General features: G+C 64.2%; 91 protein-coding genes and 3 tRNA genes (2 of these 94 cut by a window edge). 34 read left to right on the forward strand and 60 right to left on the reverse strand.

The genetic code is table 11. The features are described from left to right. From narH to BKX93_RS03585, 10 genes are all read right to left on the reverse strand, one after another. Positions 1-287, reverse strand: the 5' end (the start) of a protein-coding gene (gene narH / locus BKX93_RS03540) for a nitrate reductase subunit beta (protein WP_070978751.1). 1,264 nt of this gene lie to the left of the window's left edge; only the first 287 of its 1,551 coding nucleotides appear in the window; the start codon lies at positions 285-287; the stop codon falls past the left edge of the window. Then, positions 284-3,982, reverse strand: coding sequence for a nitrate reductase subunit alpha (locus BKX93_RS03545; RefSeq protein ID WP_070978753.1), 3,699 nt, complete (start codon positions 3,980-3,982; stop codon positions 284-286). The genes narH and BKX93_RS03545 overlap by 4 nt, the downstream gene beginning before the upstream one ends. Positions 3,983-4,254: 272 nt before the next feature. Next, a complete protein-coding gene (locus BKX93_RS03550) occupies positions 4,255-5,634 on the reverse strand; it encodes a NarK family nitrate/nitrite MFS transporter (RefSeq protein WP_070978754.1) in 1,380 nt (459 codons plus the stop codon). Between the two features lie 20 nt (positions 5,635-5,654). Further along, entirely contained in the window at positions 5,655-6,932 is a 1,278-nt protein-coding gene (locus BKX93_RS03555) for an MFS transporter (RefSeq protein WP_046156891.1), read from the reverse strand. Between the two features lie 147 nt (positions 6,933-7,079). Next, the gene (locus BKX93_RS03560) at positions 7,080-7,673 is read right to left on the reverse strand and encodes a PqiC family protein (protein ID WP_052729243.1); all 594 of its coding nucleotides are present in this window, start codon (positions 7,671-7,673) and stop codon (positions 7,080-7,082) included. After that, positions 7,670-9,292 carry a PqiB family protein gene (locus BKX93_RS03565; protein WP_244887230.1) on the reverse strand — a complete coding sequence of 541 codons (1,623 nt, stop codon included), beginning with the start codon at positions 9,290-9,292 and terminating at the stop codon, positions 7,670-7,672. The genes BKX93_RS03560 and BKX93_RS03565 overlap by 4 nt, the downstream gene beginning before the upstream one ends. Next, entirely contained in the window at positions 9,279-9,914 is a 636-nt protein-coding gene (locus BKX93_RS03570; RefSeq protein WP_031296362.1) for a paraquat-inducible protein A, read from the reverse strand. The genes BKX93_RS03565 and BKX93_RS03570 overlap by 14 nt, the downstream gene beginning before the upstream one ends. Then, positions 9,896-10,528 carry a paraquat-inducible protein A gene (locus tag BKX93_RS03575; RefSeq protein ID WP_046156890.1) on the reverse strand — a complete coding sequence of 211 codons (633 nt, stop codon included), beginning with the start codon at positions 10,526-10,528 and terminating at the stop codon, positions 9,896-9,898. Before BKX93_RS03575 ends, BKX93_RS03570 begins: the two co-directional genes overlap by 19 nt. After that, positions 10,516-10,806: a helix-hairpin-helix domain-containing protein gene (locus BKX93_RS03580; RefSeq protein WP_070978758.1), complete on the reverse strand. Its 291-nt coding sequence runs from the start codon at positions 10,804-10,806 to the stop codon at positions 10,516-10,518. Before BKX93_RS03580 ends, BKX93_RS03575 begins: the two co-directional genes overlap by 13 nt. Before the next feature lie 86 nt (positions 10,807-10,892). Next, on the reverse strand, positions 10,893-11,657 hold the full coding sequence (locus BKX93_RS03585; RefSeq protein ID WP_222103284.1) for a sulfite exporter TauE/SafE family protein: 765 nt from the start codon (positions 11,655-11,657) through the stop codon (positions 10,893-10,895). 88 nt (positions 11,658-11,745) lie between these two features. Here BKX93_RS03585 and BKX93_RS03590 point away from each other — a divergent pair, with 88 nt between their 5' ends. Then, positions 11,746-12,669 (forward strand): LysR family transcriptional regulator, encoded by a 924-nt coding sequence (locus tag BKX93_RS03590; RefSeq protein ID WP_046156888.1) that lies wholly within the window; start codon positions 11,746-11,748, stop codon positions 12,667-12,669. Positions 12,670-12,718: 49 nt separating this feature from the next. On the opposite strand, the gene BKX93_RS03595 is transcribed toward BKX93_RS03590, so the two are convergent. From BKX93_RS03595 to tig, 8 genes are all read right to left on the reverse strand, one after another. After that, positions 12,719-14,557 carry a SurA N-terminal domain-containing protein gene (locus BKX93_RS03595; protein ID WP_046156887.1) on the reverse strand — a complete coding sequence of 613 codons (1,839 nt, stop codon included), beginning with the start codon at positions 14,555-14,557 and terminating at the stop codon, positions 12,719-12,721. A 70-nt stretch (positions 14,558-14,627) separates the two neighbouring features. Beyond that, positions 14,628-14,704, reverse strand: a tRNA-Asp gene (locus tag BKX93_RS03600). A gap of 7 nt (positions 14,705-14,711) precedes the next feature. Next, a tRNA-Val gene (locus BKX93_RS03605) sits at positions 14,712-14,787 on the reverse strand. Between the two features lie 48 nt (positions 14,788-14,835). After that, complete coding sequence (locus BKX93_RS03610; RefSeq protein ID WP_011136101.1) at positions 14,836-15,105, reverse strand: HU family DNA-binding protein; 270 nt, start codon at positions 15,103-15,105, stop codon at positions 14,836-14,838. Between the two features lie 173 nt (positions 15,106-15,278). Beyond that, positions 15,279-17,693 (reverse strand): endopeptidase La, encoded by a 2,415-nt coding sequence (lon, locus tag BKX93_RS03615; RefSeq protein WP_046156886.1) that lies wholly within the window; start codon positions 17,691-17,693, stop codon positions 15,279-15,281. 143 nt (positions 17,694-17,836) lie between these two features. Then, complete coding sequence (gene clpX, locus BKX93_RS03620; RefSeq protein ID WP_070978759.1) at positions 17,837-19,117, reverse strand: ATP-dependent Clp protease ATP-binding subunit ClpX; 1,281 nt, start codon at positions 19,115-19,117, stop codon at positions 17,837-17,839. A 16-nt stretch (positions 19,118-19,133) separates the two neighbouring features. Then, the gene (gene clpP / locus BKX93_RS03625) at positions 19,134-19,766 is read right to left on the reverse strand and encodes an ATP-dependent Clp endopeptidase proteolytic subunit ClpP (RefSeq protein WP_046167877.1); all 633 of its coding nucleotides are present in this window, start codon (positions 19,764-19,766) and stop codon (positions 19,134-19,136) included. A 21-nt stretch (positions 19,767-19,787) separates the two neighbouring features. Further along, entirely contained in the window at positions 19,788-21,095 is a 1,308-nt protein-coding gene (tig, locus tag BKX93_RS03630) for a trigger factor (RefSeq protein ID WP_046156883.1), read from the reverse strand. A 415-nt stretch (positions 21,096-21,510) separates the two neighbouring features. Here tig and BKX93_RS03635 point away from each other — a divergent pair, with 415 nt between their 5' ends. The 3 genes from BKX93_RS03635 (at position 21,511) to pbpC (ending at position 29,950) form a co-directional block, all read left to right on the forward strand. Continuing rightward, positions 21,511-27,192, forward strand: a complete 5,682-nt coding sequence (locus BKX93_RS03635) for an alpha-2-macroglobulin family protein (RefSeq protein ID WP_145929249.1) — start codon at positions 21,511-21,513, stop codon at positions 27,190-27,192. A gap of 87 nt (positions 27,193-27,279) precedes the next feature. Beyond that, positions 27,280-27,726: an HIT family protein gene (locus BKX93_RS03640; protein ID WP_070981686.1), complete on the forward strand. Its 447-nt coding sequence runs from the start codon at positions 27,280-27,282 to the stop codon at positions 27,724-27,726. 73 nt (positions 27,727-27,799) lie between these two features. Then, complete coding sequence (gene pbpC / locus BKX93_RS03645; protein WP_244887232.1) at positions 27,800-29,950, forward strand: penicillin-binding protein 1C; 2,151 nt, start codon at positions 27,800-27,802, stop codon at positions 29,948-29,950. Between the two features lie 18 nt (positions 29,951-29,968). On the opposite strand, the gene BKX93_RS03650 is transcribed toward pbpC, so the two are convergent. The 3 genes from BKX93_RS03650 to BKX93_RS03660 form a co-directional block, all read right to left on the reverse strand. Next, positions 29,969-30,697 carry a hypothetical protein gene (locus BKX93_RS03650; protein WP_070978764.1) on the reverse strand — a complete coding sequence of 243 codons (729 nt, stop codon included), beginning with the start codon at positions 30,695-30,697 and terminating at the stop codon, positions 29,969-29,971. A gap of 2 nt (positions 30,698-30,699) precedes the next feature. After that, entirely contained in the window at positions 30,700-31,251 is a 552-nt protein-coding gene (locus BKX93_RS03655; protein WP_046156878.1) for a neutral zinc metallopeptidase, read from the reverse strand. A gap of 252 nt (positions 31,252-31,503) precedes the next feature. Further along, entirely contained in the window at positions 31,504-32,226 is a 723-nt protein-coding gene (locus BKX93_RS03660; protein ID WP_046156877.1) for an SDR family oxidoreductase, read from the reverse strand. Positions 32,227-32,338: 112 nt separating this feature from the next. On the opposite strand from BKX93_RS03660, the gene BKX93_RS03665 reads away from it, so the two are divergent. Then, positions 32,339-33,187, forward strand: coding sequence for a LysR family transcriptional regulator (locus tag BKX93_RS03665; RefSeq protein WP_046156876.1), 849 nt, complete (start codon positions 32,339-32,341; stop codon positions 33,185-33,187). Here the strand turns inward: BKX93_RS03665 and BKX93_RS03670 are convergent. Together BKX93_RS03670 and BKX93_RS03675 are read right to left on the reverse strand one after the other, a co-directional pair. After that, the gene (locus tag BKX93_RS03670; protein ID WP_021477649.1) at positions 33,157-33,792 is read right to left on the reverse strand and encodes a LysE/ArgO family amino acid transporter; all 636 of its coding nucleotides are present in this window, start codon (positions 33,790-33,792) and stop codon (positions 33,157-33,159) included. The genes BKX93_RS03665 and BKX93_RS03670 overlap by 31 nt on opposite strands. Positions 33,793-33,857: 65 nt before the next feature. Further along, on the reverse strand, positions 33,858-36,209 hold the full coding sequence (locus tag BKX93_RS03675) for an EAL domain-containing protein (protein WP_046156875.1): 2,352 nt from the start codon (positions 36,207-36,209) through the stop codon (positions 33,858-33,860). 239 nt (positions 36,210-36,448) lie between these two features. Between BKX93_RS03675 and BKX93_RS03680 the strand changes: the two genes are divergently transcribed. The 3 genes from BKX93_RS03680 (at position 36,449) to BKX93_RS03690 (ending at position 39,309) form a co-directional block, all read left to right on the forward strand. Beyond that, entirely contained in the window at positions 36,449-37,387 is a 939-nt protein-coding gene (locus tag BKX93_RS03680) for an ArgP/LysG family DNA-binding transcriptional regulator (protein ID WP_046156874.1), read from the forward strand. 81 nt (positions 37,388-37,468) lie between these two features. Next, positions 37,469-37,909 carry a cytidine deaminase gene (locus tag BKX93_RS03685; protein WP_046156873.1) on the forward strand — a complete coding sequence of 147 codons (441 nt, stop codon included), beginning with the start codon at positions 37,469-37,471 and terminating at the stop codon, positions 37,907-37,909. 161 nt (positions 37,910-38,070) lie between these two features. Continuing rightward, positions 38,071-39,309: a M23 family metallopeptidase gene (locus BKX93_RS03690; RefSeq protein WP_070978766.1), complete on the forward strand. Its 1,239-nt coding sequence runs from the start codon at positions 38,071-38,073 to the stop codon at positions 39,307-39,309. A 4-nt stretch (positions 39,310-39,313) separates the two neighbouring features. Here the strand turns inward: BKX93_RS03690 and BKX93_RS03695 are convergent, their stop codons facing one another. Further along, a complete protein-coding gene (locus tag BKX93_RS03695; protein ID WP_070978767.1) occupies positions 39,314-40,720 on the reverse strand; it encodes a purine-cytosine permease family protein in 1,407 nt (468 codons plus the stop codon). Positions 40,721-40,966: 246 nt separating this feature from the next. On the opposite strand from BKX93_RS03695, the gene BKX93_RS03700 reads away from it, so the two are divergent. Further along, positions 40,967-43,825, forward strand: a complete 2,859-nt coding sequence (locus BKX93_RS03700; RefSeq protein WP_070978769.1) for a GGDEF domain-containing protein — start codon at positions 40,967-40,969, stop codon at positions 43,823-43,825. A gap of 156 nt (positions 43,826-43,981) precedes the next feature. Here the strand turns inward: BKX93_RS03700 and BKX93_RS03705 are convergent, their stop codons facing one another. Together BKX93_RS03705 and BKX93_RS03710 are read right to left on the reverse strand one after the other, a co-directional pair. Beyond that, positions 43,982-44,413: a cupin domain-containing protein gene (locus BKX93_RS03705; RefSeq protein ID WP_070978770.1), complete on the reverse strand. Its 432-nt coding sequence runs from the start codon at positions 44,411-44,413 to the stop codon at positions 43,982-43,984. Positions 44,414-44,641: 228 nt separating this feature from the next. Further along, positions 44,642-45,331 (reverse strand): Bax inhibitor-1/YccA family protein, encoded by a 690-nt coding sequence (locus BKX93_RS03710; RefSeq protein ID WP_021476584.1) that lies wholly within the window; start codon positions 45,329-45,331, stop codon positions 44,642-44,644. A 182-nt stretch (positions 45,332-45,513) separates the two neighbouring features. Here BKX93_RS03710 and BKX93_RS03715 point away from each other — a divergent pair. Further along, positions 45,514-45,598, forward strand: a tRNA-Leu gene (locus BKX93_RS03715). Positions 45,599-45,810: 212 nt separating this feature from the next. On the opposite strand, the gene BKX93_RS03720 is transcribed toward BKX93_RS03715, so the two are convergent. The 4 genes from BKX93_RS03720 to BKX93_RS25035 form a co-directional block, all read right to left on the reverse strand. Beyond that, positions 45,811-50,091: a PAS domain-containing hybrid sensor histidine kinase/response regulator gene (locus tag BKX93_RS03720; protein ID WP_070978771.1), complete on the reverse strand. Its 4,281-nt coding sequence runs from the start codon at positions 50,089-50,091 to the stop codon at positions 45,811-45,813. 32 nt (positions 50,092-50,123) lie between these two features. Continuing rightward, entirely contained in the window at positions 50,124-51,821 is a 1,698-nt protein-coding gene (locus tag BKX93_RS03725; RefSeq protein WP_046167885.1) for a fused response regulator/phosphatase, read from the reverse strand. A 7-nt stretch (positions 51,822-51,828) separates the two neighbouring features. Further along, entirely contained in the window at positions 51,829-52,137 is a 309-nt protein-coding gene (locus tag BKX93_RS03730) for an STAS domain-containing protein (RefSeq protein WP_046167894.1), read from the reverse strand. A 114-nt stretch (positions 52,138-52,251) separates the two neighbouring features. Then, entirely contained in the window at positions 52,252-53,418 is a 1,167-nt protein-coding gene (locus BKX93_RS25035) for a methyl-accepting chemotaxis protein (RefSeq protein WP_052729306.1), read from the reverse strand. Between the two features lie 27 nt (positions 53,419-53,445). Between BKX93_RS25035 and BKX93_RS24475 the strand changes: the two genes are divergently transcribed. The 5 genes from BKX93_RS24475 (at position 53,446) to BKX93_RS03755 (ending at position 57,705) form a co-directional block, all read left to right on the forward strand. Next, positions 53,446-53,631: a hypothetical protein gene (locus BKX93_RS24475; protein WP_144410256.1), complete on the forward strand. Its 186-nt coding sequence runs from the start codon at positions 53,446-53,448 to the stop codon at positions 53,629-53,631. Positions 53,632-53,714: 83 nt separating this feature from the next. Then, positions 53,715-55,061, forward strand: coding sequence for a D-serine ammonia-lyase (gene dsdA / locus BKX93_RS03740; protein WP_070978775.1), 1,347 nt, complete (start codon positions 53,715-53,717; stop codon positions 55,059-55,061). Positions 55,062-55,067: 6 nt separating this feature from the next. Further along, positions 55,068-55,985 (forward strand): DNA-binding transcriptional regulator DsdC, encoded by a 918-nt coding sequence (gene dsdC / locus BKX93_RS03745; RefSeq protein WP_070978777.1) that lies wholly within the window; start codon positions 55,068-55,070, stop codon positions 55,983-55,985. A gap of 173 nt (positions 55,986-56,158) precedes the next feature. Further along, positions 56,159-57,226, forward strand: coding sequence for an extracellular catalytic domain type 2 short-chain-length polyhydroxyalkanoate depolymerase (locus BKX93_RS03750; protein WP_046157655.1), 1,068 nt, complete (start codon positions 56,159-56,161; stop codon positions 57,224-57,226). 20 nt (positions 57,227-57,246) lie between these two features. Then, a complete protein-coding gene (locus tag BKX93_RS03755; protein ID WP_052717552.1) occupies positions 57,247-57,705 on the forward strand; it encodes a hypothetical protein in 459 nt (152 codons plus the stop codon). A 16-nt stretch (positions 57,706-57,721) separates the two neighbouring features. On the opposite strand, the gene BKX93_RS03760 is transcribed toward BKX93_RS03755, so the two are convergent. Next, a complete protein-coding gene (locus BKX93_RS03760; RefSeq protein ID WP_235429304.1) occupies positions 57,722-58,354 on the reverse strand; it encodes a 4'-phosphopantetheinyl transferase family protein in 633 nt (210 codons plus the stop codon). Between the two features lie 239 nt (positions 58,355-58,593). Then, positions 58,594-58,725, reverse strand: a complete 132-nt coding sequence (locus BKX93_RS25875) for a hypothetical protein (protein WP_260800007.1) — start codon at positions 58,723-58,725, stop codon at positions 58,594-58,596. Between BKX93_RS25875 and BKX93_RS03765 the strand changes: the two genes are divergently transcribed. Beyond that, positions 58,724-59,584 (forward strand): hypothetical protein, encoded by an 861-nt coding sequence (locus BKX93_RS03765; protein WP_070978779.1) that lies wholly within the window; start codon positions 58,724-58,726, stop codon positions 59,582-59,584. The genes BKX93_RS25875 and BKX93_RS03765 overlap by 2 nt on opposite strands. Before the next feature lie 46 nt (positions 59,585-59,630). Here BKX93_RS03765 and BKX93_RS03770 read toward each other — a convergent pair whose 3' ends face one another. The 8 genes from BKX93_RS03770 to BKX93_RS24480 form a co-directional block, all read right to left on the reverse strand. After that, on the reverse strand, positions 59,631-59,975 hold the full coding sequence (locus BKX93_RS03770; protein WP_021476415.1) for a tRNA-binding protein: 345 nt from the start codon (positions 59,973-59,975) through the stop codon (positions 59,631-59,633). 76 nt (positions 59,976-60,051) lie between these two features. Continuing rightward, positions 60,052-60,762 carry a helix-turn-helix transcriptional regulator gene (locus BKX93_RS03775; protein WP_070978780.1) on the reverse strand — a complete coding sequence of 237 codons (711 nt, stop codon included), beginning with the start codon at positions 60,760-60,762 and terminating at the stop codon, positions 60,052-60,054. Positions 60,763-60,880: 118 nt separating this feature from the next. Then, positions 60,881-61,270: a GFA family protein gene (locus tag BKX93_RS03780; protein WP_046157691.1), complete on the reverse strand. Its 390-nt coding sequence runs from the start codon at positions 61,268-61,270 to the stop codon at positions 60,881-60,883. A gap of 59 nt (positions 61,271-61,329) precedes the next feature. Beyond that, positions 61,330-62,742, reverse strand: a complete 1,413-nt coding sequence (locus BKX93_RS03785; RefSeq protein ID WP_070978782.1) for a cytochrome P450 — start codon at positions 62,740-62,742, stop codon at positions 61,330-61,332. A gap of 205 nt (positions 62,743-62,947) precedes the next feature. Next, a complete protein-coding gene (locus BKX93_RS03790) occupies positions 62,948-63,751 on the reverse strand; it encodes a hypothetical protein (RefSeq protein WP_144408837.1) in 804 nt (267 codons plus the stop codon). Between the two features lie 31 nt (positions 63,752-63,782). Continuing rightward, complete coding sequence (locus tag BKX93_RS03795; RefSeq protein ID WP_051238419.1) at positions 63,783-64,520, reverse strand: Phenylacetic acid catabolic protein; 738 nt, start codon at positions 64,518-64,520, stop codon at positions 63,783-63,785. A gap of 162 nt (positions 64,521-64,682) precedes the next feature. Then, the gene (locus BKX93_RS03800) at positions 64,683-65,099 is read right to left on the reverse strand and encodes a PaaI family thioesterase (RefSeq protein WP_021476421.1); all 417 of its coding nucleotides are present in this window, start codon (positions 65,097-65,099) and stop codon (positions 64,683-64,685) included. Then, a complete protein-coding gene (locus BKX93_RS24480; protein WP_145929251.1) occupies positions 65,065-65,340 on the reverse strand; it encodes a hypothetical protein in 276 nt (91 codons plus the stop codon). The genes BKX93_RS03800 and BKX93_RS24480 overlap by 35 nt, the downstream gene beginning before the upstream one ends. 463 nt (positions 65,341-65,803) lie before the next feature. Here BKX93_RS24480 and BKX93_RS03805 point away from each other — a divergent pair, with 463 nt between their 5' ends. From BKX93_RS03805 to BKX93_RS03840, 8 genes are all read left to right on the forward strand, one after another. Beyond that, complete coding sequence (locus tag BKX93_RS03805; RefSeq protein WP_070978783.1) at positions 65,804-67,582, forward strand: methyl-accepting chemotaxis protein; 1,779 nt, start codon at positions 65,804-65,806, stop codon at positions 67,580-67,582. A gap of 97 nt (positions 67,583-67,679) precedes the next feature. Continuing rightward, entirely contained in the window at positions 67,680-68,816 is a 1,137-nt protein-coding gene (locus BKX93_RS03810) for an NHL repeat-containing protein (RefSeq protein ID WP_070978785.1), read from the forward strand. A gap of 410 nt (positions 68,817-69,226) precedes the next feature. Beyond that, positions 69,227-69,406, forward strand: coding sequence for a hypothetical protein (locus BKX93_RS03815; RefSeq protein WP_046157663.1), 180 nt, complete (start codon positions 69,227-69,229; stop codon positions 69,404-69,406). 496 nt (positions 69,407-69,902) lie between these two features. Continuing rightward, positions 69,903-71,495 carry an FAD-binding oxidoreductase gene (locus BKX93_RS03820; RefSeq protein ID WP_070978787.1) on the forward strand — a complete coding sequence of 531 codons (1,593 nt, stop codon included), beginning with the start codon at positions 69,903-69,905 and terminating at the stop codon, positions 71,493-71,495. Between the two features lie 549 nt (positions 71,496-72,044). After that, positions 72,045-73,256: an 8-amino-7-oxononanoate synthase family protein gene (locus tag BKX93_RS03825; protein WP_070978789.1), complete on the forward strand. Its 1,212-nt coding sequence runs from the start codon at positions 72,045-72,047 to the stop codon at positions 73,254-73,256. Further along, the gene (locus BKX93_RS03830; protein ID WP_070978791.1) at positions 73,249-74,454 is read left to right on the forward strand and encodes an MFS transporter; all 1,206 of its coding nucleotides are present in this window, start codon (positions 73,249-73,251) and stop codon (positions 74,452-74,454) included. The genes BKX93_RS03825 and BKX93_RS03830 overlap by 8 nt, the downstream gene beginning before the upstream one ends. Positions 74,455-74,469: 15 nt before the next feature. After that, entirely contained in the window at positions 74,470-76,074 is a 1,605-nt protein-coding gene (locus BKX93_RS03835; protein ID WP_046166565.1) for a carboxyl transferase domain-containing protein, read from the forward strand. Positions 76,075-76,077: 3 nt separating this feature from the next. Further along, complete coding sequence (locus tag BKX93_RS03840) at positions 76,078-78,042, forward strand: acetyl/propionyl/methylcrotonyl-CoA carboxylase subunit alpha (RefSeq protein ID WP_070978792.1); 1,965 nt, start codon at positions 76,078-76,080, stop codon at positions 78,040-78,042. Positions 78,043-78,563: 521 nt separating this feature from the next. Here the strand turns inward: BKX93_RS03840 and BKX93_RS03845 are convergent. Continuing rightward, positions 78,564-79,643 (reverse strand): calcium:cation antiporter, encoded by a 1,080-nt coding sequence (locus tag BKX93_RS03845; protein WP_222103285.1) that lies wholly within the window; start codon positions 79,641-79,643, stop codon positions 78,564-78,566. Between the two features lie 366 nt (positions 79,644-80,009). Further along, positions 80,010-80,984 carry an alpha/beta fold hydrolase gene (locus BKX93_RS03850; protein WP_083340667.1) on the reverse strand — a complete coding sequence of 325 codons (975 nt, stop codon included), beginning with the start codon at positions 80,982-80,984 and terminating at the stop codon, positions 80,010-80,012. Between the two features lie 192 nt (positions 80,985-81,176). On the opposite strand from BKX93_RS03850, the gene BKX93_RS03855 reads away from it, so the two are divergent. From BKX93_RS03855 to BKX93_RS24490, 3 genes are all read left to right on the forward strand, one after another. After that, positions 81,177-81,599: an Rrf2 family transcriptional regulator gene (locus BKX93_RS03855; protein WP_070978796.1), complete on the forward strand. Its 423-nt coding sequence runs from the start codon at positions 81,177-81,179 to the stop codon at positions 81,597-81,599. 157 nt (positions 81,600-81,756) lie between these two features. Next, complete coding sequence (locus BKX93_RS03860; RefSeq protein WP_070978798.1) at positions 81,757-82,599, forward strand: PhzF family phenazine biosynthesis protein; 843 nt, start codon at positions 81,757-81,759, stop codon at positions 82,597-82,599. 250 nt (positions 82,600-82,849) lie between these two features. Further along, positions 82,850-83,989: a hypothetical protein gene (locus BKX93_RS24490; protein ID WP_145929253.1), complete on the forward strand. Its 1,140-nt coding sequence runs from the start codon at positions 82,850-82,852 to the stop codon at positions 83,987-83,989. A 38-nt stretch (positions 83,990-84,027) separates the two neighbouring features. Here the strand turns inward: BKX93_RS24490 and BKX93_RS03865 are convergent, their stop codons facing one another. From BKX93_RS03865 to BKX93_RS03875, 5 genes are all read right to left on the reverse strand, one after another. Then, complete coding sequence (locus BKX93_RS03865) at positions 84,028-84,702, reverse strand: BRO-N domain-containing protein (protein WP_186009484.1); 675 nt, start codon at positions 84,700-84,702, stop codon at positions 84,028-84,030. A 647-nt stretch (positions 84,703-85,349) separates the two neighbouring features. Continuing rightward, positions 85,350-86,087 (reverse strand): type II toxin-antitoxin system death-on-curing family toxin, encoded by a 738-nt coding sequence (locus BKX93_RS23550; protein WP_083340430.1) that lies wholly within the window; start codon positions 86,085-86,087, stop codon positions 85,350-85,352. A gap of 67 nt (positions 86,088-86,154) precedes the next feature. Next, positions 86,155-86,367, reverse strand: a complete 213-nt coding sequence (locus tag BKX93_RS03870; RefSeq protein WP_070978801.1) for a hypothetical protein — start codon at positions 86,365-86,367, stop codon at positions 86,155-86,157. Between the two features lie 209 nt (positions 86,368-86,576). After that, entirely contained in the window at positions 86,577-87,698 is a 1,122-nt protein-coding gene (locus BKX93_RS24495) for a transferrin-binding protein-like solute binding protein (RefSeq protein WP_145929254.1), read from the reverse strand. 76 nt (positions 87,699-87,774) lie between these two features. After that, a complete protein-coding gene (locus BKX93_RS03875; protein ID WP_070978803.1) occupies positions 87,775-90,594 on the reverse strand; it encodes a valine--tRNA ligase in 2,820 nt (939 codons plus the stop codon). 205 nt (positions 90,595-90,799) lie between these two features. Here BKX93_RS03875 and BKX93_RS03880 point away from each other — a divergent pair, with 205 nt between their 5' ends. From BKX93_RS03880 to bcsG, 5 genes are all read left to right on the forward strand, one after another. Beyond that, complete coding sequence (locus tag BKX93_RS03880) at positions 90,800-92,716, forward strand: amidohydrolase (RefSeq protein WP_070978804.1); 1,917 nt, start codon at positions 90,800-90,802, stop codon at positions 92,714-92,716. Between the two features lie 124 nt (positions 92,717-92,840). Beyond that, positions 92,841-93,899 (forward strand): type 1 periplasmic-binding domain-containing protein, encoded by a 1,059-nt coding sequence (locus tag BKX93_RS03885; protein ID WP_070978806.1) that lies wholly within the window; start codon positions 92,841-92,843, stop codon positions 93,897-93,899. Between the two features lie 98 nt (positions 93,900-93,997). Continuing rightward, positions 93,998-95,611 (forward strand): cellulose biosynthesis protein BcsE, encoded by a 1,614-nt coding sequence (gene bcsE / locus BKX93_RS03890; protein WP_186009485.1) that lies wholly within the window; start codon positions 93,998-94,000, stop codon positions 95,609-95,611. A gap of 10 nt (positions 95,612-95,621) precedes the next feature. After that, the gene (locus BKX93_RS03895; protein WP_046166571.1) at positions 95,622-95,837 is read left to right on the forward strand and encodes a hypothetical protein; all 216 of its coding nucleotides are present in this window, start codon (positions 95,622-95,624) and stop codon (positions 95,835-95,837) included. Positions 95,838-95,843: 6 nt separating this feature from the next. Next, positions 95,844-97,457, forward strand: a complete 1,614-nt coding sequence (gene bcsG / locus BKX93_RS03900) for a cellulose biosynthesis protein BcsG (protein ID WP_070978809.1) — start codon at positions 95,844-95,846, stop codon at positions 97,455-97,457. 21 nt (positions 97,458-97,478) lie between these two features. Here bcsG and BKX93_RS03905 read toward each other — a convergent pair whose 3' ends face one another. The 10 genes from BKX93_RS03905 to BKX93_RS03950 form a co-directional block, all read right to left on the reverse strand. After that, a complete protein-coding gene (locus BKX93_RS03905) occupies positions 97,479-98,282 on the reverse strand; it encodes a hypothetical protein (protein ID WP_052717318.1) in 804 nt (267 codons plus the stop codon). A gap of 23 nt (positions 98,283-98,305) precedes the next feature. Continuing rightward, the gene (locus BKX93_RS03910) at positions 98,306-98,707 is read right to left on the reverse strand and encodes a CesT family type III secretion system chaperone (RefSeq protein WP_046166573.1); all 402 of its coding nucleotides are present in this window, start codon (positions 98,705-98,707) and stop codon (positions 98,306-98,308) included. A gap of 136 nt (positions 98,708-98,843) precedes the next feature. Beyond that, entirely contained in the window at positions 98,844-99,236 is a 393-nt protein-coding gene (locus BKX93_RS03915; RefSeq protein ID WP_070978811.1) for a tetratricopeptide repeat protein, read from the reverse strand. 10 nt (positions 99,237-99,246) lie between these two features. Further along, positions 99,247-103,080, reverse strand: a complete 3,834-nt coding sequence (locus BKX93_RS03920; RefSeq protein WP_070978812.1) for a cellulose synthase subunit BcsC-related outer membrane protein — start codon at positions 103,078-103,080, stop codon at positions 99,247-99,249. Next, positions 103,065-104,192 carry a cellulose synthase complex periplasmic endoglucanase BcsZ gene (gene bcsZ, locus BKX93_RS03925; RefSeq protein ID WP_145929255.1) on the reverse strand — a complete coding sequence of 376 codons (1,128 nt, stop codon included), beginning with the start codon at positions 104,190-104,192 and terminating at the stop codon, positions 103,065-103,067. Before bcsZ ends, BKX93_RS03920 begins: the two co-directional genes overlap by 16 nt. A 1-nt stretch (position 104,193) precedes the next feature. Next, positions 104,194-106,449 carry a cellulose biosynthesis cyclic di-GMP-binding regulatory protein BcsB gene (gene bcsB / locus BKX93_RS03930; RefSeq protein WP_186009486.1) on the reverse strand — a complete coding sequence of 752 codons (2,256 nt, stop codon included), beginning with the start codon at positions 106,447-106,449 and terminating at the stop codon, positions 104,194-104,196. A 2-nt stretch (positions 106,450-106,451) separates the two neighbouring features. Then, complete coding sequence (gene bcsA, locus BKX93_RS03935; RefSeq protein ID WP_145929256.1) at positions 106,452-109,043, reverse strand: UDP-forming cellulose synthase catalytic subunit; 2,592 nt, start codon at positions 109,041-109,043, stop codon at positions 106,452-106,454. Further along, positions 109,040-109,795 (reverse strand): cellulose biosynthesis protein BcsQ, encoded by a 756-nt coding sequence (gene bcsQ, locus BKX93_RS03940; RefSeq protein WP_070978816.1) that lies wholly within the window; start codon positions 109,793-109,795, stop codon positions 109,040-109,042. Before bcsQ ends, bcsA begins: the two co-directional genes overlap by 4 nt. A gap of 372 nt (positions 109,796-110,167) precedes the next feature. After that, positions 110,168-110,500 carry an SMR family transporter gene (locus tag BKX93_RS03945; RefSeq protein WP_021474862.1) on the reverse strand — a complete coding sequence of 111 codons (333 nt, stop codon included), beginning with the start codon at positions 110,498-110,500 and terminating at the stop codon, positions 110,168-110,170. Positions 110,501-110,503: 3 nt separating this feature from the next. Further along, a complete protein-coding gene (locus tag BKX93_RS03950) occupies positions 110,504-110,953 on the reverse strand; it encodes a multidrug/biocide efflux PACE transporter (protein ID WP_046157682.1) in 450 nt (149 codons plus the stop codon). Positions 110,954-111,042: 89 nt separating this feature from the next. Here BKX93_RS03950 and BKX93_RS03955 point away from each other — a divergent pair, with 89 nt between their 5' ends. Continuing rightward, positions 111,043-111,924: a LysR family transcriptional regulator gene (locus BKX93_RS03955; protein WP_046157683.1), complete on the forward strand. Its 882-nt coding sequence runs from the start codon at positions 111,043-111,045 to the stop codon at positions 111,922-111,924. Between the two features lie 4 nt (positions 111,925-111,928). On the opposite strand, the gene BKX93_RS03960 is transcribed toward BKX93_RS03955, so the two are convergent. Further along, positions 111,929-112,213, reverse strand: coding sequence for a hypothetical protein (locus tag BKX93_RS03960; RefSeq protein ID WP_145929257.1), 285 nt, complete (start codon positions 112,211-112,213; stop codon positions 111,929-111,931). 206 nt (positions 112,214-112,419) lie between these two features. On the opposite strand from BKX93_RS03960, the gene BKX93_RS03965 reads away from it, so the two are divergent. Then, positions 112,420-112,794: a hypothetical protein gene (locus BKX93_RS03965; protein ID WP_046157685.1), complete on the forward strand. Its 375-nt coding sequence runs from the start codon at positions 112,420-112,422 to the stop codon at positions 112,792-112,794. A 52-nt stretch (positions 112,795-112,846) separates the two neighbouring features. On the opposite strand, the gene BKX93_RS03970 is transcribed toward BKX93_RS03965, so the two are convergent. Then, on the reverse strand, positions 112,847-114,550 hold the full coding sequence (locus tag BKX93_RS03970) for an ABC transporter ATP-binding protein (protein ID WP_070978820.1): 1,704 nt from the start codon (positions 114,548-114,550) through the stop codon (positions 112,847-112,849). A gap of 10 nt (positions 114,551-114,560) precedes the next feature. Continuing rightward, positions 114,561-115,343 carry the 3' portion of an ABC transporter permease gene (locus tag BKX93_RS03975; RefSeq protein ID WP_046159047.1) on the reverse strand. It continues 270 nt past the right edge of the window, so 783 of the gene's 1,053 nt are visible here — the last part of the coding sequence; its start codon lies off the right edge, out of view; the stop codon is at positions 114,561-114,563.

The following is a 115,343-nucleotide window of genomic DNA, read 5'->3' on the forward strand; positions in this document are numbered from 1 at the left end:
GCCGGCAGATTGGGGTTGGCGAAAATATTGGCCAGAATCCTCAGCTTGCCGCCCTGGCGCGGTTCCAGCTTGCCGTCGCTGCGCCGCTTCCAGCCGCCCTGCCACTTGTCCTGGTTTTCCCAGTCCTTGGGGTAGCCGATGCCGGGCTTGGTTTCCACATTGTTGAACCAGGCGTACTCGATGCCGTCGCGGCTGGTCCACACGTTCTTGCAGGTGACCGAACAAGTATGGCAACCGATGCACTTGTCCAGATTCAGCACCATGCCGATTTGCGCGCGTATCTTCATTGCTTCTCTCCCGCCGGAACGTCCATCCAGTCGACTTTGTCCATCTTGCGCACCACCACGAACTCGTCGCGGTTGGCGCCCACCGTGCCGTAGTAATTGAAGCCCCAGGACAGCTGGGCGTAGCCGCCTATCATGTGGGTGGGCTTGGTCACGGTCCGGGTCACCGAGTTGTGGATGCCGCCGCGCTTGCCGGATACTTCGGCGCCCGGCACATTCACGATCTTCTCCTGGGCGTGGTACATCATCGTCATGCCTTCCGGCACCCGCTGCGACACCACCGCGCGGGCGGTCAGCGTACCGTTGACGTTGAACACCTCGATCCAGTCGTTGTCGGCGATGCCGGCCTTGGCGGCGTCGATCTCGGACAGCCAGACGTGGGGCCCGCCGCGGCTGAGCGTCAGCATGCGCAGATTGTCGGAATAAGTGCTGTGTATGCCCCATTTCTGGTGCGGGGTGATGAAGTTCAGCACTAGCTCATGATTGCCGTTGCCATGCTTGCCCAGCACCGCCTGCGTGGTCTTCAAATCGACCGCCGGCTTATACACACACAATCCCTCGCCGAAGGCCCGCATCCACTGGTGGTCCTGGTAAAACTGCTGGCGGCCAGTCAGCGTGCGCCACGGAATCAGCTCGTGGACATTGGTGTAACCCGCGTTGTAGCTGACTTCCTCGCTTTCCAGGCCGGACCAGGTCGGCGAGGAAATGATCTTGCGCGGCTGCGCCTGCACGTCGCGGAAACGGATGGTGTCATGCTCTCGCGGGCGGGCAAGGTGTGTATGGTCGCGGCCGGTGATCTTGGACAGCGCGTCCCAGGCTTTCACCGCCACATGGCCGTTGGTCTCCGGCGCCAGCGTCAGAATCATCTCCGCCGCGTCGATGGCGGTCTCCAGGCGGGGCTGGCCCTTGCCGGCGCCCGATTGCGCCACCTGGTTCAGGCCGCGCAGGATGTCCACCTCGTGCGCCGTCTTCCAGCCTATGCCCTTGCCGCCGTTGCCTGCCTTCTCAAGCAAAGGGCCGATGGTGGTGAACTTGTCATAGATCGCGCCGTAGTCGCGCTCCACCACCGTCATCGCCGGCATGGTCTTGCCCGGCGCCGGCTCGCACTCGCCTTTCTTCCAGTCCTTGGGGTCGAAAGGCTGGCCCAATTCCTGCGGGCTGTCGTGCATCAGCGGCGTCAGCACCAGGTCCTTCTGCGTGCCCAGATAATCCTTGCCGATCTCGGACAGGCTCTTGGCGAAGCCCTTGTAGATTTCCCAATCGCTCCTGGCCTGCCACAAGGGCTGCACGGCCTCGGACAGCGGGTGGATGAAGGGGTGCATGTCGGAGGTGTTGAGGTCGTCCTTCTCGTACCAGGTGGCGGTGGGCAGCACGATGTCGCCGTACAGGCAGGTGGTGGACATGCGGAAGTCCAGCACCACCATCAGGTCCAGCTTGCCCTCGGCGGCCGGACGCACGGTGATTTCGCTCGGCTTGATGCATTCGTCTTCCGAGCCCAGCACCGCGTTTTGGGTGCCCAGCAGGTATTTGAGGAAGTACTCGTGGCCCTTGCCGGAGCTGCCCAGAATGTTGGAGCGCCACACGAACATGTTGCGCGGGAAATTCTGCGGGTTGTCCGGATCGTTGCAGGCCATGTCCAGCCGGCCCGATTTCAAACCATCCACGGTATAGGCGACCGGGTCCAGCCCCGCCTCGGCGGCGGCGCGGGTAATGTCCAGCGGGTTGGCGGACAGCTGCGGCGCGGACGGCAGCCAGCCCATCCGTTCGGCCTTGGCGTTGTAATCGATCAGCGCCATGTCGGCCATCTTGCCGTCGGCGGTCGGACACAGGATCTCGCCCACGCCCAGTTTTTCATGCCGCCACTGGCTGGTATGGGCGTAGAAGAAGCTGGTGCCGTTCATCTGCCGCGCCGGGCGGTTCCAGTCGCCGGCGAAGGCCAGCGGCGCCCAGCCGGTTTGCGGCCGCAGCTTTTCCTGGCCGACGTAGTGGCACCAGCCGCCGCCGGACTGGCCGATGCAACCACACAGCATCAGCATATTGATGATGCCGCGGTAGGTCATGTCCATGTGGTACCAGTGGTTCAGCGCCGCGCCGACGATGACCATGGACTTGCCCTGGGTCTGGTCGGCGTTCTTCGCGAACTCGCGCGCCACCTGGATCACCAGCTCCGGCTTCACGCCGGTGTGCTTCTGCTGCCAGGCCGGCGTGTACGGCGCGTCGTCCATGTAGTCGATGGCGACGTTGCCACCGCCCAGGCCGCGGTCCAGGCCGTAGTTGGCGGCCATCAGGTCGAACACCGTGGCCACCAGCGCCTCGCCGCCGTCGGCCAGCTTGACGCGCTTGGCCGGCACATTGCGGGTCAGCAATTCATCGTGCTCGGAGCCGAAATACGGGAAGCCGACGCCGACCACCTCGTCGCGATGCTCGATCAGCGACAAGCGCCCCGACACCTCGCGCGCGCCCTCGGCCTTCTGCTCCAGATTCCACTTGCCGGTTTTGCCCTCGGCCTGGCCCCAGCGGAAGCCGATCGATCCATTGGGCGCGACGATGTCGCCGCTGGCCTCGTCGATCAGCAGGGGTTTCCAGTCCGGGTTGTTGTCTTCGCCCAATTGGCCGTCAAGATGCGAGGCGCGCAGGAAGTAGTCCGGCAGCCAGCGCTCGCCGTCGCGCTTGAGCGTCACCAGCATCGGCATGTCGGTGTAGCGGCGGATGTAGTCAGTGAAGTAGGCGGACGGCTGGTCGAGATGGAATTCCTTGAAGATCACGTGCCCCATCGCCATCGCCAGCGCGGCGTCGGTGCCCTGCTTGGGCGCCAGCCAGATGTCGCCGAACTTGGCCATTTCGCCGAAGTCGGACGACACCGCCACCGTCTTGGTGCCCTTGTAGCGCACCTCGGTGTAAAAGTGGGCGTCCGGGGTGCGGGTCATCGGCACGTTGGAACCCCACACCATCAGGTAAGTGGAGTTGTACCAGTCGGCGGACTCGGCCACGTCGGTCTGCTCGCCCCAGGTCTGCGGGCTGGCCGGCGGCAGGTCGCAATACCAGTCGTAGAACGACAGCGGCACGCCACCGATCAGACTGAGGTAGCGGCTGCCGGCGGCGTAGGACACCATGGACATCGCCGGGATCGGCGAAAAGCCGACCACGCGGTCCGGACCGAATTTCTTGATGGTGAAGGCGTTAGCGGCGGCGACGATCTCGTTGGCCTCGTCCCAGCTGGCGCGGACGAAACCGCCCTGGCCGCGCGCGGACTTGTATTGCTTGGCGAGCGCAGGCGTCTGGCTGATCTTTTCCCAGGCCTCGACCGGACTCAGGCTCTTGCGCGCGTCGCGCCACATCCGGGCCAGTTCGCCGCGCAGCATCGGATATTTGACGCGCTGGGCGGAATACACGTACCAACTGTAAGACGCGCCGCGCGGACAGCCGCGCGGTTCGTGGTTGGGCAGATCGGGGCGGGTGCGCGGATAGTCGGTCTGCTGGGTTTCCCAGGTGATCAGGCCGCTCTTCACATACACCTTCCAGCTGCAGGAGCCGGTGCAATTGACGCCGTGGGTGGAGCGAACGATCTTGTCGTGCTGCCAGCGCTGGCGGTATGCGTCTTCCCAGCCGCGGTCTTCATTCACCACCGCGCCGTGGCCGTCGGAGAAGGTGCTTTTCACCTTGCCGAGGAAATTCAGTCTGTCGAGAAAATGGCTCATCTTGCCTCCATGCGCGCCGGGGAACCCTGCTCTGCGTCGTCGCCGCCCGGCTGCCGGTACTGGTTGCGATGGTTCTTAGCCTACCTTTCGCCTGCAAGCCGCCCAATCGGCCAGTAGGGGTGAATGGCCCCGGCAGAGGAAGGGGGCCGGCTAAGCCTTAAGGAGTAGTCTGGGGTAGAACGAAAGCCGGACGTGAAAAAGGCGCCCGCAGGCGCCCTTTCGATACCATCCAAGCCATAGGCTGCAATGCCCGGCCAATAAGCGCTGCCCGCTCAGCAGCGCACCTCCGCCTTCTTGCGGGCGTAGTACCAGCCGTTGATCGCCAGGCAGCTCAGGTAGAAGGCGATGAACACGTACAGCGCCGCCTCCACGCCGCCGGTCATCGCGATAGAGGTGCCGTAGCTCTTGGGAATGAAGAAGCCGCCGTAGGCGCCGATGGCGCTGGTGAAGCCCAGCACCGCCGCCGCTTCGCGGGTGGCGTCTTGCGTCGCCTGCTTCTGCGCCGCCTCGCCTGGGCCGGCCATGCGCTGATGCAGGGTCAGGAAGATGGCCGGCACCTGCATGAAGGTGGAGCCGTTGCCGATTCCCGTCAGCGCGAACAGGCACAGGAACATCGCGAAGAAGCCGGTGAAACTGCCGCCCTGGCCGCCGTGCGGCAGGAAGAAGATCACGCCCACCACGCCCAATACCATCAACGAAAACGCAGCCTGCGTCACCTTGGCGCCGCCTATCTTGTCCGCCAGCCAGCCGCCCAGCGGGCGGGTCAGCGCGCCGACCAGGGGGCCGAGGAAGGCGTAACGGGTGGGGTCGATTTCGGGAAACTGGCCTTTCACCAGCAACGGAAAGCCGGCGGAGAAGCCGATGAAGGAGCCGAAGGTGCCCACGTACAGCCAGCACATCAGCCAGTTATGCTTGCGGGTGAAGATCACCGCCTGCTCGGAGAACGAAGACTTGGCCGAGGCCAGGTCGTTCATGCCGAACCAGGCCGCCAGCGCCGACACGGCGATGAACGGCACCCAGACGAAGCCGGCGTTCTGCAGCCACATCTGCTTGGACAGCGCGCCCTTCGCCCAATGCTGCGGATCGCCGCCCAGCTGGCCGAACAGGCCCATGGTGATGACGATGGGCACCACGAACTGCACGATGGACACGCCCAGATTGCCCAGGCCGGCGTTCAGGCCCAGAGCGGTGCCCTTCTCCGCCTTGGGGAAGAAGAAGCTGATATTGGCCATGCTGGAGCTGAAGTTGCCGCCGCCGAAGCCGCACAACAGCGCCAGCGTCACCATGGTGACATAGCTGGTGCTGGGGTCCTGCACCGCGAAACCGATGCCCACCGCGGGAATCAGCAAGCTGGCGGTGGAAATCGCCGTCCACTTGCGGCCGCCGAACACCGGCACCATGAAGGAGTAAAAGATGCGCAGCGTGGCGCCGGACAAGGCCGGCAGCGCCGCCAGCCAGAACAGCTGGTTCTGGCTGTAGCCGAAGCCGATATTCGGCATGTTCAGCACCGCCACGCTCCATACCTGCCAGATCGCGAAAGCCAGCGTCAGCGCCGGAATCGAGATCCACAGGTTGCGCCGCGCCACCGCGCGGCCTTTCTGCTGCCAGAACAAGGTCGATTCCGGCTCCCAGTGTTTGATCAGATAAGTCATGAATGTCTCCCGCGCCGCGTTCAGCCGCGCTCGCTCGTCAAGGGAATGGGATGGACCGGCGCGGCCGCGCGCGCCTTGGCCTTAGCCGCCGATTTGAAGGAAAAATGCATCCACACCAGGCTGACGCACACCGTGCCGTACAGCAGCATGAAGGCGCTGGAACGGACGCCGGTCAGATCCAGCAGCACGCCGAACAGGATGGGCAGCAGGAAGCCGCCCAGGCCGCCGGACAGGCCCACCACGCCGGACACCGCGCCGATGGAGTCAGGGAACTCGTCGGCGATGAACTTGAACACCGATGCCTTGCCGATGGCCATCGCCACCCCCACCAGGAACAGCAGGCCGGTGAACAGGTAGACGTTGAGGCCGATGTGCAGGCTCATCGGCCCGTTCACCGTGGCGACGCGCATCTCGGTCTGCGGATAGGACAACAGGAAGAAGGCAACCCAGCACACCCACATCACCGCCCAGGTGACCACGTGGGGGCCGAAACGGTCGGACAGATAACCGCCCGCCGCGCGCAACACGCCTCCCGGCAGGGAGAAGCAGGCCGCCAACAGCGCCGCGTGCTTCAGGTCCAGCCCGTATTCGCCGACGTAGTACTTGGTCATCCACAGCGCCAGCGCCACGTAGCCGCCGAACACCACCGAGTAGTACTGGCAATAGCGCAGCACCGCCGGGTGCTTCATCAGCGCCAGTTGCTGGCGCAGCGTGATGGTGGACGGCGCCTTGTGCGCCGGATCGCTGAATGAGAACAGCCAGAACAGGATGGCGGCGGCCAGCATGATCAGCGCGTACGCGGTGGGCACGCTCTGCCAGCCCCAGGCGACGATCAGCGCCGGCGCCACCAGTTTGGTCAAGGCCGAACCGGCGTTGCCAGCGCCGAAGATGCCCATGGCCAGGCCCTGCTGCTCCTTGCGGAACCAGCGCGCCACGTAGGGCGTGCCGACCGAGAACGAGCCCCCGGCCAGGCCGACGAACAGGCCGGCCAGCAGGAACTGCCAGTAGGCGCTGGCGAATTGCATCAGGTAGATGGGGATCACGCAGCTGAGCATCAGCGCGAACAATACCGGGCGGCCGCCGTAGCGGTCGGTCCAGATGCCCAGCGGCACGCGGATCAGCGAGCCGGTCAGCACCGGCGTCGCCGCCAGGATGCCGAATTCGGTTTCATTGAGGCCCAGCTGCTGCTTGATCGGGATGCCCAGCACCGCGAACATCATCCAGACCATGAAACAGAGGGTGAAGGCCAGCGTGCTGCTGGCCAGCACGCTGTAGCGTTTGAATGTCGGGGAAGTCATGGCGCCATACCCATGGAGTGGTCATGGTTGCCACGATAAGCGACGGCGGCGCGCGCCGGTATTCGTCGGTCGCAGGATTATCAGCCTGCCAACGGACGAGGCGGATTAACCCTTACGGCCGGGGCCGGCTACTCCCAATGGGGGAGATCAGCCCGCGCGCCACCATTCCGGATGCTGGACCAGCGGCGCGGCGATGTCTGCGGCCAGGCCATCCAGCAAGGTCTGCAAGCCGGCCAACAGCGCGCCCGGCTCGCTAGACGCCACCGCCTGGCTGCGGCTGAAGCCGCCGCGGGCCAGTATCTTGCCGTCGGCCGCGCTCTGCAGCTGCCACGCCGCCTCCAGCGCCGCGCCCTGGCCCGGCTTCAGGCTGAGGCCGCGCACGTCGACGGCGATGCGCAGATCGCCGCCGTCCATGCCCGGCTGTGGGTAGGCGTAGACGCTGGCCACGCCGCTGGCGCGCGCCACGCCCTGGCTGAGCCGTTGCGCCAGCAGCCGGTCCAGCGGCGCGCTCCAGCGTTCGAACTCCTGCAGCTTCAGCTCGCCGCCGCCCATGTCCATCACCAGCTGGGGGCGATCCAGCGCCGCCGGCAGGCTCACCGGCCCCAGCAGCACCCGCTTGCCGAATTGCGCCTTCGCCTGCGGCGCGGCCGGCGCGTCAAGCCCGTAAAAGCGCGACTGCGGCGACGCGCAGCCCGCCAGCGCCGCGATCATGGCCGCGGCGAACATCGTTTTCATCATCATGGCTGCGCCTCCTTGCCGCGCACCAGCGCCTCGGGATGGCGGTCCAGATAATCGGCCAGCGCGCGGAAGCTGCGCGCGGTCTCCTTCACTTCCTGCGCGGCGGAGCGCATGTCCTGTTGCAGCGGCGAATCGGCGCGCATGGTCTGGCGGGTGGCCTCCAGCGTCTGCTGCAACTGCTCCAGCGTCTTGCTCGCTTGCGGCACCGTCTGGTTATTCAGGCCGTCGCTGAGCCGCTTTACGCTGTCCAGCGTCTGGTGCAGCGATTTCAGCGAGGCGTCGGCCTCCTTGCCTATGCTGTCGAACGGCACCGCGTCCAGTTTCTTGACGATGCGCTGCAACACCCGCTGCAGCTCTTCCAGGTCGCCCGGAATGGTCGGCAGCTCGGGCACCCCGCCCTTCACCACCAGCCGGGCCGGCGGCGCGTCGCGGAAGAAGTCCAGCGCCACGTACAGCTGGCCGGTGATCAGGTTGCCGGAGCGCAGTTGGGCGCGCATGCCGTTGGCCACCAACGCCTGCGGCGACAGCTTGCCGGTGATGCGGCCGCCGCGCGACAGGCTGTCCAGCCGGCTGGGATAGGTGCGGATGTCCACCGTCATGTCGAAGTCCTTGCGGTCCTGCACGTACTGCACGCCTATCGCCGTCACTTCGCCTATCGTGATGCCGCGGAAGTCCACCGGCGCGCCGACGCTCAGCCCGCGCAGAGACTGGCGGAACCGCAGGCGGAACGGCTGCATCTCGCGGTCCGGATTCTGCAGCGCCCTGTCGCGGGTATCGTGCAGGATGAAATTGCGGTCCGACAGCGGAATGCCGGCATTGTCGGCCAGCGGCGTCTCGAAGGCGATGCCGCCCAGCGCGATCGCCGCCAGCGACTGGGTGCTGACGTTGAGGCCATTGGCGCTCAGCGACACGTCGACGCCGCTGGCGTGCCAGAAGCGGCTGTTGGCGGACACGAAATGGTCGTAAGGCGCGTTGATGAAGACGGCCACCTTGACGTAGCCGCCCTTGGGGTCCAGCTCGTAGCCGACTACTTGTCCCACCGGCACCCGGCGGAAATACACCGGCGAGCCAGTGTTCAGCGACCCCAGATTGTCCGCGCGCAGCGTGAAGGTCTGGCCCGGCAGGTCGGCGTTGATGATGGGGGGCGTCTCCAGGCCGACGAAATCGGCCTTCCGCGCCTCGCTCTTGCCGATGTCCATGCCGATGTAGGAGCCGGACAGCACCGTGCCCAGGCCGGACACGCCGCCGCCGGACACCCGCGGCCGCACCACCCAGAAACGGCTGTCCTCCGCCAGGTAATCGGCGGCCTCCTTGCGAAGCTGCGCGGTGGCGACGATGGCCTGCCGGTTGGGGCTGAGTTGGACTGAGGTCACCTCGCCGATCTCCACGTCCTTGTACTTGATCCGGGTCTTGCCGGCTTCTATCCCCTCCGCGTTCTGGAAGGAGATGGTGATGGTGGGGCCGCGCGACAACGCCGCGTGCACCGCCAGCCAGCCGCCTATCAAGGCCGCCACGACCGGAATCAGCCAGACCAGCGACGGCGCCCAGCGGCCGCGGCGAACCGGCACCGCCTGCGGCAGATCCGGCTCTGGAGGGTTTTGCGGATTTTCACTGCTCATCATGTTCCTCTACGGGGTCCCAGATCATCCTGGGATCGAAACTCATCGCGGCCAGCATGGTCAGCACCACCACCGCGCCGAAAGCGATCGCGCCTGGCCCGGCCTTGATGCTGGCCAAGGACTGCCATTGCACCAGCGCCACCATCAGCGCCACCACGAAAATGTCCAGCATCGACCACGGGCCGATCACTTCTATCATCCGGTACAGCCGCGTGCGCTGGCGCGGCGCCCAGCTCCAGCGCCACTGCACGCTGCATAACAGCAGCAGCAAGGCCAGTATTTTCAGCATCGGCACCAGCACGCTGGCGGTGAACACCACCAGCGCCAGCGGCCAGGAATCGTTGTTCCACAGATAGACCACGCCGCTCATGATGGTGTCGCGCTGCACGCCGGTCAGCGCCGTGGTTTCCATGATGGGCAGCAGATTGGCCGGCAGATAGCTGATCATCGCCGCCAGCAGCAAGGCCCAGCAGCGCTGCAGCGCCGCCGGCCGCCGCAGATGCAGCGGAGCCGCGCAGCGCGGACAGGCGACGGCCTCGGACGTCGAGATCCTTACCAGCAGCCCGCAGCCGTGGCACAGGCACAGATTGCGCGACGCCGCGCTGCTCAATGGATAATGCGGCATGAGCGATAGCGCTCCCACAGTTCATGCGGCCGGAAACGGCTGGCGCTGGCCGCCATCAGCACGATCAAGCCGAAAAACGCCCACAAGCCTATGCCCGGCTGCACGCTGGCCAGATGCACCAGCTTCACCAGCGAAACCAGCACGCCCAGCAAAAACACCTCCACCATGCACCAGGGCCGCGCGAGGCCGCGCAGCCGCATCATCGCCGGGAAACCCGGCAGCGCGCGGCCGAACAGCAGCGGCAGCTGCAGGTAGAGCATGCTGGCCAATTCCAGCGCCGGCATCACGATGCCGGTGAACAGCACCAGCAGCGCCACCTCCGGCATGCCCTGCCCATGCAGCGCCAGCGCGGTCTGCCACAGCGTGGCGGCATTGCGGTTGCCGGCGATCTCCAGCACCAGCACCGGGTAGATGTTTGAGATCGCGAACATCACCGCGCCGGCCGCCAGCAGCGCCACGCCGACCTCCGGGCCGCTATCCGAGCATTCGTACAGCTGGGCGCCGCAGCGCGGGCAGCAAACGCGCACGCGGCCGGTTTGCGCGCCGGGCAGGCGCAGCAGCAGATCACAATCGTGGCAGGCCGTCAGCCGCCCCTCCCTGCTCACACCGTCCATTTGCGCTTGCGCTCCGCGGTGAAGCTTGGCCAAGCGCGCGCCTCCCCGGTGTCCATGTAGTGGCAGACCGACATCAGCACGTCGAGCACGCAGGGATCGTGGCGCGCTCCGGTGGCGTCGCACAGCTGCAGATAAAGCTGGTGGGGATCGCGGTCCCGCAAGTCGGCCGGATGGCTCAGACCCAGCCGCCGCAGATCGGCGGCTGCGCGCGGGCCGACATTGGGCAGTTGCAGCAGATCGGTGGCGGCGTCCGGCAGCGGACAGCGGGATGGGTGCATGGAAAACGGCCGTGGCGTAGTCATTCAGACTACATGATAAAGGAGCGGCCGCCTCAGTTCAAAGCGGCCGCTCCCGGGCAAAACGCTCAACCGTGGAAAATGTCCCAGGCCAGCTTGCAGATCAGCACGCTGGTCAAGCCGAGGAACAGCACCCGCACGAAGCCGGCGCCCTTCTTCATCGCCAGCCGGGTGCCGACCATCGCGCCGGCCATATTGGCGGCCGCCATCGGCAGCGCGAGCTGATACAGCACGTGGCCGGCGCCGACGAAGAAGATCAACGCCGCGACATTGGTGGCCAGGTTCACCACCTTGGCCGCCGCCGACGCGTGCAGAAAATCGAAAGCGAAGAAGCGGATGAACAGGAACATCAGGAAGCTGCCGGTGCCAGGGCCGAACAGACCGTCGTAGAAACCGATGGCGCCGCCTATGGCCATGCCTACCGCCATTTCCCGGCGGCCGATGGCCACCGGCTTGTGCAACTTGCCGAAGTCCTTCTTCCACAACGTATACACCGCCATCACCAGCAGCAGCGCCAGCACCAGCGGCCGGATCACACCCTTGGGAATCTGCGACACGACAGCCGCGCCGGCGAACGAAAACACGAAGGCGGTGGCGGCGGCCGGCAGCACCAGCCGCCACGGCAGCCGCACCCGGCTCAGATAGGAACGCGCCGCCGACAGCGTGCCTACCGCCGCCGACAGTTTATTGGTGCCGAAGATGGTGGCCGGCACCGCATTGGGCAGCGCGCTGAACAGGCCGGGGATCTGGATCAGGCCGCCGCCGCCGACGGCCGCGTCCACCAAGCCCGCGCAAAAGGCGATCAGGCACAAAAAGCTCAAGCTCAACAACATTGTCATCCTCCTCGACGCAAATTGTACGTGCTGGCCCGAAACAATGCTTGCAATGTAATATTGCGAAAAACGCAACATTGGAGCCGCAATGAAGCCGCTATGGGGAATCCGCATATTCTGCGCGGTGGTGGAGCAGAAAAGCTTCGTCTCCGCCGCCCGCCAGCTGGGCACCTCGCCCAGCAGCGCCACCCGCGCGCTGCAGGCGCTGGAAGAGGAGCTGGGGGCGATGCTGCTGGCCCGCTCCAGCAAACAGGTGGAGCTGACCATGGCCGGCGAAGCCTACTACCCCGCCGCCCGCCAGATGCTGGACCTGCAGCAGCAGGCCGAGGAAGAGCTGAGCCAGCAGGCCGGCGCGCCGCGCGGCCTGCTGCGCTTCTCCGCGCCGGAAACGCTGGGGCGCGAGCTGCTGCCCGCCGTGCTGGCCAGCCTGGCCGATGCCCACGCCGGCCTGCGCTTCGAAGTGCTGTACAGCGATTCGATACTGGAGCCGATACGGGACAAGCTGGACTTCTCGATACGCGGCGCCTTCCCCGCCTCCAGCGAGCTGATCGGCCATCCCTTGTGGCACTACCGCCGCCACCTGTACGCCAGCCCGGATTATGTCGCCCGCCACGGCGCGCCGGACCATCCCGCCGAGTTGCCCCAGCACCGGGTGGTGATCCATAGCGCGCCGCGGGTGCTGAAAGCCTGGAATTTCGTATCAAGGGATGAAACCGTCAGCCTCAACCTGAATGCCTGGCATCGCAGCAACTCCGGCAACGGCGTGCTGGACGCCGTCCGCGCCGGCATGGGCATCGCCCGGCTGGGAGACTGGCTGGCGGAGCCGCTGGCCGCGCGCGGCGAGCTGGTGCGGCTGTGCCCGGATTTTCGCATCGTTTCCAGCCACGGCGACGATCCGCAGATGCATGCGGTGTTCGCCAGCCGCGGCATGCCGCGCAAAGCCCGGCTGCTGCTGGACGCGCTGCGTCAGGAAGCCCGGGCGCGCGGCTTCGACCTCCATCCGCCGCGCTGAAAGCAAAAAGCCCCGCATTAGCGGGGCTTGGCGTCCGAAGCGTGCCGGATCAGTTGTTGTCGGTCAGCGACTGCTTGCCGGCGGTGACCGGATACTTCTCGCGCAGAGCTTTCAGGTAACTGGCCAACTGGCTGTTGGCGCTCAGCTCGCCCAATACATTGCCCAACTGCGCGCGGTCGGCGTCGGTGACGGCCGGAGCCGGAACCACCTTGTTGACGCGGTAGATCACGTACTCGCCGGTGTCGTGGCGCACGCCCGCGAAACCAGGCAGCTTGCTGCCGGCCACGGCGAACACCGCGCGGACATCAGCGGCCGGCATGCCGGCGGCGGCGCGGCGGGATACTGTGGCCGACTGGCCCCACTTCTGCGCATCCACGCCCTTGCCGGCCTTCAGCTCGGCCAGCAGAGCCTGGCCCTTCTTGTCGGCCAGCTTGGCGCCTTCCCGCTCCACCAACTCCTTGCGGATCGCGTCGCTGACGTCGGCCAGCGGCTGCTGGCGCTCCGGCTGATGCTCGGCGATGCGGGCGACCACCAGGCGGTTGCCGCCGATATCCACCACTTCGCTGTTGTGCTTTTTCTTCAGCACATCGTCGCTGAACACGGCGGACAGCAGCTTGGCGTTGCCCAGCAGCTCGTCCTGAGACGGCTGGTTACGCTGCATCCAGTCGGAGTGCTTGACCTCCAGCTTCAGCGCGTCGACGACGCCCTTCAGCGAGTCGGCCTGCTGATAGGCGACTTCGTTCAGCTTGTCGGCTTGTTCGCGGAACAGCGCGGCGGATTTCTGCTTCTGCAGCTTGTCGACGATCGCGCCCTTGACGTCTTCCAGGCTCTGCGACTTGACCGCGTCCAGGCGGATGATGTGGAAACCGTACTCGGTTTCCACCAGGTCGCTGATCTGGCCCGGCTTCAGCTTGAACACCGCGTCGTCGAACGGCTTGACCATCATGCCGTGGCCGAAAAAGCCCAGGTCGCCGCCCTTCTCCGCGGAGCCAGGATCCTGCGACTTGGCCTTGGCCAGCTCGGCGAACTTGGCCGGATTGGCGCGCACATCCTTCAGGATGGCCTCAGCCTCGGCCTTGACCTTGGCCTTCTGCTCCGGCTTGGCGTCCTTGGCCACCGTCAGCAGGATATGGGAGGCGCGGCGCTGTTCGCCGGCCAGGTCGGCCTTGTGCTGGTCGTAGTACTTCTGCACGTCGGCGTCGCTGACCTTGATGCCCTGAGCCAATGCATCCTGGGACAGCACCACATAATCCAGCTTCACCTGCTCCGGCAGCTTGAAGCGCTTGGCGTTGGCGTCGTAGTAGGCTTTGAGCGCCGCGGCGTCGGTCTTCACCTCGGAGCCGAAATCGGACGGCTTCAACACCAACTGCTGCAGTTCGCGGCCTTCGCCCAGCAGCCCCGCCACGCGGCCCACCACCGTGTTGGACACGAACTGGGTGCCGGCCACGCTGTTCAGCTGGCTTTGCAGCAGGATATCGCGGCTGATGTCGGCCTCGAAGGCTTCCGGATTCGGATAGCGGCTCTTCAGGAATTCGCTGTAGCGCTGGGAGCTGAACTGGCCGTTTTCCTGAAAGGCGGGAATGGAAGCGATCACCTTGCGCAGCTGTTCCGGGCTGACGGCGACGCCGTGGTCGCGGGCCTCGGCCAGCAGCAACTCCTGGCGGATCAGGTTTTCCAGCGCAGCCTGGCGGGCGGCGGGGTCGCTAGGCTGGCCTTCCAGCGCGCGATCCAGATCTCGCTTGTAGATCTTGGTCTTACCCACCTTGACCAGATAGGGATCGTCGGTGGCGCTGGAATAGCTGCCGACGCCGAAGCCCACGAAAGTCAGGGCCACAGCGCCCAGGATCACTTGAATGACGGTTTTGTTGTTCTGGACAAACTCGAACATGACGATTGGCTAAGGCCACCCCTGTAAAAAAAAGGTGAACACGCAAACGGTTCACCTTTTCTTGTGTATTTGGCGGAGTGGACGGGGCTCGAACCCGCGACCCCCGGCGTGACAGGCCGGTATTCTGACCAACTGAACTACCACTCCGTGCCGTTGGTGGGCGTTGACGGAGTCGAACCGCCGACATTCTGCTTGTAAGGCAGACGCTCTACCAACTGAGCTAAACGCCCGTGCGCTCCGCCGAACCCTGGAAAATCAGGCCCCGGCGGAGTGGCAAATTATAGCGCGTCTTTCAGTGCCTTGCCAGCGCGGAACTTCGGAGAACGTGCCGCCGGGATCTTGATGGTGGCGCCGGTCTTCGGGTTGCGGCCGCTGCGCTCAGCGCGTTCGCCCACGTAGAAGGTGCCGAAACCCACCAGGGTCACGGTATCGCCTTTTTTCAAGGCGGAGGTAACGGCAGCAACCATGCCGTCCAGAGCCTTGGCAGCAGCAGCCTTGGAGATGTCGGCTTCTGCCGCGATGGCGTCAATCAGTTCAGACTTGTTCACGTAAGTCCCCTTTCGTCGTTCTCGGTCTACGTAGTTCAGATAAAAACGCTTGCTTTATAGCAAGGCGGAAATCCTTGTGTCAAGCGGCTTCCACGGTCATTTTGCTAATTCGCAAGCACAACGGGAAGCCGCGAAAACACAGCTTATTCACGGCTTCGGTAAGACCATGATTCTTAATGCTTCAGGACCGGAACATTGCTGCCGGCGTCCTGAGCGGGCGGAATGTCGCCAGATTGTTCTTCTTGCGACAGTTCTTCCGGTTGACGTTCCAGCGCGAGCGCCAGCACCTCATCAATCCACTTGACCGGATGGATCTCCAGCTTCTGCTTGATGTTGGCCGGAATCTCCACCAGATCCTTTTCATTGCCCTTCGGGATCAGCACGTGGCGGATGCCGCCGCGGTGCGCCGCCAGCAACTTCTCCTTCAGGCCGCCGATCGGCAGCACCTCGCCGCGCAGCGTGATCTCGCCGGTCATCGCCACGTCGGCGCGCACCGGAATGCCGGTCAGCACCGACACGATGGCCGTGGTCATCGCGATGCCGGCGCTGGGGCCGTCCTTCGGCGTCGCGCCTTCCGGCACGTGGATGTGCATGTCGCTCTTCTCGTAGAAGTCCGGTTTGACGCCCAGGCTTCTGGCCCTGCTGCGCACCACGCTCATCGCTGCCGTGATCGACTCCTGCATCACCTCGCCCAATTGGCCGGTGCGCACGATATTGCCCTTGCCGGGCAGCGATACCGCCTCGATGGTCAGCAACTCGCCCCCCACCTCGGTCCACGCCAGGCCGGTTACCTGGCCGATGCGGTTCTGCTCCTCGGCCAGGCCGTAGTCGAAGCGGCGCACGCCCAGGTACTTGTCCAGATTCTTGGCCGATACCGTCACCTTGGCCGTTTTGGTCGGTTTCAGCAACGCGCCGGTCACTACCTTGCGGCAAATTTTGGCCACTTCGCGGTCCAGGCTGCGGACGCCGGCTTCGCGGGTGTAATAGCGGACAATGTCCCGGATCGCCGATTCCTGCACCACCAGCTCGCCCTCGCGCACGCCATTGGCTTCCACTTGCTTGGGTAGCAGGTACTTCAGCGCGATGTTCACCTTTTCGTCCTCGGTATAGCCGGAAAGACGAATGATTTCCATCCGGTCGAGCAATGCCGGCGGGATGTTCAGCGAGTTGGCTGTCGCGACGAACATCACATCGGACAGGTCGTATTCGACTTCGGCGTAGTGGTCGATGAAGGCGTGGTTCTGCTCCGGATCCAGCACTTCCAGCAGCGCCGACGACGGATCGCCGCGGAAATCCGCGCCCAACTTGTCCACTTCGTCCAGCAGGAACAGGGGGTTCTTGACGCCGATCTTGGCCATGTTCTGCAGCACCTTGCCCGGCATCGAGCCGATGTAGGTGCGGCGGTGGCCCCGGATCTCGGACTCGTCGCGCACGCCGCCCAGCGCCATCCGCACGAACTTGCGGTTGGTGGCGCGGGCGATGGACTGCCCCAGCGAGGTTTTGCCCACGCCCGGAGGGCCCACCAGGCACAGGATAGGCGCCTTCAGGCGGTCGACGCGCTGCTGCACCGCCAGGTACTCCAGAATGCGTTCCTTGACCTTCTCCAGACCGAAGTGATCCTCATCCAGCACGGCATCAGCCGCGGCCACGTCCTTGCTGATCTTGGTCTTTTTCTTCCACGGCAGCTCGAGCAGCGTGTCGATGTAATTGCGCACCACGGTGGCCTCGGCCGACATCGGCGACATCATCTTCAGCTTCTTCAGCTCGGACAATGCCTTCTCGCGGCCTTCCTTGCTCATGCCGGCGGCCTTGATGCGGCGCTCCAGCTCGTCGTGGTCGCTGGCCTCGTCCATCTCGCCCAGCTCTTTCTGGATGGCCTTGACCTGCTCGTTCAGGTAGTACTCGCGCTGGCTCTTCTCCATCTGGCGCTTGACGCGGCCGCGGATGCGCTTTTCCACCTGCAGGATGTCGATCTCGCCTTCCAGTTGCGACATCAGATGCTCGAGGCGGGTCTGCACGTCGAACATCTCCAGCACTTCCTGCTTCTGCTCCAGCTTCAGCGGCAGGTGGGCGATGATGCTGTCGGCCATGCGGCCGGCGCGGTCGATGCCGGCCAGCGAGTTCAGCACCTCGGGCGGAATCTTCTTGTTCAGCTTGACGTACTGCTCGAACTGCGCGAGCAGCGCACGGCGCATCGCCTCGGTCTCGTTGGATTCTTCCAGTTCGCTGGACAGCGGCGTGAACTCGGCGACGAAGCAGCCGTCCTCCTCGCCCACTTCCTTGATGGTGGCGCGCTGGCGTCCCTCCACCAGCACCTTGACCGTGCCGTCGGGCAGCTTGAGCATCTGCAGCACTGCCGCGATGGTGCCCACGCTGTACAGATCTTCGGCGGAAGGTTCGTCCTTTGAGGCGGAGCGCTGGGCCACCAGCAGGATCTGCTTGCCCTCGTCCATCGCCAGTTCCAGCGCACGGATCGACTTGGCCCGACCGACGAACAGCGGAATGACCATGTGCGGAAAGACCACCACATCGCGCAACGGCAGCAGCGGCAGCGTGGTCTCTTCTCTGATTTCTGCGGGTTGCGGCATATCACCTAACCTTAGCTTGGGGAAACAATGCTTGGAAAATGGGGCGAAAGGCCAGAATATCAACACCCCATACTAAAACAGATTACGTCGGTGACAAATAAAAAACCGCCCTGACGGGCGGTTCAGTCATTCAGGCCAGGCCGTCAGGCGGATTGTGCCACATCGCCGCCTTCGCGATAGATGAAAAGCGGCTTGTCGCCCTTCTCGATCACCTTCTCGTCGACAACAACCTTTTCCACATCCTGCATCGAGGGCAGCTCGTACATGGTGTCCAGCAGCGCGCGCTCCAGAATGGAACGCAGGCCACGGGCGCCGGTCTTGCGGGCGAGCGCCTGCTTGGCGATCACTCGCAGCGCCGACGGACGCACTTCCAGCTCCACCGCCTCCAGCGAGAACAGCCGCTGGTATTGCTTGATCAGCGCGTTCTTCGGCTGGGTCAGAATGGAAACCAGCGCCTCCTCGTCCAGCTCCTCCAGCGTGGCCACCACCGGCAGACGGCCGATCAGCTCCGGAATCAGGCCGAAACGGATGATGTCCTGCGGCTCGACCTCCTGGAACAGCTTGGTCAGACTCTTGCCATCATCCTTGGAGGAGACTTCGGCGCCGAAGCCGATGCCGCCCTTCTCGGAACGCTGGCGGATGATCTTGTCCAGACCATCGAAAGCGCCGCCGCAGACGAACAGGATGTTGGTTGTGTCGACCTGGATGAACTCCTGGTTCGGATGCTTGCGGCCGCCTTGCGGCGGCACCGATGCCACCGTGCCCTCGATCAGCTTCAGCAAGGCCTGCTGCACGCCCTCGCCCGATACGTCGCGGGTGATGGACGGGTTTTCCGACTTGCGCGAGATCTTGTCGATCTCGTCGATGTAGACGATGCCGCGCTGGGCCTTCTCAACATCGTAGTCGCACTTCTGCAGCAGCTTCTGGATGATGTGCTCGACATCCTCGCCCACATACCCCGCCTCGGTCAGCGTGGTGGCGTCGGCGATGACGAAGGGCACATCCAGCAGGCGCGCCAGCGACTGGGCCAGCAGGGTCTTGCCGGAGCCGGTCGGGCCGATCAAGAGGATATTGCTCTTGGACAGCTCGACGTCATCCTTGCCGCCCTTGTTGTACAGCCGCTTGTAGTGGTTGTACACCGCCACCGACAGGGTCTTCTTGGCGAAGTCCTGGCCGATGATGTACTGGTCCAGATCCGCGCGGATCTCCTGCGGCGTCGGCAAGGGATGGTCGCCGGACGCGCCGCCGATCACCTCTCCGCCAGCGCCTTTTTCCAGCTCCTCGCGGATGATGTCGTTGCACAGCTCGACGCATTCATTGCAAATGAATACCTGCGGTCCGGCGATCAGCCGTTGCACCTCATGCTGGCTCTTTCCGCAGAAAGAGCAGTAGAGAAGCTTCTCGTTGCTGTTTTTGTCAGCCATTAGCCAATTCCACTACTTAGGCCGTCACATCCCGACGGGAAGACAGCACTTTATCGATCATGCCGTACGCACGAGCCTCTTCCGCCGACATGAAGTTGTCGCGTTCGGTGTCGGACTGCACACGCTCCAGCGCCTGGCCCGAGTGCTTGGCCAGCAGCTCGTTCATCTTTGCCTTCACCTTGACCAGCTCGCGGGCATGGATCTCGATGTCGGTCACCTGGCCTGACAGGCCGCCGCCGTACAGCAGCGGCTGGTGAATCATAACCCGGCTGTTCTCCAGCGCGAAACGCTTGCCATGGGCGCCCGCCGCCAACAGGAAGGCGCCCATGCTGGCCGCCTGCCCGATGCACAGCGTCGAAACATCCGGCTTGATGAAGTTCATCGTATCGTAGATCGACATGCCGGCGGTAATCGAGCCGCCCGGCGAGTTGATGTAGAAATGGATGTCCTTGTCCGGATTTTCCGACTCCAGGAACAGCATCTGCGCCACAACCAGGTTGGCCGACTCGTCGGTGACAGGACCGACCAGGAAGACGATGCGTTCCTTCAGCAGGCGAGAGTAGATGTCATAGGCGCGCTCGCCCCGACCGCTCTGCTCCACCACCATGGGCACCAAGCCCAGACCTTGCGGTTCCATCATAGATTTCATCGGCCACTCCAAAAGTTGTTATCAGGCTTGGCTGCCCATCAGTTCATCGAAGGACAGGTCCTTGGCTACAACATTGGCCTGAGACAGCACAAATTCAACCACGTTGTCTTCCAGAACCATCGAAGTCGGGCCTTCCAGACGGTCTTGGCTCTCGTAGTACCAGGCCAGCACGTCTTCCGGCTGCTCGTAGCTGTCGGCGAATTCGGTGATCATGCCGCGAACCTGTTCCGGTTTGGCTTCCAGCTTGTTGGCTTCAACCATTTCCGACAGGATCAGGCCCAGCTTCACGCGACGTTCGGCCTGAGCGGCGAACAGCTCCGGCGGGAACGGCATGTCTTTCACGTTCATGCCGCGTTGCTGCATGTCGCGGCGGGCCTGCTCGACCAGACGGCCGATTTCCAGGCTCACCAGGGCTTTCGGCAGCTCCAGCTCGGTGGCGTCGATCAGCGCCTGCATCACGTTTTCCTTGATGCGGGCTTGCAGGCGGCGCTTCACTTCGCGCTCGACGTTCTTGCGGATTTCGCCGCGCATCTTTTCCACGTCGCCTTCGGCGATGCCCAGCATCTTGGCGAATTCTTCGTTCACTTCCGGCAGGGTGGCTTCAGCCACGTTCTTCACCAGGATCTCGAACACGGCCTTCTTGCCGGCCACGTCCTTGCCATGGTAATCCTCGGGGAAGCTCACTTCCACGCTCTTGATGTCGCCTTCCTTGGCGCCGACGACGCCGGCTTCGAACTCGGCCAGCATCTGGCCCTGGCCCAGCACGAAGGGGAAGTTCTCGGAAGAGCCGCCTTCGAAGGCCACGCCGTCGATGGTGCCCTTGAAGTCGATGATCACGCGGTCGCCTTCGGCGGCTTCGCGCTCAACGCGGTTGTAGCGGGTGCGCTGCTTGCGCAGAATGTCGATGGTCTTTTCGATTTCGGCGTCGCCGACCACGGTGTTCGGCTTTTCGATTTCCTTGCCGGCCAGCTCGCCGACCTTCACTTCCGGATACACTTCGAAAGTGGCGGCGAACTTGAAGTTTTCCTTGTCGTCGCCGGCTGCAACCGGCTCGAAACGCGGGTAGCCGGCAACGCGCAGGCTTTGTTCGGTCACGGCCTTGTAGAAGCCTTGCTGAACCTGCTCACCCATCACCTCTTCACGCACCTGGGCGCCGTAGTTCATTTCCACGATCTTCAGCGGAGCCTTGCCCGGGCGGAAACCTTGGATCTTGGCGCCGCGGGCCACGCGCTTCAGGCGCTCGGCAACCTGGGTTTCAATGGCGGCCATCGGCAGGGCGATGTTCATGCGGCGTTCAAGATTGCTCAGAGTTTCCAGCTGTACTTGCATGTTGATTCCTTAAGTGTGACAGGTTTTAGTCATCTGGGACGGTACGACGCCCACTCCCGCCAGGTTTCCGGCACCCGCCGGACGGCTTGGAAGCGGCGCTGCGTGGAGTTACACCACGCACCCAACGAAGCAAAGAGTATAGCACGCAGGGCCGGCTTGTCTGCCCCTCTGCCGCTCCGGCTTCGGCCGGGAGTCCCGCCCGCCTGCGGCGCCGACGCGCGCCGCGCCGCGAACCCAAAAGGATTTCGGCTTGATATTGCAGAGGTTTTTACCGGCGCGCACGCGGCGGCTGGCGCCATCTGCTATCATCCCGCTTCATGCAAATTGCCATTTCCAGCAGAGAAAATATCCTGAAAGAATGAGCCTTTCCGCCCGAAACCGCGCCTCCCGGCCCCAACCCTCCCTCGGTGACGCCATGAAGACACTGCTGCGCCGCAGCCTGCTGCTCGCCGTTTTCGCCGCCCCCGCCGCCTCTCACGCCGGCGTGGTCACCTTCAGCCCGCAGGGCGAAGTGAAGGAAATCAGCCAGGTGCGCGCCACCTTCTCCGCCAGCATGATCGCGCTGGGCAACAGCGCCGCGCCGGCGCCGTTCGACTGGAGCTGCGGCCTGAAAGGCAAGAGCCACTGGGTGGACGACAAGACCTGGGCGCTGGACCTGCCGGAGACGCCCGCCGCCAACACCGACTGCCGCTTCACGCTGAAGCCCGGCCTGAAGGATGCGCGGGGAGACGCGGTCAGCGGTCCGGCCTTCCGCTTCTTCACCGGTCTGCCCATCGTCAGCCGCAGCTGGCCGGACGAGGGGCGGATCGAGGAAGACCAGGTCTTCGTGCTGAAATTCAACGCAGCCAATGTGTCGCCGTCCTCGCTCTACTGCCAGTCGTCCAGCCTGCCCGAGCGCATCCCGATGCGGACGCTCGCCATCGCCGAGCGCGCTGCGCTGCTCAAGCATCTCGATCTGCAAAAGTCGGCATCCCAGGTGCTGACCGTGCGCTGCGACCAGCGCCTGGCGCCGGACAGCAAGCTGTCGCTGGTCCACCTGCGCGGAGCCGGCAAGCCGGACAAACTGGACTTCCAGGTCCGCCCCGCCTTCAGCGCCAGCATGAGCTGCCAGCGCGAAAGCGCCAAGGGCGCCTGCATCCCGTTCAAGCCCGTCACGCTGAGCTTCAGCTCGCCGGTGCCGGAAAAAATGGCGATGGCGGTGCGGCTGTCCGGCGGCGGCGCCGAGCGCGCGCCGCAGGCGCAAGAGCGCAGCAAGGGCGAACCGGTGGACAGCATCAGCTTCGCGCCGCCGTTCCCGCCGCTTGGCGCGCTGACGCTGACCCTGCCCAAGGACTTCCGCGACGAAGTCGGCCGGCCGCTGGTCAACGCCGGCCGCTTCCCGCTGTCGTTCAAGCTGGGCGACTACCCGCCGCTGGCCAAATTCTCCGCCGCGCCGTTCGGCATCATCGAATCCGGCGCCGACGCCGCCTTGCCGATCACGCTGCGCGGCGTGGAGGCCGATCTGCGCATCAAGTCGGTGCAACTGGGCGGCCAGGCGCTGCGCCTCACCCGCGACGCCGACATCATGGCATGGCTGGCCAAGGTGCAGCGCTATCATGAAAGCAATCTGCCGGCCGGCAAGGACAAAACCATTGAAAGCCGGCGCGTATCGCTGCTCTCCAAGAACCGCGACGCCGCGCCGCTGAAACTGCCGACGCAGCCTGACAAGAACGGCAAATGGCCGTTCGAGGTGGTGGGCATCCCGCTGCCCAAGCCCGGCCTCTACGTGGTGGAAGTATCGTCCCGTTTGCTGGGCAAATCGCTGCTGGGCGCCGACAAGCCGATGTACGTGCGCACCGCCGCCCTGGTCACCAATATGGCCGTGCACCTGAAGCGCTCCAGTGAGAACGCCTCGGTGTGGGTGACCACGCTGGACAAGGGCAAACCGGTGCCGGACGCCCAAATCAACGTCTACGACTGCAAGGGCGAGCCGCTGTGGTCCGGCAAGGCCGACAAGAACGGCATCGCCAGCATCAACAAGCAGCTGAACGGCGGCGAATGCTCGTCCGACGAGGAACTGTCCGGCTTGTTCGTCACTGCCCGCGCCAAGGACGCGCAGGGCAACGAGGACGTGTCCTTCGTCCGTTCCGGCTGGAATCGCGGCATCGAGTCGTGGCGCTTCCCCTTCCCCACGCAATGGAACGACAGCCCGTCCATCCTGGCCCACACCATTCTGGACCGCCCGCTGTTCCGCGCCGGCGAAACGGTGTCGATGAAGCACCTGTTGCGGGTGCAGGCCGGCAAGGGCCTGGCCCAGCTGAAGCCCAGCCAGCTGCCGCAGCAGCTGCGCATCGTCCATGACGGCAGCGGAGACGAGATCAACCTGCCGCTGACCTGGCGCAACGGCCGCTACGCCGAAAGCAGCTACACGCTGCCGAAGGAGGCCAAGCTCGGCGAGTACACGCTGTATCTGGAGCGCAAGGGCGCGCGCGGCCCGGACGACAAGGCCAAGCCCGCCAGCCCGGAACTGGACGGCTATTCGCTGCACAGCGGCAGCTTCCGCGTCGAGGAATTCCGCCTGCCGGTGATGACCGGCCGCATCTTCACCGCCAAGGGCGCCAATATCGGCGCCAAGCAAGTGCCGCTCAACGTATCGATGTCCTGGGGCAACGGCGGCCCGGCCAAGGACTGGCCGGTGGAGGTCAGCGCGATGCTGGCCGACGCCTACACCCGCATCAAGGCCTACGACGGCTTCACCTTCTCGCCGCCGCAGCGCAGCCGCGAAAACAGCGACGGCTCGCTCGATGGAAAAGTGGTGCTGGACAAGGCCGCGCTGAAGCTGGACGCCAACGGCAACGGCAAGGCGACCGTCGACAAGCTGCCCAAGCTGGACCGCCGCTACGACCTGGTGACCGAAGCCGCCTACCGCGATCCCAACGGCGAAACCCAGACCATCACCCGCCGCATACCGCTCTGGCCGGCCGCGCTGCAGGTGGGCGTCAGCGTGGACAGCTGGATCACCGCCGGCCGCGCGCTGCAATTGAAAGCCGTGGTGCTGGACACCGCCGGCAAGCCCATCGCCAACAAAGACGTCAAGGTCACGCTGCGCGAGCACCGCTACCTGTCCAGCCGCAAACGGCTGGTAGGCGGCTTCTACGCCTGGGACCACAACGAGGAAACCGACGACAAGGGCAAGGTGTGCGGCGGCACCACCGACGCCCGCGGCCTGGTGTTCTGCGACATCAACCTCAAGGACGCCGGCGACATGGAGCTGATCGCCGAAGCCAAGGATGACCAGGGCAACGCCGCCCAGGCCGCGCAATCGGTCTGGGTCAGCAAGCACGACGAGCTGTGGTTCGACGTCGACAACAACGACCGCATCGACATCCTGCCTGAAAAAACCAGCTATCTGCCCGGAGAAACCGCCCGCTTCCAGGTGCGCATGCCCTTCCGCAAGGCCACCGCCTGGCTGGCCATCGAGCGCGAAGGCATCCTGGAGACCCGCGTGGTGGAGTTGGAGGGCAAGGACCCGACGGTGGAACTGAAAATCGGCCCCGACTGGACGCCCAACGTCTACGTGTCGGTGCTGGCCGTGCGCGGCCGCGTGCGCGACGTGCCGTGGTACTCGTTCTTCACCTGGGGCTGGAAGAGCCCGTCGGAATGGTGGGACGCCTACTGGAACGAAGGCGGCGATTACGCGCCGCCGACCGCGATGGTGGACCTGTCGCGCCCCGCCTTCAAATACGGCGTGGCGGAGATACAAGTGGGCGACGCCGCCAAGCGGCTGAGCGTGGAAGTCACGCCAGCCAAGAAAAGCTACGGCATCCGCGAGACCGCCGAAGTCGCCGTCAAGGTGACGCTGCCGAACGGCAAGCCGGCGCCGGCCGGCACCGAAGTGGCCTTCGCCGCCGTCGACGAAGCGCTGCTGGAACTGCAGCCCAACCACAGCTGGGAGCTGATGCAGGCGATGTACCAGCGCCACAGCTACGGCGTGGAAACCGCCACCGCCCAGCTCGAGGTGGTGGGCAAGCGCCACTACGGCCGCAAATCGCTGCCGCCGGGCGGCGGCGGCGGCAAGGCGCCGACGCGCGAGCTGCTGGACACCCTGCTGGTCTGGCAGCCCGCACTCAAGCTGGACGCCAACGGCAGCGCCCGCGTCAAGGTGCCGATCAACGACGCCCTCACCCGCTTCCGCCTGGTGGCGGTAGCCGACGTCGGCAATGACATGTTCGGCACCGGCGAATCCGGCTTCAATGTGACGCAAGACCTGCAGCTGAGCTCCGGCATCCCGCCGCTGGCGCGCGAGGGCGACCAGTTCCAGGCCGGCGTCACCGTGCGCAACGGCGGCGAGAAGCCGCTGAAGGTCAAGGTATCGGCCGCCGCGTCCGGCTTGCCGGCGCTGCCGGCCAGGGAAATCAGCCTGCCGGTGGGCGAGGCGCGCCTGGTCAGCTGGAACGTGACGGTGCCGGAAGGCCTGAAGGAGGCCCAATGGACCTTCGCCGCCCAGCAGATGGGCGGCAAGGCCGCCGACAAGCTGGCGGTCAAACAGCAGATAGACCCCGCAGTGCCGGTGACGGTGGAACAGGCCACTCTGCAACGCGTGTCGCCCGAGCTGTCCATCCCGGTGGCCCCGCCGCCAGGCGCGCTGCCGGGCCGCGGCGGCATCCGCGTCAGCCTGCAGGCCAAACTAGGCAATAGCCTGCCCGGCGTGCGCCGTTGGTTCGAGGACTACCCTTACGCCTGCCTGGAACAGCGCAGCTCCATCGCCATCGGCCTGGCCGACGGCAAGCGCTGGAACCAGCTGATGGGCGAGCTGCCCTTGTATCTGGACGGCAACGGCCTGGCCGCCTACTTCCCGCTGGGCGAAGGCACGCCTGACCGCGGCAGCGACGTCCTGACCAGCTATCTGCTGTCGGTGGCCGGCGAGGCCGGCATGAATATCCCGGAAAGCCCGCGCGGCAAGATGCTTGACGGCCTGTCCGCCTTCGTCGAAGGCAAGCTCAAACGCGACCTGCCCGGCAGCCGCCAGGACGCCGACGCGCGCCGCTTGGCGGCGATGGACGCGCTGTCGCGCTACGGCCGCTTCCGCCCGGCGATGCTGGACGTGCTGGACCTGAACCCGCAGAAGATGGGCACCGCCATGCTGGTGGACTGGCTGTCGCTGCTGGGCCGCGCGGCGGACATCCCGCAGCGCGCCGGCCGCATCACGGAAGCCTCCAACCTGCTGCGCGCCCGACTGACCTACCAGGGCACGCGGATGGGCTTCAGCACCGAAGCCAACGACAACGCCTGGTGGCTGATGGGCAACGGCGACGTCAACGCCGCCAAGCTGCTGCTGGCCGCGCGCAAGCTGCCGGACTGGCAGGCCGACATGCCGCGCCTGCTGACCGGCCTGCTCGGCCGCCAACAAAAAGGCCATTGGGACACCACTACCGCCAACCTGTGGGGATCGCTGGCCACCGCGCAGTTCTCGCGCCAGTTCGAAACCGTGGCGGTGACGGGACAGACCAGCGCCGTCCTCGGCAAGTCCAGCCTCAGCCTCGCATGGCCGCAGGAAGGCGTCAAACAGCTGGGCCTGCTATCGTGGCCCGCCAGCGGCGGCAAGCTGCAGCTCAAACATGCCGGTTCCGGCGCGCCGTGGGCCACTATTCAAGCCGAAGCCGCCATTCCGCTGAAGGGGCCGCGCTACGCCGGCTACAGCATCAAAAAGACGCTGACGCCGGTGAGCCAGAAAGTCGATGGCCAGTACCAGCCCGGAGACGTGGTCAAAGTGACCCTGACCATCCAGGCGCAGAACGATATGAGCTGGGTGGTGGTGGACGACCCGATCCCGGCCGGCGCCGCGATCCAGGGCGGCGGCCTGGGCCGCGACTCGGCGATCGACGCCAAGTCCGGCAACGGTGGCGACTACGCCGACTACATCGAGCGCCGCTTCGCCGGCTACCGCGCCTACTACAGCTACGTGCCGCGCGGCGAGCTGAAAGTGGAATACACGATGCGGCTGAACAATCCCGGCACCTTCAAGCTGCCGCCGACCAGAGTGGAGGCGATGTACGCGCCGGAGGTGTTCGGCATGTCGCCGAACGGGGTATTCAAAGTGGTGGGTGACGGGAAGTGACGTGACAGCCTCTCCTCGTTATTCCGGGGAGAGGCTGCATTCGCTCACAGACTGGATGGATATCGCTCAGAAATAATGGGAGAAAAGATGGAGTGTTTGGGGTGCCGATTGGCGAATGGGAAAGAAACCATACACACAGTTTACGAGAACGACCTTGTCACGTGCTTTCTTGACCACGATCCTTTCGGTGAAGGGCATACGCTGATCCTCCCCAAGCGGCATGCGGTGGAGCTTGAAGAGCTGGACGGGCAGTTGACCAAAGCAGTCATGGACGCGGCCCAATCCGTCGCCAAGGCCATCAAGTCGCTGTACCGCCCGGACGGCATCACCCTCTGCCAGAACGGCGGCGTCTTCAATGAGCTCGGCCACTTTCACATGCATGTCGTGCCCAGAGATAAAAATCGTCCATTTTCAGAATTCTACTCAACCGAACCCGCTGAACCGAGAAATCACGGACTCGCTCAAACGGCAGCCGCATTGAGAGAAGCGATAGGCCGCGCCAGCGCTGCCCAGCAGCAGAGTTCACGCCAATGAACCCCGAATGCGCCGCGCCATAACCTTTGCGCCAATACCCAGTGCCCGCCCGCAATTGAGAAAAGCACCAGCAGTGACCAAACCCAGCATCCTCATCATCGCCCTGACCCTGCTCTCCGCCCCCGCCTGGGCTCAGCCCACGTTCAAAGAGGTGAAAGCCGCCTGGCAACCGTCCGACGTGACGCTGCTGGACCGCCACGGCCAGACGCTGCAGCGGCTGCGCGTCGACAAGCAGGCGCGGCGGCAGGAGTGGGTCGGCCTGGCCGACACCTCGCCCGCCTTTCGCCAGGCCCTGGTGCTGTCCGAGGACAAGCGCTTTTACCAGCACAGCGGCGTGGACTGGTCCGGCGTGGCGGCGGCGGCCTGGGCCAACCTATGGAATACCCGCACCCGCGGCGCGTCCACGCTGACCATGCAGCTGGCCGGCCTGCTGGACGACGATCTGAAGGTGAGCAAGGGCGGCCGCAGCCTGTGGCAGAAAATGGGCCAGACCTGGTCCGCCGCCTGGCTGGAACGGCACTGGACCAAGGCGGAAATCCTGGAGGCCTACCTGAACCTGGTGGGCTTCCGCGGCGAGCTGGTGGGCCTGTCATCGCTGTCATCCACACTATTCGGCAAGCTGCCTTCCGGACTGAACCTGGAAGAATCGGCGATCGCCGTGGCGCTGATCCGCGCCCCGAACGCCGCGCCGGACAAGGTGGCCGGCCGCGCCTGCCATATTCTGCAGGACATGGGCCGCAAGCCGGACTGCGCGGCGCTGGGCGTGCGCGCCGCGCTGGCGCTGGCCCGCAGCCGCGCCGCCAACCCGCTGGCCGAACAGGACGCGCCTCACTTCGCGCAAAAGCTGCAGCAGGCACGCCGCTTTACCGCCGGCAGCAGGGTGGCCACCACGCTGGACCTGCCGCTGCAGCGCTTCGCCGCCGCCGCGCTGCGCCGCCATCTGTCGGCGCTGTCGCAGCGCAATGTGCAGGACGGCGCGCTGGTGGTGCTGGACAACCAGAGCGGCGACATCCTGGCCTGGGTGGGCTCCAGCGGCCGCGGCCTGTCCAACGCCGCCCAGGTGGACGGCGTCACCGCGCTGCGCCAGGCCGGCTCCACGCTCAAGCCCTTCCTGTACCAGCAAGCGCTGGAAAAGCATTATCTGACCGCCGCCTCGTTGCTGGACGACAGCCCGCTGGATCTGCAAACCGGCAGCGGCCTGTACGCGCCGCAAAACTACTCAAAGGATTTCAAGGGCCTGGTGCCGGTGCGCACCGCGCTGGCCTCGTCATTGAACATCCCTGCGGTGCGGACGATAGAAATGGTCACCCCCAACGCCGCGCGCGACCGGCTGGTCAAGCTGGGCTTCTCCAGCCTGACCGAAGACGGCGACTACTACGGCTACAGCCTGGCGCTGGGCGCGGCCGACATCCGCCTGCTGGACTTGGCCAACGCCTATCGCACGCTGGCCAACCAAGGCCTGGCCAGCCCGCCGCGCTGGACGCTGGCCGACGCCAAAGCCAAGCCCGAGCGTCTGCTCGACCCCGCCAGCAGCTTCATCATCTCCGACATCCTGTCCGATCGCACCGCGCGCGCGCTCACCTTCGGCCTGGAAAGCGCGCTGTCCACCCGCTACTGGAGCGCGGTGAAGACCGGCACCAGCAAGGACATGCGCGACAACTGGGCGGCGGGCTTCTCGCGCCGCTTCACGGTGGCGGCCTGGGTGGGCAACGCCAGCGGCGAGCCGATGTGGGACGTGTCCGGCATGCACGGCGCGGCGCCGGTATGGCAGGCCGTGCTGGATCGCGCCCAGCAATCGGCCGCCCCTCTGCCGCCGCCCGCGCCGCCGGCCGGCCTGGTGCGTCAGAAAGTAAGCTACCAGGGCGATGTCGCCGCGCCGCGGACCGAGTGGTTCCTGGCCGGCACCCAGCGCGCGCTGATCGTTCCGCAGAAGGGTTCCGCCGCCGATCTGACGCCGGGCATCGCCGCGCCGGTGGACGGCAGCATCTTCGCGCTCGATCCGGACATCCCGCCCGCCAACCAGCGCATGGTGCTGCGCGCGCGCGGCGTGGCCAAGCCGCAATGGTGGCTGGACGGCAAACGATTGGGAAGCGGAGCGGAACTGGCCTGGTTTCCCTGGCCCGGCCGGCACCGGCTGGAGCTGCGCGGCGGCGGCGGCAAGGCGGTTCAGGCGGTGAGATTCGAGGTGCGCGGCGCCTCGCTGCGGCCCGACAGGCCGCGTTGAAGCGCCCCGCCCGTCAAACTAGCCGGCGGCGGCCTTGCGCCGCTGCAGCGATTGCCACAACTGGTTGGCGCGTTGCGCGGCGCTGGCCTTCTGCTGCTCGGTCAAGGCCTGGTAGTCCTTGGTCTTCAACAGCCAGTCGGCGCTGAGCGTGTCGCCGGAGCGGCGCGCCACCAGGTTCCAGGCGGCGGCCTCTTCCGGTTGCTTGTCCAGCAGATAACTCTCCGAGATGATGGCCGCCGCGTGCAGATTGCCGCGCGCATAGGCCTGCTGCAGCGCCTCGCGCGCCTCCTCGCGGTAGCGGAAGTCCGCCTCGTAGTCCGGCTCGCGCGGATGGCCGTCCAGCTGGAACAGATAGCGCTCGGCCAGATGCGTCAGCGCCTGCGGATCGCCGCGACTGGCGGCCATTCGCAGGTCGGCCAGCGACATCTGGTAGTAACGCGTGTCTATCATGTAGCCCAGCTTGCGTAGCTGCTGCTTGCGCGCGCGCTCGGCCGGCGTTTCCGGCCGAACCGCGGCAGCCTGCTGCTGCGCGGACGGATCGCCGCCCACCGCGAAGCTGAAACCGCCGGTGCCGGGCTTCGCAGCCGGCAAAGCCGCGCCCTTCTCCGTCCCAGCCCCTTTCGCCGCGGCGGACTGCGCCTGACCGGCCGCGCCTCCCGCCATCGCGAAGTGAGCGGGCAGCCATAGCCATGCCGCCACGGCCGCCGTCCCTGCGGCCGCTGCGATCAACAAGGTTGCCCTCTTCATCGTCAGATCCGCGTCATGCAGACGTTGAAGCCGTTGGCGTAGCCGTAGCGCGAGTAGTAGTCGCGCTGCGACGGCGTGCCGTGCTCGGCGTAGTCGGCCGCGTCGCGCGCCGACGCCACCGCGTTCTCGATGAAGCTCGGATAGCGCAGATTGGTCTCGGCGTACTTGGCGAAGGTGCCGCCCACGCAATCAGCCTGCAGCTCCTGCATCGGCGGCTGGCGGTTGATGCCTCGGGTGAACTGGACGGAATGGCCCCATTCGTGCGCCAGGATGAACTTGGCCACGTAGTTGCCATAGCTGCTTTCCTGCTGCTGCAGGAAGCCGGTGCCGACGCTGATGGTGTACGGGCCGCACGCCATCGCGCTGGTTTGCGGCTCGCCGCAGGCATTCTGGTCCACATAGACCGTCGGACGCGCGTAAGAGCCGAGGAAGCCCCGGATCTCGTTGGCGCTGGACTGGATGTAGCTGTTGTTCACCGGCAGGGCCAGGGCCGCGCCGATCTGGCCTGCGATAACCGCGCCGAGCGCGCACAGCGTGATGACTTTCCTTGTCATGATCTCTTTCTCCTTGAGTGTTGCGTCACGGAGATTTTTTTATGGCAAATGAATAATCATTCTGGAAAGAATTATTATTTATAAAATTTCAATTTGATATTCTAACTTTATGTCTTTGTTTTAACGCTAAAATGCATTTGTTTCGTGATAAAAATATCCATGTAAAAGGGCGAGCCGCCATCGCAGCCCGCCCTTTCCCCTGTCCGCCGCCCGATCCGGCGTACCGCGCGCGGCATCGCCGGATCGGGATGTTTACGCCGGCTGCCCGGTAGCCGCCAGCACGATTTCGCGCACGCACACGCGCTGCGGTTGCCCGTAGGCGTAAGCGATGGCTTCGGCCACGTCGTCCGCTTCCAACACCCCGCCCATCTGCTGCTTCCACTCCTGGTAGCCGGCCTTGATCGCCTCATCGGTGGTGTGGCCCAGCAGCTCCGTCTCCACCGCGCCCGGCGCGATGGTGATCACGCGCACGCCGCTGCCGGCCACTTCCTCGCGCAGGTTTTCCGAAATCGCGTGCACCGCGAACTTCGTCCCGCAATAGGCCACGTGGTTGGGAAAGGTCTTGCGCCCGGCAATGGAGCTGATGTTGATGATGGTGCCGCGGCCGCGAGCCGCCATGCCGGCCAGCACCGCATGGATGCCGTTGAGCAGGCCCTTGACGTTGACGTCCAGCATGCGCTGCCATTCGTCCGGGTCTTGCTGAGCCATCGCGCCCAGCAACATCACGCCGGCGTTGTTGACGATGGCGTCGGCTGGGCCGAAGCGCGCCTCGGCCTCGGCCAGCGCCGCTTGCAACTGGGCGCGATCGGTCACGTCCACCCGGCGGCACAGGGTATCAGGCAGCTCCAACGCTTCCAGTTTTTCGACGCGGCGCGCCAGCAGCAGCAGCGGATGGCCTGCCCGGGAAAACAACTTGGCCGCAGCGGCGCCGATGCCGGAGCTGGCTCCGGTGATCACGATCAGGGGTTTGCTCATGGACACTCTCCTTCCATAAAATTTATCGATATGAAACAGATGCCATGCAGTATATTCAGCATGGAATAAGCTGAAAAATGATAAAAACCTCTGTCTGATATAGATTGTTTCTATGGATATTCGCCAATTGAAGGCCTTTGTCGCCGTTTTCGAGGAACGCAGCGTCACGCTGGCGGCGCAACGGCTATTCGTCACCCAGCCGACTCTGTCGGTCACCATACGCCAGCTGGAGGACGCGCTGGGCGTCACCCTGTTCGAACGGCTGCCCCGCGGCGTGGACGTCAGCGAAGACGCGCGCCTGCTCTACCCGCAAGCGCGCAGGATGCTGGCCCAGGCCGACGCCTTGACGAGGATGTTCCGGCAGCGCCGCGATTGCGCGCCGCTATGCCTGGGCGTGGACGCGGATGTGGGCCGCAGCCAGTTGGAAGCGCTGCTGGCGCGCGCGGCGCGAGCCGAGCCGGCAATATTGCTGGAGGTGCGGGAAGGATGCTGCGGCGACGCGCGGCTGGCGGCCGAGGACGGCCGCTGCGAAGACGAACTGTTTCTGCCGCTGTGGGAAGAGGATTTTGTGCTGGCCGTGCCGGCGGACCACCCTTTGGCGGCGCGCGATCAGGTGGATATCGCGCTGCTGGACGAGCCGGACTGGACAGTCTGTCCGGACCACCCCAGCCACCAGCGGCTGCTGGATCTGCATGGCAGCGCGACTCCCACATTGGCGGCGGCGCGGGCCGGCAGCCTGAGGCTGGCCGCCCATATGGCGGCTGCGGGGCTGGGCGTTGCGCTGCTGCCCGCCTCGCTGGCCGACGACCACCCCGGCCTCAAAGCCATCCCGCTGGCAGGCGCCACGCCGACCCGCCGCGTCGGGCTATGCTACGCGGCGCAAGCGCTGGAGCTTCCGGCCTTGCAGGCGCTCAAGGAAACTCTGGACGGTTACAGCGGCAGCGGTGCCGACAAGCCGTAGTTGTAGATCAGCATCGAGGCGGTGAACAGCATCACGAAGCCGATCACGCAATCCAGCACCCGCCAGCTGGACGGTTTGGTGAACAGCGGGGCCAGCTTGCCTGCGAACAGGCCGATGGCGCCGAACCACAGCACGGAGGCGCTGAGGCTGCCGATCAGGAAAGACAGCGCGCCGTGCTCGCCGTACACCGAGGACACGCTGCCGATCAGCACCACGGTGTCCAGCCAGACATAGGGATTGAGCAGGGTCACAACCAGAATGGTGCGGATGGCGCTCTTCCGGTCACGCTCCACGCCGCCGTCAAGCGTCATGCCGCCCGCGTTCAGCGCGGAGCGGAAGGACTTGAAGCCCAGCCACAGGATGAAGGCCGCGCCGGCCCAGGTGACCACGCTGACAAAGCCGGGGATGCCGGCCACCACCTTGCCCACACCTAGCACGCCGGCGGCGATCAGCAGCACATCGGCGACGATGCAAATGGCGACGATGGGCAGCACATGGCTGCGCCCTATCCCCTGCCGCAGCACATAGGCGTTCTGCGGACCGATGCCGACGATCTGGCTGAAAGAGATGCCCAGCGCGGAAAGGAAAACACTGAAATTGAACATTGCCTGCTCCAAACTATTTGCAAGCAGATTAACGTCCGGATTTCATTAAGTAAAACTAATAAAAATCATGATACATAAGAAGAATTAATAGCAGCATTCTTGCTCCACTGCTTCAGCCACTCCGGCAGCTCGCCCGCGGCCAGCGGCGGCGAAATGCCGTAGCCTTGGCCGTCGTGGCAGCCTATCTCGCGCAGCCTGCTCCAGATCGCCCGGCTTTCCACCCCCTCCACCACCAGCTTGCGTCCGGTGTAGTGGGCGAAGGACAGCATGCTGCGAATGATGGCCTCGTTGCCCGGCATGTCCAGCAACAGCCGGACGAAGCGCTGGTCGATCTTGATGGTGTCGAACGGCAGCTGCTGCAGATGCACCAGCGACGATGCTCCGGTGCCGAAGTCGTCCAGCGCAATGGACAGGCCCAGGTCGCGGCAACGCTCCAGCTTGGCCGTGATCTGCTCCGCCTCCTGCTGGGTGACAGTCTCCAGCACCTCCAGCTCCAAGAAGCCCGCCGGCAGCGGGTTCGCCTCCAGCAAGGCCTCCAGTCCGAACAGGAAATCCTCGTGCTTGAGCGTGGCCGCCGACAAGTTGACGCTGACCGGCAATGACAAGCCGCGCCGCCGCCATTCGCCCATCTGGCGCACCGCCTCCCGCAGCACCCACCAGTCCAGCTCGCGCATCAGATTGGTATGCTCGATGGCGTTGAAAAACTCGCCCGGCGGCACGTGCCGGCCGTTGCGCACCCAGCGCACCAACGCCTCCGCGCCTTCGATGCGGTGGTTCTGCAGATTGATCTTGGGTTGGTAGTACAGCGCCAGCTCGCCGCGCGGAATGGCCAGCGCGAACGCGCTACGCAGCGCGTGCAGCTTGTGAATCTCTTCGTCCATCGCCGCGTCGTAATGGCGGGAATGGCCGCCGCCTTCGTCCTTGGCCCGGTTCAACGCCAGGCCGGCTCGCCGCAGCAGGTTGGCCGCGTCGCACAGCGCGTCGCCGCTGACCGCCACGCCGACGCTGCAGCGTATCTCCACCTGGGCGCCCATCGCGTCCACCGGCTGCGGCAACAGGCTCATCAGCTCGTCCACCAGCTCCTGCAGCCTGTCGGTGCGTTCCGAGCAGGCGACGAAGCGCGCGGCGCCGACGCGGCCGACGTGGCCGAACGGATAAATGGCCTGCCGCAGGCGGCGCGCCATCTCGCACAGCACCAGATCCCCGCCTTCGTAACCGAGACGGGCGTTGATGTCGTGGAAGCCTTCCACCGCGATCGCCAGCACCGCCACCTGGCCGCCGTCGCGGCGCGCCTTCAGCAGCCGGGCGATCAGCTCCTGCATGCGGCTGCGGTTGGGCAGGCCGGTCAGCGCGTCGTGCTGGGCCAGGAAGGCCAGTTCGGTTTCGGCGCGGTGGCTGCGCTCCAGCGCGTCGTGGCGCTCCAGCCCGCGGCCGACCTCGCGCGCCATCAGTTCGAACAAGGCGCGGCGGGACTGGTCGAAGAAACCCTCTTCGCCGGCATGCAGCGCCAGCGCGCCCGCCACCTGCTGGCGCACCAGCAGCGGCACCACCAGCAGACTGCGGATGCCTTGGCGGCTCAGCGCGTCGTGCCAGGGTCTCAGCGCGGGATCGGATTGCGCATTATTGCTGACCTGGGCCGCGCGGCTGCGCAGCGCGCGCGACACCAGGCCCGGAGCCTGCGCATCCTCGGCGTGGGCCGGCAGTTCGCCGGGCATGGAGGCTCGCTCGCCGCGGGACAACGCCGCCACTTCCATCCGCTTCTCGTCGGCGTCCAGCAACCCCACCCAGGCCAGCTCGAAACCGGCCTCGCGCACGCAGACGTCGCAGACGGTCTGCAGCAGGATGCGGCGATCGGCGCTGTCGGCAAGCGCCAGGCTGACGCCGCTGAGGGTCGCGTACAGGCCGGACATCGCCTGGAAGTGCTCGCCATGGCGCGAAGCCTCGCGCTTCAGCGCCTGCTGGTAGCCGTGGGTCTTCAGCATCTGGTCCAGCAAGATGCGCTTGCGCAGCAGCCGCGCCGCGTCCAAGCCCGCCGCCTGCTCCAGGCTGGCCAGCAAATGCGGCTGGCAGCGCTCGTATAGGCCCTGCAGCCAGCCCAGGCTCACGCCCAGCCGGCAATACAGTTCGCCCTGCTCGACCAAAGCCGCTGCCACGGCCTGATCCAAGGGCATCCTCAAAAGCGCGTCCCACTCCGCCAGCAGCATGGCCGCCAGCTCATCCTGGCAGCAGCCATGATGCCGCTGCAGGCGCTCCGCTTCGCCGGGGCTTTTCAGCAAATGCCAGTAAAGCTCCTTGCCCAGCAGTTCCCTGCGGGCCATGCCGGCATCTGCGTGGCGCGGCAACTGCGCCAGGTGTTCGGTCCGGATTCCGATAAAGCGGCACATATTCGCCAGGAGTGCCATTTCATCCGTATGCATTGTTTTCTGCGCCTGTCGTGGCTGGGACGCGGCCTGCCGGGCCGCCGTCCCTACTATCTCGCCCACCTGCCCAGGAGCAGGTATTTCTTGTACCGTATCTACTGGCGCGGTCTGTCTGAAACCCGCATCAGACAAGGCCGACCGCCAAAGGCTGCAACATGCCACGGCGCTGGCTTTTAAGCAAGTCCGGCCGCATTATTAAACGATCTCTTATCGTCGAAAGACTACGGAAAGCGAAAGTGTTCGACCCCAGACAACTGCAAACCCTGGCCGCGGTGGCGGAAACCGGCGGCTTCGACAAGGCCGCCAAAAAGCTGTTTCTGACCCAGTCGGCGGTATCGCAACGCATACGCCAGCTGGAGGAACAACTTGGTCAGCCGGTGCTCACCCGCACCTCGCCGGCGGAAGCCACCGAGGCAGGACGCCAGTTGCTGCGGCACTACCAGCAACTGCTGCTGATGGAAAACCAGCTGCTGCAGAAGCTCAGCCCGGCGCCGCGCCAGCGCGAGTTCACCACGATGGCGGTTGGCGTCAACGCCGACAGCCTGGCCACCTGGTATCTGCAGGCGGTGACGCCGGTGCTGGAAGCGCACGACCTGCTGCTGGACGTGGTGTTAGACGACCAGGACCACACCCACGAACTGATGCGCACCGGCCACGTGATGGGCTGCGTCAGCACCCGTCCGGTGCCGATCCAGAGCGGCGTTCAGCACTATCTGGGCGCGATGCGCTACCTGTGCCTGGCCACGCCGCGCTTCGCCGCGCGCCATTTTCCGGACGGGGTGGACCACGCCGCGCTCGCTCGCGCGCCCAGCATCATCTTCAGCCGCAAGGACGCGGTGCACGGGCAGTTCCTGCGCCAGGCGGCCGGCTACGAAGGCGGCTTTCCCAGCTTCACCGTGCCCTCGGCCCAGGGCTTCGTCGAACTCACCCGCCAGGGCGTCGCCTACAGCCTGCTGCCGGAGCTGATGCTGGACGGCGATCTGGAGGACGGCCGGCTGGTGGATCTGTTCCCCGGCCAGTACATGGACCTGCCGCTGTACTGGCACCACTGGCGGGTGGAGTCCGAGCTGTCGCAGGCGCTGACCGAGGCCATGCTGGACTACTGCGGCCGCCACTTGCGCCAGGACAAAGCGGCATATCATGCATCTGTTGGAGAATCGCAGCAGGGCCCCTGACCCGCACGGCATGGCCGACGCGTTGACAAGGCCAAGCCCCTGGCGCATCATCCGGCGCCGACCTGGTTTTATGGAGGCAGCATGACCAGCAAGCAACACGCACCCAGCAGTGAACAGTGGGCCGAACTGGAAATGGCCGCGCAATTGGCCGCCCGCCAGGCTTACGCGCCCTATAGCCGCTTCGCCGTCGGCGCCGCCATCCTGGACGGCAACGGCAAGATACACATCGGCTGCAATGTGGAAAACGCCTCCTTCGGCCTGAGCAACTGCGCCGAACGCACCGCGGTTTTCGCCGCCCGCGCCAATCACGGCATGCAGGACGTGGTGGCGGTTTGCATCTACACCCCCACCGATAAACCCACCTCCCCCTGCGGCGCCTGCCGCCAAGTGCTGAACGAGTTCGGCCCCGCCATGCATGTGCGCTCGATCTGCGACGGCGAGGACATCATCGACACTACGCTGGACGCGCTGCTGCCCTCCGCCTTCGGCCCCAAGAACCTGCAGGACGCCGGCCAACGCTGAGCGGCGGTCCGCGCGCACCCCACGGGAGCCCCAGGGTTCCCGTTTTTCATGCCCGCGAAAGGTTCCCCGCTGCCCGCCTCTCTTAGGGACAGCTGAAAATAACAATCGCTCGCTATATGGTCGATCACGCTGTTCCTGTTCAGAACGAAAAGGAGTCCGTGATGATGAAACCCGCCATTTCATGCCTGTCCGTACTACTGATCTGCCTGGGCGCGGCGTCTGTCCACGCCGCCCATGAGACCCAAGATCCCGCGCTGCGCCAGCGCGCGGCCGATGCATTGGCGAGGCTGGCGCCTCTGCCGCTGGCTAAGGGGAGTCTGCCGCAACCCTTGGTGGAGATAAACCGGGAAAGCGCCGACCGCCGCTGGGTGATCGGCTCGGCCACCCAGCCACTGCCGACGATGACCGGCGTGGATGCCGATCAGGTGCCGCTGTCCCGATTGTTCCTGGCGCGGCAGACGGATCAGGGCTGGCAACTGGCGCTGGAAGGAGAAGACAGCTTCGCCGCGTTGCTGGAAGCCGCGCCGGATGATTGGCTGAGCGCCGACGAGCGGCGCGCCTGGCGCAGCCAAACCGTTCGGGCCAAGCGGCTGGCGCCCGACGCCACCGGCCTGGGCCTGCCCTGGCAGGAAGGCGCTGCCTGGAGCATGACCGGCGGCCCGCACGGCTACAGCGGCGAAAGCCAACCCTACGACTCCATAGATTTCGCCGGCGGCGACGGCCGGGTGCTGGCACCGCAAGCCGGCGTGATCTACAAGAGCTGCCTGCGCAACGGCAGCGGGCTGGTCAAGCTGGTGCACGACAACGGCTACTCATCCACCTACTATCACATGATCAACCTCAACACGGTGGCCGACGGCCAGCGCGTGGCCAAGGGCGCTTATCTGGGCAAGACAGGCAACGGCCTGCCCTGCGGCGGCAGCACCACCGGCCCTCATGTCCACTTTTCATTGATCCACCAGGGCAAGGCCGAGCCGGTGAACCGCAAGTGGCTGGGCGGCTGGCAGTTCTTCTCCGGCAGCCGCGCCTACCAGGGCTACGCCGCGCGCGACGGCGGCCGGGTGAACGTGGGCGGCCGCCTGACGCACTACCGCGGCGGCGGCGATCCGGCGCCCACGCCCGGCGGCGCCAGCGGCATCGCCACGCCGCGCGGCGGCGACGGCTACGTCAACCTGCGCGGCGGCCCCAGCCTGAGCGCCGAGATCGTCGGCAGCGCCGCCCGCGGCGAGCAGGTGCCGCTGCAGTGCCACGCGCGCGGCGAGGCGGTGGACGGCGTCTGGGGCCGCACCGACATCTGGAACCGCACTGCCGCCGGCCATTGGATCAGCGACGGCTTCATCGACACCGGCAGCAACGCGCCGGTGGTGCCGCAATGCCCGTCGTCGGCGCGACCATGGTAAACGCCTAGCCGGTGCCTCGCCCTCCGCCGGGGACGGCCGCCCACGCGGCCGCGCCCCGGCGCATCATCAGCCAGTACAGGCCGGCCGTCCCCAGCCAACCCACCAGCCAGGAAACGTCCGCCCCTCCCAGCGCGCGGACCATGGGGCCGCTGAACAGCGCGCTGTCGATAAAGGGCAGTTGCGACAGCACGCCCGCCAGATAGGCCAGCAAGCCCGGCCAACGGTAGTCCGCTCCCTCCAGCGCCGCCGCGTCCAGCTTGCCGCCGCGCAACAGATAGAAATCCACCAGATTCACCGCGCTCCACGGCGTGAACAGGGTCAGCAGCAGCAACAGGAAAGACTTGAACAGCGGCAGAAAGCCCTGCTGCGCCCATACCGCGACGGATAGGGAAACCAGCGCCATCGCGGCGACGACCAACCAACGCCGACTCGGCCCCAACGCCTCCGGCCGCGCGCCGAATGCCGACGCGATGCTGCCCGCGCACATGAAGCCGCCGTAGGCGTTGAGCGTGGAAATCGTGACCTTGCCGAAAGCCACGCAGAAGAACAGCGCGGCGGCGATGGCGCCGTCAGCGCCCAGGCCAACGAAGTAGGCGACCTCATGCCCGCGGAACGCCGCGCCGCCGATGGCCGCCACCAGCACGCCCAGCGACATCGCGATCTGCGCGCCCACGCCGGAACCCAAGCCTATCGCCAGCGCCACTCGCGCCGGCGGCGTGGCCGACGGCAGGTAGCGCGAATAGTCGGACACATAGGGCGCGAAGGCGATCTGCCAGGATGCCGACAGCGATATCGCGACGGTGAAGGCGGCCGGCTCGAAACGAGTATGCGCCGCCAGCAGCGGCAGCAGATCCACCCGCCCCAGCAGACGCATGAACAAATAGCAGAAAGCCAGCAGGCCGAGCAGGCTGGCCGCCCGCCCCAGCCTGTGTATCGCCCGATAGCCCAGCGCCGCGGCCAGCAGCACCGCCAGCGCGAACAACAGGCTGCCTGCGGCGTCGCTTATCTTGAACAGCTGGCCCAGCGCCTGACCGGACAGCACCATGCCGGTGGCGTTGAAGCCCAGGTACATGACGCAAGCCAGCGCCAGCGGCAATACCGCGCCCTTGACGCCGAACTGCGCGCGGCAGGCCAGCATCTGCGGCAGCCCCAGCCTGGGGCCCTGCGCGCCATGCAAGGCCATCACCGCGCCGCCGGCGATCTGCCCCAGCAGCAGGCCGACGATGGACCAGACGACGTCGCCGCCCAGCACCACCGCCAGCGCGCCGGTGACCACGGCGGTGATCTGCAGATTGGCGGCCAGCCACAACGTGAACTGGCTGAACAGGCGGCCATGCCGCTCGCCTTCTGGAATGAAGTCTATGGAACGGCGCTCGATCAGCGGCGCGCCGATGGATGTTTTCGCTTTCATGACGGTTTTTCCTTTGTCCGTATCCGGAGCGCCGTCTTGCCGCGGCGCGGTTCCGGGCCTGCGCCAAACAATCTATACCGCCCGCATGAAGACGGGCAAATCCAAACCATGCGGCATCGCGCCATCCATTCCGCATGATCGCCCATGCCCCGCGCCGCTTATTCCCTCCCTCGAACAGCCATCGTCGAGATTTGTCCTAACATTTCGTATAGGAACCCTTCGCGCCGGCTCGCAGAATGGAATGAAGTGCACCGATTCATCCTGTCCACCACCGAACTCAAACGCCAGCTGCTGCATGACCGATATCGATTGCTGGCCATCGCGGCAAGCCTTTTCCTGGTCCTGCTGGGAACCGGCGTCATCAGCGGCTGGCTTCTCCGCACTCCCGCCCTGATTCCGGAAAACATCCACATGGTGATCGCCACCGCGTTCTGTCTGATCCTGTACGGCCTCGCGCTGCCGCTGGCCTTATGGCGGCCGCAATGGCAGGCGCACCGCGTGCTGGCGGCGCTGGTGCTGGCGATGGCGACGGTCGCGCTGCTGGAACACCTGAGCGGCAGGTCCCTGGGTTTGGACCTGCCCCAACTGCACGCCTGGCGGCACGACATGGTGCCCCACCCGGGCCGGATGGCGCCGCCGACCGCGCTGGCGCTGGCCGCGCTGGGCTGCGGCCTGCTGCTGCAGCCGGGTTCCACGCCGATCCGGCGCCGAGCGGTGAAGATCTGCGTATTGCTGCCGCTGCTGCTCGGCGTGCTGGGCGCGGTGGCGTATCTGATCAATTTGGAACTGCTGTACAGCTGGGGCGCCTCGGTGAGGATGGCGCTGCTGACCGCGCTGGGCGTCATCTCCGCCGCCTTGGGATTGAACGCGCTGACGCAGCTGGCGCTGCGCCGCCACCTGCGCTCCCAGGACATGGCCGATTCGATTTCAGTGACCGCCACCGCGTTGCTGATCTCCATCTCGCTTGCCACCGGCTTGCTGATCTACCGCGTCTCCATCCAGGCGCACGAGCGCAGCCTGAGCACGGTGATGGCCAACAGCGTGCGGCAACGCGCCGCGCTGCTGGTGGCCCAATTCGGCACCAGCGACGACATCGCCCGCCGCATCTACCAGCGCCCGTCGACGCAAAAGCTGCTGGAAGACGCCAGCCGGGGCAAGCTGGACGCCAGCGCCGCCGCCGCCGAACTGGCGGCGCGCAACCACATGACGCTGAACGGCATCGCCATCCAGGATGCGGCGGGCCGCGCGCTGGTGCAGGTCGGCTACTTCGAAACCCGGCCCCGCCAGGCCCTGGCGCTGCGCTCGCCCGCCGGCTCCTGGCTGCTGTGGAACGGCCATTATCTGTACCGCACCGTGGAGGTCTACCGCACTTCGGCCGGCGCGTCCCGGCTGGTGCTGGAGCAGCGGCTGGACATGTTCGACCGCATCGTCCAGGACACTGCCCCGCGCGACGGCCTCAGCGGCCTGTACGCGCTGTGCGGCCACGACAGTCATGATCTGCGCTGCTTCTCGCAGTCGCCGCAAGATCCGGGAACTAGCATTCCGATCGCCGGCAACGTCCACCACTTCACCATGTGGCCGGCCTTTTCCGGCAAAAGCGGTTCGCTGCACACAGTCGACTACTCGGGCCGCGACGTGATCAGCGCCTATGCGCCAGTCGGCGACAGCGGGCTCGCCTTCAGCTACAAGATCAGGGTGGCGGACCTGCTGGCGCCGATCCGCCATGATCTGGAGATCGACGCGCTGATCATGCTGGCGATGGTCACGCTGGGCACGCTGATCCTGCGCTGGCGCACTTCGCCGCTGCTGCGCGAGGTGCTGCAATCCAACCGGATGGCGGAATTGGCCGCCGAGCGCTTCCGCAACGCGGCCGAAGCCAATATGGACGCGTTCATCATCATGGAGGCGCTGCGCGACCACATCGGCGAGGTGGATGATTTCCGCGTGGTCTACATCAACGCCGAGGCGGAAAGAATGTGGCAGTTGCGCCGGGATGAAACGATAGGCCGGAACTGGAAAGCGCTGGCGGCCTCGCTGAACGTCTCCAACCACTTCGAAAGCTATAAGCAGGTCATCGACACCGGCATGCCGCTGTCGGAAGAAGTGCCCAAAGCCTACGACGCGAGCCACCCCACCTGGATCCACCAGGAAATCGTCCGCGCCGGAGACGGCATCAGCATCAGCGTGCGCGACATCACGCAAAAGAAGCTGGCCGAGCTGGACCTGGTCCTGCGCGAGGCCTTGCTCAAGACCGTCACCGACTCCATTCCTGCGCTGGTGGCCTTCGTCGACGTCGATCAACGCTACCGCTATTGCAACAAGACTTACACCCGGCTGTTCGGCATTCCGCCGGAACAAGTGATAGGCCGCAATATGCGCGATTTTCTGGGGGAGGAAAGCTATGCGGCGGTGCGGCCCTATGTCGAGCAGGCGCTGCAGGGGCAGGCCGCCGCCTTCGAGATGGAAATGTTCCTGCACGGCAGCCAGCGCTATGTGGAAGGCCGCTACATTCCGCAACAGCACGCGGACGGCACGGTATCGGGGTTTTACGTGATGATCTGGGACATCACCCAGTCGCGCGCGCGGGAAATCGAGCTGCGCAACAAGGTCACTCAGGATGCGATGACCGGCTTGCTCAACCGTGCGGCTTTCATGGACATCCTGGGCGACGAGATCAAGCACCACTACCTGAAGCGCCAGGCGTTGGCGCTGTTGTTTCTCGACATCGATCACTTCAAGCAAGTGAACGACACGCTGGGACATGCCACCGGCGACGAGTTGATCAAGATTTTCGCCGGACGGCTGCGGCAGAACGTGCGCGGCACAGACCACGTGGCCCGGCTCGGCGGCGACGAGTTCGTGGTGCTGCTGGTCGGCCTGGACTCCGAACGCACCGCGACGGCAGTGGTCGACAAGCTGATGGCGGCCGTCAGCCAGGATGCAAAGCTGTCAGGCGAGCTCCGCCGCGTCTCCACCAGCATCGGCGTCGCCTACGCCTACATGCCCGACATCACGCCGGAGAGGCTGCTGGAAGTCGCCGACGAGGGCCTATACCAGGCCAAGGCCGCCGGGCGCAACGCCTACCGGCTGATGCGGGTAGGGTAAGCGGCCCTGAGTCGCCGGCGTCTGCGACAAGCGTGCAATCAGAGGCTCTCGACCGGCGTTTGCCTCGACGGAAGCAGTCAAGGCAACCGCGGAAAGCGCTTGGAACCAAGCCGCCGCTTCCCGCCCAAGTGGACCAGAAGCGGGGGCTTTCACAAACTACTCAGCCTTGGCGCTGAGGGGCACGCCGGTCGCTCCCGCGTAAAATACCAACAGCTCCACCGGCTTGTCCCCGGTGACGCCGCGGTGCTGGGTGCCTACCATCTCCGCCAGCGTGTCGCCGGCGCGCAGACGTTTCTGACGTTTTCCGTCCCGGCTTTCCACCGTCAGCTCGCCGCTGACCACATACGCGGCATTGGGGGATGGATGGCTGTGCCAAGGCAAGCTGGTATGGGGCGGGATGGTGATGCGCACCATCGTCAATTCCGGCTGTCCCGCCGGATAGGCCTTGTAAAGCTCGCCATCCCAGGAGCGCTCTGTCTTGAGCAGCGTCTCGGTTTTTACCCCGCCGCCCTCGGCGGCATGGACAAACGGCGCAGCCAGCAACGCGGCGCACAAGGCCAACCAGGGGCCCGCCGAATAGATTTTCATGTTTTCTCCCTCTAGCGATTTGAATAAACGAATCGATTGGACGCGCCTCGACCAGGCCAGTTCAATCTTTTCCGGAGGGCAACTCAGCGCCTTCTCGTTCAGAAAAACGGCACGGCAAACTCGCCAAGAGCCATTTGCTCATGGACTCGGAACCGCCTTGCTTGTCTGCGGATGCAATAAAAAAGCCCTCCGCCGAGGCGGAGGGCTTGGATTGCCAGTATCTAGCGATCAGTCGCGGTTGCCGCCGAAGGCCAGCAGCAGCTGCAACAGGCTGGTGAACAGATTGTAGATGCTGATGTAGATGGACAGCGCGGCGGAGATGTAGCTGTTCTCGCCGCCGTCGACCACGGTCTTCACCTGCCACAGGATCATCAGCGAGCTGAACAGCGCGAATGCCGCGGAGATCATCAGCTGGAACGCCGGCATGCGCAGGAACAGGTTGGCCACCACGGCCACCATCAGCACGATGGCGCCCACGGTCAGGAAATTGCCCAGGCCCGACAGGTCGCGCTTGGTGGTGGTGGCGATGGCGGCCATCACGAAGAACACGACGGACGTGGCCGCGCCGGCAGTCATGATCAACTGGCCGCCATTGGAGAACTTGAGCGCGAACTGCAGCAAGGGCCCGAGCAGGACGCCCATCATGAAGGTGAAGCCCAGCATCAGGAACACGCCCAGCGAGCTGTAGCGGTTCTTCTCAATGGCGAAGACCAGGCCGTAAAACACCGCCATGATCAGCAGCATGCCGATGATGGGGCTGCCGGCCAGGAACGCGAAACTCATATGGGTGCCCACGATGGCGCCCATGACGGTCGGGATCATCGACAGGCCCAGCAGGCCATAGGTGTTGCGCAACACTTTGTTGCGAACATCGGCCATCGGGGTCGATTGGTAGGCCGTTTGAAAATCCGGGTGCATGTGAAACTCTCCTGAGTTGATTATTCTGGAACGACTTTTGGGATTGTAAGCAACAGACCATGCCGAAGGGAATAAGTTTCCATCCCTTCTTCCTGCTTGTCTTGAGCGAATCCTTGGGGTAATATCGCCTTCCCTCAAGGCACAGATGTGGGCGACAGCCCGCGTTTGCAAGCCATTTGGATGCGAGAGTGGCGGAATTGGTAGACGCACTGGATTTAGGTTCCAGCGCCGCAAGGCGTGAGAGTTCGAGTCTCTCCTTTCGCACCAACCCTAGTTTTAACGTTTACCTCCACAGCCCATTACATCCCTCCAAAGCCCGCAAATAAAGGCTTTCCCAAGAAACACGTTCCCACTGCAACTCCCACGACCCTTTGCAATACGCTATAGTTTGGACCAATTTTGTCCCCGACAGTGTCCCAAGCAGAGCAAGCCGGGCCCAATGCTTTAGTCCAACAGAAACAGGTCATCCGTCCAGCGCGTCAGGCGGGATTATCCGCCAGCCAGGCTCGCGCCGCGCCAGCCACCCGCTCCAGCTCCAATTCGATAGCCTGCAGCAATGACGGCCAACTCTGGCTTCGCCCTTCCTTGACCGCTTTTTCCAGGCCCTTGAGAAGAGACACCAGATCCGCCGCGCCAAACGAGCCCACGCTGCCGCGCAAGGCATGCAGCTGCCTGGCGCCGGCATCCAGCAAGCCCTGCTCCAAACTGGTTTGGATGCGCGTCATCTCCGGCCCGCTGGTATCGATCAGCATCTGCATCAGCTTGCGCACCCGTTCGCGCGCGGCGGGGCTGGAGCCAGCCAGACGCATCAGCTCGGCTGAAAATACGACCTCATCCGGCTCGACGGCCTTTTCTTCCTCCGGCCGCCAAGCCAGGTAACGATCCAGCACCGCGTACAAGCGATCGAGCTGTATCGGCTTGGCGATGAACTCGTCCATGCCGGCGCGCAGACACCCCGACCGTTCCTCGGGCGACATGCCCGCGCTCATCGCGATGATGGGCAGTTTCAGCCCCAGCTCTCCGCGTATCAACGACGCCGCGGTATCGCCGTCCATCACCGGCATCTGCCTGTCCATCAACACCAGCGCGTAATCTCCGCCCCGCTCCCTCAGCGCGTCCACCGCCAACCGGCCGTTCTCCACGGTCTCCACTTGCAAGCCCGCCTGCTGCAACAAGCCGCAAGCCACCTGTTGGTTGATCGGATTATCCTCCACCAGCAAGATGCGCGCCGGCCGCCATCCCGCGGGCCTGGCGCCGAACGGCCTCGCCCCGGACTCCGCTCCGCGCGCGCGCGCGTTTCGCCAAGCATCTGCCAGCGCCCCGGCGATTACCGGCTTCACCAGCACGCCATTCAACGCCTCTCGCCCCGTCGCCCGGTCCAGCCTGACCCTGTCGTCGGCTCTCGCCATCGAGATCAGGGCGATGTCGCGGTCCGGCCAGCGCCGGCGTATCTCGCCGCATAGCGCCAGCCCGCTCTCTTCTCCCAGCCGCCAGTCCACCAGGGCTATCCCGAATGCCGCTCCTTCCTCTCCCGCCAGGACAGCCAGAGCCTCGTCCGCGTCCGCCGCCCCTTCGGGCGATCCGCCCAGGCGCTCCACATGCCAGCAGACGGCCTGCCGGCTGCCTGCATTGTCGTCCACCACCAGCACGCGCCCAAGGGTGGCAGTCGCCGCGCGCGCCTTTCCGGCGACCTCTAAAGGCAAAGAAAACCAGAAGCGGCTGCCCTCGCCCAATCGGCTTTCCACCCCCATCTCGCCGCCCATCAGTTCGACCAGACGCCGGGAAATCGTCAAACCCAGGCCGGTGCCGCCGAAACGCCGCGTATTGGAGGAATCTGCCTGGATAAAGGGGTCGAATACCGTTTTCAACAGCGCCTCGTCCATCCCCAGGCCGGTATCGCGAACGGAGAACAGCAACTTGTCGCCGGCAGCCCCCCTCTCCAGCCCCACCGTTACCACCACTTCGCCCCGATCGGTGAACTTGATCGCATTCCCGGCCAGATTCACCAGCACCTGCTGCAATTTGAGAGGATCGCCAACCAGGTCCCCAGGCACATCCGGCTCGACGGCGATCACCAACTCCAGCGACTTGCGCGCGGCATTCATCGACATCATCGCCGCCAGCGCGCCCAGCACCTCGTTCAGGTCGTAATCGGCGCGGGCCGCTTCCAGCTTGCCGGCCTCCATCTTGGAAAAGTCCAGGATGTCGTTGAGGATGGCCATCAGCGAGCGGCAGGACAGCTGCAGCATGTCCAGATAGTCGCGCTGCGCGCCGTCCAGCCTGGTGCTTGACAGCAGCTCCAGCATGCCAAGCACGCCGTTCATCGGCGTGCGGATTTCATGGCTCATGTTGGCGACGAATTCGCTCTTGGCCCGGCTGGCGCTTTCGGCCTGTTCCTTGGCCAGCTCCAGCATCCGCGTCGCCTCCCGCTCCGCGCGGACATCCTTGGCGATGCAGACGAAGCCATACAGCCAGCCATCCTGCCAGATGCCGGTGGTCACCAGGCTGACCGGGATGTGCCGGCCATCCTTGTGGCGGTAAGTCCACTCCTGGATGATGCTGCCGCCCCGACGCGTTTTCTCCACGAAAACATCAAAGCCGGCAACAGGCCTCCCCAGCTCTTCCGACAGCTCGCTCTCGAGCCTGGCCACCTCCTCCGGCAGATGCAGGATCATCGGCGTGGCCAGTCCCGTCAGCTCATCGGCGCGATATCCCAGCATGCGCTCGGCGCCAGCGCTGAAAATGCTGATCTCGCCTCGCAGATCGGTGGCGATGATCGCGAAATCGCTGGCGGAATCGATAATGCCTTGCAGCCTGGCCTGCACCTCCTGCCGCTCCCGCTGCGCCTGCTTCAGCGGCGTGATGTCGGTGACGAACACGTAAAATCCGCTGACTTGCTCCTGCTGCCAATGCGGAACGTAATGCGCCAGCAGATGCCGTTCCTGGCCGCTCAGGTCGATGATGCAGCGCTCGGACAGGCTGGCCACGCCGCCCAGCGCGCCCTGGATATAAGGCTGGTTGGCGCGGTAGCGCTCGTCTCCGACCACATGGCGCAGATGGCGCCCCATGACGTCGCCCATCTCCAGCCCCATCCAGTCCAGATAGGCGCGGTTGGCGAAAACATTGTGCAGATTGCCGTCCCAATAGCTGACCATCGCCGGCATCGAGTCGAGCACGGTTTGCAACTCGTCGCGCACGCGGCGCAATTCGGCCCGCCCCTCCTGCAGACTGCCCGCGTCCCAGCACACGCCCTCGGCTCGCAATACCCGCCCGGCCTCGTCCCGCGCCACCTGGGCGCACAGCCGGAACCAGCGCAAGCGGCCTTCACCGTCCACGATGCGATAATCCCAGCCCTCGGCCGCCAGCCCGCGCAACTCATCAGTCCAGAGTCCGTCCCAGGCCGCCAGCTCGTCCGGATGCACGCAGCTCCGCCAGCGCGCCCAGTTGACCGTTTCTTCGCCGTCGGCCCCGTGCAGCACGCGCATCCGCTCATCCCACGCCAATGACTGCGCCGCCGCGTCCCACGTCCACCGCCCGATATCGAACGCGGCAAGCAACGACTCCAACTGCGCCTGAATAGCCGCGGCCCCACGCTCGTCCGGTCTCTGCTGTGGCAGAACCTCCACCCGCAACAGCCAGGCTATGCCGTCCGCCCCCTCCTCCAGCGGCGTCAGGCCGAGTTCGCAATGGAGGAAAGCATCCTCTCCGGACAGCAGCCGCAAGCGCAACCGCTGCGGCGCGTCGCGTCGCGCCAGGGCCGCGCGCCAGCGCGGAACATCCTCCAACGCGCAGCAAGCCGCCATGTCCTGGCCACGCGGCCCGGCGCCCAGCAGGCGACGCAGCCCATCGCCCGCCTCCAGCAGCCGCCCTCCCTCGTCCAGCAGCGCGCCATGGCTTTCAATGCCATTGAGCGCCTGCGACAAACGCCTCCGCCCCAGCGACCCCTCCGCGCGCGCTCTCAGGACTTGCCCGGCCGCATGGGGCAAAAGCGCGGCGGCCAGCCAGAATAGCACCTGGGAGAACCAGACCAGCTGCCCCGGGTGGCGCAGCGGCTCCGGCATGGCTTCCGGAAAAAGACGAATCAGGGTTTCACAAGCCAGAACGGCCATCAGCGGCAGCGCCAGCATCGCGCCCGACGCATCCAGCAGCAGTCCGGCAAGCAATACGGGCAGAACCAGATCGGCGACACCCAACGGCCGCCACTTCGCCGTCAGCGCGCACCAGGCAAGCGCCAGGGCGACCAGCATCAATACGCGGTCCAGCTTCAAACCGGCGGCGCCGAACCGCCTCAGCGCCGCCCATGGCGGCAGCAGCGTCAGCCCCGCCACGATGCCGCCCGCGTACCAGCCGCCGGCATCCAGCCATGGATGCATCCAAAGCAGCAGCGCGCCCGGTGCGCCCGGCAGCAGCGCCGCCGCCAGCCCGCCTACCGCCGCTCCGCGCTCCACTGCTCGGCTCAGCAGCATTCCCGCGCCAACCGCCTGCAGCCAACTGGCGACGGCCAGCTCGGCGGCGGGCAGCGCGCCCAGATAAGCCCAGCCGCCCAGCCAGAATGCGGCCAGCGCCAGCGCATGGCGCCCGGGCCGCGTCCAGGCCCGCCACAGCAGCAGCAAGGCCAGCGCGTTGCCGTAAAGGGGAACGATCAGGCCATGGCTGCGAGCCAACCCCAGCGCCCAGAACGTGGACAGCGCGACGGCACCGGCCAAGGCGGCGGCGGCGCGCCGGGACGGCGCAGACAAGCTGTCGGACAAGGACATCATCAGACCGGCTCCCTCTTGTCGATGGCGAAACCTTACAGCCTGAATTCCGCTTCCACTTCGTTTCCGCGGCCATGGTAAGCCAGTCTCGCGCACAAGGCGTTCACCAGGGACACGCCTCGGCCATGGCGGTGGCTGCCGGCCTGCCGGTTCAGCTTTTCCATCAGGGCCGGGTAATCAAATCCCGTTCCGCTGTCGCGCAAGCGTATCAACACCGCGTCGCCGCCATTTTCCCTCCGGCGCTCCAGCACAAGCTCAACCTCGGCCCGCTCCAGCTCGGCCAGTCGTTCGCGTCGCAGCATGAAATAGCGCTCGTATCCATCCGGCTGGTCTTTCATACCGGAGTCAAGCCCCAACACGCCATGGTCAAGCGCGTTATTGAACAGCTCCGATACGATCAACAACACTTCCTTGAATTGCCGCCCGCGAAAGCCCAGCTGATTCAGCCAGCCTATCAACAGCGGAATGCTTTGATCGCGCTGCAACTCCTCCACGCCGAAAACCAGCCGTACCCGCCAACAGCTCAGTTGGCCGCCGTCGTCGCGCCCCAGATGATCCGCCACTCGGTCCAGCGCGGCATTAACGCCCGCCTCCAGCCGGACCACGCCCAAAGAGATGTCGTCGCGGTTATTCGCTCCGCTCAAATGCTCCAACACGGCCAGCCGGATGCCATCCAGCGGCGAGGCCGGGTTCGATATCAGCGCCTGCAGCAATCCTCCCATTCCGAACTGTCCGCCCCCAGGATTCTCGGCTTCGGTCAATCCGTCGGAACACACCACCAGTTGCCCGCTTTGCTCCCAGAAATAAGTCTCGCTGCCCCAGCAGAACTCGTCGGCGGACAAGATCCCCAGCGGCGGATATTGCGACTTCCACTCTTTCATCGGACAACCATCGTCATCGACGAACAAGACGCAGGGTATGCCGCCGTTCCACACTTCGACGCAGCCCAGCTCCCAGTCTATGGTGATCAGCGCCGCGGCGACGAAGCGCCCCACCGGCAGCAAGCGGTTGAGCTTGGTGTTGATTTCGCGCGCCATCGAGGTCAGCGGGAAGCCTCGCCGCGCCATCGCATAGAAAATGTCGACCGCGGGCAGGCAAGACAGCGCCGCGGACAACCCGTGTCCGGTGCTGTCCGCCAGCATGATGCACAATTGCCCGGTCGGCGACAGCGCGCGGGCCAGCACGTCTCCGCTGAACTGTTCCGCGGACTGCTGCCAGCTATGCACGCCCGGCAGATCCTGCTCCTCGCTGCCGACGATGCTCTCCAGCACGTGCTTGGCGAACAACTGCTCGCGCTCGTTGGTGTGGTAATAGCCTAGCAACTGGCGGGAGTCGTCGGAAATCCGCCGCTGCATCTCGCTGATCCGCTGCATCACGCGGATTTTGGCCGCCAGCATGGTCAGATTGATCGGCTTGGGCAGGTAGTCGTCGGCCCCCAGGTCCAGGCTGCTGATGTGGGCCTCTTCGTCGCTGCGCGCGCTGAGGAAGATGATGGGCAGCCAGCGGTCAGGACACAGCTGGCGAATCTGCCGGGTGGCCTCGTGGCCGTCCATCACCGGCATCATCATGTCCATCAGCACCATGTCCGGCAGCTCCCGCCGGCATTGCTCGACAGCCTGCAGGCCGTTCTCGGCATACCAGACCTGGTGGCCCATCTCCTCGATCACCAAGCCCATCAACAGCCGGGTGGGCTCGACATCCTCGGCTACCAACACGGTGAAAGTGCGATCCATGGGGTGCTCAGCGGATGGCGAAGAATTTGTCGAAGCTGGCCACCTCCAGAATCTGCCGCACAAAGCCCCGGCAGCCCAGCAGCGCGATGCTGTCTATGCCCAGCGCCTTGGCCCGGTCCCGCATCACCAGCAGCATGCCCAGCGCCGAGCTTTCCAGATAATCGACCCGCGACAGGTCAACTGCCAGCCCCAGGCCCGTCCCACGCGCCAACGCCTCGTCCAGACATGCCCGGAACGCCTCGTGCTGCTCGAAATCAAAACGGCCCTCCACTGCGATCACCGACTTGTCCGCAGTCTTGCTCAGCCTGACGCCCATCTCGCCGCCCTCCATTGTCCGCCCTGATCAGAAGCGGTTGATTCCGATGCCGCGCCTCAGGGGCCCGCCGATCGCGCGGCTGACTGCAAACCCTTGCGGGACATGCCCTCCCGCTCAGAACAGATCGATGTCGCCAGCCGACATTCCCTGCGGCGCGGCGCTGTTGGCCTGGTGCCTGTCGACCAGTTGCTGTAGCTGGCGGCGCATGTCCTCCAGCCCCTCGATCTCATCCTTGCCGTTCATCTGGCGCATGCTGTCGCCCACTTGGTAAAAACCCTGCATCCGGCTGCTGACGTTGCGCACCAGCGGAGACACCAAGTCCTGAAACTGCAGCGCGGTCACCGTGGAGCGCACGCTGTCCCCGACGCGCCCGGCGATCTGCGACAGCTGGTCCACCGCCTGCCCCGTGTCCGAGTTCATCCGCGACAGCTGGCTCAGCATGTCCTCGATCTGGGTCTTCGCGTCCAGCGCGAAATTCATGTCGCGGGACGCCATCTCGAAGATTTCCGACTTGGCGTGCTCGATGGCCTGCACCATCAGGTCTATCGACTGACGTATCTGTCCGGAAAAATCGGAAGAGCGCTGCGACAACTTGCGCACCTCGTCCGCCACCACCGCGAATCCGCGCCCGGCCTCGCCCGCGCGGGCCGCCTCGATCGCGGCGTTCAGCGCCAGCATATTGGTCTGGGCGGTGATCTCCGCCATGTCGCTGAGCGCGCTCTCAACCGCGTCGACCCGCTTCTTGATCTCATGCATGCGATCAACCAGCACCATGGCCGTCTTGCTGGTGCTGACGGTGTTGTCGACGAATTCCGTCATGCTCTGCGAGGTGCGCTTGAGAAATGCGTCGAACCCGACGCCATCGCCATGATCGCCATGCTGGACGATTTTCAGCGCCAGCGCCTGCTGTTCGCGCAACATCGCCTCGATGTCGGAAAACCCCTGCACCAGCTTGACGATGGCGTCGCTCAAAATGGTCTGCATTTGCGTCACGTCCCGCTCCACCGCGCCGGACACGTCGGAGATGCCGTTGCCCAGCAGGCCCAGACCGCTCAGCATCCGCTCCCGCGACTCAGACAAGCCATCGTCGGCAAGCGGCGGCGGCGGGGCGGCCAGCAGCCAGACAACCAGCAAGCTCCCGGCAGCCAGTAGGGACAAGGCCAGGTAACCGGGCAAACCTCCCCCCAGCAAAGCCAGCAAGCCGCAAGCGCACAGCCACAGCGCGGCGCAGCACAACAGGATCCTGGGTCTAGGATCCGCCTTGATGTCAGAAGGATTCATCTTTCAGCCGGAGTATGGAAGAGAAAATTGAAAGCCGCCGATGCTTGCGGCATGCCAATCGAATTTGCCGCCACCGATTATTGCGATATGGCGCATAAGGCGATGCCTGTCAAACAGCCAGTTGCAAAAACCATGCGCGACATTGACGCCGCGCAACATGAAACAGACTCACAGAATGTCGCCGCGCTTGAACAGGGATCAGCGATCGCCTGAAAATTCGTCTTTTGCCAGCCGCCTCGGGCTGTCGTTTAATGGCGACTTCCGCCGGATTTTCGCGGCCAAGACAGGACATCCAAATGATTCACGGCAAAACGCTGGACGAATGGCGGCAGATCCACCCCGAAATCCGGGACCTGACCGATCTGCGCGAGTGCGCCTGGTTCAATCCCGCGGTCGCGCCCGCCGCCCAGGCGCTGGGCGACGCCGGCCTGGATATCGGCGACGTCGCCGACGCCTCCGCCCGCCTGCAGCGCTTCTCGCCCTATATCCGCCGCGCCTTCCCCGAGACCGCAGACAGCGGCGGCATCATCGAATCGCCGCTGCTCCCCGCAGCCGCCTTCCAGCAAGCGCTGGAGGGCCGCTACGGCATGGAGCTGCCCGGACGCCTGTGGCTGAAGGCCGACAGCCATCTGCCGATCTCCGGCTCGATCAAGGCGCGCGGCGGCATCTACGAGGTGTTGAAGCACGCTGAAGAACTGGCGCTGGCGCACGGTTTGCTCCATCCCGGCGATGACTACGCGAAACTGGACGGCCCGGAAGCGCGCGCGCTGTTCGGCCGCCACCGCGTCGCCGTCGGCTCCACCGGCAACCTCGGCCTGTCCATCGGCATCATGGCCGCGAAACTGGGCTTCCAGGCTACCGTGCACATGTCGTCCGACGCTAGGCAGTGGAAGAAAGACAAGCTGCGCTCGCACGGCGTCACCGTGGAAGAATACAACTCCGACTACAGCGCGGCCGTGGCGCAAGGCCGTGCGCAAGCCGCCGGCGATCCCTCCTGCCACTTCGTCGACGATGAAAACTCCGTCCACCTGTTCCTTGGCTACGCGGTGGCGGCTCAACGGCTGAAGATCCAATTGGCGGAGGCCGGCGTGCGCGTGGACGCCGACCATCCGCTGTTCGCCTACCTGCCCTGCGGCGTCGGCGGCGGGCCCGGCGGCGTAGCCTTCGGTCTCAAGCTGGCCTTCGGCGACGCCGTCCGCTGCCTGTTCGCCGAGCCAACCCACTCGCCCTGCATGATGCTGGGCGTGCTCACCGGCCTGCACGACCGGATCTCGGTTCAGGACTTCGGCATCGACAACCGCACCGCCGCCGACGGACTAGCCGTCGGCCGCCCCTCCGGCTTCGTCGGCCGCGCGATGCAAAGGCTGATCGACGGCTATTACACGGTGGACGACGATGAGCTGTTCCGCTTGCTGGCCATGCTGGAGCGGACGGAAGGCCTGCGCCTGGAACCCTCGGCGCTGGCCGGCGCGCCCGGCATCGTCCGCGTGCTGGACGAAAACCAGGGCTATCGCCAACGCATGGGACTGGACGCGGAGTGGCTCGCCCGCGCCACCCACCTGATCTGGGCGACGGGCGGCAGCATGGTTCCGGAGGCGGAAATGGACGATTATCTGCGGCGCGGCCGCGGCTTGGTGGGCTGAGCGCCGATGCATCCGACACGGCTGGACGGCGGCCAGCTCGCCAATCTGCACACCTTCCTGGCCGTCGCGCGCCGGCTGAGCTTCGCCGCGGCCGCCGACGAGCTGTGCCTGACGCCGAGCGCGGTCAGCCACCGCATCGCCCGGCTGGAGCGCTCGCTGAGGTTGCGGCTGTTTCAGCGCCTGACCCGCGGCATCCGTCTCACCGCGGACGGCGAGCGCATCTTCGCCGCGCTGGAAAAAAGCATGGCCGAGCTCGACGCCGCGCTCTACCCCGAAGCCGACGCCGAGCCTTCCGGCCGCGTCGCCCTCCATGCCCATCCCTCCATCGCCCAATGCTGGCTGGCGCCCCGCCTGGCCGCCCTCGCCGACCGCCATCCGCGGATCGATCTCGATATCCGCACCGGCAACGGCGACGCAGACTTCCGCGGCGGCCGCGCCGATCTGGCGCTGTACTACGCCGACGGCCATTTTCCGGGCCTGGTCTCCCGCAAGCTGATGGACGAAGAGATGGCGCCGGTCTGCAGCCCCGCCTACGCGGAACGCCATGGCCTGGCGGCCGATCCGGCGCGGCTGCGCGACTGCAGGCTGCTGCACGACGCGCAAGCCTGGCGCCAGGCCGCCCACGACGCGGAGTGGACGCTGTGGGCCCGCCGGCATGGCGGCGAATCCCTGCTGCCGCCGCGCGGGCTGACGCTGGATCGCTCCGATCTGTGCCTGGCCGCCGCAGTCGGCCACGCCGGCGTCGCCATCGCCCGCCGCAAGCTCGCCCAGCCGCTGCTGGACAGCGGCCAGCTGACGCTGCCCCTGGGCGCTTTCGAGCCCGTGGAGCGCTATGCCTACTATCTGGTCCACCCCAAACTCGGCCCCATGCCGTCCCGGCTGCGAGCGGTGATCGACTGGCTGCAACAGTCCTCCGCCGGCTAGCCCCCTCCCCGCGCATCCGGATCATGCGTTGTGCGCCGCACAACACGTGATCCGCCTCCCTGTCAACGCGCCGTCATACCAGATGACCGCGGTCACGCAAATGTCAATAAATGCGCTGACAATGCCTCGCGCAGGTTCCGTTTCCCAACGCTTGAACAGACAGGAGGTTTGCGATGCCCAACATATTCCCGGAAGTGGTGCGGCTGGGAAAATACGAAGTGGAGAAAGGCAAGAGTTCAGTCTCCGGCCTGTCCTCGGGCGCGTTCATGACGGTGCAGCTGCATCTGGCCCACTCCGCCAGCTTCGCCGGCGCCGGCGTGGTGGCCGGCGGCCCGTACCGCGGCGTGGAAACCTTTCGCGGCGCGGCCCCGCTGGCGGAGGACGCCTACGAGCTGAACGCGCTGCAGCTGTGCATGGCGCCGCTGCTGCCTGAACTGGCGCCGAACGCCCGCCGCTCGCTGCAACTGGCCCAGGAGGCCGAACAGGCCGGAAAAATAGACGCGCTGTCCAATCTGCGCAACAACCGCGTCTACATCTTCACCGGCACCCAGGACAATGTGGTGCATTCCCCGGTGGTCGCCCAGACCCGCGAACTGTACCGGCTGCTGGGCCTGTCCGACGCCAACCTGGCCTACCACGACGACCTGCCGGCCGGCCACTCGCTGATCACCGACAACCCCGAGGACTCGCCGCTGGAGCTCAACCAGCCGCCGTATCTCAACAATGGCGGCTTCATGCAGTCCCACCGCATCCTCAACCACATCTATCCGGACCTGAAGCCGCCCGCGGAGAGGCTCAGCGGCCGCCTGCTGCGCTTCGACCAGTCAGAATTCCTCGACGGCCAGCAGGCCTACGCCAGCATGGGCAAGTTCGGCTACGCCTACGTGCCGCAAGCAGTCGCAGATGGCGCGCCCGCCCGCGTGCACATCGCGCTGCACGGCTGCAAGCAGGGCTACAGCTACGTCGACTTCAGCTATGGCCGCGCCGACATTTCCAGCCAGCCGCCCTACGGCAACCGCTACGTCACCACCACCGGCTACAACTATCTGGCCGACAGCAACAACATCATCGTCCTCTATCCCCAGGCCAGCGGCAGCGACGACAACCAGGCGCAGAATCCGGACGGCTGCTGGGACTGGTGGGGCTATTCCAGCGACGATCCGGCCAATCCGGACTACTACTCGCGCAACGCGGTGCAAATCCGCGCCATCCACGCCATGCTCGACCGCCTGGGCGGCTGAGCGCGCAGAAAGGAACCGCCATGTCCAATACCGACGACAACGTCCGTCAATTGTCCGCCGCGCTGGACGCCACCGCCCGGAACGCGGCGGCGCCGGCCAAAGTCGACACCCTGTTCAGCAACTGGCTGGCCCGCGGCCTCAACAACGCCGGCTCCACGCTCGCCCTGCTGCCCAACGCCGCGCAGCCGCAAACCTGGTTCAGCCTGTTCCAGCTGCAGCAGTCCGCGCTGCAAAAACTGCAGCAGCAGCAAAACGCCTGGGCAGAACACTGGCTAGGCTGGCTGGGAGAGGCCGAGAAGCTGCGCAACGCCAACACCCTATCCAAGCTGCTGGAACAGGAATGCAATCTGGCGATGCAGGCGGTGCAAATCGTCGGCAACTACGCCGTCAATCTGTCGGACCTGCAGGAGAATCTGGAAGTGAACTACGGCTACTGGGCGCAACTGCAGCGCGGCGATCCCGAGCGGGAAAACAGCTGAGCGGCCAGGCCGCGGCTCAGGACGACGCCCGGATCAGCGTCAGCACCTGCCCGTCTTGCAGATAAAAGCCGCCATCGAACGCCCGCCCGGCCTCCAGGCCGGGCGCCAGCGTCTTGCGCAGGCGAATGGAGAAACGCCCCCGGTCCCAATCCACCCGGACCATTTCCGCCGCGTCGAAATCGAAATACTCGCCCACTGTTGGGTACAGCGCCTTGAACAGGCTTTCCTTGGCGGAAAAAGCCAGCGTCAGCGCACGCGGAAACGGCCACGATCCCGCCAGAACTTCGTCCTCGCCCTCCACCAGAATGCCGGTCCGCACATTGCCGGCGGTCTTGTCCGACATCCAGCGCTCCAGATCCATGCCCAGCATCAGCCCGTCATCGGCCGGCGCCAGCGCCACCATCGCGGTTTCGTCGCTGTGGGTGATGGCGCCTGTCCAGCCCGCCGGCCACAACGGCTGCCGATGCCGGCCGCTGCCGACGCCGGGCGGCAGGCCCCGCGCCTCCAGCAACAGCTTGCAGAGATAACGCGCCGCCAGATACTCCGCCTTTCTTTTGGGCACCGCCCGCTCCAGCGTATCCGGACGCGCCACGCCCAGCGCGGCGAACCAGGCGTCATCGTAGGCTGAAATACGAAAACGGCAACGCATCACGGCCACGCCGTCGCACTCCTCCAATGGATAGGAAGCGACATCCGGCAAAAATTCGGCTAATTCAGCTATGGCGATCGACATGGGATAAGAAAGGGAAGCCGGACTGCCCGGCGAAAAGCTGCAAGGTAAACCAGCAAGCATGGCGGCGCAAGCGCCCGCGGCGGGAAAACCTCGCAAGCCCGGCCGATCCCACGCCGCCCAGGCCTCGCGCGGCAAGCCGTCAGGCAAACAACGCTTCAGGCCAAACTCGCCTGCTCCAGATCAATTCCACCCGCAAAAACCACCCGCCAAAAATCAAATGTCATATCATGGCGGCAAAATGCAGCCTTGGCTCTATCCACCGCAACCATCTTGTCAGGAGCAAACATGAACCACCGCCAATTGCTGATTCTCGCCGCCGCGCTGGCCGCTGCCGGCGCCGCATCCGCAGCGCCGACGCAAAGCGCCGCGCCGCAATCACGAGTCTCGCCGCTTTCCTTTGGCCAGACCCAATGGATCATGGTCGGCTCGCCCGTGCCGACCGGCTGGGTGATCACCCGTTCCACCGGCACCATGAACGAGATCACCGATGCCCAGGGCGCGAGATACGGGCAGGAATTCACCGTGATGCTGGGCTCCCCCATCCCCGCCGGCTGGATCGTCCGCCGCGCCAACGGCAACAGCAATGTGATCTTCTACACCGTCGGCGCCAGCTACGGCACCCAGCTCAGCGCGATGGTGGGCTCGCCGATACCGGACGGCTGGATCGTCACCCGAGCGGAAGGCCAAAGCAATCAGCTGACCTATGTCACCGGCGCCAGCTACGGCGCGCGCTTCACCGCGATGCTGGGCTCGCCGATTCCCCCGGGATGGGTCATCGTCCGCCCCAACGGCAACTCCAACGACATCTACAACGCCAACAACGCGCCGAGGGAAGCGGAGCTGCAAGTGGCCGTCGGCTCGCCGGTGCCCGATGGCTGGGTGATCACCCGCGCCATGGGCAGCTTCAACACCATCCACAATGTCGCCGGCTCGTCATACGGCCGCCAGATCACGGTGATGCTGGGCTCGCCCATTCCCGCCGACTGGGTGGTCACCCGCGCCAACGGCAACAGCAACGACATCTACTACACCAAGGGCGCGGCCATCGGCGCCGAACTGCAGGTGATGCTGGGCTCGCCGATCCCGGCCGGCTGGGTGGTGGTGCGCGCCAACGGCAATAGCAACATCATCAAGCGTTTGAGCTAAACCATGCCGCCCGCCCCGTTCCGCGGGGCGGGCGCTGCCAATCGCGTCACATCAGCCGGCCACCGTTCGGAGCCGCAAGCGGAAACTCGGCCAGCATCACCCTGCCCGCCTCGTCGTGCACCCCGGTCACCAGCACCTCCGAGCGCACGCCGGCCACGCGCTTGGGCGGAAAATTACATACGCACAGCACGCGCTTGCCGATCAGCTCGGCGGCAAGGTAATGGTCGGTGATCTGGGCGCTGGATGTTTTCACCCCCAGCTCGCCCAGATCCACCTTCAGCACATAGGCGGGCTTGCGAGCCTGCGCGTTGGGCTCGGCGTGGACGATGGTTCCCGCCCGAAATTCCACCTTGAGGAAATCTTCCCAGCTGAGGCTGCTTGAATCGGACATTTCGCGTTTTCCATGTGATCAGACATGGCCGCAGTATGGCCGAATCGCGCGAACGCAACGCGCGCCGGACTACGGCTTAAGCGCGCCGGACTCTGCCCCGCTCTTCGCTGGGATTGGCGCCAAACCGCTGCCGGTACGCGGCACTGAAAGCGGAAGCCGACTGGTAGCCCACCTGCAGCGCCACCTCCAGCACGCTGGCGCGGCCGCCGAGCAGCAAACGCCGCGCCCGCTCCATCCGCATCCGGCATAGGTAGACCATCGGCGTCAGCCCGGTTTCCGCTTTCAACCGCGCGTGGAACTGGCTGGGCGACAAATGGCAGGCGGCCGCCATGTCCGCCACAGTCAACGGCCGCCCCAGCCGCGAAGCCAGAAAACGGCCCAGCCGCGGCGACAGCTGGAAAACCGCCGGGGCATCAGGAAACAGCAGGTCCAACAGCATGCCGGACAACATAGGCTGCCGCGCTTCCGGCTGCGGATGCCGCGCCGCCCAGTCCGCCAGCTCCCGCGCCGCGGGCGGCAAGGTCAATTGGCATGCCGCCGCGTCCGCGCCGCTTTCCTGAATGGGCACGTTCAGCACCAGTTGCCGGTTGCCCGGCGCGCCGGCATAGCAATGGGAAACGCCGGCCGGGATGCGCACCGCGGAACCCGCGCCGTTCAGATAGGGCCGCCCTTCCATCTCCAGCTCCAATGCCCCCGACAGGCCAAGCACCCACTGGTGATGGCCGTCATGGGCATGGCGGACGCTGTCGCTGCCGTAATGCAGCAATTCGATGCGAGCGGAAAACATGGAATGAGACATCGTAAAAAGGTCGGCGGTCGAATCAATGCCGAAAAGGATAGCCGAACGGACCGCCCCATCCAAGCCGGCCCGGCTCCCGCCGCGAACAGCGCGGGCGATCCGGGCCTCAGGGAAACTCGTCGTGCTGCGGCAGATTGTCGGTGATGTCGTGCCACTCGGCCTTGGAGCCGACGAAAATATGCGCGGAAGGGCGGATGGCCGGGACGTCGATCAAAGTGCCCAACGCCACATGGACGAACTCTCCGCCGCGCACTACCGAATACAGCAGCGATCCGCATTGCCCGCAGCGCGCGTCATGCGCGCGCTCGTCCCCATAAATCAGCAGGCAGCCCTGCCCCCGGATCAGTTTGAGCTTTTGCCGCTCGATGCCGGCAAAGGGCTTGAATGCCGCCCCGGTGGCCCGCCGGCATTGGCCGCAATGGCAATTGAGCGCGTAGCGGAACTCATCGCGGACCGCATACCGCACGGCGCCGCACAGGCAGCCTCCTTCGAGCATCAGCGTCGCCTCCTCGAAAGTTCTGTCGCGCCAACCGCCAAACATGCCGCCGGCGCGGGTCAGATGCGCGCGATGTCCAGCGCCAAGGGCGCGCTCGGGCGTTGCGAAACATGGAACACGGCTCGCGGCGGCGCCATCCCGGCCGGAGCCGACAAGCGATATCTGCGCAGCAGCTGCGCGGCCACCAGCGTCATCTCCGCCACTGCCAGATGCTGCCCCAGGCACACGCGCGGCCCGCCGCCGAAAGGCAGATAGGCGCCCTGCTGCGGCCTGGCCGCATCGGGGTCGAAACGTTCCGGACGATAGCTGAGCGGCTCGGGGAACCAGCGCTCGTCATGCTGCATCAACTGCATCGGCACCATGAATACCGTCTTTGCCGGGAAGGTCCAGTCTCCCAGCGTCACCGGCTTGACTGCTCGCCGGCTCATCAGCAGCGGCACCGCCGGGTGCAGGCGCATTGTTTCCAGCAGGGTCTGGCTTACGTATTGCAGCGCGGACAAGTCCGCGTCCGCGCTTTCCTCGCCGGGCCATGCCGCCAACGCCTCGGCCCGCGCCTTTTCCTGGATATCCGGATGGGACGCCATGCACCAGGCCCACCAGGACAGCGAGGCCGCCACCGTCTCGTGGCCGGCCAGGAAGGCCGTCTTGCACTCGTCCCTCACCGCCTGCAATGGCCAACTTTTCGGTTGCTGCAGATGGAGCCGCAACAGGCGGGACAAAAGATCCTCCGGCCATGCGTCCGCCGGCAGGCGCAGCCTGGCCTGCAAGTGCCGCTCGATCAAACCGTTCATCAGCAGCCGCGCGCGGCGGCGCTTGCGCTGCCACGGCACCCAGTCCGGCAGGCTGGCCGGCCTCCACAACTCTTCGGTGGAGGCCACCATCAAGGTATGGACGGCTTCCTCCGCCTCCCGCGCCTCGCTTCCAACGCCGCTGGAGAACATCATCCGCAGAATCACTTCCATCGTCACCGATGTCAGCTCGCTCTCTATCGGCCAGGCGTCGCGCCGATCCGGCCATTGCTCGAACGCCCGCCGGGCGGCCGCCTCGATGGACGGCGAGAACGCCTGCACCGATTTGCGCGTGAAGTCCGGCTGCAGCGCCTGCCGCTTCTCGCGCCAGGCCTCTCCTTCGGCGATCAACACGCTATGACCGTGCACCCGGCCGTACACGCTGAGCGCCCGCTCCCAGCGGCGCAGCGAGTCGGCCTGATTGACCAGCAGCTCGCGCGCCAGATGCGGATCGGAAACGATGACCTGGTGTTCCGGCCAGGTGCGCACATGCACCAGATCGCCGAACTCGCGCTGCCAGCCGGCCAGCGTGCCCATCAAATCGCGCGACAGCTGGGTCAGCAGCCCCCAACCGGTCAGGCCGGCTTCCGGGCCCGGCGGCCAACTGCCGGAGGACGGTTTGGGCGATGCCGGCGGATGGCCGCCGGCATGGAATGGACAGGAGGATTGCGGTGGCGTTTTCATTCAAAAATCATACCATCCATCCATTAAAATGTGGCGAATGGAAACAAAAACCATAAGTATTATTCATATCGCCTATAAAGTAATGAATGAATCCCGTTTTCTGCCGCAAGCCGGCGCGCTTTTCAAGGCAACGGCGACAAAGCGATAAAACCGTCGGACCGGCCAGGAACAAAAAACAAAAATAGCGCTGCGGCGGCTTCCTGTTTCAGACCGCCGCCTCCGTCGGCAACAACTGGCTGTCGATCACGTCCCACAATGCCGCCAGCGCATCGAGGAAAGCGTCGATGCCGGATAGGACCAGCGGTTCGGTTTCGGCATTGAGCACGCCCGCAATGGCTTGCCGCACATTCAGCTCATGTTGCTGCTCCGCGCCGCACTCCCCCCAGTGGTCAAGCAGATAGTACATTTCCGGGTCTTTCAGACTTACGCCGTAGTGGCCGGAGTCAACCAGCGCCCGTTTCTCGCCCGGAATCAGCGAGCGGTTGGAAATCAATTCCAGCGCGAAGGCGATGCCCAGATTGCGGATGGTGGACTCGGGGTCCGACCGGCTTCTCTGCTGAAACACGGCGATAGCCTCGCGCGCCTGGCGAGTCAGGCCGCTGGCTCGATCATAGCCGGGCAAGTCGCCCAGAAGCTGGTCGGAGTAGCGTTTCAGCCCGGCCTCCACTTCCGCCTGGTCGTCCAGATCATCGAACACCCGCTCCTTGCCGGCCAGATTGACGATGTGGCCCGCCATTCTCGCCAGGTCGGGACCATGGCCGCTCTCCGAAATCTCGATTTCGGACATCAACTCCGCCTGCTTCGGCAAACCCATGCTCCTTAAGCCCTGCGGAAAGGCCATTCCCAGCCGGGTCGAGGCGCAAAAATTCTGCACCTGATGGAACAAGGCCGCCGATTGAGCCGCCGGCAGCGGCGCACAGGCCCAGTGACGGTACATGGGATGATCAAACACCCGGTGGTTCATCACTTTCCGGGCTAGCGCTTCCACTGCCATTGCCATATCTTTCATGATGCTCTCCTGTCGACATACACGGACTGCGTCAGAAATACTTGCGGCAGGCCATCTCGTCGGGAACCTCGTAACCCAGACGTTGGATATGGCCTAGGACGTCGTCGCGATAGAGATCGCGCAATTGGCCGTTGGTGTACTGCCGCAGCCCCCATCTCACCGCCGTTTCGCTGCGGCGCGAGTCTGAGCGGCCAAACATGTCCATCGCCATTGGATACAAGCGGTCCAACGCCTCCTGCGCCCGCGCCCGCGCATCCTTGTCTTTCGCCGCTCTCCTCATCAGCAGCGCGCCATGGCTGAAATGCCGGGCCTCTTCCTTCAGCACCGCCTGGGCTTCCGCGCGCAATGGCAGATAGCTGCTGCCCACCATCTCCTTGATCTGGTAATGCCCCTCCAGCTCGCACAGAAAACTGAAAGCCGCCCGCTCCTCCCAGCTGCGAAACTCCATGGTCATGCTTTCCGCCGCGAAATACCGTCGCTCCTCTTTCTTCTGGCTCAGCATGTGGGAGGTATCGACCTCCAGCTCAGCCAGCAAGCGGGAAAATCGCCGGAAGTGATCCACCTCTTCCGCGGCGAACTGCGCGCAGATATAGCGTTCGTCCGCATCCGGGGCCAAGGGGTAGAAGGAATCGATATAGGTATCGCCCGCGCTCAGCTCGCCTTCTCCGTTAGCCAGCAACTGATGAATCAAGGTGTCGCGGTATTCGTCCGGCATCGAGCCAATTCCCTCCAGGCTCACTTCATGCGGATTGATCTTGCTTTCCATCATGTTTTCCTTTCTCCAGAGTGAATGGCGACGATGATCCGCCGCAGCGGAATTACTTACCGGAGCGCGGCGCGTCGCCGAAAACAGGCGCAAGTCGGCCTGCGAGCGGAGATGGTCAATGAAGCGGGCCAGGTCCGACCGATGAAGTTGTGCCCCGCAATGGGTTCAGGCGGAGAGATAGGTCAAGGTGTGATGCGACAGCGTTTGACCCGCTCCATCTGTGATGGTGGCTGTGCCGTAGGTAACGCGCCTGCCGCTTTTCATCACTTCGGCGCGGCAATAAACGTCAGCCTGAGCCGCCCGCAGAAAATTGGTTTTCATTTCCAGAGTGACGATGGGAGCATCAATGCCCAACTCTGTCATGGCCGCCAGCCAAAACGCCGTGTCCGCCAAGGTCATCAGACAGCCTCCCTGGATAATGCCCCCAGGACGATAAAACTGAGGCTGTGCCGGCAGCGCCAAATCCACTTTCCCGGCTTGCACGCTTAATACTTGATAATTCCAGATCGCGACAAACGGAGACTCTTGCAAAATCCTAACAGCCTGCTCAACCGTTTCCAGCAATAGCGGCGCTTTTTCCATTCAACTCTCCTCCGCATTCGTTGTTCTGATTCATCCTTTTGGCGAATAGATTATGCTTATCAAAACCATTCAACAAGCGCTTTTTCAGAGAACTGGCCACATTAACTACAATCATTTTTGACAGGCGGAGACATTTCATGTCGGTACCATTTTCAACTGTACCTTTTGCCGGGAAAAGTGAATATAACTTCCAAAGCACCCGCTTAAAATAGGGAGATTTACTTGACAGTAAATACCACATACCCACCTCTCCTCCATAACCGTCAACCCAAAATCCGGCCGCGGAGAATGGAAGAGTCGTCAAGCCGGCGAAATTCCGATGCGCAGATTTTCTCAAATATGGCCCCAAACCCCTCGCCCTGAAGCCAAGCCTTGTCTTCTCGCCCCGCCCATGCCGATTGACAACCCCAAACAGGCAGCGCCCAGCCTCGACCCAATCCAATCACCCATTGAAATGCCATGCGGATAATAAGCTTCTGGTCTAGAAAGAATGGTAATCAACGCATGCATTTCCATCTATCCGAATAGGCAAAAGGCAAGCATGCTCGGGTCCGCACTGCAAAGAGTTGGAATTAAATGCATTAAATTGAAAAACAACATTAGATCATAAATGATTCGTTACAAAATTACACCGCAAGGGAAACAATCCGGCCAACCAACAATATCGACTTCGCTCATCGGAGATAAAAACAGGAAAAGCGAAAATGGAGATCACCAAACACTTTTCGAGCACGGGAAGCTATCAGGATATCGTCAAGGCGATCGGCGCCGCGCAGGCCGTCATACAATTCAAGCCCGACGGCACCGTCATCGACGCCAATCCCATTTTCCTGGACCTGATGGGATATTCGCTGAATGAAGTTGTCGGCAGACATCACGGCATGTTTTTGCCGGAAAGCGAAAAAAGCAGCGCTTCCTACCAACAGTTCTGGACAGAGCTGCAACAAGGGAAGCATCAAACAGCCCAATTCAGGCGCATTGCCAAAAATGGGAAAGATGTCTGGATACAGGCCTCCTACATCCCGATCCGAAAAGGTCGCCGCGTCGCCAGCGTCATCAAGTTCGCAACCGACATCACCAGCGACGTCATGATCGCCGCCGACCGGACTGGCCAGATTGAAGCCATCAACCGCTCGCAAGCGGTGATCGAGTTCACCACCGATGGGGTAGTCTCGCGCGCCAATCAGAATTTTTGCCAGGCGCTGAATTATGACGAGCAGGAAATCGTGGGAAAGCACCACAAGCTATTCGTTCTGCCAGAAGAAAGCCAAAGCGAGGCATACCAGCGTTTCTGGGACAGCCTGAGAAAAGGCGCGTTTCACGAAGGAGAATTCTGCCGCGTGGCGAAGAATGGCCGGAGGATCTGGATTCAAGCCACCTACAATCCGATCTTCGACCCTGACGGCAAGATCATAAAAATCGTAAAATACGCCACCGACATCACCGAGGCGGTGAAGGCCAGAAACTCGAGCAAACTGATGTCGCTGATCATCAACCAGACCGATAACTCGGCGCTTGTGGCTGACAAAAATGGCTTGATCATCTTCGCCAACGACGGCTTCTCGAAAATGAGCGGCTACGCGGCCAATGAGATCATCGGCAAGAAGCCGGGGCACATTCTGCAGGGCGCAGACACCAATCCGGACACCGTCCGGAAAATCGGAGCCTGCCTGCGGGAGCACCACCCCTTCCACGGAGAAATCCTCAACTACACCAAGGCGGGCAAGCCCTATTGGGTTTCGCTGGCCATCAACCCGGTGTTCGACGAAACCGGCAGCCTGGCGAACTACATCTCCATCCAGGCCGACATCACCGAAACCAAGGAGCGGGAAGAGGAATACAGCAAAAAATTCGCCGCGATAGGCATGTCCAACGCCATCTGCGAATGGAACACCGAAGGCAAGGTGCTGCAAGGCAATGAATACATGGTTTCCCATCTGGAGTTGAAGAGCAATGAAGAGCTCCAGCAGCACGCCCGCCCGCTGTCGGAAATCATAGGGTCGGAGAATTTCAGCCGCGCGCTCAAAGGCGAAATGCTGACCGAAGAGTTCAAGATGAGGAAGAAAGACGGATCGATGGTGCTGATGAACGTCACCATCTGCCCTCTCACCTCCCAGCATGGGGTCGTCAAAAATATCGTGACCTATGGAGTCGACGTCACCGCCAAGATGGAAGCGGAAAGAGTGACCGATCAGGAAATGCGCCAGGTCATTTCCTCCAGCGAAAAGATATCGTCGATTATCGGCACCATCAACGACATTGCCGCACAGACCAACCTGCTGGCGCTGAACGCCGCCATAGAGGCCGCCCGAGCCGGAGAAATGGGCAGAGGCTTCGCGGTGGTGGCGGACGAGGTAAGGAAGCTGTCCATCGAATCGACCAAGTCGTCAAAGGAAATCGCCGATCTGGTGGACGAATCCATCGGCAGGATAAAAACGCTTGAGGCCTCGCTGAACAACCTGAAGACGAACGCCAAATCATGACCGCGTCCGCCACGCATGGAGGCGCGTCGCCTCATTGCTGCGACGCGTCCCATTCGCCGGAATGCCAGCTCCCCTTCATATGATTGAGGAAACATCCATGTCTGCCGCCAAGCCAAGCTTCAAACGCGTCATCGAGTACCCTCTCCCCGCATCCAGTCAAACGCACGAAGTCGTATCCATCGCGCCGGACCTTATCCTCATCTCGCAGCAGCCATCCGGCGGTTTGGTGAAAATGCGGGTGGATCCCGGCACAGGGCGGCCCATCGAATCCGTCGTCCACGTCATCGATAATCCATTCTCCGGCCTGCATGGGCTGACGGTGTCGAAACGCCATCCCGGCTGCCTGTGGGTCACGCTGCAGTTTCAATCGGAGCTGCTGCTGATCGACCCGGTCGCGCACGACTTGGCGGCCGCCCCCAGAACACTGCAAAGAATCCAGTTGCCGGAACCCGCCCGCGGCCCCCACGTCGTCGCGGAGGACAGCGACATCCTGTGGGCCTCCTGCAAGGACAGCCACCACGTGGCGCGGGTGGACACCCATGACCCCGACCATCCACGGATCATCCCCTGCCCGCCCCGGCCAATCTTCGTACAAGTGCACCCCGCCAGCGGGGATGTCTATGCCACCCTGGATCAATCCAGCGCGCTGTTTCGCATCCCCGCCAACCCTGCGCAAGCGCCCAGCGAAATCGGCATCCCCGGGGAGATCGGCAATACCCCGGTCGGCATGGTGCCAGGGCCGGACGGCAACCTGTGGCTCGCCCTTCTGGGCAACGCCTCAGGCGGAAACGGCAGTTTCGGCCGTATCCTGGCCAATGGCGAGATCGATTGGTTTCAACTCACCGCCGGCCCAGCCAAGGGAGCCTCTTTCATCCATCTGGGGTTCTCGCCCGACCCATCCAAGTCAAATACGATCTATCTGCTGGCCTCATCGATGGCCGACGACGCCGCTCTCAACGGCGTGGTGCAGGTCGTGCTGAACGAAGACTACAGCCAGATCGGCCCCCAGCAAACCATCGCCTTTCCTACGCAACAGAGCATGACCCATCGCGTGCTCTGCACCGGGCGCAGCCTTTACGCCACCGAGCTGGGCGCCTGCTGCCTCGCGCACTTGACTCCTGCCTTCTCTCCGTACGGCGAGGGCATCAATGAAATGGCGGACGCCTATTCGCTATGGGGCTGCGGCATCCCAGGCCAAACCGTCCGTTACCACGGACCGGAGCTGGAGCGCTAAGAACCTGCGCATCTGCCTCGCCTGCCAGACGGGATGCCTCATCACGTGATGAGGCATCCTGATTATTCGAAAAATATTGACAAATCAAAAAATTAACAGGAGAATCGACCGAAATCGCTTCATGTTGTCCAGCTCAAACGAGCCGTCACGCTCCTCTTCTCTAGCCAAGCCTCCTCCAAATCATCAGTTGTTGGCACGCGAAGGTAGTTGTCACAAGCCTAGCCAGCAGTCCATTGCAAGCCGCCAAGCCAAACATATTGAACCGGCGGCGACTGATTGGAATCCGTTGTCTCGCAGCCTCCATGACACCCGGGCAGAACTCATGAAAATATCGCAAGCCGTCCTTGCCAAAGGGACGCGCTTTAACAATCTCAACTCATGCCAAAAGCATGGGTGTTGGAAAATAAACCATGAAAATTCAGGAACTGAAACAGGGTGACCTGATCACCCAGCAAATCGACAATCTGATCGTCTCGTTCAAAGTCTTGTCCATCAGGCAAATTGGCCGCCGCTTCCAGGTAACCTTCAGCTCGGCCTCGGGCATTGAAACCGCAAGCTATCAAGCTGACGCGCTGATCACCTCCGTCTGATCGCGCGCCGCGAGGCAATTCCAGCCTCCCTGCCGCCAACTTCCGCCACGCGGCCCTCCCTTATGGCGCGAAGCTCCGCATGCTTCGCAAAAGGCATGCCCTCATAGCAAAAAACAAGCGGCGCGCCTCCTCGCTGAGATGACGTGTCCTGCCACGCCGCCCGCAGGCCGGTCCATGTCGCCAAGCGCAAATGGCAAGCCGCATTCACCAGTTCGATATCGCGAGCCAAGCGGAGCGCGGTATCCTGCCGCCTCAGCAAACTTCCACCCCAGCCGCAAAATCGCATCAAGCGTATTTCAGCGCTTGCGGCAATGCGGAGGGCTGCCAGGGGCAAGCCTAAGTGCAAACGCATACTTATTTGTATTTTAATAACCTAGCAATATAAATAAGAGTGCCTCCTGCACGAGGGACGGATTGATTGCCGCTTGGCATCAATCGCCAAGCGCGGCATCCACAATGATCCGCAGGAAATCCGGCAGCGCAAAGGAGCGGCGAAATGACGCAAGCACCAACGCGTGGCGGCCGTCAGCCGCTGATCTTGAGCGACAAGCAAGGCTTTGACAGGCGCTGGTTTGCGCCTCAGCTGCAAGCCGTTTACGTGCCGACGCGCCATGAGCAGGCAGAGGAGTCTGTCGGCGCGGCATTAAGCGCATATGGCCGCGACGTGAAAATCGCCTCCGGCCGCCACTGCTACGAAAACTTTGTCTACAACGACAGCACCCGCGCCATCATCGACATGTCCGCCCTGAACCAAGTGGGCTTCGATGCGGAACGCCACGCGTATTTTGTCGATGCCGGCTGCGAAAACTGGGGCGTGTACCGCGCCCTGCTCAATGGCTATGGCAAAACTCTGCCTGCCGGCTCCTGCTATTCGGTGGGCGCGGGCGGGCATATCACAGGCGGCGGCTACGGCCTGCTGTCCCGCTTGCATGGCTTGACCGTCGACCATCTAAGCGCTGTAGACATCGTGACTTGGGACGAGGCGCGGGCTCAGGCGAAATTGCGCCATGTGTCCGAGCAAAGCGGCAGCCAGGAGGAACGCGACTTGTTCTGGGCCTTGCGCGGCGCCGGCTGCGGCAATTTCGGCGTGATCGTTCGCTATTATTTTGCCGCGCTGCCGGATGCGCCAGATCATGCCACGCAGTTCACGCTTGCCTGGGATTGGGATCAAATCAACACACAAGCCTTCAGCCAATTGCTGGACGAATACACCGACTTCGTCATGCAGATGCCCAACAGCAATTTCAGCTTGCTGAAACTGAACCATGTCGATAACGGGCAAATCGGCCTGCTTGTGCAAATTGCCTCGCCCGTCGGCGCCAGCTTTCACCAGCATTGCCAACAGGCCGAGGCCCGCATCCAGAGCCTGCAGCAACGCTTTGCCGCCATTGCCCCCGCAACCGTCCTGCGCCGGCCCATGAGTGGCCATCCCGGCTGGATGAACACGCTGCACGCCAGTCTCAGCGCGCAGCATTTAACCTATCTGGAAGCGCTGCAAACAGTCAATGGCTCCGGCCCCAACCAGTTTGGCAAATACAAGTCCGCCTATATGAATAAAGGCTTTCCACAAAACCAAAAGGATGAGATTTTCCGCTGGCTGCATGAGAAACCGGAAGGGCTGGAGGATGGCACCTTGGCGCAAAGCCTGCTGCAAGTGGATAGCTACGGCGGCGCGGTCAACGAGCGCAGCAGCAGCGCCACCCCGGTGCCGCAACGCAGCGCTATCCTGAAACTGCAATACCAAACCTATTGGAACAACGCCTCCGCGCCGGGGCAAAGCCGACAGTCCCGTTACCAGGAGCAGGCCCAGGCGCATCTGGACTGGATTAGCGGCTTTTATCAATCGGTGTACGCCGAATATGGCGGCACGCCCAATCCGGAGCAAGACAAGAACGGCGTGGTGGACGGCTGCTACTACAACTACCCGGATTGCGACTTGGGCACCCATGAAAACGGGAAGATCGATCACGCCATGCAGCTGTATTTCAAGGAAAACTACCGCAACGCGCCGCGCAACCTGGTTCAGGTGAAACGAAAATGGGATCCGCAAAACTACTTCCACCACGCGCAATCCATTCCCATCAAGTAGGCTGCGCAATCAGCGCCCCCAGAAAATCAATGCAATTTAACGCCGCGCCGCCCCCAACGACGCGGCCTATCCTTCAACACGCCCCTCGCCCCACCATTCGCAGGCCCCATCTTCATCCAGATGAGCCACACGGGGTTCTAGACAAAAGTGGCACGAAGACGGCACGAGCGTCCCATCTTCCTGAATGATCCTCCCCCAGCTCTTCCTCAAGCTAAGTAGCAGCCTTTGCTGTTGATGATCTCTTGTCCAACTATTTGTCCAGAGCGGACCGGAGCTCGCAGCCCCCCATGGCCGTTCGTGCCGATTGCCATCACAACCATCAAGAAATGCCAAAATCATACGTTCGCTTTAACTATGTCATGCATGCTGATACTATGCATTTGTAATTTCAATTCACGAAACAATATTTATTATATGTATACGGACAGTCTGTGAGCTGTCAGAAGCCAACTCGCGCGGCAGGGTCTTTTCGCAGCCGCGGCGTAGCGCGGCGGCACGGGAAGATCAAATTGTTTCAATCAACATAAGACTAAGACGGGGCTATACACGATGCATCAATACACCAATATCAAAAAAGCCATCCAGCTAAGCAACAGCTTCTGGGATGTCACTACTGCTGCCGGCATGGCCAATATCGCCACCCGCAACCTGGGCAACGGCCGTCACGAGGCAGTGGCCAGCGGCAGACAGTTCACCAATATGTCGTCCTACTCCTATCTGGGGTTGGATTCGCATCCAGCGATTCTGCGCGCAGCGGCGGACGCGGTGATTAACACCGGCTCTCTCAACACCTCCATCTCGCGCATCCGGGTGCAGTTCGACATTCTGCAGCAGGCGGAAGAGGCGCTGGCCAGCCTGGTGGACGCCGAGACGCTGACGGTGCCGTCCTGCGCCGCCGCGGCCGCCGCCACGCTGCCGTTGCTGGCTTCCGGCGCGCTGACCGGGGACGTGGCGCCGTTGATGGTGTTCGACAAGAACGCCCACTTCTGCCTGAACATGATGAAGCCGATCTGCGCCGACGAGACCGAGATCCAAACCATACGGCACAACGATCTGAACACGCTGGAAGACCTGTGCAAGACGCATGCCCGCGTTGCCTATGTTGCCGACGGCGTCTACAGCACCGGTGGCATGGCGCCGGTGAAGGAGCTGCTGGCGCTGCAGGACAAGTACGGCCTGTTCCTGTTCTTCGACGAGGCGCACGGCCTATCCACGCTGGGCCATCTGGGCCGTGGCCTGGTGCTGGAGGAGATGGGCGCGATCAACGACCGCACCCTGATCGTCACCTCGCTGAACAAGGGTTTCGGCGCCTCCGGCGGCGCCATCTTCCTGGGTCCGCGCGGCGACGCCGAGCGCCGCAAGCTGGCCACTCGCTTCGGCGGCCCGGTTACCTGGTCGCAGCGCATCAATACCGCCGGTCTGGGCGCCATCATCGAGTCGGTGGCGGTTCACAAGTCCGCCGAGCTGCCGGCGCTGCAACAGAAGCTGCAGGACAATATCCGCCTGTTCGACCAGCATGTGGAATCGGAAAACAGCGGCGATCCGCTACCGATCCGCTTCGTTTCCATCGGCTCGGAAGAGCGCACCGTCCTGTATGCCAAGAGCCTGCTGGAAGACGGCTATTACACCTCGCCCATCTTCTTCCCGGTGATCGCCAAGGGCCGCGCCGGCCTGCGCATCATGATCCGCGCCAATATGACTGCGGCGGAGATCGAGCGCTTCGGCGCTTGCCTGCAGCAGCTGCGAGCCAGCCATGAGTAAGGCGTCCGCTCAGACCGCCGCCGCCCCGCGGGAGGCCGCGCGGGTGATGGTGTTGTGCTGCCTGATCGTGTTCATGGCGCAGATGGCCACCACCGTCTACCTGCCGTCGCTGCCGGCGGTGATGCGCGAGCTGGCGATGAGCCAGAGCCTGGTGGAGATGTCCATCTCCGGCTTCGTCGTCGGCGCCGCGCTGCCAGTGCTGTTCTGGGGATCGGCCGCCGACCGCTGGGGCCGCCGCGGCCCGCTGCTGGCCTCGCTGGCGCTGTTCGTGCTGTGCAGCGCGCTGCTGGCCGCCGTAGGCAGCGCCGCCGAGCTGCTGGCGCTGCGGGTGCTGCAGGGCATCGCCGCCGGCGGTGCGGCCATCATCGCCCGCATCATCGTCCGCGACAACTGGAGCGGCGACGAGCTGGCGCGCCGTCTGTCGGTGCTGTCCATCGCCTTCATCACGGCGCTGGGCGGCGGCCAGTTCATCGGCGGGCTGATAGGCGAGTACAGCCACTGGCAGGTGGGCTTCGTGCTGATGGCTGCCACCGGCGCCCTGGCCGCGCTGCTGAGCATGAGCCTGCCGCTGCAGGGCGGCCGGCCGGCGGCCGCGCGCCGCGGCGGCAGCCCTTACTGGCAGATCCTGCGCCGGCCCGGCTTTGTGCTGCCGGCCTGCGCCGGCGGCCTGGGCTTCGCCACCACGGTCACGCTGCAGGAAGTCAGCCCCTTCGTGTTCCAGGAGCACTTCGGCCTGGCGGTGGCTAGCTTCGGCAATGTGGGCCTGCTGATAGGCCTGGCCTATTTCAGCGGCGCGATGGTGGTCAACCGCACCGTCGCCAAGCTGGGCGGCAAGAAGCTGATGCGGACCGGCGCGCTGCTGATGGCCGCGGCCACCGTCGCCATGCTGCTGTGCTGGCACCTGGGCGTGCTGGAGGCCAGGCCGGGCCTGTTGCTGTTCATCGGCCTGTATTGCCTGACCATCTTCGGCCAGGCGGTGCTGTTCCCCAACAGCATGGCCACCGCAGTCAGCGACGCCAAGGACCACGGCGCCCACGCGATGGCGCTGTGCGGCTTCCTGCAGCAAGGCCTGGCCGGCATCGCCGCCACCGCCTCGGTGCTGCTGCACCACAATGGCGCCTGGACGCTGGCGGTGGCCGCGCTCGGCCTGATCACTCTTCTGCAAGTTCTGTTCCAGGCGCGCCTGCGCGCGGCCTGACGCAAGGAATCGGATATGTCTCGAATCGAATCGCGCCTCCCTGCCAGCGGCGAGGCCTATGAGCGCAATATGGCGGCCTATGGCCTGCTGCGCGGGCAGATCGCCGCCGCCCGCGACGCCGCTTTGCAGGGCGGCGGCGCCGAGGCCCGCGCCAAGCAGGCGGCCAAGGGCAAGCTGTCCCCGCGCGAGCGGCTGTCGCTGTTGCTGGACCCCGGCACACCGTTTCTGGAGATAGGCCAGCTGGCCGGCCACCAGGTCTACGACCACGCGGTGCCCTGCGCCGGCATCGTCACCGGCATCGGCATCGTCTCCGGCCACGCGGTGGCGGTGTTCGCCAACGACGCCTCGGTCAAGGGCGGCACCTACTATCCGCTGACGCTGCGCAAGCATCTGCGCACCCAGGACATCGCCCGCGAGCTGGGCCTGCCCTGCCTGTACCTGGTGGATTCCGGCGGCGTCTACCTGCCGCTGCAGGAGGAGATCTTTCCGGACGAGCACCATTTCGGCCGCATCTTCCGCAATATCGCCGAAATGTCGGCGCTGGGGCTGCCGCAAATCTCGGCGGTGCTCGGCTCTTGCACCGCCGGCGGCGCCTACATCCCGGCGATGAGCGACGAAACCATCATCGTGCGCGGCAACGGCTCCATCTTCCTCGGCGGCCCGCAACTGGTGCGCGCGGCCACCGGCGTCATCGTCGACGCCGAGACGCTGGGAGGCGCCGACGTCCACACCCGCGACAGCGGCGTGGCCGACCATTACGCGGTCAGCGACGAGCACGCCATCCAGCTGCTGCGCGATATCGTCGCCCGCCGCGGCGTCGGCAAGCAATACGCGCCGCCGCAGGCACCGCTGCCGCCGCGCCACGATCCCGCCGAGCTACCCGGCATCATCAGCGCCAATCCGCGCGAGCACATCCCGGCGCGTGAAATCCTGGCCCGGCTGCTGGACGATTCGGCCTTTGCCGAGTACCGCGCCCGCTTCGGCACCAGCATCCTGTGCGGCACCGGCCATATCGGCGGCTACCCGGTGGGCGTGCTGATCAACGACGGGGTGCTGTTTTCGGAAAGCGCGCAAAAAGCGGCCAACTTCATCGAAATCTGCTCCCAACGCGGCATCCCGCTGCTATTCCTGCACAATATCAACGGCTTCATGGTGGGCGCGGAGTACGAGGCCGGCGGCATCGCCAAGCACGGCGCCAAGATGGTCAACGCCGCCTCCTGCGCCCGCGTGCCCAAGTTCAGCATCCTCATAGGCGGCAGCTACGGCGCCGGCAATCTGGCGATGTGCGGCCGCTCCATCGGCCCGCAGCTGATGGCGATGTGGCCCAATGCCAAGACCACCGTGGTTGGCGGCGAGCAGGCCGCCACCGTGCTGGCGCTGATCCGCGCCGAGCAGTTGGAAAAGCAGGGCAAGAGCTGGACGGCGGAAGAGGAAGAGGCCTTCAAGCGGCCGATACGCGAGGCCTACGAACGGCAGGGCCAGGCGCTGTACGTCGCCTCCCGGCTGTGGGTGGACGCCATCGTCGACCCCGCCCAAACCCGGGAGTGGCTGGCGCTCAGCCTGGCGCTGGCTGCCGCCACACCCGCCCGCGAAACCCGCTTTGGCGTCTTCAGGATGTAGCCCATGTTCAAACGAATTTTGATCGCCAACCGCGGCGAGATCGCCCGCCGCATCGCCCGCAGCTGCCAACGGCTGGGCATAGAGTTTGTCGCCGTCCACTCCAGCGCCGACGCCGGAGCCGACCATCTGCAGGGCGCCGTCGCGCGCGAATGGATAGGCGAGGCCCAGGCCAGCGCCAGCTATCTGAACGGCCAGGCCATCATAGACGCCGCGCTGCGCAGCGGCTGCGAGGCCATCCACCCCGGCTACGGTTTCCTGTCGGAAAACGCCGGCTTCGCCCGCGCGGTGGCCGAGGCCGGCCTGGTCTTCATCGGCCCGGACGCGGACACCATCGTCCAGATGGGCGACAAGGCGCGCGCGCGCCAGTTGATGGAGGCCGCCGGCGTGCCGGTGCTGCCTGGCTCGCCGGAGGCCACCGAATCCTACGGCCTGATCCAGGAGACCTGCGCCGAGATCGGCTATCCGGTGATACTGAAGCCGTCCGCCGGCGGCGGCGGCAAGGGCATGCAGGTGGTGTGGGGCGAGGCTGGGCTGCGCGAGGCGGTGGACGCCGCCGTGCGCATCGGCCGTTCCAGCTTTGGCGACGGCCGGCTGCTGGTGGAGCGCTACGTCTCCCAGCCGCGCCACCTGGAGGTGCAGATCTTCGGCGACGGCCGCGGCGCGGCCGTGCACCTGTTTGAGCGGGAATGCTCGCTGCAGCGCCGCCACCAAAAAATCGTGGAGGAGGCGCCCGCCTGCGGCCTGCCGGCCGACACCCGCGAGGCGCTGCTGTCGGCCGCCGTCCGCGGCGCCCAGGCGATAGGCTACCGCAACGCCGGCACCTTCGAGTTCATCCTGGCGCCGGATGGCTGCTTCTACTTCCTGGAGGTGAACACCCGGCTGCAAGTGGAACACCCGGTGACCGAGGCCATCACCGGGCTGGACCTGGTGGAATGGCAGCTGCGCATCGCCGCCGGCGAGGGCCTGCCGCTGGCCCAGGCCGACATCCGCGCCGACGGCCACGCCATCGAATGCCGCGTGTACGCCGAAGACCCGCTGCGCGAATTCGCGCCCATGCCCGGCGCCGCGCTGCACGCGCGCTGGCCGGCGCAGCTGCGCGTAGACGCCGCCTTCGAGCACGGCGGCGCGGTGCCGGCCTTCTACGACCCGATGCTGGCCAAGCTGATCGCCCACGGCCCCGGCCGCGCCGCGGCGCTAGCGCAATTGCAGACCGGTTTGCGCGACACCGAGCTCTTGGGCCTGACCAGCAATCTGGGCTTCCTGCAGCTGCTGCTGCGCGAGCCTCGGGTACAGGCCGGCCAGCTGCACACCCATCTGGTGGACGAGCTGGCGGCGGCGCCGGAGGCCAACCGCCTCACGGCCGCGGTAGCCTGCGCCGCCGCCATCCGCCAGGCGCAGGCCTGCGCCGAATCCGCCTCGCCCTGGCAGGGCGGCGTCGGCGCCTACGACCGCGCCGCGCTGGACCCGGACGCGCCGCTGGGCCGGGTGGCCTACCGTAGCGGGGCCGAGCGCTGGCAGGCCTGGCTGCTCGAGCACGACGGCGAGCAGACCCTGGTGCGGGTGGACGGGCGGCGCCATGCCGTCAGCCTGGCCGGCGCCGGCGAGCGCTGGCAGGGCGAGGTGGACGGCTGGCGCTGGTACGCGCTGCTGCGCGGCGACGATGTCGAGCTGAGCGTCGGCGGCCAGCGCGTGGCCCTGCGCGCGGAACAGGCGGAACAGGCCGAGCAGGAAGCCGGCGGCGGGCTGCAGGTGCGCACGCCCATGCCCGGCACCGTGGTGGCCTTGCCGCTGGCGGCGGGCAGCCGGGTGAAAGCCCAGCAGGTGGTGGCCATCGTGGAGGCGATGAAGATGGAAAACCGCCTGTACGCCCCCTGCGCCGGCATCGTGGCCGAGCTGCACTGCCAGGTCGGCGACATCGTCAATGCCGACGCGGTGCTGGTCAGCCTAGGCCCGGACGAGGCCGAGTAGGCCGTCTGATCCGGCAAGGCGACAGCCCGCTCCGCGGAAAGGCGGGGCGGGCCTTGTCGATGCGCCCCACGGCCAATCAGCGGGGTTCTAAACGAGAGCCGGACGGGGGCGGTACTGGCGTCCCGCCCTCCCAGATGGTCCTCTCCCAGGCCTTCCGCCGCCGCGGCACCGTGTCCCTAAGCTTGATCGGACCGCCCACCCGGTATCTTTCGATCAAGCGCGCAAGCGCCCTGGCTAGAGAATCCCCCGGCGTCGAAGAGATTGCGCCGCCCTTGACGCAATGGCTTGGCGAACCGAAAGAACCAAGCGATCGCCTGTAGGGTGCGCCACCCGCAAAAGGGCGGCGCATCGCCGACTCATCACGCCGAACCCACGTTCAAGAGAATGGAAAACCAACGGCGCGTCGCCCCTGCAAGGTTATGCACCCTACGTGGCCAGCCATGGCTAGCATTGCAGCAGCCCAAAACAGAAAAGCCGCCAGCGCGGATGCCGGCGGCTTTTGCTTTACCCCCGAGATGCGCTCAGGGGCTGATCGCGAAGAATACGAAAGAGGCGAAGATCACCAGATGCACGATGCCCTGCAAAATCGTGGTGCGTCCGACCGACAACGACAAGGAGCACGCCACCAGCGTCAGCATCAGGAAGATGGTTTCCTTGATTTCCAGCCCCAGGATCAGCGGCTCGCCCATGAACACAAAAATCATCGCCACCGTGGGAATGGTCAGGCCTATGGATGCCAGCGCCGAACCCAAAGCCAGATTCAGGCTGGTCTGCACCCGGTCCGCCCGCGCCGCGTTGGCGGCGGCCAGTCCTTCCGGCAACAGCACCAGGGCTGCGATGATGATGCCCACCACCGCGGCCGGCGCGCCGGCATCCACCACGAAGCTCTCAATCGACGGCGACAGCAGCTTGGCCAGGGTCACCACCGCCACCAGGCAAATCAGCAGCATCGCCACGGCCAGCATGGCCACCTTGTTGGACGGCGGCGGCGCGTGCTCATCCTCGTCATGGCTGCCTTCCACCAGGAAATAATCGCGGTGGCGGATGGTCTGCACAAACACGAAAGCGCCGTACAGCACCAGCGATACCACCCCGGTGAACGCGAGCTGCGAGGACGACAGCAAGGGCCCTGGCTGGCTGGTGCCATAGTTGGGCAGCACCAGCGCCAATACCGAAATCGCCGCCAGCACGGTCAAGGCCGCCTTGGCGCCGCTAAGCTGGAAGTTCTGCTCGCGATGGCGCAAGCCGCCCAGCAGCAGGCAAATGCCCAGAATGCCGTTGCAGGTGATCATGATGGCGGAAAAAATGGTGTCCCGAGCCAGCGCCAGCTTCTCCTCGCCCCCGCCCAGCATGAAGGAAATGATCAGCGCCACCTCGATCACCGTCACCGCCAGCGCCAGGATCAGCGTGCCGAAAGGCTCGCCCACCTTATGCGCCACCACTTCGGCGTGGTGCACGGCGGCAAACACTGTTCCCGCCAGCAACACCGCCAGCAGCGTCAGATAGAAAGCGTGCCCGCCGGCCGCCGAAGACGCGGCGATGGCGGCCCAGGCCAAAACAGGGGTGACAATGGTCCAGCGCGGAATCGTGCTATGAATCAATGGATTTTCCTTATTGTTGGCGAACGGCCGCATGACTCGCCCGGCAAAGACCTAGCCAGGGCGAGATAGGCAACCGTTCTGGGAGAGCAATCGAGAAACCAGCATGGAGGCTGCTTTAGCCACAGCATAGCAGCATTAAGTAAATAGACCACGACACGGCCCATGGGTTCAGGCTTTGTAAACAAACGGCGCGTCGATCCGGCATCTATCACGCCTCACCCACTCACAAGCTCATCCACCCGGCCAATGGCAGAGTGCGCGCCCCCGCAAGGGCGACGCACCGCCGGCACATCTCGCCAGATCAATATTTGAGAGGTATGGAAACAAACGGTGCGTCGCACCGCCTTGGAAGGGCGGCGACGCACCCTACAGCCTGCGCAAGAACTCGATCAAAACCGCGTTAACCTGATCGGAGGCTTCTTGCTGCAACCAGTGGCCCGCTCCAGGAATGATTTGGGAGCCCCGAAGATCGGGCACGAGCTTCGGCATGGCGTCGATGATGTCGCGCATGCCCGGCATCGCCAGCCCTGGGTCGTGCTCTCCGACCAGATACAGAGCGGGAACCTGGACAAGCATGCCGTTGAATGCCGCTTGCAGATCCCAATTGCGATCCAGATTGCGGTAATAGTTCAAGCCGCCGCGAAAACCCGACGCCGTGAATGCGCTCACAAACGCATCGAAGTCCGCGCCATCCAGCCAATTGGGCAGCGCTCCGGGGTCGGGCAAGGCATCCAGCAGCCCCGCCTCACGCGCAACCATTCCGAAAGGATTCGGCGTCCGGCCATCACGCGGGCCGGCCTCGCCCGAGGCCCAAAAATAGATTTTCCGCAGCGTGGCGGCAACTTCGCGCTCGAATTCATTCTCCGCCAGCCCTGCCTGGGAAAAATAATGCGTGTAAAACCACGCCTGCCCGCTTAACGGAAACAGCCGGCTTGGGGCCATCGGCGCCCGACCCATCATCGGCACGCCGAGGGCGACCACGGCGCGAAAGCGGTCTGGCCGCAGCTGCGCGGCCTGCCATGCGATAGTGGCCCCCCAATCGTTCCCGACCACCACCGCCTCCGCCTCCGCTAGCGCGTCCAAGATCCCCACCAGATCGCCAACGATGTCCAGGCTTGAGTACTGCTGCGGGTTCTCTGGGCTCTCGCTGGCACCGTAGCCGCGCAGATCCGGCGCGAGCGCATGAAACCCGGCGCCTGACAGGGGAGCCAACTGGTGCCGCCACGCGTGCGACGTCTCGGGAAATCCATGCAGCAGCAATACCAGCGGCCCGGCGCCCTGCGCGGCGACGCTCAGGCGAATGCCGTTGATTTCAAGAATGGACTGATTGAATGCAGACATAATCGCGCTCCGATAGTTGCCTAAAGCCACGCCAAACCGTAACATCAAATGTAACGAATTTCCACCACTAAGAACCGCTAACAAAACCTCGCAGAGTCCCTGAGCCAAGGCGCGCCGACACAGGCAGTACAGAGGGTACGACAAGGAGGCGCAACGCAGGATCAGGGGTTTTGTTAGCGGGTCTAAAGAATTATGCAAAGAGATACTCGGCTAGCCCGGCTCCTGCACGTGCTCATCCATATGCATCTGCGCGGCGGCGCCACCACTTCCGAAACCATCGCGCAAATGCTGCACACCCAGCCCTCGCTCGTTCGGCGCACCATGGCCGCCCTGCGCGAAGCCGGCTATGTCGCGTCGATTCCTGGCCCCAAGGGTGGCTGGACTCTTTGCCGCGAACTGGCAGATCTGACGGTGCGGGACATCTACGTGGCTATCACGCACAAGAGCGCGTTTGCGATCAGCGCGGCTAATGACAATCCGGCCTGCCCAGTAGAAACCACGGTCAACCAGGTGCTCGACGCCGCCTTGAGCTCGGCTGAAGAGGCATTGCTTCAGCATCTCGCGCAGATACGTCTTTCCGATTTGGCCCTGCGCGCGAAAGCATCGGCAGGCTGAGCAGCATGGAGGCCTCTATCACCAGCAAGGCGCGGACCAAACAGGTTTTGATGGCTTGGGCGCGGTTGACGGGGACAAATATGACGCCCATTAACAGCGGCTCATGGGGAACTGCGCGTAGACTAGCGGCCCTACCCGTGCGTGAACAGAACATTCCATGAATTCCATGAGCTTCAAGCAGGTCGATGTCTTCAGCTCCACTCCCCTTAAGGGCAACCCGGTGGCCGTAGTGTTCGATGCGGATAGGCTTGATGATCAGCAGATGGCGGCCTTTGCCAACTGGACCAATCTCAGCGAAACCACCTTCATTCTTCAGCCCAGAGACCCGCGGGCTGACTATCGCCTTAGGATCTTCTCGACACTGGATGAACTGCCGTTCGCTGGCCATCCTACTTTGGGCAGTTGCCACGCCTGGCTGGAGTCCGGCGGGGTGCCGAAGGGGGAGTATGTCATCCAGGAATGCGAGGTGGGGCTGATTCGGATTCGCCGCAAGGAGAAGCAGTTGGCGTTTCTTGCGCCCCCCTTGCTCCGCTCTGGGCCCGTGGCGGCCGAGCTTCTGGAGAGGGTGCGCCTGGGCTTGCGCTTGGCGCCCGGGTCGATTGTAGATGCCCAGTGGGTCGACAACGGCGCCGGCTGGCTGGCCGTGATGCTCTCCAAGCGCCAGCAGGTGCTGGACCTCAAACCAGACTATTCGATGTTGAGCGGGCTGGCGGTGGGGGTGATTGCGCCTTGCGATCCACAGCATGACGATAGCGATGCGCAGTTCGGGGTGAGGGCCTTTATCGCAGGCGATGGCATGCCCGAGGACCCCGCCACCGGCAGCCTGAACGCCGGCATTGCCCAGTGGCTGCTCGGGGCCGGCATGGCTCCAGCGTGCTATCGCGTCAGCCAGGGCTTGAGCATGGGACGCGCCGGGTGCATCGAGGTGGAGCAGGTGGGCGACGATGTGTGGATCGGCGGCAATACCGTAACCTGCATTGAAGGCCGTCTAACGCTATAGCCGCCCGGCTTCAAAGCAGGCTTGGCATCTTGCGGCAAAATGCCCCTCAAAATGCAATGCCCCACCCCACAGGGCGGGATCCCGGCAACACCGGGAGATCCGCCGCAACGCTACTAGCTCATCACTTACAACTATCAGGAACTAGACAGACATCAGCGCCGCACGCCACCTGGAGAAGGTTAATCATTCTAATATTTTACAGACCAAACTTTACTGATAAGATGCATGCAGCATGTTAATAGGAAAAGAAATGCTTAAGCTCTCCCCCCAAAAATTAGTCACCTCCATATTGATTGGAATCATGGCAACAGCCTCATCTTCTGCTTTTTCGGGTGGGCTCGACGACGCCAATATGCTAAAAAAATTCTCCCTTTGCGATGCATCTTTTTTTAGCTACCTCAACGAACATGCAGAAGAGGCTAAACAGCTTGCCCCCGTTGAACAGCAGCAGAACTTTTTAAATTTCAAGGTCGGAGATCGGCTTAAGGATGGCGCTCCTAGCACGGTGCGCTTTACTCATCCATTGCAGGTTGGCACCTTAACCATCCTTGGCTACCAAGACAACTATAGCAATCTTGGTAGGCTAGGTCGCTATTATTACTGGGGGTTTATCGTAAAGGGATTGCCTGATGAAACATTACACCAACTCCCTCATGAAATAGCCCAAAATATTTACAAAAACGGTGAAGCTTACAGCCGAAATGAGTGGAAACCAAGCAGTGAAGAATCATCTAAATGGATGGCCGGAGCAGCATCACCCTCTGGTGAGCCAACCAAGCCAGGTACGATAGAACGTCTACTAATATTAGATAAAAATGAAGGTGCGTCGAACGAATCTACGCTATTCTGCTCATTGCAAGGGGATATTTACCCTGTCGATTTAAAAGATATCCGACCAGACCAATACCGTATCGAGTCCAGTCTTAATTACATTCAAGCCAAATGGATCTTAGCAACAGCCATCACCCAAAGATATAAGCTAGATTATAAACTTGACACACCCACAAAAATCAACAGCGAAGCCAAGAAACTCACCGAGGCAGATAAGAAAAAATACCAAATTACCAATAATTTAAAACCAGATGTTTTTTGGAAAGAGTACGAATCCATCCAAAGAGACTATTTGAATAACATAGTTAAAAATATCCCTGATGCTCAGGAAAGAATACAGAAAATACTAGCCAATAAAATGAGTCACATCCTAGACAAGCATCAAATTGAAGAGGTCGGCCAAGAACCAAATGCTGTTACTGCCCTAGTTATCAGCAACGCCGTCACCAATGACGATATTAATCGTTTAAAAGATCTATTTTTGACTCTCAAACCATCGCTTAAAAAACATGACGCGCTAATAGAACTAGAAAAGAAATATAGCACGCAAGAAAGATAAACAGTGCGTCACCCCGCAAGGGTGACGCACTCTACACATCACACATCGCCTACTCGCTGACTCATCCGCTCCGCCAATCTCAGATGGCAGGCCGCCGCCAACTTGACCAGCTCGGTATCGGTTGCCGGCATGCCATCCGGCACGGCGATCAGCTCGGCCAAGGCATCCAAGGTGGCGACGAAGCTGTTGAGGCCCATCATGCGGCCGAGCGGATGTTTCTGGCGGTTATGCCGCTCATAATCCAGCGTCACCAGCCAGCGGCTATGCTGCCAGCACGCCTCGCCATTCTCCAACACCGCATCCAGCACCGCCCGGCTCACCTGCCGCGCCGCCTCCGCCCCCAGCGCCAAGGCCAGCTCCAGCTGATCCGCCGTCAACGCCTCCTCGCCCTCCCGCCGCAAAGCCGGCAGCAACTCCTCCTCCAGCCAACGCCGAAACCTCCGCGCCGCCGGTTTGCGATAACGCCGAATCGCCGTGGCCACGCCGGTTTCCGACAGGCAAACCACCTCCCCGCCGCCCAGCGGCATGGCGCGGACCTCCTCCTTGTTCAGCTTGCTCAGCAAAGCCGCCGTGGTACGGCATTTGATCGCCGCCGCGACGTCATCGGCGAAGAACCATAGGCCGTTGTGGCGATGCAGGAGACGGAAGGGTTCATCGAGGAAAGTGAATTCCCGCAAAGATGGGGATGCGGGCAAATGGACGGAATGTTCCATTGAGAGAACCTCCATGTAGTGGTTTCCACCACCACCCACGTCGCCAAACGGGGGTGGCAGGCCAAGGCGGGGTTGGCGAACCGGCTACATGGACCCGGCAGACCCGGAGGTCTCCCCACCCGGCCCGCCATGGAGTGCATGAGCGCGCGCGAGCGCGACAAACACAGCTTGATAACAGCCATGTCTGCCATGTAGCCCAGGTCGCCAAACCCGGTCGTGCTATTGAACACAACTCGACAAGGCTAGAACCCAGGCACAAGAGGGTCAAGAGTAAATGACGACGGGAAGACTGGCAAGAAGAGCAGGAAATCAAATGAAGGTGGGGTGTAATGCAGCGTGAATACCGCAGACAAGGTTCCAGGGCTTAGAAACGAACCGTCGTGCCACTACCCCATCAGCGCAAGCCGGCTTCAAAGCCATTTTCAAGGTTTTAAGTCGCCGGCTGTTCGACGCGGCGCGACGGTAGCGCGCCGCTAGTTCCAGCGACTCCTTGAAAATGGCTTTGAAGACGGGGTTTCGCAGCGCTGCTGGGCCGCCTTTTTTTCGTCCATTTCTTTTGAATAAACCCGTCAGCCGGGCGGAACCGGCACTCAAACATCCGCCCGCGGAGCGGGCACAAAAAATGACAAAACCGCATAAAACATACGCTATGTCTTTGCAAGCTGGCGAAGTGCCTTCATAAATCTGTTAATCTGATCTCTTTCCGCAGACACCCCAGTCAAGACATCATCATACCCAATGCCTGTTTGACTCTCACCAATACCTAATTTTGTTAGATAGCGACGAATGACACCAGCCGGAAGTTTCTTTTTCCCACTCCTAAAGCTAATGGACCGCCCCAGGCCATTTGCAATCTTATAACGACCACCATCCAACCTCACTTCTGCTCCGGCAGCCTTACAGCCATTAGCAAACTTACTTGGCACCATGCCTGGCGAAGAAATACCTATTGTTTTCGTGTGACTACGTATCCATCTGGATATTTCCAACACTATTCCATCCACATCAAGTCCATGATTCTCCTCAGGAAACTCATTGGCCGTAACAGCTAGCACGAACTTATAAATCATTTCATCACTTACTTCAGCAATAAATTTCTTATCATTTCGATACAAAACAGATAGCATAGAAACCAATGCCGTTCTCTTATTTCCATTGTGGAATGCATGATTCTTCGTCAAAGAATGAAATAACGCCGCCACCTTCAGATATACCGTATCATACTTCTCCACCCCACCCAGCCCTGCATAAGGTCGCTGACATGCAGACTCAAGCAAGTCATGGGACTTCACACCAAATGGAGAAATGGGATCATCTTCCTTTTCAAACATATCAACGAGTTCAAAATAAATCTCCTCAATATTTTTTACAGTTGGCACCCACATAGATCCTCCATAAAAAACCCCGCCATCTCACGATAGCGGGTTTTTTCAGGGAAGCAACAAACAAAAATCAGGCCAGCTTCACAAGCTGCGCCCTAACCTTCTCCAACTTATCATTCAGCTCAGCCAACTTAGCCTTGTCGCGGTCAACCAAGTGCGCCGGTGCCTTGTCCACATAACCCGACTTCTCCTGCTTGTCCAGCTCGACCTCCACCTTGCCCTGCTCCTTGGTCAGGCGCGCGGTTTCCACGGCGCGGCACACTTCCAGGCGATGCTTCGCCACATGGCCACCAATGAGCCTTCGACCAGACAGACCATCAGCTTTAGCTAAAGTGCGAGCTCAGCAATATCGCGCCGGCGATCTCGATGAACAACACACCTTCACAACCGGGAGATGCCCAATATCACTGCGCATAAAATAAACTGAACCAGCTTGAGAAGTCCACTGCTGAACAGTTTTCTCTGGCCAGTCCAATCTATCAGTCTCAAAGATTAATTAGCCTTTTTCTTTGAGACAAATGCACCCACCGCACCATCCGTAAAAGATCCATTGTAAACAAGCCCCCTCATCGTGAACGTACCGGCAAACTCCTCACCCTTGTTGCCATAAAACTTGCCCTTCAGCTTCCCGCTCAAACCAGGCGCATTAAAATCACAACCATACAAATTAGTAGCACTAAGCTTTTGAGCAAGACAAGTGATCATCTGACCATCCAGGCCGTTCCCTAGACCCATAGCATCAGAAACAAGATAGTTAATACCTGCCCCCATCGTACTACGCCAATATTTAAAATCCTTCGCGTTTATGCTTATAGTATCGGTGGATTTATCATATTTAACGCCAACCGTACCGGTCAACTGATGAAATGAATCATTCCAATACTTATACTCTGGATTTCCTTGCAAAAATCCTGAGTAATCAGATGCAGAAAGATCAGAGATCACGCTTGATGCCGATGGCTTGCCAAAGACAAAAGAGCCAATTCCAATTCTCTGAAGCACAAACCCACTGGACTGCTCAGGCCCAACATACTTCCAGTTACCGATACCAGCATTTTTGTAGCCTTCGTCTGCAAGTGTTTGCAAGGAAATGGACTGTATGCACTTTCCAATTGCACATTTGAACGAACTAGCTTCATACAAATACTGCTTAACCTTTAAATCATTCAACGACCGCTGAGCAGATTGCAGTGACAATACACCTGGAGGAAAAGGTATATCAAAAACATAAGCGGCCAGTTTACCGCCTAGCACCTTCAAGCCTCCTGCCTCATATCCACTGGGGATCACCTGTAAGTCCACATTGGAATTTTTATCAACTTCAGGCCCTGTCGAGTCACCCATTCCGTAAGCCATATATGACTGGAGCTCTTTATCAACCTCGCCACTCATAACTACTGGTTGCTCAGGCTCGCCAGAAGGCTGCACTGGCGGCTGGGTGATTGGAGACACAACAGGAACAATCGGCATTAATGGTTGAGAAACCGAGCCATTATCAGCTACTGCGTCTTTCTGGGACGAATGATTTTCTCCGCCCCCCCCTCCACCACCACAACTTGCCACAGTCAAGGCACACAGTGCCACCCACACTCCATCACGGAAGATCTTATTCATATAATTAAACCAATCAAGCGATTAAAAACAAAAAACCTCCGGGCTGCCACCCGGAGGTTTTTGATGCACAAAAGAATCAGGCCAATTTGAGCAACTGCGCCTTTATCTTCTCCAACTTATCGCTAAACTCCGCCACCTGCGCCCGGTCGCGCTCCACCAAATGCGCCGGTGCCTTGTCCACATAGCCCGGCTTCTCCAGCTTGGCCGTCAGCTTGGCCAGCTCGGCTTCCACCTTGCCCTGCTCCTTGGTCAGGCGCGCGGTTTCGGCGGCTTTGTCCACTTCCACCTTCAGCATCAGGCGCGCTTCGCCGGACATCGCCACCGGGGCATCGTCTTCCGGCAGCTTGGCCACCAGCGTGCCTTCGGTCAGGCGGGCCAGCAGCTTCAGGTAAGGCACGAAGTCGGCGATAGAGGCGTCGGCGGTTTCGATGAACAGCGGGGCCTTGACGGCCGGGCCGATGCCCATCTCGCCGCGCAGATTGCGCACCGCGTTGACCATGTCCTTGAACGCTTCCATGCGGGCGTTGGCCGCGGCGCTGATCTTAGATTCGTCCGCCACCGGCCACGGGGCCAGCATCAGCGATTCCGTCTTCTTCGCGTTGGCCAGCGGGGCCACGGTCTGCCACAGCTCTTCGGTGATGAAAGGCATCAGCGGGTGGTTCAGGCGCAGCGCCACTTCCAGCACGCGCACCAGGGTGCGGCGGGTGGCGCGCTGCTGAGCTTCGTTGCCGCCCTGGATCTGCACCTTGGCCAGTTCCACGTACCAGTCGCAGTACTCGTTCCAGATGAATTCGTAGATCACCTGGGCGGCGATGTCGAAGCGGTAGGTTTCCAGCGCGTTGGTGACGTCGATCTCAGCCTGCTGCAGGCGGCCGATGATCCACTGGTCGACGAAGCTGTATTCCAGCGGCAGGCTTTCGTCCTGGCCGCAGTCCTTGCCGTCCACGTTCATCATCACGAAGCGGGTGGCGTTCCACAGCTTGTTGCAGAAGTTGCGGTAGCCTTCGGCGCGCTTGAAGTCGAAGTTGACCGAGCGGCCCAGCGTGGCGTAGCTGGCCATGGTGAATCTGAGTGCATCAGTACCGTAGGCCGGGATGCCTTCCGGGAACAGCTTCTCGGTGGCCTTGGCGATGGCCGGGGCCTTTTCCGGGCGGCGCAGGCCGGTGGTGCGTTTCTCCACCAGCGGCTCCAGCGCGATGCCGTCGATCAGGTCCACCGGGTCGATGACGTTGCCCTCGGACTTGGACATCTTCTTGCCTTCGTGGTCGCGCACCATGCCGTGGATGTAGACATCCTTGAACGGCACCTTGCCGGTGAAGTGCTTGGTCATCATGATCATCCGGGCCACCCAGAAGAAGATGATTTCGTAGCCGGTCACCAGCACGTTGGAGGTGAGGAAGGCTTTCAGGTCCGGGGTTTCTTCCGGCCAGCCCAGCGTGGAGAACGGCACCAGGGCCGAGCTGAACCAGGTGTCCAGCACGTCCTGTTCGCGGCGCAGCGTCTTGCCCGGCGCCTTGGCCTGGGCTTCCGCCTCGGTGCGGCCGACGTAGATGTTGCCGTCTTCGTCGTACCAGGCCGGGATCTGGTGGCCCCACCACAGCTGGCGGGAGATGCACCAGTCCTGGATGTTCTTCATCCACTGGTTGTAGGTGTTGACCCAGTTTTCCGGCACGAAGCGCACTTCGCCGGATTCCACCGCCTCGATCGCCTTGGCGGCGATGGATTGGCCGGTGGCGTCGCCTTCGGCGACTTTGTTCATGGCCACGAACCATTGGTCGGTCAGCAGCGGCTCGATCACGGTGCCGGTGCGGTCGCCGCGCGGAACCATCAGCTTGTGCGGCTTGGTCTCCAGCAGCAAGCCCTGGGCTTGCAGGTCGGCCAGCATGGCTTTGCGCGCCTCCTGGGCGGTGAGGCCGGCGTAGGCGGCCGGCAGCTCGATGGTGCCTTGGGCGGCGCCGTCGAAACCGAAAATTTGCGCCTTGGCCAGGATCTTGGCTTCCAGGCTCATCACATTGATCAGCTGGGTGTTGTGGCGCTTGCCCACTTCGTAGTCGTTGAAGTCGTGCGCCGGGGTGATCTTGACGAAGCCGGTGCCGAATTCCTTGTCGACGTACTCGTCGGCGATCACCGGGATGGTGCGGCCGGTGAGCGGCAGCTCAAGCTGCTTGCCCACCAGGTGCAGGTAGCGCTCGTCGTCCGGGGCGATGGCCACGGCCACGTCGCCCAGCAGGGTTTCCGGACGGGTGGTGGCGACGGTGACATATTCATCGCTACCCACCACCGGGTACTTGATGTGCCACATGTGGCCGTCTTCTTCCTCGGATACCACTTCCAGGTCGGAAATGGCGGTGCCCAACTTGGCGTCCCAGTTGGACAGGCGCTTGCCGCGGTAGATCAGGCCTTGCTCGTACAGGCGAACGAAGACTTCGGTCACCACTTCGGCGCGGACGTCGTCCATGGTGAAGTATTCGCGCTCCCAGTCCACCGAGCAGCCGACGCGGCGCATCTGGCTGGTGATGGTGCCGCCGGATTTTTCCTTCCATTCCCAGATCTTGCTGGTGAAGGCTTCGCGGCCCATGTCGTGGCGGTTCAGGCCCTGGTCGGCCAACTGACGCTCAACGACGATCTGGGTGGCGATGCCGGCGTGGTCGGTGCCCGGCACCCACACGGTGTTGTGGCCCTTCATCCGGTAGAAGCGGGTCAGGCCATCCATGATGGTCTGGTTGAAGGCGTGGCCCATGTGCAACGTGCCGGTCACATTGGGCGGCGGCAGCTGGATGGCGAAGGACGGCTTGGAGGTGTCCATGCTCGGCTTGAAGTAGCCGGCCTGTTCCCAGTGTTGATACCAGCGGCGCTCGAGGTCGCCCGGTTCATAGCTCTTGGCAAGTTGTTCCATGGTGCTGAATCTTGATTTTCTGGATGGAAAAAATGGGTCGATTATACCCGATTTTGGCTGCCCAAAGACGGCCCAGACCCACTTCCCGGCCTAACTATCCAAATTGCGGCCAGACGCGGGACTGCCGCATCATGCCATGCGATTATCCGCAAGCCGTCCATGATGCCGGCTAACGGCGCCGGCCTACGCAAGAAGGATGCATGCCATGAGCGAACATCACCACCACGATCACCATCTGGGTTGCGCATGTTGCAGCCTGCCGCTGCTGGCGCAGCTGGATCAGCCCCAGCTATCCCAGGACGATTGGCTGCGGGAGCTGGAAGCGCTGGCTCCCGAACTGGGCAAGCTGTTTCCTCACTCAAGCAAGCAGGAAAGCGCCATCTTTCATGGCGGCGCCATCCGCCCGCTGGCTGCGTCCGGCCCGGATCAAGTCGCCGCGCTAGGCATTTCCGGCGGCAGAATCATCGCGATGGGAGAGCTGGACAGCGTGCGCGCGGCGATGAGCGGCCATGGTCCCTATAAAGAAATAGACCTGAATGGCCGCGCCCTGCTGCCGGGCCTGATCGATCCGCATATGCACATCACGCCCAGCGCGGTTTTCAGAAGCTGGATTTCCCTGAGCGCCTTCGGCGTCACGCCAGCCGGACAAAACGGCGAAGACTCGCAAATGCTGAACCCGGACTACAGCTACCAGCAGATCAAGGACAAGCTCGGGCCAGCTATTAAGAGCGCCAAACAACCCGGCGCTTCGTCCGACTGGGTGCTCGGCTTCGGCATAGATCCTTCGCTGATGCGGGAGTGGACCGACATCGACTATCTCAAGCTGGACGAGCTGGCGCCGCCTGACGACAACGTCGCCGTCTTCCTGCTCAACGCATCAGGCCACATCGGCTACGCCAACACCGCGGCGATGAAGGAAGCCGGACTCACGCCGGAGCAAATCCAGGACTGCAAGGGCGTGCTCACGGAAGCCAACATTGCCCAGATCATGGGCAAGATTCCCAAACGGCTGTTGGCAAAAGACCTGTTGCGCAATCTGCTGGGCGTGCTGCATGACGCCGCCGCCAGGGGCAACACCACACTGTTCGACGCCGGCCTGGGTTCGTCCTTGAAGAAAGTGGAGATCGAGCTGCTCAGGCAGATCGCCAATCTCGGCCTGTCGCCGGTACGCATCGCCGGCGCGCTGTACTCCAATGAGCTGCCGCAAATGCTGCAATGGATGAAGGACTACCAACCCGACCTGAACAGCCAAACCGACGGCAATTTCAGCATCAAGGCGCTGAAACTGGTGGCGGACGGCTCCAACCAGGGCCTAACCGGCTTCCAGTACCGCCCTTACAAGAATGCGAGGCAGCATCCGGTGCCGGATGTGTCGCCCATCGGTCTGTTCAACTTCAATGTCCCCGCAGATCCCAGCCCGGAAAACGCAAAACGGTTGCCGGACGCTCTTTCCAGCTACCTGCAACTGGCGCTGGGACGCGGCTGGCCGGTGCTGGTTCACTCGAATGGCGAACAGGCGATGGAGTTGGTGCTGGACAGTTACCAGGAGGCGATCCGCGCCACCCGCGCCGACGCGCGCAGCCTCCGCCTGCGGGTGGAACATGCGTCGTTGCTCACCGACACCTCTCTGAGCCGCATGGCCAGGATGGGCTTGTCGCCCAGCTTTCTGATCGGCCACGTCGGCTATTGGGGAGACGCCTTCCTGACCCAAATCCTGGGCGAAACCCGCTCGGAGCTGCTGGACCGCTGCGAGTCGGCCCGCGCCGCCGGCATGCGCATCAGCCTGCATTCGGATCATTTCGTCTCGCCGCTGGGATCGCTGCGGATGGCGGAGCAAGCAATCTACCGCAAGATGGAAGGCGCTCAACAGGAGGTAAAGCCGGTGCTGAACGCCGAGGAATGCCTCAGCCATCGGCATGCGATGGACGCCGTGACGCTGGATGCGGCCTGGCAGTGCCACATGGACCACCTGGTGGGCTCGCTTGAGCCGGGCAAGCTGGCGGATCTGGTCATCCTGGGCAAGGATCCCCTGGATGACAGCGTGACCGATTTGCGCCACATCAACGTCCATGAAACCTGGCGCGGTGGCGCCAAAGTATACGCCAACCCCGATACCCACTAGACGAACTACCGAGTCCGGCGCGTGCCGGACGCAACACGGCGGCCTGTCCGGCAACGGACAGGCCGCTTGCTATATTTGAGCATGGAGCCGCCTCCTCGCCGCCCCGCGCCTTGCCGGAGTCCTCATGGCCACACCGCTTGTCCGCGCCACCCGGTGTCTCATCCTGGCTCTAACAACAGCCTGGCCGGCCTGCTCGGCGAACGCCGCCTTGCCGGACGCCGTCGCCCCGGTCTCCGGGCCGCCGGCCCAGACCGGCCGCCACGTGCTCTTGATCGCCTACGAGCTGCGCAACGGCGGCATTTCCAAGACCACCCGCAGCTTCCTGAACGCCGCCGGCTATCTGCATTGGCAAGTGAAAGTGGCCGACGCCAAAAGCAGCAACGACGCGGTGCGCGAACAACTGCTGCTGCAGGCCACGGCCAAGGATATCGCCGGAGTGGCGCTGATCGGCGCCGACAGCGCCGGCTACCATCTGGAGCTGACCATGCTCAAGCAGATGGGCAAGATCGCGGTGGGTTGGCACGCCGGCAGCGCTCCCGGCCCCAACGCCGAGTTGTTCGCCAACATCACCACCGATCCGCTGGCCGTCGCGCAAGCCGCGGTGGACTACGCGATAGGCAGCAGCGCGGGGCCGATGGGCGCCGTCATCTTCACCGATTCCCACTTTTCCATCGCCATGCGCAAGGCCCAGGCGATGAAGACGGCGCTGGAGCGCTGCAAACGCTGCAAGGTGCTGGCCGTGCGCGACGTGGACCTGAGCCAGACCGCGCAGATCATTCCCAAGCTGGTGCCGGAGCTGGCGCGGCAATACGGCAAGGCGTGGACGCACACCCTCGCCATCAACGACCTCTACTACGACAACATCAACTTCCCGCTGCACCAGGCCGGGCGGGCAGACATCGTCAACATATCAGCCGGCGACGGCTCCAATTCGGCGATGAACCGCATCCGCGAGGGCATTTCGCAGCAAAAAGCCACCGTGGCCGAACCGTGCAACCAGCAAGGCTGGCAGATGGCCGACGAGCTGAACCGCGGCTTCGCCCGCCAGCCGCCCAGCGGCTTCGTCAGCAAACCGATACTGGTCACGCAGGAGCGGCTGCTGAGCCATGGCCGCGATGGCGATATCGAGGACAACCAGAGCTACCGTCAAGCCTACCTGGGCATCTGGTTCAAAAAGCCCTGATTCCCGGCGCATATCTCACTCCGCCGCCCAAGCTTAGCGGGTTTGATTGCGCGGCATTCGGCTGATACTGTTAAATGATCCGGGAACAGAACACCGCAATGGACATATCCCAAAGCCTGGGCATAGAGGGCCTCCCGCCCTCCGCCGCCGCCCTGAATTGCGGCGCGCTTTACCTGGTCGCCTCGCCCGATTCCGGACTGGCCCAGGCGTTGCTGTTCTCCAATCTTCCCGCCACCGGCAGCCAGCCCCTGCTCTGCGTCAGCAGACAGCAACCCGCTCCGCAGCAAGACACCGTCTGGCTCGACCGCCGCATTCACGCCGGCAATCTGCAACTGTTGTCGCCGCGCCGGCTGCGCAAGCCGTCGCTCCATTTGACAAGCGCCTGCCTGGACGAACTGGCGCGCTGCCGCAAAACCCTGCAGCCGCCCGCCGGCGGCATGACCGTGGCGCTGGACCATGCCGAAGACTATCTGCCGCTGCAGCAACCCGCTTCGGCGCGCCGGGCGTTGCAGGCCTGCGGCGACTGGGCGGCCCGCCACGGCCATGCGCTGCTATTGCTGCTGGACAGCTCCCGGCTGGACGCCGCCGCGCTGGCGACCTTGAGCCAATTGGGCCGCGACTGCGCCGGCATGGCTTACGCCGCGCAGCTGGGCAACGGACTCTACAGCTGGCAGATCTCGCATTGGCTTGGCGCGCCTCACAGAGAAACCGCCAGGCTGCGCGTGCTGGAAATGAGCCAGCGCCATACGTTGAGCGCGCAAACGGAAATCGGCGACCGCGACGGGTCCGCCGACGGCGGCGCGGAGCATGCCGCCCGCCTCGCCACTGACGCCTTGCAGGTGCTCGCCACCAGCGCCGCCCTCAGCGGCCATGCGCCGCCAACCCCGCAGTGGCGGGCATTCGACGACTTGCCCCGCTTGCTGGAAGCGGCCCGCGACGCGGTGGCAGCCACTGTTCTGCTGGATACCGCCAGCGCCAAGAAAGAAACGCTGGGCCAGGCTGTCGCGCAATTGCGGCGGCAAAACGGCAGACTGCTGAAGATCATGGTGCGCGAAGTAGGCAACCGCCGGTTGCGCCAGAACGAGGAACAATTGCTGTTGCGGCTGGGGGCCAACGCCGTGTTGCCGGCGGAACTGCGCTTCGCCAGCCTGGCCGGCATCATCCACTCGCTGCGCCAAGCCGTCTACCAAGGCGGCGGCGTGGAGGCGGAGGCCTTGCACGCCGCCAGCCATCCGGAGGCCGACCGCGGCTACCTGCCGCCCGCGCGCTTTGTCGAGATGGTGGAGAACGCCGTGCAGCGCAGCCGCGCCATCGATGTCAGCAATATGCTGATCCAGTTGCAGCCCGCGCTGGGCGCCACGCCGGCCGAGCTGCTGGCGCTGGGCCGCTTCCAGCGCGCCGGCGATCTGTGCACCGCCGACCGCGGCCACGCCTATCTGTTTTTGTTCGCCTGCCGCGAAAGCGACGCCGACGCCGCGCTGGGGAATCTGTTCCGCATGCCGATAGGCGAAGTGGCCCAGTCGGAAGTCCGCAGCGCCGACAGCGACAGCATCCTGCTGGCGCTGTCGCAACTCGCCCGGCAGCCAGGCTTCGACCAATTGCCGGACCTGAGCCACCAGTTGTCCGATGAGCCGCACCTGCGCGAGAGCCGGCACGCCTATGCCGCGCCCGTCCTGCAGCGCGCGCCGTTGCGCCGCCACAGCGGCCAGTAAAGGAAAGCCCATGTTCAACCCCGAACTGAGCCAGTTGCAGTTCATCGTGCTGCTTACCGCGCTGGCCGCCGGCATCGCCGGCTACCAGCTGCGCGCCCGGTTGCTGCCCTGGCTCCGCAGCCTGCTGCTGCGCCGGCTGCCCCATTTCCAGCCCCATCCCTATCTGCAAAAGCTGAGGCGGCGGGACGACGCGCCGCTGGCCCGAAGCCGCCGCGCCGAGCCCTAAACCGATATGAAGCCCAGCCACTCCGCCGCCAGCGCTCCCGCTCCCCAAGCCGCCCCGTCGCTGGGGCTGGGCGCCTGGAGCGTCTATTTCATCGCCAAGCTGCTGCTAACCTGGCAGGGCACGCTCAATCTCCACCCCGCGCCCAACCTGGCCTTCGCGCTGCTGCTGCTGATGCCGGTCTCCGGCAGGATTTGGCTGCGCGTCCGCGCCGCGCTGGCCTGGATCGCGGGCGCGGCCCTGCTTTACCACGACAGCTGGCTGCCATCGCCGGAAATCGCGCTGCAGCAGCTGTCCACGCTCAAGGGTTTCAGCCTGCATTACCTGCTGGATCTGGCCGGCCGGGTATTGTCGCTGCCGCTGCTGACCGGCGCGGTGATCCTGTTATGCGGCTACTGGCTGCTGTCGCGCTATCTGCGCCTGGGGACGCTGGTGGTGATCGCGCTGCTGGGCCTGAGCGGACGCCAGCTGTGGCAGGACCGGCCGCAAGCGCCGGCCAGCGCTGCCGCGGACAGCGGCCCCGCCACGCTGGCCGCCGGCGCGCAAGCCGCGCCCCAGACGCCGGACCAGCAATTGGCGGCCTTCTTCAAAAGCGAAGGCCAACGCATCGTGAAATTCCAGGGGCCGCTGGCCGACCCCGGCTTCGACGTGCTGCTGCTGCATATCTGCTCACTGGCCTGGGACGACCTGCGCGCGATAGGCATGGACCAGCACCCCTTGCTGGCGCGCTTCGACTTCCTGTTCAGCAACTTCAACTCCGTCACGCCGTACAGCGGCCCGGCCGCGCTGCGCGTGCTGCGCGCCAGTTGCGGCCAACCCAAGCACAGCGAGCTGTACCAGAGCGCCCCCGGCAATTGCTACCTGTTCCAGGATCTGGCTGCGCTGGGCTTCAAAACCGAGCTGGCGCTGAACCATGACGGCAGCTTCGACGACTTTCTGAAGCAAATCCGCGCCGATGGCCGGCTGAACCAGCCGCTGATGTCGCAGCAGGGCCTGCCGGTCGGCCTGCGCTCTTTCGACAGCAGCCCGATCTATAGCGATTACGCGGTGCTCAACCGCTGGCTGGAGCTGCGCCAGCAAGACAGCAGCGCCCATGTGGCGGCCTACTACAACACCATCAGTCTGCATGACGGCAACACCATTCCCGCCGCGCCGGGGCTGAATACCATGGACAGCTACAAGTACCGCGCCAACCGGCTGTTCGCCGACCTGGGCCAGTTCATTGACCAGCTGGAAAAAAGCCGTCGCAAGCTGATCCTGGTGATGGTGCCGGAACACGGCGCGGCCTTGCGCGGCGACAAGCAACAGTTCAGCGGCCTGCGCGAGATTCCCACCCCGCGCATCACCATCGTGCCGGCGGCGATCAAGGTGATCGGCGGCCAGGGCCATCCTAGCCAGATGCGGGTAGACCAGCCCAGCAGCTACCTGGCGCTCTCCGCCATCCTGTCGCGGATGATGAACAAGAGCCCCTTCGGCGCCGACTACCAACCTGCCGACTTCGGCCGCGACCTCCCCGCCACGCCCTATGTGTCGGAAAGCGCCAGCTCCATCGTGATGCAAAGCGGCAAACGCTTCCTGCTGCAACAGGACGGCGGCAGTTGGACCGAATATCCGGTGCAATAATCCCATCGCAGGAGGGCCGCGTCACACTTGCCGGAGGCTGTCGAACAAAGACTGGGTCGGCGGCCACAGATTGCCGATAGGCGGACTCAATGGCAGGCCTGACAATCGACCTCCAATCGTAGCCGCCCAGGGATCGACCACAATGGCATCAGCCCCCCAGCTTCCGATCTGGGCAAGATCGCTGGGATCGGCTCTGCCGACAATGATGAAACAATGCGTGGTGTTGTGTCCGCCATGATGGGAGACAACCTCGACGCGGCCGCCTCCCGCATGTTTGAGCAATTCCACCGCGCCTGCATAGGCCAGCGTGGAGCAACAGCCCGCCTGAGCCTTGTCCACCAATTCGGCCACCTTGTCCAGTCTGGCGCGGTCCAGACCGAAACGCTCGGCGTGAGTGACGCTCGACTCCGCCTGGCGATTGGCCATCATGCGGTCGTCATCCCGATAGAAGTCGCCAAGCCTTGACATGACTTGGCCATATGCAGAACTGTTCGGCCGAACGAATGTACCGGCATCAGTGCAGGCGTATCCCCCTAGCCGGTTCAACACCGGCAGGCTTTTGGCAAGCACTTCTGCAGGTTTGGGAAACAGTACGTCGTTCAACGCGCGCGTCTGCGAAGCGCAGGACCCCGTGGCGCAGAACCGCCGCGCTCCCTCAAAAAAACGGCCGACCACCCCTTCCTGCGGCCTCACCTGCCCATGCCCCGTCGCCACGCTTACCGTAAACCCGCGTCCCGCCACCGAGAAGCCGCCGTGACTGACCACCTCGCTCACTACGTTGGCATCGGCCAACCGAGGAGACGAAGCGCTGTTGAAATTGATCATCTCCGCCCTTTCCCAGCAAACCGTCAGCGGCTTAGCAATTGCCGCATGATCTTTTCCCGACACAGCACCATGCCGGCCAAGCAATCCTCCATCCTGTCTGCGGACAAGGCTCCGGCGGCCAGTGACTGGTAAGCCACCAGCCCCAATTCCTGGCTCCAGCCTATCCCCGGCTCTTGGCCCAGCAGTGGATTCAGCGCCATTTCCAGCATGGTGGATAGCTGCTCCGACGCCAGAAGCAACGGAAGCTCGCTGTCGATGTGCACTATCATGACTAGCCGACCATTGTCTGCGTCCTTGCGCAACACAATCGGAGCCATCCCATCCAGCAACAAATCGCAGTGTCCCTGCGCGTCGAAAGCCAGCCCGCCCAGACCAATGCGCTCGCCCAGTTCAGTCAGCAGCGCATCGAGAAACAGATCATCCATGAGCAATCTCCTCTAGCGGATTTGACTGAAACAGCATGCTAGACCAGGCTCTAGGGAATGGCTTTCAAAATCCGCTCACGCGCCGACGCCGCCGGGCCAGGCCCAAACGAGCGGGATGATGCCGCCAAAGAAGCGATCAGGGATGGGACGGGGGCAGCGGCCAGGGAGCCGGCAGTTCGTCCTGGCTAGCGGGTGCCGCGGCGTTCGGCACGGCGTTCACCACCCTGCCGTCCTCCTGCCAGGGCGCATCCGCCACCCGGCGCGAACCTGACTTCAACCGCAGCAAATTGGCCCGAATATCCTGGCGATCCGGCGCGATGCGCGCCGCGCGCTCCAGCAGCACGGCGGCGCTGTCGGCGTCGCCGGCCTTGAGCAATTGCAGCGCCAGCCGGTTGATGGCTTCCGGCTGGTATGGATGCAGCCAATACCAGCCGCACGCCGCCTCCAGCTCCGGCGAGTCCGCCAACGCCATCCCAGCCGGCAGCAGCATGGCGGCGGCCAGGCCAAGCGCAATCGATTTGAGACTCACGCCCCCCTCCTCAGAAACTCGAATACGGCTGCAGCGGCTCCACCGGGAACGGCAGCGTCAACGACGCGCCGTCGGGCTGGTAGCGCAGGTATAACAGCCCCCGGCCCGGCTGGTAGTACTGCGAATGCTGGTATTCCAGCATGCCGCCCAGCGCCAGCCGCGGCGTCATCTGGTATTCGAACGCCCCGCTCAGCGATACCCCCCAGCCTGGGCCGGCGCTCGCGCTGACATAGGGATTGCCGGCCTGCGCCTGCAGATCCGGCCGGGTGGGATAAAACGGCTCCGCCGCCTCGCGCGCGCTGGACACGGAAACCGAGGCCCGCCCCGTCCAGCTCCAGCGCTCGTTGCGCGCCGCGTAGCCTAGCGGGATGGACAGCGAGTTGTAGCGCTGCGGGCTGTAATAGCCGCCCTGGCCGAAAGTGAATTCGCCCAGGTTCTTCTGGAACCAGAAATTGATGCTGTTCACGCCCAGCGTCAGTTGCCGGGTCGGCTCTTTCAGCAAACGCCAGTAGACGCCGCCCATGACAGTAACCTTGCGATTGTCGGCAACGTTCTCGCCGGTCAGCTGCTGGTAGGCGAAATTGGACCACGCGCCGAAGCGTCCGCCCTTGTCGTAGCCCAGGCTGCCGCCGACGCCGGTGGCCACCACGCCGCCCCAAGTCTGGCCGGTATAGGCGTCGCGCACGCCGGCGTAGCTGAGCAATGAGCTGGTCACCGGACGGCGGGAGGCTTCCAGTTTGTAGTTGAGGATGGAAATACTGTCCGAATAGCGGATGCCGCCTATCACATTGGACACCGGGAAGTTTTGCGGCGTGCTGCCGATGTCCAGCCGCCACTGATCGTTCTGGTAGCCCAGGCCCAAGTCCACGCCTTGCGCGCTTTGCGCGCCGAACCGCCCCGCGCAGCTCTGAACGCTGTTGCCGGCAAGCGCGGCGCACGCGGCGACGGAACCGAAGCGCTGCAAGGCGTAATCATTGCCCGCGCTGTTATCCAGGGAGCCGGCGCGAATGCTGGCCGCGTCGGCGCGCAGAAAATATTTGCCCTCGCGCGGGGCCGGCAGCTCCACCAGCAGCGGCGCCTGCCACATCGTCATCTGCGACTGGCCCGGCGTGCCGTTTTCGGCGCTGCGGTAGGTCAGATCCAGGCCCTGCCAGATCTTGACGCTGCGCGCGTCCAGCAGCTCGGCGTACTCCTCATGCAGGCTTTCCTGTTGCGCCGGCTCGGCCGGAACCGGCCGCAGCGGCTGCCGCTGGCCGGCATCGCCAACGGTCGCCATGGCCGAAGCCGGCGCGAAACCGGCGCGATACCACGCCAGCGCCTGTTCCGGCTGGTCTTTCTGCCGCGCGCGCCGCGCCGCCTGTCCCATCAGACCAGGGCTTTTGACGTTCTGCGCCAGCAAACTGGATATCTCGCGATCCAGCCTGGCGGTATCGCCGACATCGCCCAAACGGGTCATGACCCGCAAGCGGAAGTCCAGGCTGCGCCCGGGCTTGTCGCGCAGCAGCTGGTCTATGCCCTGCCCGGCCGATATGCGGTTGCCGGTCTTGATGTGCACATCCACCAATTGCAATTGGGCCTCGTCATCGTCCGGATTCCCGCTCAACACCTGGCGCAAACGCTCGCGGGCGGCGTCCCAGCGCCCGGCCTCCATATCGTAGTCGGCCAGCCGGCGCTGCAAGCGCGCGTCTTGCGGCGCGTTCGCCAAAGCCTGGCTGAGGATGGCCTGCGCGCCGGCATCGTCGCCGGCCTGCCGCGCCTGGTCGGCCTGGGCCGTCGCCAGCGTGGCCTGCAATTCGGCCAGCTTTTGCCGCTGCCCCTCGCTCATGTCCTGCCGGGTTTGGGACGCCGCAGCCAGCAGCGGCTCGGCCGCTGCGGCGTCGCCCAGGTCCAGCAACAGGTCGGCGTAGGCCAGTTCGTTGTCGGTGGATGGCTGCTCCAGATACTGCGACATCAGCAACTGGCGGGCATGGCCGGCGTCGCCCGCCCGCAGCCAGGCCTGCGCCAGCTCGGAGAGCCGCTCCGGGTCCCCCCGCATCCGGCGCTCCGCATCCTGCAGGCCGCGCCGCGCCTCTGCCGCGCGGCCCAAGGCCAGCCGGGCGTCGGCCAGGCGCATGGTTTCGCGCAGCCAGACGCGGCGCTGCAGCTCCGCCATGCCCTCGCTGCGCGCCGGCTGGGGAACCCGCTGCAAAGTGGCCAGCGCCGCGCGGTTTTCATCCCGCTTGGCCTGGAACAAGGCGTAGGCGTACAGGCTTTCCGGGCTGGCTGCCGGCGCGTCCGCCAGTTGGCTCAGAACGGCTCCGCCTTTATCCGCGTCCTCAGCAGCCAGCCAGGCATTGGCCAGGGCGAAGCGGTTCCAGACGTTCTGCGGCTGCAAATCCACCGCGCGCTGCAAATGCCGCAGCGCCTGCGGCAATTGCCCCTGGACCAGCAAGCGGTCGCCCAGCTCGCGTTCCACTTCGGCGCGGGCGGACAGATACGATGCGCCCAGCGCGCGCTGTTGCCTCTGCGGCAAGGCCCGCAGCATCTGATCGGCCTCGGCGTACTGGCTGGCGTCCAGATAGCCGCGCAACAGGCCGGCCAACGCCTGCCCGCTGTCCGGCTTCCTGTCCAGCGCCTGGCGGTAAAGCCGCCGCGCCTTATCGGCGCGCTTTTGTCCCGCCTGCCATTCCGCGTCGGCCAGCAGCACATCGACGCTGGCAGGCTGCGACTTGCCCGCCTGATCCAACAAGGCGCGCGCCGCCTGCCATTGTCCGGCCTGGATCGCGGCCCGGGCCTGCGCCAGCGTTTCCGCCAATTGCGCGTCCGCGACGCGACGCCGCCAACCGTCGTCGCCCGCCTGCCCGGCCTGCCGATAGCTGGCCGCCGCATCGACGTAGCGGCCCTGCTTCTCGCGCAGCCGGCCCAGGCTCTTCAGGTACTGCGGCTGATTGCCGTAGCGGCCGGCCGCCAGCTGCAGGCTCTTCTCCGCGGCTGCCAGCTGGTTGGCGTCCAATTGCTTGTCCGCCGCCAACAAGGCCCGATAGGCCGGATCCGCCAGCAACTCGCGCTGCTTGCGCCGGCCTTCCTGCAATGCATCCAGCCGGGAGCGGATCTGCTCGTCGTCCGGCGCCGCCCGCAGATAAGCCAGGTAGGCATCCTGCGGCATGTCAGCTTGCTGCAATGCCCTGCGCCACAGGCTCAGCGCCTCGCTTCGGCTGTCTGCGAACTGGCTCAGCGCCTTCAGCTCGGCAAAGGCCTGCGGCGGAAGCGGCGGACGCAGCAACTGGATGCCGATCAGCGCTAGCCGGTTTCTATGATTGGACGGGCTTTGCTGGATCAATTTCTTCAGCGCGGCCTGGCTGCGCGCCCAGCCTCCATTCGGCAAGCGGGCCACCAATTGCCAGTACTCCAGCTCCAGCGCGCCGGCCGGAGGCGGCCCTTGGTAGAGCTCATTGAAGGCGGCGTAAGCCTGCTCGTACTTGCCGCTGTTGAACAAGGAGCGCGCGGTCAGCAGCTTGTTGCGGTCCGGCCCCATCACCCGGCGCAGCTGCTCGACGCGGGCGATGCCGGCATAGCCGGGATACAGCTTGCGCAATTGCGCCAGCGTCTTCTGCGCCTGCTGGTCCTGGCGCTGCTGCACTTGCACCAGCGCCTGCAAAGTCAGGGCTTCCGCCTTGTCTTCCGGCTTGGCGGCATGGATGCGCTGCAATTTGTCCAATGCCTGTTGCGCCTCCAGCGGCCTCCCCAGCGATTGCCACAGCCTGGCCTGCTCCAACAGCGCCTGGACCGGGTCCACCGCCGCGGGCGCGGCGTGCAGGGCCCCGCTCAGTCCCAGCGCCAGCAAGGCGCTCAGGATGGCGCGCATGCTCCCTCCCAGGCCGGCGCGACTTCGCCGCCCGCCTTGAAGCGATAGCGCGCCTGCTGCCATCCCTGGCCGAACAAGGTCAATACGTGGTCGTAGTAGGCGTCGGGCCGCTCGGACAGCGGCACGGCCTCGGCGCGCAAGAGCTGCGTCTGCAGGGCCGCTTGGTCGCCTTGCGCCTGCAGGAAAGGCAACAGCGCCATGGAAAACCCTATCGGCCCCGAGCCCTGGGCCTTGCCGTTGCGGGTATCCACCATTTCCGGCGGCAGTCCGGTCTTGGCCACCAGCGCCGCCATCGGCTTGAGCCTGGCTAGCAAGGCGGCGCGCCCCGGCGCGTCCGGGGCCAGCATGCCGGCCCACAAATAGACGCGGATGGCGTTGTAGCTGCCTGACGCCTTGCTGGCATCGTCGGCGACGAAGCCGTTGCGGTAAGCGATCCAATCCGGCGCGAAGCCGGCCGGCGCGCTTTCCAGCAACATGCGCTGGGAAGTGCCGCGCAACGCGCTCCAGCCGGAGCCGGGCAAGGCGTGCGCCATCCGCGCCACCAGCTGCGGCGGCAGATAACTGGGATTGAGCCGCGTCAGCCCCGGCTTGCGGAAACCTTCGCGGCCCGGCAGCAGGGTCGGCCCCAGGCTGGGCAAGTCTGCCGTCTCCTCGCGCAGGATGCGCAGGGCCAGCAGCTTGCCCAGCGCGGTATAGCGCGGCTCGCGCCACAGCCGGCCGGCCTCCAGCAGGCTGTAGGCGATCCACAGATCGGAATCGGACGCGCTGTTGTCGTCCATCACGCCCCATTGGCCGTCGGGCCGCTTGCCCCATTGCCAAGCAGGCAGCCTGGCGCTGAGGTCGCCGCCGGCCAGATTATCCCGCGTCCACTGCAGCAGCTTGTCGAATGCCGGCCGGTCGTTGGCCGCCAGCGCGAAGAACAAGGCGTAGCTCTGTCCTTCGGAGGTGGTGGGTTGGCCGTCGGCGCTGCGGTCCAGCACCCGGCCGCCGTCGGAAACGAAGTGCCGGCGGAAGTCCTGCCAAGCCGGCCAGCCGTCGCACGGCGCCGCCTGGGCCGAGATGACAATCAGCGCGCCCAGCGCCGCCAGACACGCCCGCAGCCGCGCGCCCACCTCAAGACTCCTTCAGGCGGCGCGCCGCCAGCGCCTTGAACAGGCGCAGGATGGCGAAGGAGAAGATCAGCACCGCCAGCGCGGACAGCGCCGCCAGCAACAGCGGATGGGCCGACAGGAACAGCCAGACCCAGGTCCACAGCGGCAGGCTGCCGACGTAATACACCGGCCCCAATTGCTGGCTGTCGATGTTGTCGCCGCGAATCAGCACCGCGCTGCCAGCCATCTGCGCCACCTTGCCGTCGTCCGACAGCGCGCCGGTGGCGGCGCTCATCGCGTCCGGCTCGCTGCCGGTGACGATCACCACGCTGCGGCCGCTGGCCAGCGGCGACTCCAGGCCCAGTATCGCCCCTAATCTTCCCTTGGCGGAAAAGTCAGCCTGGCCGCTGACGCGGCCGCCGCCCGACAAGCCAAGCGCCGGCTCCTGGGACAAGGCGTTGCCCTTCCCTTCCGCCACTTTGCGCTCTCTCCCCTCCAGAGTGGTGGGCAGCTTGTCGCGCCAGACCTTGAGCAGCTCCAGATCTCGGGCGTTGCCGACCACCAGCAGATCCTTGTTTTTGACGCTGTCCAGCCTCCCCTCGTCCACCAGCCGGTAACGCAGCGCCGGGTAGCCGGTGGATTGCCCCATATTGCCCATCACATTGAGAAAAGCGCCGATGTCCTGCTGCGCCGGCCGCCTGGGCAGCACCACCGCGGTGTCCGACAAATCGGCCATGCGGGTGAACGGATAGCCTGACGCGGCGAACAAGCCCAGATTCGGCAGCGCCGCGTAATGCGGATAGGCGCTGAAATCGATGGTGGAGTCCGGATCGATCGCCGCGCGGTTGCCATCCGCCAGGTTGTTGGCGCACTCGCCCTGTTTTTCCGCCGCGAACACGTACTGGAACTGCATCTCGTTGCGGCTGCCGACGCGGAACGGCGGCAGCAGGATGCGGTCGATATTGCTGAGCAGGCCGTTATCCAGCACCGGCAGGCGCAGGCTGGTCTGGGTGCTGCCCAGTCCGCTGGCGTTGAGGTTCAGGCTTTGCACGAACAACTCATTGATGCCGATGTTCAAGCGGGATCCCGCGGATTGCTGCTGGCCGGTGTAACGGAACTTCAGATCCAGCGGAATGCCGCGGCTGCCCCAGGTGAACAGATCCCCCGGCACGCGGAAGGACACGCGTATCGGCGCCGGCTGCTGGCCCGTGGCCTGCAGATCGCGCGGATTGTCCACCAGCTCGCCCAGTTTGGTGGGCCGGTCCGGCCGCACCCAGCTTGGCGCGTCGTACGGTTGGCGCGGCGCGTCCAGCTTCATTCCGCGCACCGTCACCTGGGCGCCGCTCATCCCGGCCTGGCCCAGCACCAGCGCGTCGGTGGCCAGCTGCAGGTCCTTGTCGTCTCGCCCCAGGATCAACAGCAGCTTGCGTTCCGGCCGCTCCGGGTGCGGCATGATGCTGATGGTGGGCGCCGACACCGGCGGCAGCTTGGCCAGGAAATCCGGCCGCTGCGCGTTGGTTGCGTAAACGATGGCGTGCTGCGCCGCCGGCAAGCTGTTGAACGCGGCGGTATAGCGCACGCCGCGCCACCCAGCCTGGGCGCCGAACCACGACGCCAGCTCGCCCGCGGCCTGCAGCGCGGTTGTCGAGGGGCGCGCGGCGAAGGCGAACGGCAGCTTCAGCGGCGAAAAGTCGCGCCTGTCGAAGAAAGGCTCGGGAAAATAGCCAAGATCGTTGGCGAAGGGCAGCGCCTGCACTATCAGCTGCAATTCGCTGGCATTGCTGATTTCCGCCCACAGGCTGCTGTGGGTTTCGTCCTCGCAGCGATTGGTGTAATGGCCGATCAAGCGGAATTTCAGCTGGTTGAAATTGGCCAGCAGCCGCGGGTCCAGCGGCAGGGTCAGCTGCTGCGGCTTGCCGCCCTGCTCTTTCGGCAAGGCCAGCACCGACACCACCTCGTCGTTGAGCAGCACCTGCACATGCGATAGATCGGCCAGCATCGCCGGCGAAAAGGTGTAGCGCAGACGCAGCGTCAGGCCGGTGATCACTTCATCGCCGCGGCTGCCGAAGCCTACGCCCGCCAGGCTGTTGTCGCCGCGCATTTTCAGCGGGTAGCCGGCGCCCATCTGCTTGAAGCTGAGCGTGCGGGTGGAAACCAGCGCCGCCGATGCGGCCGGCTCGGACGCGGAGATTTTTCCCTCGGCTTTGAGCGGCGGCGTCTGCGCCGCCAGCAACAGCCCGGCCAGGAATATCGACAGAGGTTTTCTCGGTATGCGCATGGTCATTTGCTGTCCCGATAGATATGCGGCTGCCGCGGCAGCAAGCTGCCCAGCCAGCTCCAAAAGCCCATCCAGCGGCCGCTGCGGACGGTGAGCGGCAAAGCCGCCTGCAGCAGCAGTTGCCACAGGCTGCGGCCGCCCATGCGCCAGATGTCCCAGGCGCCGCCCAAGGGCGTGCCCTCGTGCTCGCGCTCGGCGGTTCGCTGCCAGGCGCCGGGGCGGCCGAAGGTGCATTGCACCAGCGCCATCTCGTCCTCCAGGCTCAGGCCGACGAAGCGCACGCTCAAACGGCCATCCTTGGAAAACACCAGCCGGCAAGGCAGCGCGCAACTGCGGCCGCCGCATCGCATCGACACTGTCAACTCGGCGTTCTGCTTCAGCTTCAAATGCAGGCCCTCCGGCAGAGCCAGCGCCATGCCGCCCTCGGAATAATCCAGGGTATGGCAGGGATAGACCTTGCCATCCGGCAGATGCAGCGACACCGGCAGCCGGCTTTGCACCCGGTGCGACACCCGCACCTGGCGCAATTCGCGCGCCACCGCCAGCGCCACGCCGAGCAGCAGCGTGTTGTAAGCCACCCAGCACAGGTTCACCACCACGGTGCCGACCTCGTCGGCGGGACCGGTCCAGGCCCGATAGACGCCGAACCCCACGCCCAGCAGATTCAGCGCCAACAACACCAGGTAAGGCTTGGTGATGCTCCAGTCGACATGGTCCTCTTCCACCACCCCGCCCTTGGCGGTGACGTTGAACTTGCCCAGGCCGGGAAACAACAGCGCCACGGTCGTGGGCAGCGTGATGTACCAGGCCAGCACCGTCTCGTAGACCTCGCCCCAGAACGAACGGCGGAATTCGCCGTGCATCCGCGAATTGGACATCACCGAAAACACCATGTGCGGCACCACATACAACACCAGCCCCAATGCCGGCGCGTAGATGGTATAGGCGTGAAACAACAGGAAAGCCAAGGGCGCGGTGAGGAACACCAGCCGCGGTATGCCGTACAGGAAGTGCATCATGGCGTTGAGGTAGCAAAAGCGCTGCCCCAGCGTCAGCCCCCTGCCAAGCAACGGATTGTCGCTGCGAAAAATCTGCGCCATGCCCCGCGCCCAGCGGATGCGCTGGCCGACATGGGCGGACAGGCTTTCCGTGGCCAGCCCCGCCGCCTGCACCATATTGATATAGGCCGAGCGATAGCCGCGCCGATGCATTTTCAACGAGGTGTGCGCGTCCTCGGTGACGGTTTCCACTGCGATGCCGCCCACCGACAACAGCGCTTCGCGCCGCAGCACCGCGCATGAGCCGCAGAAAAAGGACGCGTTCCACAAATCGTTGCCGTCCTGCACTCGGCCGTAGAACAACTCCCCCTCATTGGGCACCTCGCCGCGGGTGTCCAGATTGCGCTCGAACGGATCATCGGAGAAAAAATGGTGCGGCGTCTGCACCAGCGCCAGCTTGTCGTCCTTGAGAAAGCCGCCCATCGTGTTGTGCAAAAAAGAGCGAGTGGGAATATGGTCGCAATCGAAGATGGCGACGAAGCTGGCGTCGGTGACCCCCAGCGCGTGATTGATATTGCCGGCCTTGGCGTGCTTGTGTTCACGGCGGACGATGTAGCCGACGCCCGCCTGTTTGGCGAATTCGCGTATCTCGTCGCGCGTGCCGTCATCCAGGATGTGCACCCGCAGCTTGCCGGGCGGCCAGTCCATGCTCATCGCCGCGAACACGGTGGGCTTCAGCACCCGCAGCGGCTCGTTGTAAATGGGGATGAACACGTCCACGCTGGGCCAGAGCGCGGCATCGGCAGGCAGCGGCACCACCTCGCGCTCGAGCATCCAGGACGACTGGAAAAAGCCCAGCAACAGCACCAGCCAGGCATACAGCTCGGCGCTCAGCAAAATCAGCCCGGCGATCAGGTTGGGCCAGCTGTCGTCATTGATGGTGGACGTCGCGCGCCACCAGATGTAGCGGGTGGAAACCGCGATGGAAAACACCATCAGAATCAAGGTGGGCACCGGGCCGGGAATGCGCCGCACCCACAGGGCCAGCAGCAACAGCACCACGGTGAACACCGCTTGCGAATACTCGTCGAACGGCGTGGTCACCAGCAGCGCGCCCAGCAAGGCCGCCGCCAGATAGCAAGCCGCGCGGACGGCGGCGTTCCGCCACCAGGGATGCTCGGCGACGCCCTCTACCGAGACGCGCAACCGGGCGGGATCGAACGCCCGCGGAAAGCGCGCCTCCAGCCAGGAGCCGACGCGGCGCCGCCAGCCGGCGGCCGCGGCCAAAGCGCGACGGCAAAGCCCAAGCCAGTAAGGCCAGGATGCCGTCCGTCCCGCTCGCCGCGCGGGCGGCGGCTTGACCAGAGACAGCCAAGCCAGCTGCAACAAGATCCGCACCGGATCGCCCGGCCGGGACCGGGAGAAATCGACCTGGGGGAAAAACTGCCGCGCCCTGCCGCTCCAGGCGGCCCAGCCCCGGGAAGGCGTGACGATGAACAAGGACAGCAGCAGCAAGGCGAAGCGCGGCGCATCGGCCGGATGCAGCAAGCGCAGCCTCACGCCCCACTCATGCCAGCCCGCCGCCGACAGTTTCATGAAGCATGCCCCCCGGCATCCAAGCGCACCGACAGCCAGGCCGCCAATTGGCGCAAATCGTCGGCGGCCTGGCTTTCCGGCGCGTAATCGAACAGGGGCTGCTGGCTGGCGAAGGCTTCCCTCACCGCCTCGTCGCGATGAATGGGCAATGGCGCCAGCCGCGGGCCCAGCGCTTCGCGCAACATCGCCTCGGCATCGTTGTCCAGCCGCCGCAGCGGATTGAATTGATTGATGACGAACAAGACGCGCTCCGGCCGCAAGCCGCTGGCCTCCAGCTCCGCCTCCGTCATCTCCAGCAGCGCGCAGACGGCGGGCTCGGCCGACAGCGCCACCAGCGCGTGGCTGGCGGCGTTCAAGCCCTGCCGCCGTTCGGCCACGCCTATCGCCGGCAAATCCAGCACGGTGCGCTGCCCGGCCCGCTTCTCCAGCAGCGCCAACTCCTCGCGCAGCCAGTGGTCCTCGGGCCCGGCCTGGCCGCTATCCAGCCCCACCCGGCCATGCGGCACCAGCATCAGGTGATGATTGCCGACCTCCCAGGCGGCGCGCATCCAGTCGGCGCCCGCATCCAGCCGGCCGCGCCAGCCATCGCTTTCCTCCCGGGCCATGCCGAAATGCAGACGCAGCATGTTCTGCCGGCACAGGTCCATCGCCAGCACCGGCCTTTGCTGCCGCTGCCACAACAGGGACAGCGACGCGGCAACTGTCGTCGCGCCGCAGCCGCCCTTCACGCCGCATACCGCCAAAATCGCCATGCTTCGCCCCGCCCCCAACCGTACCGTCGGCTATTTCACGCGCCTCGACACCCTGGCCATGCTCCTGGTGATGACAACCCTGGCGGCGCGGAAAAATGAGAAAACGGAAATGTATCGATGAATACAGTATGGATGAGTTTTAGAGCTCGGCGGCTCATTGCTGCGGCGGAGCAAGCGCCCGCCATGAACAGGCGAATTGGGCGACAGCCACATGGACTGCTGGCCACGGACGGAAGAAATCGGGAATGGCCATCATCCATGCGCAGCGCGGACAAATGCCGCGCATGGACTCTCATGGATATCTTGCCAAGACAACCCTGGTGAGCGGGCAAGTCCAGCCTGGCGAGCGCCTGGCAGGCTTGCCCGCGCCGCTCAATGCGCGGACGCTTTCGAGAACAGATTGATCACCGCCACGCCGGCGATGATCAGCCCCATGCCCGCCACCGCGGCCAGGTCCAGCTTCTGGCCGTACAGCAGCCAGGCGATCAGCGATACCAGCACGATGCCTATGCCGGACCACAGCGCGTAGGCGACGCCCACCGGAATATGGCGCAGGGTTTGCGACAACAGATAGAACGCCAGCATATAGCCGCCTGCGGTCAGCACGGACGGCCACAGCCGGGTAAAGCCATCGGAGGCCTTCAAGGCGGAGGTGGCCACCACCTCGGACAGGATGGCCCCCATCAGGAACAGCCAGACTTTCATCAATCACTCCATAGCGGCCGACAGATTCCGGCGGGCGACGAGGCGCTCGCGCAGATGGTCGTACAGCCAGTTGAACGCATAGGTATAGGGCAGGAAAAAGACAAAGAAGCCCAGGTCCAGCAGGAAAGCCTGCCAGTAGCTGCTGTTCAGCCACCAGGCCGCCAGCGGCACCAGCAACACCACCAGTCCGCCCTCGAAGCCCAGCGCGTGCAGACAGCGCACGCCGGCGGTCCGGCGCCACTGGAAACGGCGCTCGACGCGCTCGAACAGCGCGTTGAACACCATATTCCACGACATGGCCGCCGTCGACATCATCAACGCCAAGGCTCCCATGTGCAGCATGTCTTTCTGCATGACCAGCGCCGCCAGCGGCACCAGCAAGGCCATCGCGCAAGCCTCGTACAGCACGGCGTGCAGCACCCGCTCGCCCAGTTTCTTGTTTGTCGTTTGCATTGACTGCTCCCTAATGCTGAAATTCAATGCTTGGCATTATGATTGGGTTTACGGATACTATAAAAATACCATTCATCGGTTAAACCGATATGACTCTTTCCATTGATGCCCTATCCGCCTTCGTCTACGCCGCCGATCTCGGCTCCTTCTCCGCCGCGGCCAGACGGCTCGGCAAAAGCCAATCCACCGTCAGCGAGGCCATCGCCAACCTGGAAATCGACCTGGGCAACCCCCTGTTCGACCGCGGCACCCGGACGCCCACGCTGACCCCGGCCGGCCGGCTGCTGCTGCCGCAAGCGCGCCAAGTCATGACCGCCAGCCAAGACATGCAGCGGCAGGCGGAGCAGTTGAGCGCCGGCGTGGAAAGCCGGCTCACCATCGTGCTGTCCGACACTTTCCAGTCCGAAACGCTGGAAAACGTCGCCTGCCGGCTGGAAGAGCGCTACCCCTTGCTGGAATTGGAGTGCCTGGCCGGGGAACAGGAAGACGTGCTCGACCTGATCTTGTCCGGCCGCGCCCAGCTTGGCCTGGTCGGCGCGCTGGACGGTTACCCGCCGGATATCCGCCATCAACGCCAGCGCGAGGCCAGCGAGCTGGCGCTGTACGCCGCATACCGGCATCCGCTGGTTGAGATGGACCGCGTCGACGAACAGCAACTGGCCCTGCACCGCCAGTTGCGGCTCAACACCTACAACGACAAAAGCCCCGCGCGCACCGGCCAACGGCAATGGTACGCGCCCAGCTATCTGATGCTGCTGGACATGGCGCGCCTGGGCGTGGGCTGGGCCGAGCTGCCGTGCTGGCTGGTGAGAAGCTTTGGCGGAGGCGAGCTGAAACAGCTGGATGTGGCCGGCTGGCCCAAACGGATGCCGGTGGACCTGGTATGGGCTGCCCACCGCCCGCTTGGCGCGGCGGCGGGATGGCTGCTGCGGCAATTGGCCGGCGGAGAGAAATGGTCCAAGACGGACTAGAGGATCACGGCGCGTTGGCCTCCATCGTCTCGTGTTCCTCCCGGCATTGCGCCTTGTTGGCATAAATCACCCATTCGTCGTTCTTGCCATGGCGACAGGTCAACAACGGCTGCACATGGCCAAAGCCGCTGCCGCCATTCTCGCAGGTTTGAAAGCGCCGCAAATCCGCCTTGCCTATCTTGCGGCAAGGGGTAGCGCCATACCAGTCGAATCCATAAGCGCCATCAGGCAAGACAGGCGTCTCCGCCGCCTGCGCCATGCATGACCCCATCAAGGCGACGCCGGCCATCATCATCCATCTCGTCACTTTCTTCCCCTTTTGTCTTATCCCGCTCTTGGCGGGCCATCAATGAAATGACTCGCCACTATCTCATGGCCACCGTCGGCAATGCCTGTCCGAAAGAGTGGCGCAGACCAGCTCTCTTCCACATTCCGCCTATTCTAGCAAGCGCCAATCCGCCAAATAACGCGACTCTTCCCGCAAGGAGAAAACAGATGAGCTCATCCGTCGTGACGGTGAAAAACCATTCCAGCCGCGCCATATACATCGACAGCGATCCAAACTGGGACGATCAGGAACTATTGCTGGACGACAAGCCGCTGCGGCGCGGCTTTGCGCTGCAACCGGACCGCGCGGCCCGGATCAGCGTGGACTGGAGCGGCCCCGGCAACGCCTACATGATGGGCGTGATCTTCGCCGACGGCCCGGACTACGATTACGGCGGCGACGGTTTCTACCAGCTGACCATAGGCCAGGACGAAGACAGCGGCCTGCTGGACGTGACCGATGGCGGCGGCGAAGCCAAGATAGCCTACTCCATCAGCCAGCAGACGCCATGGAGCATGACCATGGACTTCGCCGACAGCTGACGCAAAAAAGCCGGCCCCTCGGGCCGGCTTGTCCTGCATCGCCTCTTCCGCGCTACGCCGGCGCCAGCGCCGGGCTCCAGCCCTGCGGAATCGCACCCAGCAGCTTCTTGGTGTAGCCGTCCCGCGGCTCGCGGTAGATCACGTCCGCGTCCGCCTGCTCCACCACCCGCCCCTTGTTCATCACCAACACCTGGTCGGAGATGTGCTTCACTACCGCCAGATCGTGCGAGATGAACAGGTAGGACAGCTTGAACTCGTCCTGCAGGTCCTGCAGCAGGTTCAGCACCTGCGCCTGCACCGACACGTCCAGCGCCGACACCGATTCGTCGCAGATCAGCACTTCCGGCTTCAAGGTCAGGCAGCGCGCGATCGCGATCCGCTGCCGCTGGCCGCCCGAGAACTCATGCGGGTACTTGGCCAGGGCCCCGGCCGCCAACCCCACCTTGTCCAGCAGCTCCTGCGCCAGCTTGCGGCGCTGGCCGGCATCCTGGCCGATGCCGTGCAGCAGCATCGGCTCGGTCAGGATCTGCTCCACCGTGAAGCGCGGGTTCAGCGACGCGTACGGGTTCTGGAAGATGATCTGGATCCGCTTCTTGTAAGTGTGGAATTCCTTGGCGCTCATGCCGATCAGGTCCTGGCCGTGGAACAGCGCCTTGCCCGCGGTCGCCTGGTGCAGCCGCACCAGCGTCAGGCCGACGGTGGTCTTGCCCGAGCCCGACTCGCCGACGATGCCCAAGGTCTTGCCGCGCGCCAGCTTGAACGACACGTCCTGCACCGCGTGGAACTGCCGCTTGCCGAACAGCCCTTCGCGGATGTCGAAGCTCTTGCACAGACCCTGCACGTCCAGCACGATCTCGTCGTCCGCCGCGTAGCCACGCTTGCGCTCGGCCGGCTCCACGTAGCCGCCCGGCTGCAGGAAGTCGTCGATCACCGCCAGCCGCTCGGGACGGCGATCCAGATGCGGCCGGCACGACAGCAGCGCCTTGGTGTACGCGTCCTGCGGGTTCTCGAAGATCTGCCGCACCGTGCCCTGTTCGCGGATCACGCCGTGGCGCATCACGATCACTTCGTCGGCGAACTCGCCCACCACCCCCAGGTCGTGGGTGATGAACAGCACCGACATGCCGTGCTTCTTCTGCAGGTCGGCGATCAGTTGCAGGATCTGCTTCTGAATCGTGACGTCGAGCGCGGTGGTCGGCTCGTCGGCGATCAGCAGCTTGGGCTCGCAGGCGATGGCGATGGCGATCATCACCCGCTGCTGCTGGCCGCCGGACAATTCGTGCGGGTAGCTCTTCACCCGCTTCTCCGGCTCCGGCAGCCCCACTTCGCGCAGCAGCTCCACCGCCCGCTTCCACGCCGCCGAGCGCGACAGCTTCGCGTGCAGCGTCAGCGTCTCGACGATCTGCTCGCCGACGGTGAACACCGGGTTCAAGGAGCTCATCGGCTCCTGGAAGATCATCGCCACGTCCTTGCCGCGCAGCCGGCGCAGCTCGGCCGCGCTCAGCTTCAGCAGGTCGCGCCCGTCGAAACGCAGCTCCGACGCCGGATCGATCTCGCTCGATTGCGGCGGCAGCAGCTGCATGATGGCCATCGACGTCACCGATTTGCCGGAACCCGATTCCCCCACCAGCGCCACCGTGCGGTGCGCCGGAATGTCGAAGCTCACGCCCTTCAGCGCCTCAAAGCGGCCGCCGTCCTCCTGGCGGAAACTCACCCGCAGGTTGCGGACCGACAGCAAAGTCTTGTTGTTGCTCATGGTGTGATCCTCACTTTACCTTCGGGTCCAGCGCGTCGCGCAGGGAATCGGTCAGCATGCTGAAGGCGGTCACCAGCAGCGACATGAACACCACCACCATCGCCAGCTGCCACCAGTAGCCCTGCATCAGTTCTTCCGGCACCTCGGACAGCATCGAGCCCCAGCTCACCTGGCGCGCATCGACGCCGAAGCCGAGAAAGGACAGGATCACCTCGTACTTGATCAGGCCCACCATCAGCAAGGAAAACTGCACCAGCAGCAAATGGGAGACATTGGGCAGGATGTGGACGAACATCCGCCGCGCGCTGCTGGCGCCGATGGCGTCCGCCGCCTGCACGAACTCGCGCGAGCGCAACTTGATGAACTCGGCTCGCACCAGGCGGAAAGTGCCCGGCCAGCTGGTCAGCGACAGCACCAGGATCACCGTGCCCAGGCCGCGGCCGGCCACCGCGGCGAAAGCCAGCAGCAACAACATGTCAGGCATCGCGGTGAACACGTTGTAGAACCACATCAGGAAATCGTCGATCTTGCGGCCGAGGAAACCGGCGCAAGCGCCCAGCGACGCGCCGATCACCACCGACAGCAAGGCGCCGAAAAAGCCGACGAACAGCGAAGTGGATGTGCCCTTGACCACCTTGTCCAGGATGTCGCGGCCGCGGATATCCGCGCCGAACGTCAGCGACTCCGCCTTCTTCACCTCAGGCACCACGTACTTGTCGCGGTTTTTCATCGCCGACTGGGTTTCCGCCCAGATCGGGTCTTCCTCAGGGCGCAGGCCCGTGCCCGTGACCGT

The organism is Chromobacterium vaccinii (assembly GCF_001855275.1).
Classification (GTDB): Bacteria; Pseudomonadota; Gammaproteobacteria; order Burkholderiales; family Chromobacteriaceae; genus Chromobacterium; species Chromobacterium vaccinii.

What these genes read in the sequence shown, in the direction of transcription:
- BKX93_RS03785 (WP_070978782.1), bottom strand. Translation starts at nt 62,742, where the DNA reads ATGAAAACGCCACCGCAATCCTCCTGTCCATTCCATGCCGGCGGCCAT.
- BKX93_RS03560 (WP_052729243.1), bottom strand. Translation starts at nt 7,673, where the DNA reads ATGATGATGAAAACGATGTTCGCCGCGGCCATGATCGCGGCGCTGGCG.
- BKX93_RS23550 (WP_083340430.1), bottom strand. Translation starts at nt 86,087, where the DNA reads ATGTGGGTGCCAACTGTAAAAAATATTGAGGAGATTTATTTTGAACTC.
- BKX93_RS03725 (WP_046167885.1), bottom strand. Translation starts at nt 51,821, where the DNA reads ATGGATCGCACTTTCACCGTGTTGGTAGCCGAGGATGTCGAGCCCACC.
- BKX93_RS03965 (WP_046157685.1), top strand. Translation starts at nt 112,420, where the DNA reads ATGAGCTCATCCGTCGTGACGGTGAAAAACCATTCCAGCCGCGCCATA.
- BKX93_RS03875 (WP_070978803.1), bottom strand. Translation starts at nt 90,594, where the DNA reads ATGGAACAACTTGCCAAGAGCTATGAACCGGGCGACCTCGAGCGCCGC.
- BKX93_RS03710 (WP_021476584.1), bottom strand. Translation starts at nt 45,331, where the DNA reads ATGCACCCGGATTTTCAAACGGCCTACCAATCGACCCCGATGGCCGAT.
- clpX (WP_070978759.1), bottom strand. Translation starts at nt 19,117, where the DNA reads ATGGCTGACAAAAACAGCAACGAGAAGCTTCTCTACTGCTCTTTCTGC.
- BKX93_RS03760 (WP_235429304.1), bottom strand. Translation starts at nt 58,354, where the DNA reads ATGCGTTGCCGTTTTCGTATTTCAGCCTACGATGACGCCTGGTTCGCC.
- BKX93_RS03675 (WP_046156875.1), bottom strand. Translation starts at nt 36,209, where the DNA reads ATGCATACGGATGAAATGGCACTCCTGGCGAATATGTGCCGCTTTATC.
- BKX93_RS03905 (WP_052717318.1), bottom strand. Translation starts at nt 98,282, where the DNA reads ATGATCAATTTCAACAGCGCTTCGTCTCCTCGGTTGGCCGATGCCAAC.
- BKX93_RS24490 (WP_145929253.1), top strand. Translation starts at nt 82,850, where the DNA reads ATGCTTAAGCTCTCCCCCCAAAAATTAGTCACCTCCATATTGATTGGA.
- BKX93_RS03815 (WP_046157663.1), top strand. Translation starts at nt 69,227, where the DNA reads ATGAAAATTCAGGAACTGAAACAGGGTGACCTGATCACCCAGCAAATC.
- BKX93_RS03550 (WP_070978754.1), bottom strand. Translation starts at nt 5,634, where the DNA reads ATGACTTATCTGATCAAACACTGGGAGCCGGAATCGACCTTGTTCTGG.
- BKX93_RS03810 (WP_070978785.1), top strand. Translation starts at nt 67,680, where the DNA reads ATGTCTGCCGCCAAGCCAAGCTTCAAACGCGTCATCGAGTACCCTCTC.
- BKX93_RS03720 (WP_070978771.1), bottom strand. Translation starts at nt 50,091, where the DNA reads ATGATGTCCTTGTCCGACAGCTTGTCTGCGCCGTCCCGGCGCGCCGCC.
- BKX93_RS03790 (WP_144408837.1), bottom strand. Translation starts at nt 63,751, where the DNA reads ATGAAAGATATGGCAATGGCAGTGGAAGCGCTAGCCCGGAAAGTGATG.
- BKX93_RS03585 (WP_222103284.1), bottom strand. Translation starts at nt 11,657, where the DNA reads ATGTTGTTGAGCTTGAGCTTTTTGTGCCTGATCGCCTTTTGCGCGGGC.
- BKX93_RS03640 (WP_070981686.1), top strand. Translation starts at nt 27,280, where the DNA reads ATGGAGTGTTTGGGGTGCCGATTGGCGAATGGGAAAGAAACCATACAC.
- BKX93_RS03570 (WP_031296362.1), bottom strand. Translation starts at nt 9,914, where the DNA reads ATGCCGCATTATCCATTGAGCAGCGCGGCGTCGCGCAATCTGTGCCTG.
- BKX93_RS03865 (WP_186009484.1), bottom strand. Translation starts at nt 84,702, where the DNA reads ATGGAACATTCCGTCCATTTGCCCGCATCCCCATCTTTGCGGGAATTC.
- bcsA (WP_145929256.1), bottom strand. Translation starts at nt 109,043, where the DNA reads ATGAAACTGTCGGCGGCGGGCTGGCATGAGTGGGGCGTGAGGCTGCGC.
- BKX93_RS03800 (WP_021476421.1), bottom strand. Translation starts at nt 65,099, where the DNA reads ATGGAAAAAGCGCCGCTATTGCTGGAAACGGTTGAGCAGGCTGTTAGG.
- dsdA (WP_070978775.1), top strand. Translation starts at nt 53,715, where the DNA reads ATGATTCACGGCAAAACGCTGGACGAATGGCGGCAGATCCACCCCGAA.
- BKX93_RS03880 (WP_070978804.1), top strand. Translation starts at nt 90,800, where the DNA reads ATGAGCGAACATCACCACCACGATCACCATCTGGGTTGCGCATGTTGC.
- BKX93_RS03545 (WP_070978753.1), bottom strand. Translation starts at nt 3,982, where the DNA reads ATGAGCCATTTTCTCGACAGACTGAATTTCCTCGGCAAGGTGAAAAGC.
- BKX93_RS03955 (WP_046157683.1), top strand. Translation starts at nt 111,043, where the DNA reads ATGACTCTTTCCATTGATGCCCTATCCGCCTTCGTCTACGCCGCCGAT.
- BKX93_RS03835 (WP_046166565.1), top strand. Translation starts at nt 74,470, where the DNA reads ATGTCTCGAATCGAATCGCGCCTCCCTGCCAGCGGCGAGGCCTATGAG.
- BKX93_RS03780 (WP_046157691.1), bottom strand. Translation starts at nt 61,270, where the DNA reads ATGCTCGAAGGAGGCTGCCTGTGCGGCGCCGTGCGGTATGCGGTCCGC.
- bcsG (WP_070978809.1), top strand. Translation starts at nt 95,844, where the DNA reads ATGAAGCCCAGCCACTCCGCCGCCAGCGCTCCCGCTCCCCAAGCCGCC.
- BKX93_RS03775 (WP_070978780.1), bottom strand. Translation starts at nt 60,762, where the DNA reads ATGTTTTCCGCTCGCATCGAATTGCTGCATTACGGCAGCGACAGCGTC.
- BKX93_RS25035 (WP_052729306.1), bottom strand. Translation starts at nt 53,418, where the DNA reads ATGAATCCTTCTGACATCAAGGCGGATCCTAGACCCAGGATCCTGTTG.
- BKX93_RS03750 (WP_046157655.1), top strand. Translation starts at nt 56,159, where the DNA reads ATGCCCAACATATTCCCGGAAGTGGTGCGGCTGGGAAAATACGAAGTG.
- BKX93_RS03960 (WP_145929257.1), bottom strand. Translation starts at nt 112,213, where the DNA reads ATGGCCGGCGTCGCCTTGATGGGGTCATGCATGGCGCAGGCGGCGGAG.
- BKX93_RS03860 (WP_070978798.1), top strand. Translation starts at nt 81,757, where the DNA reads ATGAATTCCATGAGCTTCAAGCAGGTCGATGTCTTCAGCTCCACTCCC.
- BKX93_RS03805 (WP_070978783.1), top strand. Translation starts at nt 65,804, where the DNA reads ATGGAGATCACCAAACACTTTTCGAGCACGGGAAGCTATCAGGATATC.
- BKX93_RS03650 (WP_070978764.1), bottom strand. Translation starts at nt 30,697, where the DNA reads ATGAAGAGGGCAACCTTGTTGATCGCAGCGGCCGCAGGGACGGCGGCC.
- BKX93_RS03555 (WP_046156891.1), bottom strand. Translation starts at nt 6,932, where the DNA reads ATGACTTCCCCGACATTCAAACGCTACAGCGTGCTGGCCAGCAGCACG.
- BKX93_RS03705 (WP_070978770.1), bottom strand. Translation starts at nt 44,413, where the DNA reads ATGAAAATCTATTCGGCGGGCCCCTGGTTGGCCTTGTGCGCCGCGTTG.
- BKX93_RS24480 (WP_145929251.1), bottom strand. Translation starts at nt 65,340, where the DNA reads ATGTGGTATTTACTGTCAAGTAAATCTCCCTATTTTAAGCGGGTGCTT.
- BKX93_RS03575 (WP_046156890.1), bottom strand. Translation starts at nt 10,528, where the DNA reads ATGGACGGTGTGAGCAGGGAGGGGCGGCTGACGGCCTGCCACGATTGT.
- bcsB (WP_186009486.1), bottom strand. Translation starts at nt 106,449, where the DNA reads ATGCGCATACCGAGAAAACCTCTGTCGATATTCCTGGCCGGGCTGTTG.
- bcsE (WP_186009485.1), top strand. Translation starts at nt 93,998, where the DNA reads ATGGACATATCCCAAAGCCTGGGCATAGAGGGCCTCCCGCCCTCCGCC.
- dsdC (WP_070978777.1), top strand. Translation starts at nt 55,068, where the DNA reads ATGCATCCGACACGGCTGGACGGCGGCCAGCTCGCCAATCTGCACACC.
- BKX93_RS25875 (WP_260800007.1), bottom strand. Translation starts at nt 58,725, where the DNA reads ATGTTTGCTCCTGACAAGATGGTTGCGGTGGATAGAGCCAAGGCTGCA.
- BKX93_RS03855 (WP_070978796.1), top strand. Translation starts at nt 81,177, where the DNA reads ATGCAAAGAGATACTCGGCTAGCCCGGCTCCTGCACGTGCTCATCCAT.
- BKX93_RS03695 (WP_070978767.1), bottom strand. Translation starts at nt 40,720, where the DNA reads ATGAAAGCGAAAACATCCATCGGCGCGCCGCTGATCGAGCGCCGTTCC.
- BKX93_RS03590 (WP_046156888.1), top strand. Translation starts at nt 11,746, where the DNA reads ATGAAGCCGCTATGGGGAATCCGCATATTCTGCGCGGTGGTGGAGCAG.
- BKX93_RS03850 (WP_083340667.1), bottom strand. Translation starts at nt 80,984, where the DNA reads ATGTCTGCATTCAATCAGTCCATTCTTGAAATCAACGGCATTCGCCTG.
- clpP (WP_046167877.1), bottom strand. Translation starts at nt 19,766, where the DNA reads ATGAAATCTATGATGGAACCGCAAGGTCTGGGCTTGGTGCCCATGGTG.
- BKX93_RS03820 (WP_070978787.1), top strand. Translation starts at nt 69,903, where the DNA reads ATGACGCAAGCACCAACGCGTGGCGGCCGTCAGCCGCTGATCTTGAGC.
- BKX93_RS03885 (WP_070978806.1), top strand. Translation starts at nt 92,841, where the DNA reads ATGGCCACACCGCTTGTCCGCGCCACCCGGTGTCTCATCCTGGCTCTA.
- bcsQ (WP_070978816.1), bottom strand. Translation starts at nt 109,795, where the DNA reads ATGGCGATTTTGGCGGTATGCGGCGTGAAGGGCGGCTGCGGCGCGACG.
- BKX93_RS24495 (WP_145929254.1), bottom strand. Translation starts at nt 87,698, where the DNA reads ATGAATAAGATCTTCCGTGATGGAGTGTGGGTGGCACTGTGTGCCTTG.
- BKX93_RS03595 (WP_046156887.1), bottom strand. Translation starts at nt 14,557, where the DNA reads ATGTTCGAGTTTGTCCAGAACAACAAAACCGTCATTCAAGTGATCCTG.
- BKX93_RS03660 (WP_046156877.1), bottom strand. Translation starts at nt 32,226, where the DNA reads ATGAGCAAACCCCTGATCGTGATCACCGGAGCCAGCTCCGGCATCGGC.
- BKX93_RS03840 (WP_070978792.1), top strand. Translation starts at nt 76,078, where the DNA reads ATGTTCAAACGAATTTTGATCGCCAACCGCGGCGAGATCGCCCGCCGC.
- BKX93_RS03950 (WP_046157682.1), bottom strand. Translation starts at nt 110,953, where the DNA reads ATGCAAACGACAAACAAGAAACTGGGCGAGCGGGTGCTGCACGCCGTG.
- BKX93_RS03730 (WP_046167894.1), bottom strand. Translation starts at nt 52,137, where the DNA reads ATGGGCGTCAGGCTGAGCAAGACTGCGGACAAGTCGGTGATCGCAGTG.
- BKX93_RS03665 (WP_046156876.1), top strand. Translation starts at nt 32,339, where the DNA reads ATGGATATTCGCCAATTGAAGGCCTTTGTCGCCGTTTTCGAGGAACGC.
- BKX93_RS03755 (WP_052717552.1), top strand. Translation starts at nt 57,247, where the DNA reads ATGTCCAATACCGACGACAACGTCCGTCAATTGTCCGCCGCGCTGGAC.
- BKX93_RS03580 (WP_070978758.1), bottom strand. Translation starts at nt 10,806, where the DNA reads ATGCACCCATCCCGCTGTCCGCTGCCGGACGCCGCCACCGATCTGCTG.
- BKX93_RS03670 (WP_021477649.1), bottom strand. Translation starts at nt 33,792, where the DNA reads ATGTTCAATTTCAGTGTTTTCCTTTCCGCGCTGGGCATCTCTTTCAGC.
- BKX93_RS03655 (WP_046156878.1), bottom strand. Translation starts at nt 31,251, where the DNA reads ATGACAAGGAAAGTCATCACGCTGTGCGCGCTCGGCGCGGTTATCGCA.
- BKX93_RS03795 (WP_051238419.1), bottom strand. Translation starts at nt 64,520, where the DNA reads ATGATGGAAAGCAAGATCAATCCGCATGAAGTGAGCCTGGAGGGAATT.
- BKX93_RS03765 (WP_070978779.1), top strand. Translation starts at nt 58,724, where the DNA reads ATGAACCACCGCCAATTGCTGATTCTCGCCGCCGCGCTGGCCGCTGCC.
- BKX93_RS03635 (WP_145929249.1), top strand. Translation starts at nt 21,511, where the DNA reads ATGAAGACACTGCTGCGCCGCAGCCTGCTGCTCGCCGTTTTCGCCGCC.
- BKX93_RS03895 (WP_046166571.1), top strand. Translation starts at nt 95,622, where the DNA reads ATGTTCAACCCCGAACTGAGCCAGTTGCAGTTCATCGTGCTGCTTACC.
- tig (WP_046156883.1), bottom strand. Translation starts at nt 21,095, where the DNA reads ATGCAAGTACAGCTGGAAACTCTGAGCAATCTTGAACGCCGCATGAAC.
- BKX93_RS03970 (WP_070978820.1), bottom strand. Translation starts at nt 114,550, where the DNA reads ATGAGCAACAACAAGACTTTGCTGTCGGTCCGCAACCTGCGGGTGAGT.
- BKX93_RS03690 (WP_070978766.1), top strand. Translation starts at nt 38,071, where the DNA reads ATGATGAAACCCGCCATTTCATGCCTGTCCGTACTACTGATCTGCCTG.
- BKX93_RS03770 (WP_021476415.1), bottom strand. Translation starts at nt 59,975, where the DNA reads ATGTCCGATTCAAGCAGCCTCAGCTGGGAAGATTTCCTCAAGGTGGAA.
- lon (WP_046156886.1), bottom strand. Translation starts at nt 17,693, where the DNA reads ATGCCGCAACCCGCAGAAATCAGAGAAGAGACCACGCTGCCGCTGCTG.
- BKX93_RS03565 (WP_244887230.1), bottom strand. Translation starts at nt 9,292, where the DNA reads ATGATGAGCAGTGAAAATCCGCAAAACCCTCCAGAGCCGGATCTGCCG.
- BKX93_RS03945 (WP_021474862.1), bottom strand. Translation starts at nt 110,500, where the DNA reads ATGAAAGTCTGGCTGTTCCTGATGGGGGCCATCCTGTCCGAGGTGGTG.
- BKX93_RS03685 (WP_046156873.1), top strand. Translation starts at nt 37,469, where the DNA reads ATGACCAGCAAGCAACACGCACCCAGCAGTGAACAGTGGGCCGAACTG.
- BKX93_RS03920 (WP_070978812.1), bottom strand. Translation starts at nt 103,080, where the DNA reads ATGCGCGCCATCCTGAGCGCCTTGCTGGCGCTGGGACTGAGCGGGGCC.
- BKX93_RS03830 (WP_070978791.1), top strand. Translation starts at nt 73,249, where the DNA reads ATGAGTAAGGCGTCCGCTCAGACCGCCGCCGCCCCGCGGGAGGCCGCG.
- BKX93_RS03825 (WP_070978789.1), top strand. Translation starts at nt 72,045, where the DNA reads ATGCATCAATACACCAATATCAAAAAAGCCATCCAGCTAAGCAACAGC.
- BKX93_RS03910 (WP_046166573.1), bottom strand. Translation starts at nt 98,707, where the DNA reads ATGGATGATCTGTTTCTCGATGCGCTGCTGACTGAACTGGGCGAGCGC.